Origin of the sequence: Streptomyces sp. R302 (assembly GCF_012927245.1) — a bacterium.
GTDB lineage: Bacteria > Actinomycetota > Actinomycetes > Streptomycetales > Streptomycetaceae > Streptomyces.
In genome coordinates this window covers 170,434-283,300 of record NZ_JABBGE010000009.1, presented here as the reverse complement: position 1 = coordinate 283,300, position 112,867 = coordinate 170,434, and the positions used below count along the sequence as shown (strand labels likewise).

Genomic DNA, 112,867 nt, shown 5'->3' with positions numbered 1-112,867 from the left:
AGTTGGGAGCAGCTTAGGCCAAGGCCTGTCCGTGTGTCCGGCGATTGAGAACGTAGGTGCCGCCGTGGCCGCGGCGCGCCCGGATGTCACGGTCCGGTACCCGAACGCTCCGAGAAGGACCCGGTCCTGCGGAACGCTCAGGAACACGGATTAGGCTGCCCCCCATGGCAAAGAAGCGCTCGGGCGGTGGTCTGACCGGGACCCAGCAGGCCGCCAAGTTCCTCGGTGTCAGTGTGCTCTCCGGAGCAGTGCTGGCGGGCATCGCCCTGCCCGCGGCCGGGGCACTGGGTCTGGCGGCGAAGGGGACGGTCGAGGGGTTCGACGAGATCCCCTCGAATCTGAAGACCCCACCGCTGAGTCAGCGCACCACCATCCTGGACTCCGAGGGCGGCATGATCGCCACGGTCTACTCCCGGGACCGCAAGGTGGTGCCGCTGGAGAAGATCTCCCCGTACATGCAGAAGGCGATCGTCGCGATCGAGGACGCGCGCTTCTACGAGCACGGGGCCATCGACCTCAAGGGCGTGCTGCGCGCCATCAACAAGAACGCGCAGTCGGGCGGGGTCTCCGAGGGCGCCTCCACGCTGACCCAGCAGTACGTGAAGAACGTCTTCGTCGAGGAGGCCGGTGACGACCCGGAGAAGGTCGCGCAGGCCACCCAGCAGACGATCGGCCGCAAGGTCCGCGAGCTGAAGTACGCGATCCAGGTCGAGGAGGAGCTGGGCAAGAAGAAGATCCTGGAGAACTACCTCAACATCACGTTCTTCGGGCAGCAGGCGTACGGCATCGAGGCCGCCTCGCAGCGCTACTTCTCCAAGCCCGCGGCCAAGCTGGACCTGGGCGAGTCCGCGATGATGGCCGGCCTGGTGCAGTCGCCGAGCCGCTTCGACCCGATCAACGACCTCCAGGAAGCCACCAAGCGGCGCAACATCGTCCTCCAGCGGATGACGGACGTCGGCGACATCACCCAGGCCGAGTTCGAGAAGGCCAAGGCCAAGCCGATCAAGCTGAAGGTGAAGACGCCGAAGAACGGCTGCATCACCGCCGTCGACGGCGCCGGCTTCTTCTGCGACTACGTCCGCAAGACGATCCTGACCGACCCGGTCTTCGGCAAGACCGTCGAAGAGCGCCAGAAGCTGTGGAACCTCGGCGGTCTGACCATCCGGACCACGCTGGACCCGAAGGCGCAGGCGGCGGCGAACGAGGCCGCGATCGCCAAGATCAACAAGGACGACCCGGTCGCCGCCTCGGTCGTCCAGGTCCAGCCCGGCACCGGCAAGATCCTGTCGATGGGCCAGTCCCGCCCGTACGGCCTGGACCAGAAGAAGCACGAGACCACGCTCAATCTCGCGGTCGGCAGCAAGATGGGCGGCACCACGTACGGCTTCCCGGTCGGCTCGACCTTCAAGCCGATCACGGCCGCCGCCGCGATGGAGCAGGGCCTGAGCCCGGCGACGAGCTACGACACGCCGTGGAAGATCTCCCTGAAGAAGAGCGACTACCGGCGCTGCGACGGCAAGCCCGCGGACTACGGCGACTGGTCGGTCCAGAACGAGCTCAAGTCGGAGAAGGGGGCGTACGACATGACGAGCGCCCTCGGCAAGTCCATCAACACCTACTTCGCCAAGCTGGAGCAGGCGGCCGGCCTCTGCGAGACGCTGACGATGGCGAAGAAGGTCGGCTACGAGCGCGAGCTGGGCAAGCCGATCAAGCAGAGCCCGTCCGCCACCCTCGGCTCCCTGGAGAGCACCCCGCTCGACATGGCGAACGTCTACGCGACCTTCGCCAACCGCGGCATCTACTGCGTCCCGGTGGTCATCGACTCCATCAAGACCGCCAACGGCGAGAAGCTCAACGTGCCGCAGACCAAGTGCACGCGCGCGATGTCCGACCGCACCGCCGACATGATCAACCAGATGCTCAAGGGCGTGGTCGAGGACGGCACCGGTACGAGGGCCGGCCTGAGCGACCGGGACAACGCGGGCAAGACCGGTACCACCGACGGCCGCAAGGACGCCTGGTTCGTCGGCTACACCCCGGACCTGTCCACCGCCGTCTGGGTCGGCGACGACATCGGCGAGCGCGAGGAGATGTTCGACCTCACCATCGGCGGCGTCTACTACGACAAGGTCTGCGGCGGCTGCCTCCCCGGCCCGATCTGGCGGATCGCCATGACCGGGGCGCTCGGCTCCGAGACCCCCTCCTTCGTCGGCATCAAGGTCCCCCGGGCCGAGAAGCCGAAGGACCCGAAGAAGGACGAGAAGGACGGCAAGCCGCGCCGGGGCGACGACAAGCCGGCCGACGGCAAGCCGGCCGACGGGGCGACCAACCCCTTCCCGGACATCACGCTCCCCGACCTGCCCGGCGCGGACACCAGCCGGCCGGGCAACGGCCGCGGCGGAAACCGCTGACGGAGAGCACAGGGGAAGGGCCCCACCGGCGAGACCGGTGGGGCCCTTCTCGTACCCGGGGGACGGGGCTCAGCCCGCGAGCAGCTTCTTCACCGCGGCGGCGACGCGGCCGCCGTCGGCCTGCCCGGCCACCTTCGGGTTCACGATCTTCATGACGGCGCCCATGGCGCGCGGGCCCTCGGCGCCGGCGGCCTTCGCCTCCTCGACCGCCTCGGCGACGATGCCGTCCAGCTCCTCGTCGGAGAGCTGCTTCGGCAGGTACGCGTCGAGGATGACGCCCTCGGCCCGCTCGCGCTCGGCCGACTCCGCGCGACCGCCCTGCTCGAAGGCGTCCGCGGCCTCGCGCCGCTTCTTCGCCTCCTTGGCGATCACCTTCTGCACCTCGTCCTCGGAGAGCTCGCGCTTGGTCTTGCCCGCGACCTCCTCCTTGGTGATCGCGGCGATGGTGAGCCGCAGGGTCGAGGAGCGCAGTTCGTCGCGGTCCTTGATCGCGGCGTTGAGGTCGTCCTTCAGTCGTGCCTTGAGCGTGGTCATGGCCTCAAGTGTGGCAGGTGTCCCGGGCGTACCGCCCGTGCATTAACGCCCCGCGGGTCTGGAACGATGGGGGGATGCGCGCACGGTACGGGATCCCCCTGAAGATCACGGCAGGCGTCGCGGCCACGGCCGCGGCCGGACTCGTCTACGCGGCGGGCTTCGAGGCCCGCTCGTTCCGGCTCCGGCGGGTCACCGTCCCCGTCCTGCCGCCGGGCATGGACGACCTGCGGGTCCTCCAGGTCTCCGACGTGCACATGGTGTGCGGGCAGGACAAGAAGCGCGGCTGGCTGCAGAAGCTCGCCGGGCTCCGCCCCGACTTCGTGGTGAACACCGGCGACAACCTCTCCGACACCGAGGCCGTGCCGGAGCTGCTCGACGCGCTCGGCCCGCTCATGGAGTTCCCCGGCGTCTACGTCTTCGGCTCCAACGACTACTACGGCCCCCGCTTCCGCAACCCCGGCCGCTACCTCCTGGAGAAGGTCCAGGGCCGGCACGGGCTCAACGGCAACAAGCCGGTCGTCGGCGCCGTGCACAACCCGTGGGAGGGCATCAAGGACGCCTTCGACGCGGCCGGCTGGGTCGACCTCACCAACACCCGCGGCCGGCTCAAGCTCCCCCAGGCCGACCTCGCCTTCACCGGCCTCGACGACCCGCACATCAAGCGGGACCGGTACGAGAAGGTGGCCGGCGGCCCCGAGGCGTCGGCGGACTTCTCCCTGGGCATCGTCCACGCCCCGTACCTGCGCGCCCTCGACGCCTTCACCGCCGACGGCTACGAACTGGTCCTCGCCGGGCACACCCACGGCGGGCAGCTGTGCGTCCCCTTCTACGGGGCGCTCGTCACCAACTGCGACATCGACACCGACCGGGTGAAGGGCCTCTCCACGCACACCGCCGGCGGCCACACCTCCTATCTGCACGTCTCGGCGGGCTGCGGCACCAACCGCTTCACCCCGGTCCGCTTCGCCTGCCCGCCCGAGGCGACGCTGCTCACCCTGACGGCACGCGCCTGAACCCGGTACGGGGGCGCCCGCCGCCCCCGTACCGTGACGGCCATGACGAACCGATTCGCCGCCGTCTTCCGCGCCCTGATCGCCCTCGCCGCGGCGACCGGCGTCACGATCGACTGCGTCCAGGGCGACCCGCTCGTCGCCTTCAGCTTCTTCACCGTCTGGACCAACACCGCCGTCGCCGTCGTCCTCGGACTCGGCGCCGCCCGCGCCCGGACCGGACGGCCCCCGCTGCCCGCCGTGTGGAGCGGCGGGGTGCTCCTCTGCGTCTCCGTCGTCGGACTCGTCTTCCACCTGGTCCTCGACAACCCGGCCAGCTCCTTCAACGAGGCCGCCGCCATCGACGCGCTCACCGGCGCCCGGGCCGTCTCCAACCAGCTCCTGCACACCGTCACCCCGATCGGCGTCGCCCTGGACTGGCTGCTGCTCACCCGCCCCGGCGCCTTCCGCCCCCGCCACGCCGCCCTCTGGCTCGCCGCCCCCGGCGCCTACCTGGTCTTCTCCCTGGTCCGGGGCGCCCTGCTCCCCGCCGGCCACCCGACCCGCTACACGTACCCCTTCCTCGACGTCACCGCCCACGGCTACCCCGGCGTCCTCGTCAACGCCCTCGTCCTCGGCCTGGCCTTCTACGCCCTCGGCCTCCTCCTCGTCGCGGCGGACCGCTTCCGACCTGCGGTCGCGGGGCGCCGTCACCGGATTTCGTCTCTGGGCGCGGGTGGGCTAAAGTAATCGATGTCGCCGCGACGAGAAGATCAGAGCAGCGACATCGGGGTGTAGCGCAGCTTGGCAGCGCGCTTCGTTCGGGACGAAGAGGTCGTGGGTTCAAATCCCGCCACCCCGACAGCCAGAGGTTCAGGGCCTGATCCGCGCAAGCGGGTCGGGCCCTGAGTCGTTTACGGGGTGGAGCAGGGAGCGGGCCGACCATGACGGGACCGTACGAGAAGTACCTCGACGGGTACGCGGGGATCCTGGCCGGCGTCTGCGCCACCGGGCGGCGGCTGAGCCGGGACGAGCTGGCGGGGCTGCGGACCCGGGGAGAGCGGGCCGCCGAGGCGGGGATCGGGCTGCGGGAGCTCGTACGGGCCCATCTCGCCGCCGCGCGGGCCGCACGGGGCGGACTGCCGCACGACACCGATCCCGATCTGCTGCTCGCCGCCGTCGAGCAGGCCGTCGACGCCTTCGCCGAAGGGCACGAGCGGGCGCAGAAGCTGGCGGTGCGACAGGAGGAGGCCGCGCGGCGGGAGTTCGTCGACGACCTGCTGTACGGGCGCAGCGACCTCGGGCGGCTCGCCGAACGGGCCGAGCGGTTCGGGCTGCTGCTCTCCCACGCGCACGCGGTGGCCGTCGCGCGGGCGCCCGAGCCGTTCGGGGACGGGGCGCCGGTCTCCCGGAGCGTGGAGTCCTCGCTGCTCGCCCGCTTCGGCACCCGGCGGATCCTGCTCACCACCAAGGACGGGCGGCTGATCTGCGTCGCCCCGGCCGACGAGCCCGAGGTCCTCACCCACTTCGCCCGGCAGACGTACGCGACCGCCGACGACGCCCTCGTCGCGATCGGGCGGCCGCACCCCGGCGCCGGCGGCGTCGTCCACTCGTACGAGGAGGCGCTCGGCGCCCTCGACCTCGCCGACCGCATGGGGCTCGACGGACCCGTGCTCTACGCCGCCGACCTGCTCGTCTACCCCGTCCTCGGCCGGGACCGGCAGGCCATGGCCGATCTCGTCCGGACCGTGCTCGGCCCGCTCGCCGGTGCCCGGGGCGGCGCGCGGCCGCTGCTCGACACCCTGCACGCCTACTTCGACGCGGGGTGCGTCACCACCGAGGCCGCCCGCCGGCTCGCGCTGAGCGTGCGGGCCGTCACGTACCGGCTCGACCGCATCCACCAGCTCACCGGCGCCGACCCCGGCGACCCCACCCAGCGGTACACGCTCCAGACCGCCGCGATCGGGGCGCGGCTGCTCGGCTGGCCCGCCGAGGAGCCGTGAGCCGCCGTCCGGTCGGTCCCGGGCGGCATCAAGAGCGTGTAAAGATTGCCGGTCACCGGCAGTGCGAGGTCCGCCCCTGCGGTGAGACGATCCTCCGGACGGCGGACAGGGCACGGCGGCCGGAGGAGCGGGGACATGGTCTGGTTTCTTGGTCTCGGCATCGGCGGACTGCTGCTGCTCGTCCTGAGCCTGGTCTTCGGCGGGGTCCTGGAAGGACTCTTCGACGGGCTCGGAGGCCTTGACGGGCTGCTGTCACTGCCGGTGGTCGCCGGGTTCGTCTCGGCGCTCGGCTTCACGGGGGCGCTCGTGCTCGGCACGAGCGGCGCGGGGGCGGGGGCCGCGAGCGGCGCGGGCGTGTTGGCGGGGGCGGGCGTGGGGTGGGTGACCTGGCGGTTCAGCCGGGCCCTGCTCCACGACTCGAACACGCCCGCGCCGCGCGGCGCGGACCTCGCCGGCAGCTCCGGCTCGGTCGTCACCGCCGTCCCGGCGGACGGCTACGGCGAGGTGCTGCTGTACCTGGGCGGCCAGCCCGTGAAGTACGCGGCACGGGCGGACCGGCCCGTCCCGCGCGGCACCGAGGTGTGGGTCGAGTCCGTCCTCTCGGCGACCTCGGTCCTCGTACGGCCCGTCGACCGCTGACCACCGACCACCGACCGCCGGATCCATTCTTCCCGTACCGACCGAAGGGGCGTTCTCCATGAGCCCTGTCCTCATCGCCGTGGTGGGCATCGTCGTCCTCCTCGTCCTGCTCGGCCTCGTCGTCGTCACCCGCTACAAGGTCGCGGGGCCCAGCGAGGCGTTCATCATCACCGGCCGGCGCGGCCAGAAGGCCACCGATCCGACGACCGGCCGCGTCTACACCGACAACAGCGGCCAGAAGGTCGTCGTCGGCGGCGGCGTCTTCGTCGTGCCCTTCGTGCAGCAGAAGTTCACCCTCGACCTCTCCAGCCGGCACATCCCCATCGCCGTCCGCGGCGCCGTCACCCTGCGCGGCGTCAAGGCCAACCTGGAGGGCGTCGCCATCGTCAAGGTCGGCGGCACCGAGGACTCCATCCGCGCCGCCGCCCAGCGCTTCCTGATGCAGCAGGACGGCATCGTCGGCTTCACCCAGGAAGTGCTCTCCGGAGCGCTGCGGTCCATCGTCGGCCGGATGTCGGTCGAGGACATCATCCGCGACCGGGCCGCCTTCGCCGGTCAGGTCGCCGAGGAGGCCGAGGCCAGCCTCTCCGGACAGGGCCTCGTCCTCGACGCCTTCCAGATCCAGGACATCACCACCGAGGGCTCCTACCTGGAGGACCTCGGCCGGCCCGAGGCCGCCCGCGCCAAGCAGGAGGCCGACATCGCCGAGGCCGAGGCCCGGCGGGCCGCCGAGCAGGCCCGGCTGAAGGCCGAGGAGGAGATCGCGGTCGCCCAGCGGACCCTCTACCTGAAGCAGGCCGAGATCAAGGCGCAGACCGACGAGGCCGCCGCCCAGGCCAACGCCGCCGGGCCGCTCGCCGAGGCCGCCCGCCAGCAGGACATCCTCGCCGAGCAGGAGAAGGTCGCCACCCGGCAGGCCGCGCTCACCGACCGCCAGCTCGACACCCAGGTCCGCAAGCCCGCCGACGCCCAGCGGTACGAGGCCGAGCAGCAGGCCGAGGCCCAGCGCACCGCCCGGGTGAAGCAGGCCGAGGCCGAGCGGATGGCCGCCATCGCGGCGGCCGAGGCCGAGGCCGAGCGCGCCCGGCTCACCGGTGAGGGCGAGAAGCAGCGCCGCCAGGCCCTCGCCGAGGCCGAGGCCATCGAGGGCGCCAAGCGCGGCGAGGCCGAGCGCGCCCGGCGCGCCGCCATCGCGGACGCCGTCCGCATGGAGGGCGACGCGGAGGCCGCTGCCATCGCGGCGAAGGGTGCCGCCGAGGCGGAGGCCATGCACAAGCGGGCCGACGCGTTCGAGCGGTACGGCGACGCGGCCGTGCTCCAGATGCTGGTGGAGGTCCTGCCGCAGGTCGTCGCCAAGGCGGCGGAGCCGCTGGCCGCCGTGGACAAGATGACCGTCATCTCCACGGACGGGGCGGGCAGGCTGCCGCGCGCGGTCGCGGACAACGTCGCCCAGGGCATGGAACTGCTCTCCTCCACCACGGGAGTCGACCTGGGCGCGCTCCTCCAGGGACTCACGGGCAAGGGAGCCGCGCCTGCCGCGGCTCCGGCTCCGGTGAACGGGGTGAACGGGAAGGTCGAGATCACCGAGTGACGCGGAAGCCCCGGCCCCTTCTTCGGGGGGGGGCCGGGGCTTCCTTCCTGGTGTCGGGCTGGGCCGTCAGATGATCGGCGGGCGGCCCAGCTTCGTCATGCGCAGCACCGTCGACCAGCGCATCGGGCGGCGCTGCCCGGCGGGGGCCTTCAGACCCTCCGCGAAGCCGGCGAACCAGGAGCGCAGGCCGCGCACCGAACGGGTGCGGGCGACCGTCAGGAGGACCCAGACCGCCAGGTAGAGCGGGACCAGCGCGGCCGGGAGGTTCCGCTTCGCCAGCCACACGCGGTTGCGGGCGGTCATCCGGTAGTACACGTCGTGCCGCGCCGGGCTGGTCTTCGGGTGCTGGAGCAGCAGCTCGGGCGCGTACCGGATGCGCCAGCCCGCGTCGAGGGCGCGCCAGGCCAGGTCGGTCTCCTCGTGCGCGAAGAAGAAGTCCTCCGGCCAGCCGCCGATCCGGTCCAGCATCGGCATCGACAGGCCGTGGCCGCCGCCGAGGAAGGTGGTGACCTCGCCGCCGCGCATCGGATCCTTGGCGCCGAGCCGGGGGATGTGCCGGCGCTGCGTCTCGCCCGTCTCGTCGGCGATCCGGAAGGAGACCACGCCGAGCTTCGGCTCGGTCTCGTACAGGTCGACCAGCCGGCGGAAGACGTCCGTGTCGACGAGCAGGCCGTCGTCGTCGAGGTCGACGAGGACGTCCACGTCACCGAAGGAGCGGAGGGTGTCGATGGCCACGTTCCGGCCGCCGGTCACCCCGCGGTTCTCGGCCAGCTCCACGCCGGTGACGCCCTCGGGGAGGGCGGGCAGCGAACCCGTGCCGTTGCCGACCACGACGACCCGGGCGGGGGGCTCGTCCTGCATCGCCACCGAGTCGAGCAGCGCGCCCAGCTCGGCGGGGCGGGTGCCCATCGTCAGTACCGCCACGCCCACTCTCGGTCGCGCCACGGTCCACTCCGTTCCAGGTCGGGGTCGGGTCTCGCGTGCGGGCCGGCGCCCGCCGGCCGCACGGCACCCATTGTTCACCCTCCGGGAACCCACGCGGAACCCGGAAGGAACCCGGAGGGCCCGGACCGGGGGAAACGCGGGGCTTCCGGAACCTCGAAGGCCCTCCCGTACGTCCGTGCGTACGGCGGCGGTCGCGCGGCGGTTCCGCTTCCGGGGGGAGCGCGGCGATCACCCTCGTGGAGCGGCTCTACTCTGGTCCTCTGCCGTCAAGTGATCGATTGTCGAAAGGGCGTCTCCTGGTGCTGGTCGCGGACCGATATCGGCTTCACGGGTGTATCGGCCGTGGCGGCATGGGCGAGGTGTGGCAGGCCACCGACGAGGTCCTCGGCCGACCCGTCGCCGTGAAACTGATGCTGGCGCAGTCCACCGACCCCTCCGGCGCCGACCGCTTCCGCCTGGAGGCGCAGACCGCCGCCCGGCTCAGCCATCCGCACGTCGTCGGCGTCTTCGACTTCGGCACCTGGGACGGCAAGCTGTTCCTGGTGATGGAGCTGGTCGAGGGCGACAGCCTGGGCTCCTCCCCCGCGAACCCCCTGGTGCTGCCCGCCGAGCGGGTCGCCGTGGTCGCCGCGCACGCCGCCGCCGGGCTCGCCGCGGCCCACCGGCAGGGCGTCGTCCACCGCGACATCAAGCCCGGCAACCTGCTCATGGACGCCGAGGGCACGGTGAAGCTCGCCGACTTCGGCATCGCCCGCTTCGTCGACGACCCCTCGGCCGGGCTGACCACGACCGGGCAGATCGTCGGCACCGGCCTCTACCTGGCCCCGGAACGGGCCCTCGGCAAGCCCGCCTCCCCCGCCTCGGACGTCTACTCGCTCGGCTGCGTCCTCTACCAGCTGCTGACCGGTCACCCGCCGTTCCGCGCCGACACCGCGACCGCGCTGCTGTACCAGCACATCGACAGCGCCCCGACGCCGCCGAGCCGGCTCGGCGTCGTCCTCACGCCCGCCTTCGAGGCGTATCTGCTGAGCCTGCTCGCCAAGCAGCCCGAGCAGCGCCCGCCCGCGCAGGCCATCGCCGACTGGTTCGGCTCCGGCGCCTGGCGGGAGTACGCGCCCCGGCCCGCGGCCACCGCCATGCCGGGCCACGTCCCGCCCGCGCCCGCGCCGGCTCCGGCACCGGCTCCGGCCGCCATGCCCGCGCCGCGGCCGTCCGGCCCCCGCACGCCGCCGCCCGGCCCGGCGGCCGGTCCGACGGCCGGTCCGACGGCCGTGTCCGCCCCGGTGGGCGGCGGGTCCCGGCGGCGGGCACCCGAGCGGTCCGGGAACACCGGCTCCGCCGGGGGCGCGCTCGCCGAGCTGTCCCGCCGGCGGCCCCGCAAGACGGCCGCCGTCGCCGGGGTCGTCGCCTTCGTCGTCTTCCTCTTCATCGGCATGGCCTGGCTCTCCTGACCCGGCCTGCCGCCCGGTCCTCAGTACAGTCGCGGCGCCATGACGTGCGGGTCCGTGTCGCCCTCGGCGATCAGGAGACAGCGGGGCACGCCCGGCCCCGGGGTGGCGCGCACCGTCGCCGGCGTCGGCGGATCCGTCGGCAGCTCGATCGGGACGGCCACCGGCCGGTCGTCCTTGGTCGTCGCGTACCCGGTCTCCTTGCCGTCGACGAGCACCTCGACCACCGGCCGCAGTCCGGTCTCCACCGTCGCCGAGACCGAATGGCCCCGGTAGTCGATGTGGAAGTGGTGGCGTCGCCTCATGGGGTCACCTCCGCGGCGGGATCCCGGACGCCTCCACCGGCGCCCTCGGACACCTCCGTCCCTCCAGCGTAGGGACGCCCCGCCCACCCCGCCCCTCCGGCACCGCGCCAGGGGCCCTCCCCCTCCCCTCCCTCCCCGCCCCTCCCTCTCCCCCGCCGGTATCACCCCGTGACCGCGAGGCCCAGGGCGCCGATGGTCACCAGGAGGGCGCAGACCGTGAGGTTGACGGTGCGGTGTTCCAGGAAGACGGCGGCGAACTCTCGGATCGTGGCGGTGGGCCAGAAGTAGGCGGCGGTGGGGGAGCCGACGACCTGGGCGTCCACGCCGGTCTTGCGGGCCAGGAGTGCGGCGCGGAAGGCGTGGAAGTTGTTGGTGACGACGACGCAGGCGGCGCCGGGGCGCTCCGCCTCCATCAGGGCCTTGCTGAAGAGGAGGTTCTCCTCGGTGGTGCGGGAGCGGTCCTCGCGGAGGATCAGGTGCTCGGGGAAGCCTTGCTCCACGAGGTGGGCGGCCATGGCGTGGGACTCCGGCAGGTCCTCGTCCGGGCCCTGGCCGCCGGAGGTGATCAGGAGCGGGGGTGTGGCGGTGCCGCGGGCGGCCAGGCGGTCGTAGACCTCGCGGCCGCGGTCGAGTCTGCTCGCGAGGAGGGGCGGGACCCGGTGGCCGCCGATCAGGCCTGAGCCGAGGACGACCACGAAGTCCGCGTCCCGGCGCAGTCGCATGCGGCCGTACAGGAAGGCGTACCCGACGAAGCAGACGAAGAGGAAGGAGACGTAGCCGAGGACGAGGAGCAGGGTGACGGCGACGACGCCGAGGACCCGGGAGTGGGTGAGGACGGCGGCGGCCATCAGCCCCAGCACGCCGAGGATGCCCAGGCCGGCGAGGAGCGACAGCAGGTTGGCCGGGCGTCTGCCCTCCTTGCGGACCATCTTGACGCCGTTGGCGCACAGCAGCCCGGCGAGGACCAGCGGACCGAGGCCGAGCACCAGCAGGAGCAGGACGAGGACCGTCTCGGTCAGGCCGGGCGGCAGGTCGTCGACGGCCGAGAGCAGGCCGAGGCCGAGGAAGGTGACGGCGAGACCGAGGTACACCGCGTTCCCGAAGCGGCGGCGGTCGCGCAGTACACCGACCCCGAAGAGCAGGGCGAACAGGGCGGACACCGCGAAAGCGATCATGCCGTCATCGTAGGCAGCCGCCCCCACGACCGGGCGGGCCTCGGACGAAGCTGTGGACAACCCGGCGGCGGGCCGGCCGTCCCCACCCCGGACGGGTGATTCACCGCTCCCGGGAGAGCGCGAACAGCCCCTTCCGCGCGCCCTCTTCGTACGCCTCCCGCAGCTCGGGGTCGTCGAGCACCGCCCGCAACGCCTCGTCGCTGCGGGCCCGGGAGACCGCGCAGTACCGCCCCGGCCGGTAGGAGGTGTCGAAGGCGGAGGTCCGCAACAGGTCGACGGCGCCCAGGAGATGGGCCGCCCGGTCGGGCCGGCCGTCCAGCAGCCGCACCCGGGCGAGGAGTTCGGCCGCGCAGGCCGCGCCGACGGCGGAGCCGAGCCGCAGATGCTCGCGCAGCGCCCGGCGGGCGTGCTCGGCGGCCCGGGTCGGCTCCCCGTCCCAGGCGAGGAGTTCGGCCCGGGCGTGGTCGGCCCAGGCGTCGGCGAAGAGGTCCCGGCCCGCCCAGGTCCGCCGCCCCGCCCCGTCCCGCTCCAGCTGGTCCAGCGCCTCCTGCGCGGCCTCCGGGTCGGTGCGGCTGTAGCAGAGTGCGAGCGCCGCCCAGCAGGCCTCCCGGGTCGGCCCGAACTCGGGCGCGTCCCCGATCTGGTCCAGCGCCTCCCGGAACTCGCCCGCCGCCGCCCGGGTACGGCCCTGGTAGAGGGCGATCGCCCCGCGCAGATGGGCCAGGAGCCCCAGGCAGCGCTCGTCCCCGTCCCGTACCGCGCTCGCCCACGCCTGGACGAGGAGCGGGTCGGCGTCCTCGGGGCGCCCCGACTCCAGCTCCAGGAAGGCCGCCAGCCACAGCGCGCGGGCCGGCGCCGGGCCCGGGTGCAGCGCCAGGGCGTGCCGCAGCCGGGTCCGGCCCTCCACGACCCGCCCGCAGGAGACCCACAGGAACCACAGCGAGACCGCGATCTCCAGGGCCGGCCCCGCCTCGTCGCCCGGCGCGAGCGGCGCCGTCGTCGGGTCCATGGCGGCCGCCAGGTCGGGGAGTTCGCGCAGCGCCAGGTCCCGGGCGTCCACCTGCCGGCCCCGCTGCCACCACTCGGCGGCCCGCCGGGCGACCTGGACGCACCACCTCCGGTGGTGCAGGACCACGATCCAGCGGTCGCCCCGCGCGGTGAGCCGCCGGGCGCCGACGGCCCGCATCGCGTGCGGCATCCAGTGGCGCGGCCCGCCGTCCTCCCCGTCGAACAGGTCGTCCACCGGCAGCAGCGCCAGCCGCGCGAGCCGGTCGAGCACGGCGCCCACGTCCACGACGGACAGCGCCCCGTATCCGCAGACCTCCTCGACGGCCCGCAGGTCGAAGGCGCCCTCGAAGACGGAGAGACGCTCCCAGAGCAGCCGCTCGGCGGGCCCGGCGGCCACGTATCCCTCCTCGGCGGCGGCCAGTTGACCGCAGCCCACCGGCTCGCCCCACAGCACCTGGTACTCGGGTTCCCCCGGCACTCGCCCCATGGTCGTCATCCCCCGCGCGTCCTTCTCCACCGTCTTCTGGCCGTTTCGTGGCCACAGAGCGTCAAGGCGGCTTGAATGCATACGCCCTGGTCCACATCCTGGGGTGCGCCCGGACCCACGGCCAAGGTTTTCCGGGGGATCGGCCAAGGAGGAAAATGCGTACGGGGGAATCCGTCCTGGGAGAGGCGGACATGTCACTGATCCACGCGCTCCAGATCCTCCCCAGAGCGAGCTGGACCCAGCTGTCCACCGTCCTCGCGGCCGGTCCCGACACCCTCGCGCGCCGCTGGGAGCACCTCACCGCCGGTGGCTACGCCTGGACCTCGCTGCTCATGGGCCGGCGCGGCGGCGAGTCCGCGCTGTACGCCTGGGTCGAGCTGGAGTGCGCCGCCGACGCGGCCGAGGCCGCCGCGATCGAGGTGTCCGGCGACGCCGGCACCCTCGGCGTGCACGCGGTGACCGGCGGCGCCGACCTGATCCTGCTGCTGATCGCGCCCGACCTGCCCTCGCTCGACGCGTACGTCACCGGCCGGGTGCGGCGGCTGCCCGGCGTGCTGCGGGGCCGCACCCAGGTCGTCACCCGGCTGCACAACCGTCCCTACCGCTCCCGGGTCGAGCGGCTCACCCCCGCGCAGGCCCGGCTCCTCACCGAGGTCGAGGCCCTGGAGCGGCGGGACGGGGCACGCGCGCGTGGGCCCGTCCACGCCTCCCAGGTCCCCCAGGTCCCCCAGGTGACGGACCTGGACCAACGGCTCGTCGCGGAGCTGGCCGGCGACGCCCGCCGGAGCGCCGCCGAGCTGGCCCGGCAGTGCGGCACGAGCGAGTCGACGGTGCGGCGCCGTCTGGAGGTCCTGTCGGCGGGCGGCGTGCTGCACCACCACTGCCAGCCGGCGCCCCGCTTCTCCGGGCGCCCGGTGTGGGCCATGGTGACGGCGCAGGTGGCACCGCAGGACGAGGCGGCGACGGTGGCCGCGCTGACCCGGCTGCGGCGCACCCAGGTGATCACCTCGGTGACCGGGCCGCACAACCTGGCGCTCGCGATGTGGCTGGCCTCCGTCGAGGAGCTCCACGAGATCACGGCGCGGCTCGTCCGCACGGCGCCGGCGCTGCGGATCACGGGGACGGCGGTCAGCCTGCGGACGTACAAGATCGGGGCACAGGTCCTCGGCCCCGACGGCCTCCGGACGCACCACGTACGCCCGGAGGCCTGGTAGGGGGCTGTCCTTGTCCCCTACCCGACCTCTCACGGGGCCCCTCAGGGCCTCGCGCAGGGCCTCCACCGGGCCCTCCCCGGGCTCCCGGGCTCCCGGGCTCCGTGGTCTCCTGTGGCCTGGAGTTCGCCGTGTTCGTGACGCTGCCGGGCTGGTCGTTCTGCTGACCGTGATCGCGTTCGCCGACCAGTTCCCGCGCATGACCGGTCGGGGGAAGCGCCGGGGGAGGACGGCGCGCCGCCGCGCCGGACCACGGTGGGCCGGCGGACAGGCCCTGGGCGCCGGCGGGGCGGGCCCCGCCTGACGGGGGGCCGGGGCCGTCCCCGTACCGTGGGGGTGTGTACCGGTTCCTGAGGACCCCCCGCTGGTGGGGGATCAATGTCTTCGTCCTGCTGGCCATCCCGTTCTGCGTCTTCATGGGGACCTGGCAGCTGGGCAAGTTCGAGGATCGCGTCGACTCCCACGAGGAGGCCGAGCGGAAGCCGGCCGCGTCCGCGCGGCAGGCCGAGCCGCTGGCGTCGCTGCTGCCGGTGGACAAGGAGACCTCCGGCCGCGCCGCCGAGGCCCGGGGCCGGTACGGGGAGCAGTTCCTGGTGCCGGACCGCGAGCTGGACGGGCGGTCGGGCTCGTACGTGCTGACGCTGCTGCGGACGGACGCGGGGCGGTCGCTGCCGGTCGTCCGGGGCTGGCTGCCGGCGGGCGCGCAGGCTCCGGCGCCGCCGTCCGGCGAGGTGACGGTCGTGGGCGCGCTCCAGGCCTCGGAGAACCAGGGCACGAAGGGCGTGCGGGCGGCCGGCGGGCTGCCGGAGGGCCAGCTCGGCATGATCAGCGCGGCCTCCCTGGTGAACGTCGTCCAGGACGAGGTGTACGACGCCTGGGTGACCCTCACCGACTCGCCCGCCGGGCTCACGCCGGTGCCGGCGGCCGCGGCGGCGGGCACGGGTCTGGACGCGAAGGCCTTCCAGAACCTCGGCTACACGGCCGAGTGGTTCGTCTTCGCCGGCTTCGTCGTCTTCATGTGGTTCCGGCTGCTGCGCCGGGAGGCGGAGGCGGCCCGCGACGCGGCGCTGGGCCTGGCGGAGCACTGACGGGCGCCCTCGGGACCGGCCCACGGGACGACCGGCCCACGGGACGACAGACGTGACGGTACGGCGAAGGGGCCGGGGGACACGTGTCCCCCGGCCCCTTCGCCGTACCGTGCTCAGTTCTTGAGCATGCCCGTCCGGTAGAGCGTGCCGGCGCAGGCGCCGTCGAGGACCGTGGTGACGGTCGGGTCGCCGGGCTCCGCGGTGTAGCTGACGGAGACGCTGCCCGCGGCCGGTTCGGCGCGCAGGAGCTGGGTGGTCAGGCCGGAGTCCGTGCCGCCGTCCGCGCCCGCCCCGGTGCCGCCGCCGGCCTCGGTGCCGCCGTCGGAGCCGGCGCCTTCGCCGCCGGTGGTGGTCGTGGGCGTCGGCTCGGTCGGGACCTGAGTGGGCTCGGTCGGCGTGGGCGTCGGCTCGGTGGGGGCCTCGGTGGGCTCGGTCGGCGTCGTCGGGGTGGCGCCGCCGCCGTCGGTGGAGCAGCTCTCGGACGGCACCCAGGCGAACTTCAGCTGGTACGAGGCGCCTGCCTTGAGCAGCAGCGGCTTGACGTCCGCCGAGGTGGGGGGCAGGCCGGTCGCCGGGTCGCCGTCGTAGTGGCGGACGACCGAGATCCGGCTCGGGTCGGCGGCGCCGCTCGCCGAGAGGTGGATCAGGCCGGAGCCGTCGACCAGGCAGGTCGAGCCGGAGCCGTTGACGATGGTGAAGCCGCCGTAGACGACCCCGGTGGAGTCGGGGCCGCTGTTGTAGCCGCCGGCCGACTGGAGGGTGCCGGGGCCGCAGACCGGCACGGAGTCCGATCCGGAGCCGGGCGCCGTGCCGCCGCCCGCCTGGGTGCCCTTGGGGTTCGGCTTGGCGTCGCCCTTGTCGGTGGCGCCCTGGGTGGGGCCGGCGGTGGAGGAGACCTTGGTGGACGGCGCCTTGGTGGAGGCCGGGCCGTCACCCTCGGCCTCGGCGCCGGTACCCCCCTGGGCCTGCTCCCCGTGCCCGGCGAGGGCCGGGTTGGCGGTGGTGAGGCCGGGGGAGCCGGCGACGTGGATGAAGGCGGGCACGGCGGTGCCGATGAGGACGGCCGCGGCGGCGGCGCCGACGAGCGCCTGGCGCTTGCGGGCGCGTCGGGCGGGGACGGCGCGGCGCAGGTGGTCGAGGGTGTCGGCGGACGGTTCGAGCCCGGAGACGGCGCCCTGGAACAGGCGGCGCAGCGCGAGCTCGTCCTCGCCCTCGTCCTCACCGGGGCCGGGCTCGAAGTCCATCATCAGTCGTCCACTCAGCTCGTCACGTCCTGCGCGGGCCGGTCCGGCGCCGCGTCCGCTGCGTTCGTCGGGATCGTGGAGCTCCTGGCCCTCACCGTGTCCGTCCCGCGTGTCCTGCGTGTCCCGCGCGTCCTGTGCGTCGCGGGTCGCGTCGTCCTCGTGCTCGCGGCTCATGCCTTGGCCTCCATGACGACGCGGAGGGCGGCGATGCCCCGGGAACCGTACGCCTTGACGGAGCCGAGCGAGATCCCGAGGGTCTCGGCGACCTGGGCCTCCGTCATGTCGGCGAAGTAGCGCAGGACGAGGACCTCGCGCTGGCGGCGCTGGAGTCCCTTCATCGCCTTGATGAGGTCGTCGCGCTCCAGCTGGTCGTACGCCCCCTCCTCGGCGCTGGCCATGTCCGGCATCGGCTTGGACAGCAGCTTGAGGCCGAGGATGCGGCGGCGCAGCGCGGACCGGGAGAGGTTGACCACGGTCTGGCGCAGGTAGGCGAGGGTCTTCTCGGGGTCGCGGACGCGCCGGCGGGCCGAGTGGACGCGGATGAAGGCCTCCTGGACGACGTCCTCGCAGGAGGCGGTGTCGTCGAGCAGGAGGGCGGCGAGGCCGAGCAGCGACCGGTAGTGGGCGCGGTAGGTCTCGGTGAGGTGGTCGACGGTGGTGCCGGCGACGGGGCCGTCGGCGGCCTTGCGCGGCGCCGGGATGCCGCTGACTCGCGCGCGGGATTCGGTGGGCACGGCGGTGGTCACCGCAGGACCGTCGAGCGGGCGCGGGCGCCCGTGCGGACGGAGCGCGGTGCCGCGTCCGGGCGCGCCGACGGTGCCGGGGCCCCGTAGGGGGAGCACGGCCGTGCGGACCCCGCGGAGCGGTGAGACCGCGGGAATGTCGAGTACGTCTGCCACGCCTGTTGGACTTGTGTTCCCCCGGAATGGTTGTACGCCTGCACCGCATTTCTCGGCGGCGAGCTCTTCGTCCTCATGCGTAACCGTTCTCCCCCAATGCCCCGTTTCCTCGCGTGACCGCGCCACGTTCGTGGGTGAACGCGGAGACGCGCCCCGCCCAACTACTAGTTGCAGCACGGGGGAAGAGCATCGTCCGACACCGCATCGCCGCAGTTCAAGGGGGTTATGCCGCCGATTTGCTCACAGGATGTCCACAGATCCTACGAAGCCACGACAATCGGAAGCGCGATCGGATGCGCGATCGGAAGCCCGATCGGATGCGCGGCTGCGCCCGGCCGCTGGGGTGCGGCCGGGCGCGGAGCTGCGGGGGCGGTGGATCAGCGCCCGGTGCCGCCGTAGACGACGGCCTCGTCCGAGTCGCTGTCCAGGCCGAAGGCGGTGTGGACGGCGGTCACGGCCTCGTTGACGTCGTCGGCGCGGGTGACGACCGAGATGCGGATCTCGGAGGTCGAGATGAGCTCGATGTTGACGCCCGCGTCGGACAGGGCGCGGAAGAAGTCCGCGGTGACGCCCGGGTTGGTCTTCATGCCGGCGCCGACGAGGGAGATCTTGCCGATCTGGTCGTCGTAGCGCAGCGAGTCGAAGCCGATCGTGGCCTTCGTCCGCTCCAGGGCGTCGATGGCCTTGCGGCCCTCGGCCTTGGGGAGGGTGAAGGAGATGTCGGTGAGACCGGTGGAGGCCGCCGACACGTTCTGCACGATCATGTCGATGTTGATCTCGGCGTCCGCGACGGCCCGGAAGATGGCCGCGGCCTCGCCCGGCTTGTCCGGCACGCCGACCACGGTGATCTTCGCCTCGGAGGTGTCGTGGGCGACACCGGAGATGATGGCCTGCTCCACCTTGTCCCCTGTCGGTTCGTTGCTGACCCACGTGCCCTGGAGTCCGGAGAAGGACGAGCGGACGTGGATCGGGATGTTGTAGCGGCGTGCGTACTCGACGCAGCGGTGCAGCAGCACCTTGGAGCCGGAGGCGGCGAGCTCCAGCATGTCCTCGAAGGAGATCCAGTCGATCTTCTTCGCCTTCTTCACCACGCGCGGGTCGGCGGTGAAGACACCGTCCACGTCGGTGTAGATCTCGCAGACCTCGGCGTCGAGCGCGGCGGCGAGCGCCACGGCCGTGGTGTCGGAGCCGCCGCGGCCCAGCGTGGTGATGTCCTTCTTGTCCTGGGACACGCCCTGGAAGCCGGCGACGATGGCGATGTTGCCCTCGTCGAGGGCGGTGCGGATCCGGCCCGGCGTGACATCGATGATGCGCGCCTTGTTGTGGACCGAGTCGGTGATGACACCCGCCTGGCTGCCGGTGAACGACTGGGCCTCGTGGCCCAGGTTTTTGATCGCCATCGCCAGCAGGGCCATGGAGATCCGCTCTCCGGCGGTCAGCAGCATGTCGAACTCACGTCCGGCAGGCATCGGAGAAACCTGCTCGGCGAGATCGATCAGCTCGTCCGTCGTGTCGCCCATCGCGGAGACCACGACGACCACCTGGTGGCCGTTCTTCTTGGCTTCCACGATCCGCTTGGCGACGCGCTTGATGCCCTCGGCATCGGCAACGGAGGAGCCTCCGTACTTCTGCACGACAAGGCCCACGTGCGCTCCTCGCTCGGTCGGTGCCGCAGCCCGCGCTGCGGTCGGCTCAGTCTAACGAGCGACCGAAAAAGGCCGACCTGGTACCAGATCCTGAGACGCGGTGCTCAGAGAATGATCAAACCGGGTCCTGGAGGCCCTTCATCCCCAGTGGGCCCGCGATCTCCCGCAGCATCACCCGGCCCGCCTCCTCCGCCAGGTCGTCCTCGGTGAGGTCCTCGTCCGTGTCCAGGCCGTCGAGGGCGGCCAGCGGCTGGTCGAGGCGGACGTGGGCGACCAGGGACTGGAGGGCGCGGAGGGTGGCCGAGGCGGTCGGGCCCCAGTTGGAGAAGTACGAGAACTGCCACCACCACAGCGCCTCGGAGGTGCGGCCCTCGCGGTAGTGGGCGAGGCCGTGGCGGAGGTCGGCGACGATGTCCGCGAGGTTGTCCGAGATGCGCGCCGGGACCGGGGCCTTGCGGGGCTCGTACGGGTCGAAGACCTCGGAGAAGACGTCCACCGGCTCCAGCATCGCGGCGAACCGCTCCCGCAGGTCGTCCACGTCCGGCTCCGGGCCCGTGTCCGTCTCGTACCGCTCGTCCGGGACGATGTCCTCGTGCGCGCCGAGCCGGCCGCCGGCGAGGAGCAGCTGGGAGATCTCCAGGAGCAGGAAGGGCACCGCGCTGTCCGGCTCGTCCCCCTTGGCGACCTCGGTCGTGGCGACGATGAAGCTCTCGACCGAGTCGGCGATCTGGACCGCGAAGTCGTCGGGGTTCTGCGTGATGGAGTGCAGCGTGGGGTCAGACATCGAGGAGCCTCCCTGAGAGCTCACCGGCACCGGCCCGGTCCTCCCGCGCCCGGTCGTCATACATCTAGCAGCCTCCGCCCCTCGAAGGCACGGCCGAGCGTCACCTCGTCGGCGTACTCCAGGTCGCCGCCGACCGGCAGGCCGCTGGCGAGCCGGGTGACCTTCAGCCCCATCGGCTTGATCATCCGCGCCAGGTACGTGGCCGTGGCCTCGCCCTCCAGGTTGGGATCGGTCGCCAGGATCAGCTCGGTGACCTCGCCGTCCGCGAGGCGGGCGAGCAGCTCCCGGATCCGCAGGTCGTCGGGGCCGACGCCCTCGATCGGGCTGATCGCGCCGCCGAGGACGTGGTACCGCCCCCGGAACTCGCGGGTCCGCTCGATCGCGACGACGTCCTTCGGCTCCTCGACCACGCAGATGACGGTCAGGTCCCGGCGCGGGTCGCGGCAGATGTTGCACTGCTCCTGCTGTGCCACGTTCCCGCAGACCGCGCAGAACCGGACCTTCTCCTTGACCTCCAGGAGCGCGTGGGCGAGCCGGCGCACGTCCGTCGGCTCGGCCTGGAGGACGTGGAAGGCGATCCGCTGCGCGCTCTTGGGACCGACGCCGGGCAGCCTGCCCAGCTCGTCGATCAGATCCTGGACCACGCCTTCGTACAACGGAACGCCCTTTCCGGGGGTACTGCCTTGCTCTTACGGTAGTGGTTGGAAGTGCTCCCTGGGAGTACCTAGAAGCCCAGGCCCGGCATTCCGCCGAGGCCCTGCGCGAGCGGGCCCAGCTTGGTCTGCTGGAGCTGCTGCGCGTTGTCGTTCGCGGCCTTGACGGCGGCCACGACCAGGTCCGCGAGGGTCTCCGTGTCCTCCGGGTCGACCGCCTTCGGGTCGATGACCAGGGCGCGCAGCTCGCCGGAGCCGGTCACGGTGGCCTTGACCAGGCCACCGCCCGCCTGGCCCTCGACCTCGGTCGCGGCGAGCTCCTGCTGGGCGCGGGCGAGGTCCTGCTGCATCTTCTGCGCCTGCTGGAAGATCTGCTGCATGTTGGGCTGGCCGCCACCGGGGATCACGGTCACTCCTCGTGGTTGAAAGTCGCCCGGTCACGTCTGGTACCGGTGCTCCGAGCCTACGTGGTCGGGGACCGCCCTGCCGCGACAACTCTTTCGAGTGAGAAACTGCGGGCTCCTCTACCTGATCAACACCCTCTTGCGGGCGGAAATCCCGGGATTCCGGGCCCGCCGCCCACCATTCGGCGGTAGGAAGGGCAGGCACCACGTGCACCGCACGTCACAGAAGGACACGAGCGACACGAACGCTGGGCTGAACAGAGGAGTCCCCCGGTGAGCCACCAGCCGGAGATGCAGCCGCCGGGGCAGCCCGGGGAAGACGTCCACAGAGATCTGACGGGGAAGCCCTTCCCCCTGGGCGACTGGGGCGAGCCCGCGGAACGCCTCGACGAGCTCTACCGGTGGGTGGAGGCGGGCGCCCTGCGCACCGCCGAGTGGTACCTCTCGGACCGGGTCTGGAAGCGCCGCTGCGCGCGCGTGCTGCGGGTCGGTACGGCGCTCGGCGTGATCGCCGGGGCCGCGCTGCCGCTGCTCGACCTGACCGGGGTCGCCGAGGGCACGGCCGGCTGGGGCTATCTGTCGCTGCTGCTCGGCGCCGCCTGCATGGCCTGCGACCGGTACTTCGGGCTGACCTCGGGGTGGATAAGGGACGTGGCGACGGCCCAGGCGGTGCAGCGACGGCTCCAGGCGCTGCAGTTCGACTGGGCCTCGGAGAGCGTGCGGGAGGTCCTCGGACCGACGGAGGGGACCGCCAGCGAGGCCGCCGAGCGGTGCCTCGGGGTGCTGCGGCGGTTCTCCGAGGACATCACGGAGCTGGTCCGGGCGGAGACGGCGGACTGGATGGTCGAGTTCCGCTCGGGCCCGGCGCCGCTGGCGCTCCAGTCGGTCGGGGTCGTACCGGCCCGGCCGGAGGTGGCGCACCCGTCCGGCCGCTTCCCGCTGCCGCCGGGCACCCGGCCCAACATGCCGCGCCAGCGTCCCCCGGAGACCCGCTGAGGGGGCTCCGGGGGGGGGCGGGCTAGCTCAGCATGATCATCGAGCCCTGGGCGAGGCTGCGGGTGGCCGCCGCGTGCAGCCCGAGCCAGACGTGCCGCTCGCGGGCGAAGGGGCCGTCCTCGTACGGGACCGGTGCGGCGGGCTCCTCGAGCTCGGTGGGCCGGGCGGGCGGGGCCGGGGCGGCCGGCGGGTTCGCCGGGTCGATGCCGAGGGCCGGGGCGACGAACTCCAGTTCCCTCAGCAGCCCGTGGGAGGAGCCGAGCGGACCGCCGCCCTCCAGGAGCTCGTCGTTGGAGAGCGGGACCGGGAAGTCGACCGGCACATAGGCGCCCGCGTGGTCGTAGTGCCAGACCAGGTGGGACTGCTGGGCGGTCGCCTCGAACATCTCCAGGAGCTGTTCGTAGTCCCCGCCGAGCTCGCCGACCGGCTCGACCGGCAGTCCGCAGATCGCGAGGAGATAGGCCCGGCGCAGGAAGTGCAGGGCCTCGTAGTCGAATCCGGCGACCGGGGCGACGTCGCCGGAGAGGCCGGGCATGTACGCGTACACGGGCACGGTCGGCTGACCGGCGGCGCTCAGCACGGCGTCGTAGGCGGCGAGGTCTTCGGCGAAGGGGTTGTCGGGGCTGTGGCACAGCACGTCGACGAGGGGGACCAGCCACAGGTCACAGGCCAAGGGAGGCTCGCTCTCCGTCAGTTCCGGGGAGGGCCAGGGTAGTCGGCGGCGCCGACGACGCCCACCCGTGGGAGGCCTGCCCCGGGAAGAACGGCCTCAACCCGGCGGCGGGACACCGGGTGCGGGCGGTGCACCGGGGCGGGGCGGGTCATCGGGCGAGCCGGGCTTCCAGGCGGTCGGCCCATTCCAGGGAGTGCGCGTTGTAGCCGCGTACGACTCCGATGGCGGCGTCCGCGTCGCCGCGGGTCACGGCGTCGATCAGCTCGATGTGGCCGGACCACAGCCAGCCGTGGAGTTCGCGCTCGGCGCGCAGGTGGGGCACGGAGAAGGCCCAGGCCTGGACGCGGAGGCGGTGCAGGAAGTCGGCGATGGGGTCGTTGCCGGAGACGAGCCGGGCCAGTTCGCGCCAGTACCGCAGGTCGTAGCCGATGAGGACGTCCAGGTCGCCGGCGAGGGCGGCGCGGGCGGCGGCCTCGCCCCTGCGGCGTATCGACACCAGGACGACGCCGATGTCGGCGTCGGGCTCGTGGAGCGCCGCCCGGGCCCGGGGGGTGTGGCCGCGGAAGAGGCCGTCGGCGACGAGCATCCGGGCCTCGACCATCTGCCGGTAGTCGGCCACCGAGAAGCGGTGCACGCGGAAGCCGCGGTGCTGGTCGGAGTCGAGCAGGCCCTGGGCGCACAGGTCGACGAGGGCCTCGCGGACGGGGGTGGCGGAGACGCCGTACTGCTCGGCGATCTGCTTGACGGTGAACTCCTGGCCCGGCTGGAGACGCCCCGCGAGGACCTCGTCACGGAGCGCGTCCGCGATCTGCCGGCTGAGGGTGCTGCGGGTGACGGCGCTGTTCGCGGACGTGCCGGGCATGCGGATGGGGCCCCTCCGTGAGGTTCCGCACGACTCTAACGGATGCCGGAGGGGCCCCTCGGGACGGATCGGTCCGCCGTTCAGTCCGCCGTTCAGTCCGCCGTCAGGAACGGGAAGGCGCGGTCCCGGCGCACGGGCACCGCGAACGTGGCGCGGCTGCGGACCTCCATGAAGGCGTTGATGCCGTTGCGCCGCCGGACGCCGATCCGCGCGTCGTGCGTCGGAGCGTCGGCCGCGTTCATCGTCGCCCGGGTGGCGTTGAAGTCCTCCATGGTGCGCTGCAGCGACACGAAGTGGGTCCCGGGCACCCCGTGGTCGAGGGTGGCGAAGTCCCTGCGGTTGATGCGCGGGACGCCGGCGAGGCGGGCGCGGCCGGTGGCCTGGGCGTGGCCCACGCGGCCGTGGTCGGCGGCGACCTTCGGCAGGCTGTCCGCGTCGCTCGTGGCGTCGTCGACGAGCTTCTCCGCCTCGTCGGCGCCGACGCGCGGCGAGTACATCAGGGCGCTGCGGGTGTCGGCGTCCTGTTCGTACCAGCTGTCGACGTCGAGTTCGATGTAGCTGACGTGCATGGTGGTGCCGCCGCGCAGCGGGCCGGAGGCGACGGAGATCCGCTCCTCGGGGGCCTGGTTGCCGCGCAGTCCCGAGTGGAAGCCGAGCATCAGCGGCGCGCGGCCCGGGATGCCGGACCCGGGGCGGCGGGCGGCCGGCAGGCCGCGCCCGACGAAGCCGGTGCGCGCCTCAGTCAGGCGCAGCAGGCCCCCCTGGTCGAGGGGGCCGTCGCCGAAGAGCCGGCCGGTGACCTCGGCGAGGGTCTCCTCGTCGTCGGCGGCCAGGTGCAGGCAGGCGTCGAAGGATTCGAGGCGCGGGTTCTCCCAACGCGCCATCGGGACGGGCCGGTTGACCGGGGACCGGACGCCGGTGTGCTTCTCGAAATAGCCGGGTCCCCAGCCCAGGCAGGTGAGCAATCCCTGCGGGCCGTAGGGGAGTTCGCGCTCCAGGGTGCGCAGCGCCGACTCCAGGTGCGCGGCGTCGGCGGGGGTGGGCGCGCCGCCGGTGATGTCGAGGAGGAGGAGCCGGTGGAAGCGCGGGGCGAGCGGGCGGCCCTCCTCGTCGTGGAGGAAGGTGTCCTCCCAGGCGTGCTGGGCGGCGGGCAACGCGGTCATGACAGGTCCTCCCCGTCGGGGTCGGCGTCGTCGGTGTCGACGCCCTCGGCGTCCCGGCGCAGGGCGGTGAAGGCGGCGTCCCAGTCGGCGAGCGGCTCGCCCGGCTCGTTGAAGAGGGCGAAGGTCGTGCCGCGGGCGGACGGTTCCTCCACGGCGGCGACCATGGCCGCGGCGAGGTCCGCGCGGGAGATCATGCCGTCGGTGCGCGGATGCTGAGTCAGGGTCAGGGCGTGCGAGCCGGGCGGGTCGTCGGTCATCCAGGTGGGCCGGACGATGGTGTACGGCAGCGGGCCGGAGCGCAGGGCCCGTTCGGCGGCTATCCGGGCCGGGAGCAGCGTGGCGGCGGTCCGGTTGAGCGGGTGGGCGGGGCCGTGGCCGACGGCGAAGGAGCTCAGCAGCACGAGGTGCGGCGGTGCCGGGCGGGCGGCGGCCTCGGCGAGGAGCAGCCGGGTGGCGTGTTCGGTGTGGCGTACGGGGTCGCCGCGCTTCGGTACGAGGATGACGGCGTCCGCGTCGTACAGCGCGGTCCGCAGGGCGTCCGCGTCCTCGACGTCGTCGACGAAGCGCACGTCGTGGCCGCGGCCGGCGGCGTGGTCGGCGACCCGGCGGCCGGTGGAGGCCCTGAAGCCCGAGGAGACGACGGCGATGCGGGCGGGCGGCGGCGTGGTCACGACGCGCCGCCGACAAGGAGGACGGCCTTGCCCGCGAGGCGTCGTTCCCGCAGGGCGGTCATCACCTCGGGCAGCCGCTCCCAGCCCTCGGTGCGGGCCACGACGGGCCGCATCCGCCCGTCCCGGATCGTGCGCAGCAGCAGGCCGAGGTCCTCGGCGACGGACTCGCCGGAGCCGAACACCCAGAAGGGGTGCAGGGTCTGGCGGGCGTGCGGGACGAAGGAGGAGATGGAGAGGGCCGCCGTGCGGCCCGAGGAGGTGCCGAGGAGGACGAGGTGGCCGACGGGGGCGAGCATCTTCAGGGCGGCGGTCAGGACCTCCCCGCCGACGGACTCCAGGACGAGGTCGAAGGGGCCCTCGGCCTCGTCGAGCGAGGTGATCACGTGGCGGGCGCCGAGCGCGCCCAGATCGAGCGTGCGGCGGCTGCCGTGCAGCGCCGTCACCTCCGCGCCCTCGGCGGCGGCGAGCTGCACCGCGAAGGAGCCGACGCCGCCGCTGGCGCCGGTGATCAGCACCCGGCGGCCGAGCAGGGGACCGCCGCGCCGCAGGGCGCGCAGGGCGGTGAGGCCGGCGACGCCGAGGGTGGCGGCCTCCTGGGTGGTGACGCCGTCGGGGACCGGTGCGAGCCGGTCGGTGGGGACGGCGGTGTACTCGGCCCAGCCGCCGAAGTCGGCCATCGCCGCGACGCGGGTGCCGACGGCCGGTCCGCTGCCGTCGGCGGCCTCGCGGACGACGACGCCCGCCAGGTCCTGGCCGGGGCGCCAGCCCTCGGCGCGCTTGGCGAACAGGCGCAGTTCGCCGCGGTTGACGGAGAACGCGCCCACGCGCACCAGGACTTCGCCGGGAGCCGGCCGCGGCAGGTCGACCTTGCGCAGTTCGGGTCCTTCGGGCGTGCCGACGTACGCGCGGACGGCCTCGGGAAGGGGGCTCTCGGGAAGGGGTGTTGTGGTCATGTCCCCACGCTAGGAACGGGCGGCCCGGTGAGGGAAAGACCGGCCGGCTATGGATTCAGAAGCACTGGCTATGAATGGGGGCGGCGCCTAGGCTGGGCCGGTGAGTCCTGACGCCCGGCTCCTGCGCTACTTCCTCGCGGTCGCCGAGGAGGGCAACTTCACGCGCGCCGCGGAGCGGCTGCACATCGCGCAGCCCGCGCTGAGCGCGCAGATCCGCCGACTGGAGAGCCGGCTCGGCGTCCAGCTGCTCACCCGGACCACCCGGACGGTCCGTCTCACCGAGGCCGGGCAGGCCGCCCTGGAGCGCGGTCCCGCCGCCCTGGAGGCGCTGGAGGAGGTGTGGGAGGCGGCCCGGCGCGCGGGGCGCGGCGAGCGGGGGCTGCTGCGGCTCGCGTACAGCGCGACCACCGGGTACGGCACGGTGCCGCAGCTGGTGGAGGCCCTGGCGGAGCGGTATCCGGAGCTGCGGGTCAGCGCGGAGATGACGCGGACGCCCGCCCTCGCGCAGGCGATCCGGGAGGGCCGCGCGGACGCGGGGGTGGTCCGCACCATGACCCCGGCCGCCGGGGTGCGGACCCGGCTGCTGCGCGAGGCGGCGCAGGGGCTGCTGGTCTCCGAGGACCATCCGCTGGCCGGGGCCGCGTCGGCGCGCCTGGCGGACGCGGCGGCGTACCCGGTGCTCGTCCACGCCCGCGAGGCGAACCCGACGGCGTACGACGCCCTCGTCGGCCTGTTCGCGCGGGCCGGGCTGCGCGCGGAGCTGGTGGAGCGGCCGATGGCCTTCGACCCCACGCAGCGGCTGCTGCGCGACGGGCAGGCGGTCGGCATGGTGCCGGAGACGTCGCGGGACGGGCTGGCCGACTGGCTGCGCTGGATCCCGCTGGAGGACGCGCCGCCGCAGCGGATCCACCTGGCGCTGCCGGACGGGCCGCCGGCCCCGGTGGCGGCCCGCTTCGAGGAGACGGCGCTGGCGCTGGCGGCGGCGGAGGGCTGGCTCCCGGCCGGCGGCCCCGCATGACGACGCCGCCCCCGACCCGTACGGGTGCACGAGTCGGGGGCGGCGCGATCGGGGGCGGGAACCCCGGGTCTACAGGCCCGCCGGGAGCAGGGGGATCAGCCCCCGGTGCCGCTCCGCGAGCGGGCGCGTGGCCGCCGCGGCGGCGGAGCGGTCCCCGGCGTGCGCGGTCGCGGCCCAGCTGACCAGGGCGGACCCCAGCGACATGCCGCCGCCGAAGGCGGTGAGCACCAGCAGGTCGCCCTCGTCGAGGAGGCCGGCGCGGTGCACCTCGTCGAGGGTGACGGGCACGGACGCGGCGCCGGTGTTGCCGTACCGCTCCAGCGAGAGGTGCATGGCGGCCGACCCGAGGCCGAGCCGGGGCCGGACCTCGGCCAGCATGACGCCGTTGGCCTGGTGCGGGACGATGTGCGCGATGTCCTCGCCCCGCGTGCCCGACCGCTCCAGGAGGGCGCGGACGGCGGCGGGCAGCCGCTCGTTCACGAAGGCGCGCACGCCCCGCCCGTCCATCCGGAAGAAGTGCCCGCCGTCCTCCAGGGTCTCGGCCGACGCGGGCCGCCGGCTACCGCCCGCGGGCACGCTGATCAGGCCGTGCGCGTCGCCCTCCGTGCGCAGGTCGGTCCGCAGGATTCCGCGCTCCGCGGGCACGGGCCCCAGTACGACGGCCCCCGCGCCGTCGCCGAAGAGGATCGCCGTCCTGCGGTCCGTGTAGTCGAGGATCCGGGAGTAGATGTCGGCCCCGATGACGAGGCCGTACCCGAGGCCACCGTCCGCGCGCAGCATCCGCTCCGTGACGGACAGGCCGTAGACGAAGCCGCTGCACACCGAGTTGATGTCGAAGCAGGCCGCGCGCCGGGCGCCGATCAGGTCCTGCACGATGCCGGCCGTCGCGGGCTGCGGGTGGTCGGGCGTCGATGTGGCCACGACGAGGTACGACACGTCCTCCGGGCTCAGGCCGCACTGCGCGAGGGCCGCCCGCGCGGCCTCGGCCGCGAGGTCCGAGGTGGCCTCGTGCGGGGCCGCCCTGCGGCGCTCCCGGATCCCGGTCTTGCGCACGATCCATTCGTCGGAGACGCCCGTGGTGCGGGCTATCTCGTCGTTGCCGACGACCTGTTCGGGCAGCCGGGAGCCGGTGCCCACGATCCCGATGGGGTTGTGCATGACCTCTCCTGAGGGTGGGTGGAAGCTCATCGGATTCCGCTCGCCGCCGGTTCCGGCGCCGGGGCGGCGGCCGGGGCCGTCGCCAGACGCTCCCAGCCGAGGCGTGCGGCGTGCTCGGCGAGCACCGGGTCGTCGCCGACCACGACCGCCTTTCCGGCGAAGGCCAGCAGCTCGGCGTCGCTGCCGTGGTCGCCGTACGCGGTGCACGCGGCCGGGTCGAGGCCGCGCACGGCCGCGACCGCGCGCGCCGCCCGGCCCTTGGCGGCCCCGATCATCGGGGTGACCACCTCGCCCGTGAGGACGCCGTCGCGCACCACGGGCCGGGTGCCGATCGCCCAGCCGGCGCCCAGGTGTTCGCGGATCGGGTCCAGGCAGGCGTGGAAGGATCCGGACAGCAGGACCACGAACTCGCCCCGCTCCTTGTGCCGTTCGAGCCGGGCCACGGTCTCGCCGAGGAAGACGTCCTCGTCCGCGAGGAGCGCGTCGAACCAGGCCCGGCCGGTCTCGGCCAGCTCCGCCCGCCGCTCGCCCGCGTAGAGCCGGTAGTAGCTGCGGTTGATCTCCGCGCGGGGCACGCCGCGCGCCGCGTCCCGGTGCAGACCCGCCGTCAGCCGGTCGTACGTGCCGTCCGGTTCGCCGCGGCGGGCCAGGTGGAAGCGGAGGAAGGAGAACATGCTCTTGACCCGGACGAGCGTCTCGTCCACGTCGAAGAAGGCCGCGCCGGGGCGGCCGGTCCCGGCCGCCATCAGCCGAGGTCCCCGAGGCGGGAGAAGCTGAGGCTGAACAGACAGATCGACTCGCCGTCCTGCCGGGCGTCGACCCGCACCCGGAGCTGGTCCACGCCGGCCCGGTCGCCCTCGCCCTCGATCTCGTCCTCGCCCAGCTCCACCACGCCGCCCTGCGTGTAGTACGCCCCGGCGGCGTCGCGGTCGGACCGCAGGACCTCGCCGACCTCCGCCGTCAGCTCCGTGGCGTGCTCCAGCTCGCCGAAGCGGCTGAAGACCACCGACAGGTCCGTGGGGAAGGTCCGCGACGGGGACATGCCGTGCACGTCGAGCGCCCCGTACAGGGCGAGCTGGCGGGCCGCCTCGGCGAGCACCATGCCCGGCAGGTGGTCCTGCGGGTGGTCGAACATGCTCGGGTGGTCGCCCGGGACGCGCAGCAGCGCCTGCGCCGTGGCGCCCTCCCGCGTGGCGTGGTCGATCACGACGTTGTCGCTGTTCTTCCGGCCGACGCGGTACGGCTCCACCGAGCCGCCGCGGCCCGTGTGCGGGTACGCGTCCGAGCTGGGCAGCGCCTTGCCGTCGCGGTTGCGCAACCGCAGCACCAGGTAGTCCTCGGGCGACTTGAACCGCAGGCCGACCGAGGCGCGGCCTATGACGGTGCCCCGCACGTCGATGTCGATGTCGTAGTCGAGGCCCGTGGTGAGGCCCTCGCGCTTGCGGTGGCCGGAGACGGCGACCCGCAGGGTCATCGCGCACGGCGCCGCGCCGACGACGATCCGCTCCGGACGCGTCAGGTGGATGCGCAGGTGGGTGAGGATGAACTTGTGGCCGGTGGGGACCCCGTAGAAGGCGTGCGCGCCGGCCAGGGCCGACTGCCGGCAGGCCTCCAGGAGCAGCACCGGGTCGTACATGCCGGGGCGCAGCAGGTGGTCGCCGTAGTAGGCGTGCGAGCGGGGCAGCTGGGCGCCCGCCAGGTAGCCGGTGTCGTCGACCGGCTTCAGGTCGGTGAGGAACACCTCGCCCACCGAGTCACGGTGCACCAGGCCGCGGTCGACGGTGCGCGTGTAGCTCAGTCCGGATGCCTCGGGAAGCGTTGCGGTCATGGAAGGAACCTGCCTTGTCGTGTGATGGGACGTGACGTGGTTCTCGGGGTGGGTCGGTTCGGCGGGGGACGCGGTACGGGACGGGGCCGGGCTCAAGCGGCCCGCTCCAGGAGCGCGCCGGTCCAGGTGAAGCCGGCGCCGGCGCCGAGCAGCAGCACCCGGTCCCCGGGCGCCGCCCCGTCCCGGGCGGTGAGGTGGTGCAGGCCGGCGATCTGGTCGCCGGTGCCCAGGTGGCCGACGGTGCGGCCGAAGTCCCACAGGGACCGGTCCCGGCCGCCGGGGAACTCCGGGAAGTAGTTCTCGGTGAGGAGCGGCAGCCCCAGGTTGGGGTAGACGACGTGGCGGAGGGCGGGGTCGTCGCCGTCCGGCAGCAGCGCGGCGCGGATCTCCCGGACCGCCGCGCGGGTGCTGTCGCGCAGCTGGTCCTTGCCCCGCTCGGCGAGGTAGCGCCGCTTGGCCGCGCGGACGTCGTGCTCGGCCGCGAGGAGTTCGGGCAGTTCGGGCGACGGCTCCTCGTCGCGGTGCAGGCCCTCCAGGTGCGGGGCGCTGACCGTGTGCCGGGCCAGCATCCGCCAGCCGCCGGGCCGGGGGTCCTTCCCCGCCGGTTCGGAGGTGAGGACGGCGGCGGCGGCGCCGTCCCCGTAGACGATGCCGTAGTCGGCGGTGAAGCGGTCGAACCCGGAGGAGGCGAACCGGTCCGCGGCGACGACCAGGGCCGTGCCCCGGCCGCGTCCCCGGAGGAATCCGGCGGCCATGTCGAGGACGAGCATCTGGGCGTTGCAGCCCTGGTTGACGGTGAGCGGCAGCGCCTGCGGGCAGCCCAGCTCGGACTGGAGCCAGGAGGCCGGCGCCCACAGCCGCTTGTGGCCGTGGCGGTGTATCGACGTGATCACCACGAGGTCGAGTTCGCGCGGCTCGACGCGGGCGGCGCGCAGGGCGTCGCGGGCCGCGAGGAGCGCCATGTCGGCCGGGTAGAGCGAGTCCTCGGCGCAGACGGCGGCGTATCCGGTGGCGCGGATCCGGTCGCCTTCGCCGCTCTCGTCGTACTGTGCGGCGGCCTTCTCGACGTCGACGCGCTCGGGCAGGTAGCTGCCGGTACCGGCGATCGTGACGGTCTCGGCCTCGGGGGTGGTCCGGGCGGCCCGGTTCACGCGGCCACCTCCTCTCGACGGTGGTCCGGTGTGCCGTCCGGCCGCCGCGCGTCCGGTACGAGGACGGCCGCCACGTGCCGGTCGGGGCGGACCAGGACGGCGTCCGCGCCGGCGGGCAGCCAGGCGGACTGGCGGGTGGACAGGGCCAGGCCGCGGGTGCCCGCGGGGAGCAGGCCGCGGTACGCCTCCGGGCGGGCGCCGGGGCGGAACAGCGCGACGGGCCGGCCCGGGTGGGGGACGTGGCCGGGCACGCGGGCGCCCGGGACGAGCTGGTACGTCTCCCGGCGCGGCAGCATGGCGGCGGGCCGGGCGGCGTACGTCGTGTAGAGCTGGCTCCAGGCCTCGGCGTATCCGGCGAGCGTCTCCTGGACCCGCTGCCGCAGCTCCTGGGTGGTCGCCTCCCGCATGGCCTGGAGCAGGCCGAGGGCGCTGGTCGCCCGGCCCACCTCGGCGGCGGCGTGGCGGCGCTCGGCGGCGTAGTCGGCCAGGACGGTCTCGTCGGCCCGTCCCTCGACGAGGGCGGCGAGCCGCCAGGCGAGGGCGGTCGCGTCGGCGAAGCCGGTGTTCATGGCCTGGCCGCCGGCGGGCGAGTTGAGGTGTGCGGCGTCGCCGGCGAGGACGGCCCGGCCGCTGTGGAAGGACGCGGCGAGCCGCTCGTGCACCTGGTAGTGGGCGAGCCGGTCGGTGTGCGCGAGGTGGAGCGTGGCGCCGAAGCCCAGGGCGTCGACGGCCCGGGCGAACGCGGCGCCGGTGACCGCCTCGTCGCGGCCGAGGAGTTCGGGGGCGGCGGGGCCGGCGATGCGGACGAGGCCGCCGGGCAGGGGCAGCAGCGAGACGGCGCCGCCGGGGCCCACGTACATCGCCGAGGAGTCGGGGTCGACGGCCTGCTGGGGGCGGCCCTCGGCGAGGAGGTAGCTCATGGGGTAGGTGATGCCGTCGAAGGCGATGCCGAGCCGCTGCCGTACGCCGCTGCCCGCGCCGTCCGCGCCGACCAGGTAGCGGGCCGGGAGGGTGAACACGCCCTGCTCCGTGGCCAGTTCGACGAGGAGCTGTCCGCCGGGACCGTCCGTTCGGTGTCCGTCGTAGCGGACCGAGCGCAGGAGCCGGCCGCCCCGGTCGGTGAACGCCGCGGCCAGCGTCCGCTCCACCGCGGGCTGCGGGAGGTTGAGGTAGTAGGGGTAGGGGGTGTCGAGTCCGGCGAACTCGACGGTGTGGACGGCGCCGTGGTGGAGGTGGAAGGCGATGCGGTGCTGGCGCACCCCCTGCCGTTCGAGCCCGGCGCGCAGGCCGAGGTCTTCGAGGGTCTCCAGGCTCGCCGCGTGCACCATGACGGCGCGGGTCCGCGGGTCGACGTCCGGGGCCTGGTCGATGACGGTGCACTCGATGCCGCGGCGGCGCAGTTCGCAGCCGAGCATCAGGCCGGTGGGCCCCGCACCGACGATCAGGACGTCGGTGCCGTCACCGGAGAGACCGGGGAAGCCGGAGAAGCCGGGGAGCGCCCCGGATTCGGGAGGGTGGTTCATCGTTCTCCTCTTGCGCGGAAGCTGAAGCGAAGTGGAAGACGTGCCGGGGGCCGCGGCCGGGGGCGGGGGTGGTCCCCGGCCGCGGGTTCGGGGGGTGCCGTCCGGTCAGTCGTTCGCGGCCGCGGCGCGGCGCTTGGCGAAGAGCGCGACGAGCAGTCCGACGGCGACCAGGATCAGGCCGTTGGCGAGGATGGCGACGTTGATGCCGTGGAGCGTGGCGGCCTCGACGGAGGAGTCCTTCGCCGCGCGGATCTGGGCCACCGCGATGGCGCTCATGATCGGGATGCCGATGGTGATGCTGACCTGCTGGGTCAGGGTGGTGATGCCGGTGGCCAGGCCCTGCTGCTCGTTGGGCAGTCCCGAGGTGGCCGTGACCATGAAGCCGACGATCGCGACGACGTGGGCGTAGCTGCTGAGGAAGGCCAGGCCGAGGACGGCGTAGAGCCAGCCGCGGGCGTCGCCGGCGAAGTACAGCGCGCCGACGGTGACGCCCTGGACGAGGAGGCCGGCCACCAGGACGGCGCTGCTGCCGCCGAGGGCGCCGATCCAGCGCGGGGCGGTGACGCCGCCGAGGAAGGCGCCGACGCCGAGCACGCCGAAGGTCAGACCGGTCGACATCGCCGAGTAGCCGAGCACGTCCTGCAGGTACAGGGTGATCAGGAAGATCATGGCGGTGAAGCCGATGAAGGTGGCGGCGCCGCCGATGTTGCCCCAGGTCACGCTCCGCAGGCCCAGGACGCGCAGCGGGGCCAGCGGCTCCGGGGCGCGCAGCTCGATGAGGCCGAAGGCGATCAGGAGGACGACGGCGGCGGCGAGGGACACCAGGGTGGTCCGGTCGGCCCAGCCGTACTCGCCGGCCGCGGAGATGCCGTACACGAGGGCGATGAGGCCGGCGCTGACGGTGACGGCGCCGGGGATGTCCAGCTTGCCGCCGCGGCGCACCTCGCCCTTGGCGAGGAGCATCGGGGCGACGACGATCAGCAGGAGGCCGATCGGGACGTTGATGAAGAAGCCCCAGCGCCAGCTCAGCACGTCGGTGAGCAGGCCGCCGAGGATGGCGCCGCAGGTGAATCCGGCGGAGAGCATGGCGCCGTTGAGGCCGAGGGCGCGGTCGCGCAGCGGGCCCTCGGGGAAGGAGGTGGTCAGCAGCGCCAGGCCCGCGGGGGTGACCATGGCGGTGGCCAGGCCCTGGGCGACGCGGGCGGCGAGCAGCGGACCCGAGGCGTCCACCAGGCCGCCGAGCAGGGAGGCGACGGTGAGCAGGGCGAGGCCGGCGAGGAAGACCTTGCGGGCGCCGACGAGGTCGGCGATGCGGCCGAACAGCAGGCTGAAGCCGGCCGCGCTCAGGGCGAAGGTGGTGGCGATCCACTGCAGGTTCTCCTGGGAGAAGTGCAGTTCGCGGCCGATGACGGGGACGGCCACGTTCATGATCGAGAAGTCCACGGCCAGGGTGAACTGGGCGCCGAGGAGGAGGAAGAGCACCATGGTCTGACGGCGCGTCATCTTCCCGTCGGCCGGGGCCGGGGGCGGCTTCGCCGCCGACGGCTGCCCCTCCAGCGTCTCCCCGGACTGGTTGATCGTTGACATGAGAGGCCTTTCGCTTCCTGTCGGTTGATTAGGCGTCGAGCATCCGGGGAAGAAGCGAAGGCGAGCCAGTACCCGCCCCTTCATATGGCTGCCGTGGGTACCACTGGCCGGGTCTGTCTCGTGACGCGATCCCGTGCGTACCGTTCCGGCCATGACCGCAGACACCCGTTCCACAGTCGAGGCGTTCTTCGCCCGAATCAGCAAGGGCGACGTCGAAGGCGCCCTGGAGTTCGTCGCCGAGCCGGTCGACTGGTTCACCCCCGGAGACACCGCGCTCATCCCGTGGATGGGCCGGCGCGAGAGCCACTCCGACGTCCGCGACTTCTTCCGGATGGCCGGCGAGAACATGACCCCCGAGTCCTTCGAGACCGCCCACACGCTCGTCGACGGCGAACTCGCCGTCGTCCTCGGCTCCTTCCGGTACCGCGTCACCGCGACCGGCAAGAGCTTCGCCTCGGAGTTCGCGCTCGAACTCCGGGTCACGGACGGGAAGATCACCCGCTACCACATGCACGAGGACAGCTACGCCATCGCCCTGGCCTTCCACTGAGCCGACCCGATCCGCGAGCACGCAGGAGACCACCATGTCGAACGAGAACGAGTACGACGTACTCGTCGTCGGCGCCGGCCCGACCGGACTCACCGCGGCCTGCGAGTTGCTGCGGCGCGGGGTCAGGGTGCGGCTGATCGACTCCGCGGCGGGCCCGAGCGTCTACTCCAAGGCCATGCTCGTCTGGCCGCGCACCCTCGACATCCTTGAGGACCTGGGCCTCTCGGAGCATCTGAGGGACGTGTCCGTGGAGCTCCGCCAGATGACCTACTACTCGGAGAAGCAGCCGGTGTCCCGGATGCGGATGACCGAGGGCATGGCCCCGCACTGCCTGCCCCAGCGCAGCACCGAGGAGATCCTCACCGCCGGCCTCAAGGGGCTCGGCGGCACCATCGAGCGGGGGGTGCGGCTCCTCGCCCTGCACGGCGTCGACTTCTCCGGCGCCGTCACCCCCGGCACCGACGTCACCGCCACCCTCGAACACTCCGACGGCTCCGTCGAGCGGTTCACCGTGCCCTGGGTGATCGGCGCGGACGGCGCCGCCAGCGCCGTCCGCAACCAGCTGGGCATCGCCTACGAAGGGGCGACGTACGAGAACCGCTTCCTCATCACCGACGCCCGCATAGAGAACAACCCGCTGGCACCCGACGAGATCCACTACCACCAGTCCCGGCTCGGCGTCCTGGCGATCGTCCCGCAGCCGCACGGCCTGTACCGCTTCTTCACCAACGCGCCCGCCGGGCTCACCGAGGGCACCCTGGAGGACATGCAGCGCCTGGTCGACATGCGCGGCCCCGGCGGACTGCGCCTCGTCGACCCGGACTGGGTCACCACCTTCCGGCTGCACCGCAGGCGCGCCGCCTCCTTCCAGCTGAGCCGGGTCTTCCTGGCCGGCGACGCGGCGCACGCGCACAGCCCGATGGGCGGCCAGGGCCTGAACACGGGCATGCAGGACGCGCAGAACCTGGCGTGGAAGCTGGCCTCGGTGGTGCGGGGACACGCGAGGCCCGAGCTGCTCGCCACGTACACCGCGGAACGCGCCCCGGTGGCCGACGCCGTGGTCCGCGACACCGACCTGCAGACCCGCGCGGCCATGTGGACCGGCACCGGCCAGGTCCTGCTGCGCGACACCGCGATGAAGGCGCTCGACCGCACCCGCGCCCTCGACCGCTTCTACCTGCCGATCGCGGCCGGCCGGCGCTGGGTGTACACCCCCGAGCCGGGCACCGCGCGCGGACAGCGGACGCACCGCACGTCCTGGTGCTCGCTCAGGTCCACGCTGCGCAGGCACGCCCGTGAGGGCGCCGCCCTGCCCCGCGGACTCGCCGTCGACCTGGGCCTGGCGGGGCCAGGAGCCGATCCCGGCCCGTTCGCGGTCCTGGTCTCCCCCGACCCGAGGCGGGCCGCCGGGGCGGACCTCGCCGAGGCGGTACGCCGGCTCGCGCAGCCCTTCGGCCGCGCGGTCCGCGTCGTGGACGTCACGGAGGCGCCGCGCCGCGCCGGGCGGGGCCGGAAGGGCGACCCGTCCCGGCGCGCGGCCCGCGAACTGCACTGCGGACGGCCGGGTTTCCACCTGGTCCGCCCGGACGGCCACATCGTCCTGCACGGACACCGTGAGGACCTCGACGAACTGCACGCGGAGTTCGGGCGCCTGCTGCTGCCGGGGCCTGCCGCCGACCACGACACCGACCGGGCGCTCCGGTCCACCGATTCCCCCCTGGAGGCAACCATGGCCGTGTCCGGCCGCTACGTCCCGCCCGCCCGCACCGTCGGTGACGGCCCGCACAAGGTGATCGTGCTGCACTCGCTGTTCGGCGGGCACGAGACCTTCAGCGCCTGGTGGCCGTACCTGGACGGGAGCCGGTTCTCGTACGCCTTCATGGACGCGCGGGGCTTCAGCGACGCCCGCGACGAGACGGGCACGTACAGCACGGACGAGATCGCCTCGGACGTGCTGGCGCTCGCCGACCACCTCGGCTGGCAGGAGTTCTCCCTGATCGGCCACTCACTGGGCGGCCAGCCGGCCCAGCAGGTGCTCCTCAAGGCCCCGGACCGGGTGCGCAAGCTGATCGGCCTCAGCCCGGTGCCGGCGTCCGGCATGCCGATCCCGGACGAGGACTTCCCGCTGTTCGCCGAGGCGGCGCACAAGGTGGAGAACCGCCGGATCGTCATCAACATGACCACCGGCGACAAGCTCTCGTCGACCTGGGTGAACGCCTGGGCGGACGCCTCGATGAAGGCGGTCGGGCCGGTCGCCTTCCGCAGCTACCTGGACTCCTTCCGCACCACGGACTTCTCGGCCCGGATCACCGGCTCGGAGATACCCGCCCTCGTGGTCGTGGGCGAGAACGACCCGGCGGTCACCGCCGAGGCGATGAACGGGACCTGGATGAAGCACTACCCCCACGGCGAGCTGGCGGTCATCGGCAACGCGGGCCACTACCCCATGGTGGAGACGCCCATCGCGCTCGCCACGCTGCTGGAGGACTTCCTCGCGAAGTAGTCGCGAGGAGGCGGCGGATATCCGGTATTCCACCTGTCGGTTGTCCGGGTGTCGCCCCCCGTCCTCAGGCCCCTGGTACCGCCCCCCGCCAGGGGCCTGAGGCGTGCGGAGGAGGGGTTCCGAGGAATGATTGATTCTTGGAATATCAATCATTCGATTTCTCGAACCCCTCTTTGCCACCATCGGTAACTGCCGTCCGGACAAGTCCACTTGATGAGCTTCGGCCAGTTGCTATGATCACCGGACAACCGAATCACCGGGGCCGAGTTCGGAGCCTGACCGTTCCATGGGCGACCGACCCGGCCCGGCAGGACAACAGGGGGAATCACATGGGACTCGCCTTGCAGAGACCATGGCATTCGACGCAGCTCGTGAATATGCCATCGAGAACGAACCCGTCCGGCGGCCCGTCGGGCCACTCGCACGTGCCACCCCACAGATCAAGATCGGCGGGGGATTTCCCCCTCGCATGGATTTCGCGCACCGACCGGCCGCACATCACGCGCGGCGACGGCTGAGGAGGCGGGCATCCATGAAGAAGGCTACGGGGGAATTGGAACTCGGACGCTTCCTGCAGATCAGGCGCGGCCGGCTGAGTCCCGAGGACGTCGGACTGACCGGTGACGCCGGGAAGCGCCGACGGGTGTCCGGACTGCGGCGGGAGGAAGTGGCCCAGCTCGCCCGGGTGAGCGTCAACTACTACACACGCCTCGAACAAGGGCAGAACGGCACCGCCTCTCCCGAGGTCCTCGACGCCCTGGCCACCGCGCTGCGGCTCAGCCCGGACGAGCGGGCCCATCTCCACGACCTCGCCGCCCGCTCCGGCCCGGCGCCGAGGAATCCGCAGCCCCTGACCGAGAACGCCCGGCCGGCCGTCGCCCGCATGATCGCGGCGTACGAGAACGGGCCCGCCGTCCTGCTCGGGCGCCGGGTCGACATCCTGGCGTGGAACCGGCTCGCCCGGATCCTCTTCTCCGGCCACATCGACCTCGGCCCGGCCACCCGGGACGGAGACCTGCCCAACCTCGCCGAACTCGTCTTCCTCGAACCGGGTTCCCGCGCGCTCTATCCGCATTGGATGGACGAGGCCCACGAATTGGCGGGATATCTGCGTGTCATGGCGGGCCGATATCCGGGGGACTCCCGACTTTCCGCCCTCATTCACCGCCTCAACGACAAGAGTGCGGAGTTCGCCGAGATCTGGTCCGGGCATGTCGTCTGGGACAAGACCCACGGCACCCGCTCCGTACATCACCCCAAGGTGGGGACGCTGACGCTGTCGTTCGAGACGCTCCGGCTGCCGGACGCCGCTGACCAGTGCATCGTCCTCTACCGGGCCGAATCCGGATCTTCGTCGGAAGCGGCACTCGCCTCGCTCCTCAAGGAATGAACCGACGGCCGCACATGGCCGGATTAGGGAATGATCAATAGGGGCAGGCTGGGGACTGGCGGGGCATTCCATTCCCGTGGAACCGTGTTTCCATGAATGATGCAGCCCGCTTGGGCGATTTCCTCCGGTCCCAGCGCTGTCTCGTCACGCCCGAAGAGGTCGGCCTGCCTCCCGGCACGTCCCAGCGCCGCGTCCCCGGACTGAGGCGGGAGGAGGTGGCGCTCCTCGGCGGGATCAGTCACGACTACTACGCCCGCATCGAACAGGGGCGGGCGCGCCGGGTCTCGCCCGCGGTCCTCGACGCGATCGCCCGCGCCCTGCTCCTCGACAACACCCAGCGGGCGCACCTCTACTGGCTGGCGAACCAGGCCGCGGGCCGGGACGGCGCCGACGCCGTGCGGCGCGTCGCCGCGTCGATGCCGTCGCTGCCCGCCGTGGTGCTCAACCACCGCCACGACGTCGTCGACTGGAATCCGCTCGGAAGCGCGCTGCTCGCCTGGCACCTGCGCGGCACGGCGCCCCAGCCGGACCCCGCCGCGTATCTCGTCGTCCGGCCCAACCTCGCCCGGATGGTCTTCCTCGACCCCCGCACCCGCGCCCTGTTCGGGCGCCGTGACCGGCCGGCGGCCGGGGTGGCCGCCTCGCTGCGCGGGGCCGTCGAGCGGTATCCGACGGACCGCCTGCTCACCGAGCTGATCTCCGAACTGACCGAGAACAGCAACGAGTTCACCGCACTGTGGTGGCGCGCCTCCGCCAAGGCGGCGGGCGACGGGCCGCAGGACTCCTGCGGCCCGGTCACGTTCGACCATCCCGTGGCCGGGCGCATGGAGCTGTCCGTCGTCACGCTGGAGCACCGTTCGGGCTCCGGCGAGCGGGCCGTGGTCTTCAGCGCCGAGGCGGGCTCCCCCTCCGAGCAGGCCCTCGCCCGGCTGGCCTGCCTGCTGCCCGACGCGACGCGGTGCGGCACGCCGGAGTGCGGCTAGGCCCGGTCGCCACCACGGCCCGCGCGGTGGCGCCGGCGGGTCAGACCGTGTGCTCGTCGGCGACCGTGAGGGCCGCGTCGAGGGCTGCCAGGCCCTCCCTGACCTCGTCGTCGGAGACGTTGCAGGCGGGGACGGCGTGGGTGCGGTTCATGTTGACGAAGGGCCAGAGGCCGTTCTTCTTCGCCGCGGCGCCGAAGGCGGCCATGGGGGCGTTGGCCTCGCCGGCCGCGTTGTACGGGACGAGCGGCTCGCGCGTCTCCTTGTTCTTGACCAGGTCGAGCGCCCAGAAGACGCCCATGCCGCGGACCTCGCCGACCGACGGGTGGCGCTCGGCGAGCGCGCGCAGGCCGGGGCCGAGGAGCTGCTCGCCGACGCGGGCGGCGTTCTCGACGACCTTCTCGTCCTCCATCACGTGGATGGTGGCGACGGCGGCGGCGCAGGCCAGCGGGTGGCCGGAGTAGGTGAGGCCGCCCGGGTAGGGGCGGGTCGCGAAGGTGGCGGCGATCTCCTCGCTGATGGCGACGCCGCCGAGCGGCACGTAGCCGGAGTTGACGCCCTTGGCGAAGGTCATCAGGTCGGGGACGACGTCGAAGTGCTCGGCGGCGAACCACTTGCCGGTGCGGCCGAAGCCGGCCATGACCTCGTCGAGGACGAAGACGATGCCGTACTTGTCGCAGATCTCGCGGACGCCGGCGAGGTAGCCGGGCGGCGGGGTCATGATGCCGGCGGTGCCGGGGACGGTCTCCAGGATGAGCGCGGCGATCGTCGCCGGACCCTCGAAGGCGATGGTGTCCTCCAGGTGCGCGAGGGCGCGCTCGCACTCCTGCTGCTCGGTCTCCGCGTAGAACGGCGAGCGGTAGAGGAAGGGCGCCCAGAAGCGCACGACGCCGGCGGAGCCGGTGTCGGAGGCCCAGCGGCGGGGGTCGCCGGTGAGGTTGATCGCGGTGGAGGTGGCGCCGTGGTACGAGCGGAAGGCGGAGAGCACCTTGTGGCGGCCGGTGTGCAGCCGGGCCATCCGGACGGCGTTCTCGACGGCCTCGGCGCCGCCGTTGGTGAAGAAGATCTTGTTCAGGTCGCCGGGGGTGCGCTCGGCGATGAGGCGTGCGGCCTCGGAGCGGACGTCGACGGCGAAGGCGGGCGCGAAGGTCGCGAGCTTCCCGGCCTGCTCCTGGATGGCGGCGACCACCTTGGGGTGCTGGTAGCCGATGTTGGTGTAGACGAGGCCGCTGGTGAAGTCGAGGTAGCGGTTGCCGTCGTAGTCCCAGAAGTACGAACCCTCCGCGCCGGCCACGGCGAGCGGGTCGATCAGGCCTTGGGCGGACCAGGAGTGGAAGACGTGCGCGCGGTCCGCGGCCTTGACGGCGGCACCGGCCTGGGGATCGGGTTCGATGACATGAGGGGTCATGCACCCGAGGGTAAGGAACCGCAGGTGGGGCGGCCATCACCATCTTGTCCACCGAGAACGCGCCGGACACGACACTGTGCTCTGCCGACCGGGCGGCTGCGGATTCCGTCGCCGGCTCCCGCCGCCCCTCTTGACAGCAGGCTGTCATGGCGACAGCCTGCTGTCATGACCTCGGAGACCGTTCACCTCGCCGTGTACGACACCCTCGCCGACTGGGAGACGGGGCACGCCACCGCGTGGCTCGCCCGCGCCGGGTACACCGTCCGGACCGTGGGCGCGGACACCGGGAAGCCGGTCACCACGATCGCGGGGATCCGGATCCTGCCCGACCTCGCGCTGGACGAGCTGCGCCCCGAGGACAGCGCGCTGCTGATCCTGCCCGGAGCCGAGAAGTACGACGAGGGCGACGAGCTCGCGCCCTTCACCGCCGCCGCCCGGGCCTTCCTGGGCGCCGGGGTGCCGGTCGCCGCCATCTGCGGGGCCACCGCCGGGCTCGCCCGGGAGGGGCTGCTCGACGACCGGGCGCACACCAGCGCCGCCTCCTCCTACCTCGCCGCCACCGGGTACGCGGGCGGGGAGCGGTACGTCGAGGCGGACGCGGTCACCGACGGCGACCTGATCACCGCGGGGCCGACCGAACCGGTCGCCTTCGCCCGGGAGGTCTTCGCCCGCCTCGGCGCGTACGAGGGGAAGCGGGACGCCTGGTACCGGCTCTTCCACCACTCCGACCCGGCGGCCTTCGCCGAGCTGAACGGGTGAGCCGCCGCGCCCCGCAGGACGCGCTGAGCCGGACCGCCCTCGCCGTCTTCCGGCTCAACGGCCGGCTCCTCGCCGTCTCGGAGAAGCTGGCCGAGCCCGCCGGACTGACCGCCGCCTGGTGGCAGGTCCTCGGGGCGGTCCTGGCCGAGCCGCTGCCGGTGGCGGGGATCGCCCGGGTCATGGGCATCACCCGGCAGAGCGTCCAGCGGATCGCCGACCTGCTCGTCGGCGACGGCCTCGCCGTCTACGCCCCCAACCCCGCGCACCGCCGCGCCAAGCTGCTCGCTCCCACGGAGGCCGGCCGCGCGGCGATCGCCCGCATCGATCCGGGCCACGCGGAGCTGGCCGCCCGGCTCGTGCGGGAGCTGGGCGGCCAGGATGCCTTCGACGAGACGGTACGGGTGCTGGAGCGGCTGTCGGCGGCGCTGGAGGCCGTCGAGGCCGCCGAGGGGGACCAGCGGTAGGCCCCGCCTAGCAGTACAGGTTCGCGCCCGCCGGGACGCCGAGGATCCGGGTGAACTGCTGGTACGTGGTGACGCGGCTCTGGACCTGGGCGGGGTTGCCGCCGTTGCACTCCAGGGAGCCGTTGATCGCCCAGATGGTCTGGCCGAAGCCGGCGCCGTCGACCATGGCGTTGTGGGCGGTCATGGTGCCGGGGCCGTTCTGGGTGTTCCAGTACCAGAGGCCGGTCATCATGGCGACGTCCGGCTCGCGCTCGACCCGCCAGGGGTTGTTCAGGAGGTCGATGCCGAGGGCGTCGCCGGCGGCCTTGTAGTTGAAGTTCCAGGAGAGCTGGATCGGGCCGCGGCCGTAGTAGGCGGCCTGGCCGGCCGGGCAGCCGTACGGCTGGTTCCCGTCGCAGTAGTGCGGGTAGTTGGCCGTGTTCTGCTCCACGATGTGGACCAGGCCGCCCGTCTCGTGGGAGACGTTGGCGAGGAAGGCCGCGGCCTCCTGCTTCTTCACGGTGTCGCCACCGGTGCCCGCGAACGCCGGGTACTTCTTGGTCGCGGCGACCAGACCCGCGTACGTGTAGAAGGGGTTCCGGTTCGGGAACATCTGGTTGAACTGCGCCTCGGTGACGACGAATCCGGACGGGTCGGGGGTGCCGCCGCCGCCCGTGCCGCAGGCGCCCTCGTCGCGCCAGACGTCGGTGGAGCCGGGGCGCTCGTTCTGCGTCCACCACTTCGCGTACCAGTTGTGGCCGTTGTACGAGGCGGTCATGCCGCCCGTGTAGACCTGGCCCGAGTTCCAGGCGGTGACGCAGGCGGGGGCCGCGCCGGCGGTGGCGGGGAGCAGGATGGCGAGCCCGAGCGCCGTACACAGGGCGGCGAGCAGGGCGAGAAGACGTCGCATGCGCTGTCGTCCTTCCGGTGGGGGAAGGCCAGCGAAGCGGCACTGGTCTGTACCTGTCAAGGTCTAGACCAGGATCCGCCCCCTGGGGCGGAGGCCACCAGGGGGCGAGGGGAAGGGGGCTGACGACGCGTCAGGGAATGGCGACTAGATCATCAGGACGATGCGGCCGGGGCGGTGCCCCGCCTCCACGCGGCGGTGGGCCTCCGCCGCGTTCTCCAGCGGCAGCACGTCGGCCACCCGGGTCGCGAGGGCGCCCGCGCCGACCAGTTCGAGCAGCTCCTTCAGGCGCGCCGCGTCGGGGCGGCCGGTCACCGCGTCCACCCGGATGTCCCGTTCGGCGACCGGGACCCGCTCGCCGGAGGCGGAGACGAAGACCCCGCCGTCCTTCACGGCCGGAAGCAGCGGGTCGGCGATCAGCGCCGCGTCGAAGACCCCGTCCACCCGGTCCGGCGCGGCGCCGAGCACCCCGGCGATCACGTCCTCCGACGCCCCGCGCGGCACCACCGCGTCGGCCCCGAGGAGCCGCAGCTCGTGCAGGTCGTCGGCGTGGCCCAGGGCGATCACCCGGTGGCCCGCCCGCGCCGCCAGCTGCACCGCGAACCGGCCCACCACCCCGCTCGCCCCGGTGACGAGGACCGTCGAGCCCTCCGGCAGCGCCATCAGGTCGAGGGCCTGCGCGGCGGTCAGCGCGGAGAGCGGCAGGGAGGCCGCCGCCGTGAAGTCCACCTCGTCCGGGACGGGGGCCAGCCACTCCGGGTCCACCAGCACGGTCTCCGCGTACGTCCCCGCGCCGGTCCCCTCCTCCACCCAGGGCACGAAACCGGCCACCCGGGTGCCCTCGGGGAGCCCCGGGGCCGGGTCGACCAGGGTGCCCGCGAAGTCGTAGCCGAGCACGAAGGGCGGGGCCAGCGCGCCGAGCGCGGCGGCGTAGCGGCCGGAGCGGATCTTGAGGTCCGCCTGGTTGACCCCGGCGGCCCTGAGCCGTACCCGGACCCGCCCCGGGGCGTCCGCGGGGTCCGGCTCGGGGCGGCGCACCGACCTGAGGACCTCGGGTCCGCCGTAGGCGGTCACTTCGACGACACGCATGGGGTTCCTCCTCCGGAAGGCCCCCTCACGGCCATTACATCCACGCTCCGACGGCACGGGCAACCCCGGCCGGGCCACCCGGACGACCCCGCCCCGGGGCCCCGGCGGGCACCGCCCCGCACCCCTGGCGGGCGCCGCCGAACGAGCGGCGAACCCCACGCGTCGGGCCGCCGCACCGCCCCGCGTCCACCCACCCGCTCGTACACCCGCCCGTACACCCGTTCGCGCCGCCCGGCCATGGTGTGCGCCACCCCGAAGGGGCTGCGGATCTGCGGGGAGGGCTGACACCGGACCGTGACCCGGGCCGTACCCCAGCCCCTCCGCCAGGTCTGGCATCCTCTTTCCACGTGGAGCCATTGAACGCGGAAGATCCGGTCGCCATCGGCCCGTTCCGACTCATCGGCCGTCTCGGGGTCGGCGGCATGGGCCGGGTGTTCCTCGCGCGTTCGGCCGGCGGGCGGACCGTCGCCGTGAAGGTGGTGCACGCCGAGCTCGCCGCCCAGGAGGAGTTCCGGCGCCGCTTCGCCCGCGAGGTCGAGGCGCTCGAACGAGTCGGCGGCACCGGCACCGCGCCCGTCCTCGGCTCCGACACCGCCGCCGCCTCCCCGTGGGTGGCCATCGGATACGTACCCGGCCCCTCGCTGCGGACCGTCGTCGGCGACGAGTACGGGCCGCTGCCGTCCGCCACCGTCCGCGCCCTCGGCTCCGGCCTGGGCCGGGCCCTCGACCACATCCACCGGGCCGGGCTCGTCCACCGCGACCTCAAGCCCTCCAACGTGCTGCTGACCGTCGACGGCCCGCAGATCATCGACTTCGGCATCGCCCGCGCCGTCGACACCGTCACCGACGGCGGCCTCACCAGCACCGGCGCCGTCGTCGGCTCCCCCGGCTTCATGTCGCCCGAGCAGGTGCGCGGCGAGAAGCTGGGCCCCGCCTCCGACGTCTTCTGCCTCGGCTCGGTCCTCGCCTACGCCGCGACCGGCCGCTCCCCCTTCGGCACCTCCGACAGCGGCGTCCACGCGCTGATGTTCCGGATCGCCCACGACGACCCGGACCTGACGGACGTGGCGCCCGAGCTCACCGGACTGATCCGGGCCTGCCTCGCCAAGGACCCGGCGCGGCGGCCGACGGCGGCCGAGATCGCCGAGACCCTGCCGGTCGCCGACCCCTGGCTGCCCGCCGACGTCCTCGCCCGCCTCGGCCGGCACGCGGCCCGCCTCCTGGAGGCGGAGAGCGCGGACGGCGCGCGGGCGTCGGAGCACGCCCCCGAGCACACGCCCGAGCACGCCCCGGAGCGCACGGCGGCCGGCGCGGCGGCCGGCGACCGGACGCCCGCCCCCGCGGCACCTGAGGCGGAGTCCGTACGGCCCCGGCCCCGGTCCCGGCGCCGCGTCCTGACCGCCGCGCTCGCGGCCGCCGCCGTCGCCGCGGCGGCCGGCGTCGGCTACGCCCTGTGGCCGCTCGGCGGCCCCGGCAGCGCCACCCCCGACGACAAGGGCACCACCGCCTCCTCCGCCACCTCCGCGCAGCCCGGCGGGGCCGTGCCCGCCGCCTTCCTCGGCGCCTGGGAGGGCATCCTCCGGGGCACCGAGGAGCACCCGCGCGAGACCGTCCGGATCGAGCTCGTGCAGGGCGCCGTCGGCACCAAGACCGCCGTCTACACCCACGTCGGCGACGGCCGGCTGTGCATGGGCCGCTCGCGGCTCGTCTCCGCCGACGAGGACAAGGTCGTCCTCGGCGAGTCCGACGTCACCACCAGCGTCCCCGCCGGCCGGTGCATGGCGGCCGCCCACCAGACCCTCGCCCTGCGCTCCCCCGAGGTCCTCGAATGGACCTCGGGCGCCGCGAGGACCACCTTCCACAAGGCCCGCACCGGCGCGGGGATCCTGCCCGCGAAGTACCTGGGCCGCTGGAGGATGAAGCCCCTCGTCGAGGGCCCGGCGGCGGACCGCTACACCGACGAGGTGACGGTCACCCAGGGCGCGGTCGGCGCCGCCGTCCTCCGCTCGCTGAGCGTCTACCCGCGCACGGACGAGGAGGGCAACACGCTGTCGGACGCCGTCAACTGCACCTGGACGGCCATCCTGGCGGGCACCACGCCCCCGTACGTCCTCGGCCCCATGGTCCTGGAGCCCGGCGCCGACCCGGAGTGCGTCCGCGACGACCCCGGCAGCTACCTGGTCCTGACGACGTACAAGGGCGAGGAGCTCCTCCAGGTCTACCCGATGTACGACACGGAACCGGGCGAGTACCACCGCGTGGACTGAGCCTCCGGCGAGGGCCGGGACGCGCGAAGGGCCCGCACCCGGCGAACCGGGTGCGGGCCCTTCGTCGTACCGCCTGTACCGCCTACAGGAAGGAGTTGATCTCGATCGTCTCGGTGCGGCCGGGGCCGACGCCGATGGCGGAGATCGGGGCGCCGGACATCTCCTCCAGCGCCTTCACGTAGTTCTGCGCGTTCTTCGGGAGGTCCGCGAAGGTCTTGGCCTTCGTGATGTCCTCCGACCAGCCGGGCAGGGTCTCGTAGATCGGCTTCGCGTGGTGGAAGTCGGTCTGGGAGTACGGGAGCTCCTCGACGCGCTTGCCGTCGATCTCGTACGCGACGCAGACCGGGATCTCCTCCCAGCCGGTCAGCACGTCCAGCTTGGTGAGGAAGAAGTCGGTCAGGCCGTTGACGCGGGTGGCGTAGCGGGCGATGACCGCGTCGAACCAGCCGCAGCGGCGGTCACGGCCGGTGGTGACGCCCCGCTCGCCGCCGATGCGGCGCAGGGCCTCGCCGTCGGCGTCGAAGAGCTCGGTCGGGAACGGGCCGGCGCCGACACGGGTCGTGTACGCCTTGAGGATGCCGATGACCCGGTTGATCTTCGTCGGGCCGACGCCCGCGCCGGTGCAGGCACCGCCGGCGGTCGGGTTCGAGGAGGTGACGAAGGGGTACGTGCCGTGGTCCACGTCCAGGAGGGTGCCCTGGCCGCCCTCGAAGAGGACGACCTTGCCCTCGTCGATGGCGTTGTTGAGGATCAGGGTGGTGTCGGCGACGTACGGCTTGATCTGGTCCGCGTACTGGAGCATCTCCTCGACGATCCGGCCGGACTCGATGGCGCGGCGGTTGAAGACCTTGGCGAGGAGCTGGTTCTTCTGCTCCAGGGCCGCCTCGACCTTCTGCTCCAGGATCGACTCGTCGTACAGGTCCTGGACCCGGATGCCGACGCGGTTGATCTTGTCGGCGTAGGTGGGGCCGATGCCGCGACCGGTGGTGCCGATCTTGCGCTTGCCGAGGAACCGTTCCGTCACCTTGTCGAGGGTGACGTTGTACGGGGTGATCAGGTGGGCGTTGCCGCTGATCAGGAGCTTCGACGTGTCGACGCCGCGCTCGTTCAGTCCGCTCAGCTCGGAGAGCAGGACCGCCGGGTCGACGACGACACCGTTTCCGATCACCGGGGTGCACCCCGGGGAGAGGATTCCGGAAGGGAGGAGGTGGAGCGCGTACTTCTGGTCGCCCACGACGACCGTGTGGCCGGCATTGTTGCCGCCCTGGTAACGCACCACGTAGTCCACGGATCCACCGAGCAGGTCGGTGGCCTTTCCCTTGCCCTCGTCACCCCACTGAGCACCGAGCAGCACAAGTGCGGGCACAGGCGTACACCCCTTCCGGGCGGGGCATGTCCAAGGTCAGGGGGCGTACGCCGCCTCACCGGTGTGCCCCGGAATAGACGAAGCCCCTGGCGCAATAGCGCAAGGGGCTCTTGCACAAAGATGCTACCCGAGGAAGGACCGAGGTGTCGGATCACGACCAGCTGCTGGTCATCGTCGACCCGGTCGCCCGCCGAAGTGACGGCGAGTCCGTGCGGATCGCGAAGGATGTCCTGTCCGCGGGCGCGGAGGCGAAGATCTGCCTGCCGGACTCTCCCGAGGAATTCTCCCGCGCCCTGTCCCGGCGCGGCTCCCGGCGCCCCGTGGTGGTCGGCGACGACCGGGCGCTGCTGCGGACGGTGACCCTGCTGCACCGGGACCGCACACTGGCGCGCGGGGCGCTGTCGGTCGTCCCCGTCGGTGCTCCGGAATCGCTGGGACTGGCCCGGTCGCTCGGCGTGCCGCAGGGCCCGGTCGTGGCGGCGCGGGCGGTGGTGGACGGCGTGGCGCGCCGCATGGACCTGCTGGTCGACGACAGTGACGGGGTGGTGCTGGGCGGCGTACGGATCGGGGCGGAGGCGCCGGTGCCCGCGCCGCCGCCGCACACGGTGTGGGACACCTGCCGCACGCTGGTACGGACGCTGGCCCGCGTCCCGGCGCAGGGCGGGACGCGCACGCACCGGCTGCGGGTGGAGGTGGACGGGGTGCGGCTGCGGGACCTGGACGAGCCGGTGGAGTCGGTGACGCTCCGCTCCCTCGGCGGCGTGGCGGAGGTCGTCGTCCGCCCCCCGGGCGCCCCGCCGGTCCGCGTGGAGGCCCGTACGCTCACGGTCTCCGGCCCGCTCTTCCGCTACGACGCCGACTCCCGCACCTCCCCGCCGCTCACCCGCCGCACCTGGACGGTCCGCGAGGACGCCTGGGCGCTCACGCTGCCGGCTCCGCTCCTTCCGGCGGAGGAGGCCGAGCCTTAGCCTGCCTCCGGGGGCGGAAGTGACGGACGGGGGGGGACGGCATGGCGAGGGCGCTGGACCGGCAGGACACGGCGGAGGCGCTGGAGCGGTACCGGCGGCGGGCCGGGCGCTGGGCGGGGGCGGGCCTCGGCGCGCTCCTGCTGGTGCCGGTGGCCGTCCTGCTCCCCGGGACGGTGTGGGCCGAGGACGTGGCGCCCGTGCTCGGTGGAGGCGGCCTCGTGCTCCTCGCCTTCGGGCTCGGCGCGCTCAGGCTCGCGCGCCGGATGCGGCGCGCGCTGAGCGCCGGGGACTGGTCGGCACACGCCGCCGAGCCGGTGGCGCGCACGCTGCACGCGGCGACCGTCGTCCTGGCGGCTCCGGGGGCCGGTGAGCTGTGGCCGCTGACGGTCGTCGCGGTGCAGCAGCGCTACCACCTGGCGCAGCCGGGGCCTGACGGCGTGCTGTGGTGGTGCGGCGACCCGCACCGGGGCGGGGTGCTCGCCGCGTCGGGCGGCGGGGAGCTGATCTGGGCGAGGCCGGTACGAGGGCGGCGGGCGCGGCAGCGGATCGTCCGGAAGGCGGAGCGGGAAGGGCTGCTGAACCGGCCCGTTCCGCGGCAGCCGCCGGGCGCCGCGGCACCGGCTCGGGCCGCGGCGCCCGCGCCGGTGCGGCGGCGGTGGGGGCTCTGGCGCTGGGTCGTCCTGGTCGCCGGGGTCGCCCTGGGGCTCGGGATCTACGGGGTGGAGGCGTCGGACCGCGATCCGCAGATCGATCTGACCGTGCTGAGCGAGGAGGCCGACGGCAGCTGTGTCGTGCGCTGGACCGACCCCTGGGACCGGCGGGATCGCACCGGCCCGTACCGGTGCGATCCGGAGCGCAGCTCCCTCCTGAGCGACTGGGAGACGGGCTGGATCGTGTCGTACGGCCCCTGGAAGGGCGACCTCTACAACGCCGACTGGTGGGGCACGCCCGCCAACGACGTCAACGACGCCGTCGGCGTGCTCGGCCTGCTGGGCCTGCCGGTCGGACTGGTCGGCGGCGCGGTCGGCCGGTGGCGGCGACGGCCGGTCGCCCCGGTGCCGTATCGGGCCACCGGCGGCACGCAGCGGGTGAGCCTCGTCAAGGCGCGCCCGGGGACGTACACGTACGCGGGGCTGGCGGCCGAGGCCGAGCGGCGGGCCGTCCCGCAGACGCGTCCCCCTCGCCCGGAGGCCGACGTCCGCGAGGTGCCGTGGTGGCGGGTGCGGAGCCTGCGCGCCATGACGTCCGTGCACGAGCTGCTGTTCGGTCTGATCGGCTGCGTGGCCTTCGGCCTCGTCGCGCTGGCCGGACCGGAGGACGTCTCGACCGTCCAGATCTACGGCTTCGGCGGCCTGGTCGTGGCGAGCGTGCTGTTCCACGGCTTCCGGCTGCTGACCGTCGGCCGCCCCATCGCCCTGCTGTTCGCGCGCGCCGCGAAGGCGCCCGTCGCCGTCCCCAAGCGGTACGTCCTGCTGCCCGACCCGTACGGCGGTCTTCCCGTCCTCGTCCTCTTCCCCGCTCACGGCGGGCCGGACGACCGCCCCGAGGCGCTGCTCCCGCTGCTCCCGCCCGGCCCGGCGAAGCGGCCCTGGCAGGGGCTGCCGTCCGCGTCGGCGGGCACCGCCGACCTGCGCGGGTGGCTCGACCGGTCCGACGACGGCGGGCCGGTCGTGGTCGCCAGGATCGAGGGGCGGACGTACTGGCCCGCCGAGCCGTATCTGGAGTCCGGGGAGGGGGACGCCGTCGCGTTCTTCGAACGGCTGGGGGCCGACGGTCAGGCGGAGGCCCTGTCCTCGGACTGAGCGTCGCGGTGGGTGCGCCAGCGGGCGAGCATGCCGTGCATCTCCCGCTGGACGAAGTCGAAGAACTCGGCGGTCTCCGCGACGCGGGTGCCCGCGGCCGTGTCCGGGCCGAGGGCCTCGACGCCGTCGCGCAGGACCTTCTCCCAGCGGGTCAGGATCTGGTCGCGGCGGGTGAAGGTCTCGTACCAGAGTTCGTTGTGGAGCACGTAGCGGTCGCGGCGGGTGCCGGGGTCGCGTTCGCGGCCGACCATGCCCACCTGGGTGAGGTACCGGACCGCGCCGGAGACGGCCGCCGGGCTGATCCGCAGCTGTTCGGCCAGCTCGGCCGAGGTCAGGGAGCCGGACTCGGAGGCGAGCAGGGCCGCGAAGACCCGGGACGCCATGCGCTGTATGCCCGCTTCGGTCAGCTCGGCGGCGAAGCGTTCGACGAACCGCGCCCGGTCTTCTGCGCTGCTGCTGGTCATGCGGTCATCTTCTCCCTCGTCCACCCGGCCGCCCCAACTTTATACGCTTTCTTAACTTCACAAGTTTGTGAAACAAGCGTACGTTCTGAAGCATGACGAAGGCAATCACGGTCGCCGGGCTCCACAAGGCGTTCGGCCGCACCCACGCACTGGACGGCCTCGACCTCACCGTCGCCACCGGCGAGGTCCACGGCTTCCTCGGCCCCAACGGCTCCGGGAAGTCCACCACCATCCGGGTGCTCCTCGGACTCCTCCGCGCCGACTCCGGCGCCGTGCAGGTGCTCGGCCGCGACCCCTGGCAGGACGCCGTCGAGCTGCACCGCTCCCTCGCGTACGTGCCCGGCGACGTGACCCTGTGGCGCAACCTCTCCGGCGGCGAGGTCATCGACCTCTTCGGCCGGCTGCGCGGAGGGCTCGACAAGGCGCGGCGGGCCGAGCTGATCGAGCGGTTCGAGCTCGACCCGACGAAGAAGGGGCGCACCTACTCCAAGGGCAACCGGCAGAAGGTCGCCCTGGTCGCCGCCTTCGCCTCCGACGCCGACCTGCTGATCCTCGACGAGCCCACCAGCGGCCTCGACCCGCTGATGGAGGGGGTCTTCCAGAACTGCATCGCCGAGGCGCGCGAGCGCGGCGCGACCGTCCTGCTGTCGAGCCACATCCTCAGCGAGGTCGAGACCCTCTGCGACCGGGTCAGCATCATCCGCAAGGGCCGCACGGTGGAGAGCGGTTCGCTCGCGGAGCTGCGGCACCTCACCCGCACCAGCGTCAGCGCCGAGCTCGCCGGCGCGCCGAACGGGCTCGCCCAGCTGCCCGGCGTGCACGACCTCGACGTGCGGGGCCACCGGGTCCGGCTCCAGGTCGACACCGACAAGCTCGACGCGGTGCTGCGGTCCCTCACCGAGTCCGGGGTGCGCTCGCTGACCAGCACCCCGCCCACCCTGGAGGAGCTGTTCCTCCGCCACTACGCGGACGACGAGGCGATGGCGCGATGAGCACGCTCGCGGTTCCCCTGACCGGCACCGGCACCCTCGCCCGGCTCGCGCTGCGCCGCGACCGGCTGATGCTGCCGCTGTGGGTGGTGGTCATCGGCGGCATGGCCTCCAGCGGCGTCAGCACGATCGGGGCGCTGTACGACACCGACGCCAAGCGGGCGCAGATCGCCGCCTCCATGAACGCCAACAGCTCCATCCGGTCGCTGTACGGACCGGTCTTCGACGACTCCGTCGGCGGGCTCGTCGCCTGGCGGTTCGGGGTCTTCGCGGCGACGCTCGCGGCCGTGATGAGCCTGATCATCGTCGTCCGGCACACCCGCGAGGAGGAGGAGACGGGCCGTCAGGAGCTCCTCTCCGCCGGGGCGGTGGGCCGGCGCGCGCCCCTGACGGCGGCGCTGCTCACCGCGCTCGTCGCCAACACCGCCGTCGCACTGATCATCACGGCCGGGCTCGCCGGCCAGGGCACGGCGGGGGCACTCGCCCTCGGGCTCGCGGTGGGCGGCACCGGCATGCTCTTCGCCGCCACCGCCACGATCGTCGCGCAGCTCACGGAGAGCGCGCGGCTGGCGAAGGGCCTGACGGCCGCGGTCCTCGGCGTCGCGTTCGTGCTGCGGGCGGCGGGCGACGCCGGGACGGAGGGAGGCTCCTCCGTGCTGACCTGGCTGTCGCCCGTCGGCTGGGCGGAGCAGGTCCGGCCGTTCGGCGGCGAGCGCTGGTGGGTGGTGCTGCTGATCGCGGCGGCGGTCCTCGTCCAGACGGCGGTGGCGTACGTCCTGACCGGGCGGCGTGACGTCGGCATGAGCTTCCTGCCGGCCCGCCCCGGCCCGGCGGAGGGCCGGCTCGCGACGGCCGGCGCGCTGGCCTGGCGGCTGCAGCGGGGCGGCCTCCTCGGCTGGTCGCTCGGGTTCCTCGTGGCCGGGCTCGTCTTCGGCGGGATGGTCGAGGGCGCGGCGGACATCGTCGGGGACAACGAGCAGGCGAAGGAGATCTTCGAGCGGATGGGCGGGCAGAGCGCCCTCACGGACGCCTTCCTCGCCGCCATGGTCGGCCTGTTCGGGCTGATCGCCGGACTGTTCGTGGTCGGCTCGGTGCTGCGGCTGCACGGCGAGGAGACCTCGCAGCGCGCCGAACCGCTCCTGGCCGGCGTGCTCGGCCGGCTGCGGTGGGCGGCGGGGCACCTGGCCGTGGCATTCGGCGGGACGGTGCTGATCATGGCCCTCGCGGGGGTCGGCCTGGCCGCCTCGTACGGCAAGGACTTCGGGCCCGTCCTCGGCGCGGCGCTCGCCCAGCTGCCCGCGATCTGGGTCCTGGGCGGAGTCGCGGTGCTGCTGTGGGGCGCCTTCCCGAAGGCCGCGGTGGCGGCGTGGGGCGCGGCGGGACTCGCACTGGTCATCGGCTGGATCGGCCCGGCCCTGAACCTGCCGCAGGCGGTCCTCGACCTCTCGCCCTTCGGCCACCTGCCGAAGCTCCCGGGCCCGGAGATGACGTGGGCGCCGCTGCTGGTGCTCACGGCGATCGCCGCGGCCCTGGTCGCGGGCGGGCTGTGGCGGCTGCGGCGGCGGGACATCGCCTGCTGAGGCCGTGGCGCCACGGGGTGGCCGGTGTCCTGCCCGGGACACCGGCCACCGCTACACCTCCACGGGCAGTTCCTCCACGCCCCGGATCACAAAGCCGGCCCTCCGCCGCGGCGGGGCCGCGAGGCGCAGACCGGGGGCCTGACGGAGGAGTTCCGCGAAGACGGCGGTCAGCTCCAGGCGGGCCAGCGGCGCGCCCAGGCAGTAATGGATGCCCGCGCCGAAGCTGACATGGGGGTTGTCCGCGCGGGTGAGGTCCAGGGCGTCCGCCGTGGGACCGAAGCGCGCCGGGTCGCGGTTGGCCGAGCCCATCAGGAGCGCGACCTCCGAACCCCGCGGGATCACCGTCCCGCCGACCTCGATGTCGTCGAGGACCCAGCGCTCGAACATCTGGAGCGGTGTGTCGTAGCGGAGAAGTTCATCCACAGCTGTGGACAACTTTTCGGGATCCGACGACAGGGACGCGTCCCACATCCCGTGCCGCAGCAGCGTCCACACCCCACCCGTCGTGGTGTTCACCGTCGCCTCGTGCCCCGCGTTCAGCAGCAGCACGCAGGTGGAGATCATCTCCTGCTCGGTCAGCTCCTCGACCCCGATCAGCGCGGAGATCAGGTCGTCGCCCGGGTCGGACCGCCGGCGCGCGACCAGCCGGCGCAGGTAGTCGGAGAACTCGACGGAGGCGCGGACGGCCGCGCGGGCCGTCTCCTCCGACGGGTTCAGCTCGAACATCCCGCAGATCGCCGCCGACCAGGGCCGCAGCATGGCCCGCTCCTCGTCGGCCTCCGGAATGCCCAGCATCGCGGCGATGACCGCGACCGGCAGGGGTTCGGCGACCGCCGCCTGGAGGTCGCCGCCGCCCGCCGCGACCAGCTCGCCGACCAGGCCGGCGGCCAGCTCCCGTACCGTCGGCGCCAGCCTCTCCACCGTCCTCGGGGTGAAGGCCTTGGAGACCAGCCGCCGGATGCGGGTGTGGTCGGCGCCCTCCAGGTCGAGCAGACCGTGGTCGTTGAGGGTGTGGAAGGGCTCGTGCAGCGGGTCGGGGGCCGCGCGGCCGAACTCCTCGTGGGTGAAGCGGTGGGTGTACGTACGCCCCAGGCGCCGGTCCCGCAGCAGCGCCGACACGTCCGCGTGGTGCGGGACGAGCCACTGGCGGGCGGGCCCGTACCAGTGCGCCCGCCCGCCGTCCCGCAGCGCGGCGTACGCCGGGTACGGGTCGGCGACGAACTCCGGGGACCAGGGGTCGAACAGTGCGGCGGCGTCCATGCGGGGGACGCTACCGCCCGACCTGCACAAGCCGCGCCTCGTACGCGAAGACCGCCGCCTGTGTCCGGTCGCGCAGGCCCAGCTTGACCAGGATCCGGCTGACGTGGGTCTTGATGGTCGACTCGGCGACGACGAGGTGCTCGGCGATCTCCTGGTTGGACAGGCCCTGCGCGATGAGGACGAGGACCTCCGTCTCGCGTTCGGTGAGCTCGCCGACCTGGGCGACGGCGGGCACCCGCGGCGCGGTGTCGGCGGTCCGCGCGAACTCGGTGATGAGCCGTTTCGTCACGGTCGGCGCGAGCAGCGCCTCGCCCGCCGCGACGATCCGGACGCCGTCGGCGAGCTGCCGGGCGGAGGCGTCCTTGAGGAGGAAGCCGGACGCGCCGGCGCGCAGCGCCTGGTACACGTACTCGTCGAGGTCGAAGGTGGTGAGGACGAGGACCTTCGCGTCCGCGTCGGCGGCGACGATCTCGCGGGTGGCCTCGATGCCGTTGAGTTCGGGCATCCGGATGTCCATGAGGACGACGTCCGGGCGGAGTGCGGCGACCTGCGCGACCGCCTCCCGGCCGTTGACGGCCTCGCCGACGACCTCGATGTCCGGCATCGCGCCGAGCAGCACGGAGAAGCCCTCCCGGACCATGATCTGGTCGTCGACGATCAGCACCCTGATCACTGGTCGGTCCCTTCGCGTTGGACGGGGACGAAGACGGCGACCTCGTAGCCCCCGTCGTCCGTCGGTCCGTCGGTCATCTCCCCGCCGAGCATCGTGACACGCTCCCGCATGCCGGTGATGCCGTGCCCCGCACCCGGGGACGGCTTCACCAGGCCGCGCGCCGGACCGTTCGCGATGCGCAGGCCGAGGCCGCCGAGGACATGGCTGACCTCGACCTTCGCCGGGGCGCCCGGCGCGTGCCGCAGCACGTTGGAGAGGGCCTCCTGGACGATCCGGTACGCCGACAGCTCGACGCCCTGCGGCAGTTCCCGCACCGCGCCGGTGACGGTCAGGGCCACGTCGAGCCCGGCCTCCCGGACGTTGCCGACGAGCCCGTCGAGGTCGGCGAGGGTGGGCTGCGGGGCGTCGGGGGCCTCGTAGTCCTCGGCGCGGACGACACCGAGGATGCGGCGCAGCTCGGTGAGGGCGGCGACGGCGTTCTCCCGGATGGTGAGGAAGGCCTGCTCCAGCTCCGGCGGCGGGTTCTCCACCCGGTAGGGCGCGGCCTCGGCCTGGATGGCCACCACCGACATGTGGTGCGCGACGACGTCGTGCAGCTCCCGCGCGATGGTGGTCCGCTCCTCCAGGAGGGTCCGCTTGGAGCGCTCGACGGCGGTGACGGACTGCTGGGCAGTGACTTCGCGCACCGCCTGGCGGCGGATCTGGACGACGGCGATGACCAGCAGGAAGAGGGCGGAGAAGAAGAGCATCTCGGCACCGTTGAAGCCGTATCCCGAGCCCATGCTCAGGAAGAAGGAGGTGAAGGTGGCGTACGCGGCGGTGATCAGCCACATCCACGCGGCGGCCCGGGGGCCGGTCCGCAGGGCGACGACGACGAGGACGAAGAGGTGGGCGCCGAAAGAGCTCGGCGCCCAGGGCCAGCCGTCGTAGCCGCTCAGGTAGGCGACGAAGGGCGTCGACCCTATCGAGAACCAGAAGGCCGGTGCCGGCCGGCTCACGGTGAGGAGCACGGCGGCCGTCGGCACCAGGCAGGTGACGAGGGCGACCGGCCCGACGGAGTCGTTGATCTCCTCGAAGCCGAGGAGGAAGGTCACCAGGGCGAGGAAGCCGATCGCCGCGTGCGGCAGCAGCCCGGTGTGCGGGCGCAGCCGCCGGGGCAGGAAGCGCAGCACGGGGCTGTCCGGCGCGAGCCGGGGCAGCGGGCGGTAGCCGAGGGCGTCGCCGGAGAGGTCTTCGCGCAGACCGCCGAGCGCGTCCAGCGTCATGCGGAGCTCGGGGCTGCGGCTGCCCGTGTCGGGGGTCTGTGTCGGGTTCACGCCGTCCACGGTACGGAAGGCCCGGGGCGGCCCGCGTCCCGCTGGATGCGGATCCCGGGCCGTCCCCCTTGAGTACTACGGACGCCCGGCGCCTCAGAACGCCAGCTGCGCGAGCTCCTCCGCGACGACCGCGCACGCGTCGGCCGCCGGGTCGATGAGGGGGAAGTGGCCGACGTCCTCCAGGAGCGTGAGGCCGACCGTCTCGCCCGCCTTCGCCGCGGCCTCGACGAAGGCGTCGGCGACCTCGGCGGGGACGGTGAGGTCGGCGCGGCCCTGGACGAGGGCGGTGGCGATGCCGGTGGGCAGCAGCCGCGCCGGGTCGGTGGCCGCGGCCCGCTCCTCGTACGCCTCCGCGCCGCCGAGCAGCTGGGTCACCGCCCCGCCGCACACGTCGAGTTCGCGGGCCCGGTCGAAGTGGCCGATGGGCGCGAGGGCGACGACGCCGCGCAGCGCGGGCGGGGCGGGCAGCCGCCAGGGGGAGCCGGCGGGCAGCACGTGCCGGGCGGCGGCCCACAGGGCGAGCTGGCCGCCGGCCGAGTGGCCGGTGAGGACGGTGCGGTGCGGGTCGGCCTGCGGCAGATGCGCGGCGGCGAGCTCCGGTACGGCGTCGAGGGCGGCGGCCACGTCGTCGAAGGTCTCCGGCCAGCGGCCCGCGACCGGGGTCGTACCGCCCTGGTGGGGGAGGCCGGGGCCGCGCCGGTACTCGACGCTGGCGACGGCGAAGCCGCGGCGGGCGAGGAAGTCGGCGAAGGGGCTGATGTGCTGCCGGTCGTAGGGGGCCCGCCAGGCGCCGCCGTGCAGGACGACGACGAGCGGGGCGCGCCCGTCGCCGGCCTTGGGGGCGTACAGGTCGACGATCTGGTCGGGGTGGTCGCCGTACGCGGCGGTGGCGTCGGGGGGAACGGCCGGGTGCGAGAAGGCCGATGCCTCTTCGGCGGCGTCGCGCGCGGCGGGGTCCGGCATGGGGGGTTCCAACCTCTCGGTGACGGGGCCGAATCGGCCTGACCTGCGGGGACCGTATCAGGGTCCGGGCCCCGCAGATCAGGTGAAGATCATCCGATCTGACGGCCGGTCACCGTCCTTCTCCGGAAGGTCAGTCGGACGGCGTCCCGGCCAGGACGTCCGCCAGGACGCGGGCCGCTTGCTCGGCGTCCGCGAAGCCGACGTACAGCGGCGTGAAGCCGAACCGCAGGATGTCCGGACGGCGCAGGTCGCCCACCACCCCGCGCTTGATCAGCTCGGGCATCACGGTGGGCGCGTCCGCGCAGGCCAGTGCCACCTGGCTGCCGCGTTCGGCGTGCGCCTCCGGGGTGATCGGGGTGACCCGGCCCTCGGGGGCGTAGGCCCGCACGCACTCCAGGAAGAAGTCCGTGAGCGCGAGGGACTTGGCGCGGACGGCGTCGATCGCGACCCCGTCCCACACGTCGAGCGCCGCCTCCAGGGCCAGCATGGACAGGATGTCCGGGGTGCCGACGCGGCCCCGGACGGCGCCGTCGGCGGGCCGGTAGCCGGGCGTCATGCCGAACGGGTCGGCGTGCGAGGTCCAGCCGGGCAGCGGCGAGTCGAAGCGGTCCTGGTGGCGCTCGGCGACGTACAGGTACGCGGGCGAACCGGGGCCGCCGTTGAGGTACTTGTAGGTGCAGCCGACCGCCAGGTCCACACCGTGCGCGTCGAGGCCGACGGGCAGGGCGCCGGCGCTGTGGCACAGGTCCCAGACGGCCAGCGCGCCCGCCGCGTGGAGGGCGGCGGTGGTGCCGGGCAGGTCGTGCAGCCGGCCGGTGCGGTAGTCGACGTGGTTGACGAGCGCGAGCGCCGTCCGGTCGCCCGCGGCGGCGGGGATGTCGGCCGGGTCGAGGGGCACGATCCGGTGACCGGTCATCCGGGCCGCGGACTCCGCGATGTACCCGTCCGTGGGAAACGTCGACGCGTCCACCAGGATCTCGTCGCGTCCCTCTCCGGCTTCTCCCGCGAGGCGGGCCGCCGCGACGACCGCCTTGAAGACGTTCACGCTGGTCGAGTCGCCGGCGACGATCTGCCCGGCGGCGGCGCCGACGAGCGGGGCGATCCGGTCGCCGATCCGCTCGGGGGCGGTCCACCAGCCCGACTCGTCCCAGGAACGGATCCGCAGCTCGCCCCACTCGCGGCCGATGACGTCGGCCATGCGGGCGGGGACGTGCGCGGGGAGCGCGCCGAGCGAGTTGCCGTCGAGGTAGACGGTCTCCTCGTCGAGCGCGAACTTCGCACGGTGACCGCCGAGCGGATCGGCGGCGTCGAGGCGCCGGGCCTCCTCGCGGAGGGCGGACGCGACGTCGAGGCGCTCGGCCTCCGCGGGCTCCTGGGCCCGCTCGTACGTGTCAGACATGGCTGCGGGCCGTCCAGAGCTCGGGGAACACGTTCTTCTGGGCGCGCTTCTCCAGCCAGGCCACGCCCGCGGAGCCGCCGGTGCCGGTCTTGGAGCCCATCGCGCGGCGGGTCGCCACCAGGTGGTCGTTGCGCCATCGCCAGACGAGTTCGGCGACGTCGCTGAGGGCCTCGCCGAGGCGGACGAGCTCCTCGTGCTCCTCCGGCGCCGCGTACAGCGCCGCCCACACGGCCTCGACCTGCGGCGAGGGCTCGTAGCGCTGCGTCAGGTCGCGGGTGAGGACGGACGGCGGCACGGGCAGGCCCCGGCGGGCGAGGAAGCCGAGCACCTCGTCGTACAGGCTCGGCTCGTGCAGCGCCTTCTCCAGCTCGGCGTGGACGCGGGGCGCGCCCCGGTGCGGGACGAGCATGGACGCCGACTTCTCGCCGAGCAGGAACTCCATGCGGCGGTACATCGCCGACTGGAAGCCGGAGCCCTCGCCGAGCGCGCCGCGGTAGGCGTTGAACTGGCCGGGGGTGAGCTGGGAGAGCGGCCGCCAGGAGTGGTTCAGGGCCTCCAGCTCGCGGACCGAGCGCTTCAGCGCGTCGACGGCGACGGGCAGGCGCTCCTCGCGCAGCGCGCGGCTCGCGGTCTCCCACTCGTGGACGATGACCGTGAACCACAGCTCCATGACCTGGGTGGTGACCAGGAAGACCATCTCGCCGGGGTCGTCCGAGCGGAGGTGCTGGAGGTGGGTGAGGACGTCCGCCTGGACGTAGTCCTCGTACGGCGTCGTGCCGGCGAAGTCGAGATTCGGCGTGTCGACGACCGATCCGGCTCCGGAGGCATCGGGAGAGGGGGTGGATGACATTGCTGTCTCCTCGATACGGGCTACCGGGTAGCGGTCCGCTCCACCGTGCGCGCTCGGCGGCGCGCCACGGGAGCTCCGGTCCCCTCGGGAGGCGTGCTCCTTCGCACGCGTCCCACGCGCATCATGACACGATCGGACCGGTGATGTAGATCCCCTCTTCGCTATACGGAAAAGCGTTCGAACGACATCCGTTGAGGCCCTTGATCTGCTGCATCATCGCGGGCGCCGGCTTCCCCGGCCCTCCGCAGTCCATGTGCTGCCGGATCCCGATCTCGTGCCCGACCTCGTGGTTGATGATCAGGTGCCGGTACTCCTCCGGCGGCCCGGCGAAGGTCGGCGAGCCCAGCATCCACCGCTTGAGGTTCACCACGACGCCGTCGGTGGTCTCGCAGTTCAGCTCGCCGTGCGTGTTGAGGCCCTGCCGGGCGCAGAGCGCGTCGGCGGTGTCGGGGGTGGCTATCCGGATGACGAAGTCGGCGTCCGACGCCACCAGCTGGAAACGGCCCCGGCCGTGCGCGGCCCAGCCGCGCGGATGGGCCAGGATCGCCTCGATCTCCTCGGCGGTCCCCCGGGCCGAGAGGTCGACGCCGTCCTCGATCTGCACCCGGTAGCGGCGCAGGGTGCCGCTGGTGCCGGTGACCCGGCCGGAGGCGGTGGCGGAGGTGAAGGTGCCGGGACCGGACTGCGGCACGGTCGGGGGCTTCTTCTTCGTGGCGGTCGGCGTCGGCTTGGGCTTCGGCTTCTTGCTCGGCGTGGGCGTCGGCTTCGCCTTCGCCTTCGGCGTGGTGGCCGTGGTGGTGGGCCCGGGCGCCCGGGGCGCCTCGGACCCCACGGCGGGCGCCGCCGCCTCGTCCCGCTTCTCCTGGAAGTGGGCGAGCGCCACGCCCGCGCCGAGCGAGACGCCCATCAAGACCACGGTCGACAGGACGAGCCGGCCGCGGCGCGTGACGCGCGTCCCCGCGCGGCGGCTCCGCCCGCTCCGCCGGCCGTCTCGGCGCCGGTCGGGCGCTCCCCGCTTGCCCACGACAGTTCCCCCCTGTTTCCGGCCGGTCCGGGGATCGTACCGGCCGGGGGTGACGGCCCGGTCAGCCCAGGGTCGCGGCGGCCGTCTCCGAGGAGTCCCGCAGGAAGGTCGTGCAGCGCTCGTACTCGTCCTTCTCGCCGATCTCGCCGGCGGCCCGGGCCAGCGCGTGCAGGGCCCGCAGGAAGCCGCGGTTCGGCTCGTGCTCCCACGGCACCGGGCCGTGGCCCTTCCAGCCGTTGCGGCGCAGCGCGTCCAGGGCGCGGTGGTAGCCGGTGCGGGCGTAGGCGTACGACTCCACCACGCGGCCGGCCTCGAACGCGTCGTCCGCGAGCTGCGCCCACGCCAGGGAGGAGGTCGGGTACTTCGCGGCGACGTCGGCCGGGGCGGTGCCCTGGGCGAGGGCCTCGCGGGGGCCGGGGTCGTCGGGCAGAAGGGTGGGCGCGGGGCCCCCGAGCAGATTCTCATGCGTAACCATCCCCCCAGTCTGCCCCAGCCCCGGCGTTCCGTTGCGGGCACACCTCGCGGTTACTCGGAGCCCGGATCCAGCGGCGGGGCCGTCAGGGAGCAATGGGTCTTGCAGGTGGGGTGGCAGGGGGCGGAGCGGGGGGTGCGCAGGGTGGCCCAGGAGAGCGCGGCGCCCAGGACGAGGACGCCCGCGCAGATGGGCATCGCCCGGTCGAACGTCGCGTCGAACTCGGTCGGCGAGAGGTACGCCGTCGGCCCCATGCCCGTGAGCAGCGGCAGCGCCGCCACCGCGACGAGCCCCGCCGCCCGCGCCGCCGCGTTGTTGATGCCGCTGGCGAGCCCCGCCCGGGAGACGTCGACGGAGGCGAGGACCGTCGCGGTCAGCGGCGCGACCAGCACGGTCATGCCGACGCCGAGCACGACGAGGGCCGGCAGCACGTCCGGTACGTACGCGGCGTCCGCCCCGACCCGCAGCATCAGCAGCATCCCCGCCGCGCACAGCAGCGGGCCGACGGTCAGCGGGATGCGCGGCCCGATCTTCTCCCCCACCTCACCGGACTTCGCGGAGAACAGCAGCATCAGCACGGTCGTCGGCAGCAGCGCCGTACCGGCGGCGAGCGCCGAGTAGCCGGTGACGACCTGGAGCTGGATCACAGCGAGGAAGAAGAAGCCGCCGAACGCCGCGTACACGCACAGCGTCACCACGTTCACGGCGGTGAAGAGGCGGGAGTGGAAGATCGACGGCGGCATCATCGCCCGCTCGCCGCGCCGCCGCTCCAGCGCCACGAACCCGGCCCCGGCCAGGAGACCGGCCGCCCCGGCCCACCACAGCGCGTCGATCAGCGCGTAGGTGACGAGGCCGAGCGCCGCCGCGCCGAGCACCGCCCCGAGCACGTCGAAGCGGCGGCCGTGCGCGGCCTCGTCGCGGGACTCGGGGACGTACCGCAGCGCGACCGGCACGCAGAGCGCGGCGAGCGGCACGTTCAGGAGGAAGACCCAGCGCCAGCCGGGCCCGTCGACCAGCCAGCCGCCCACGAACGGCCCGACCGCCGCCCCGACGCCGCCGAAGCCGGACCAGAGGCCGACCGCGCGGGCCCGGTCGTCGGGGTGGAAGCTCGCCTGGATCAGCGCGAGCGACCCGGGGGTGAGCAGCGCGCCGCCGACGCCCTGGAGGGCCCGCGCGGCGACGAGGACGCCGGCGTTCGGCGCGAGGCCGCACAGCAGGGAGGCGAGCGCGAACCACACGACGCCGACGACGAAGACCCGGCGCCGCCCGTACCGGTCGCCGAGCGAGCCGCCGAGCAGGATCAGCCCGGCCAGCGTCAGCATGTACGCGTTGACGGTCCACTGGAGCGCCGCGAGGTCGGCGCCGAGGTCCTCGCCGATGTGCGGCAGCGCCACGTTGACGACGGTCGAGTCGAGCAGCGCCATCGCCGAGCCGAGCACGGTCGTGAGGACGATCCACCGCCCTCGGGCGGAGGCCATCCGCACCTCGGGCCTGGCCACGCTCATGCCTGCATGGTCCCCCGGGCCGGGAGCTCCTGCCTCCTCAGACACCGTCGGTCCGCAGCCGCGCCGCCGCCCTGACCAGCGCTTCCACGCCCCGCTCGGCCTTGGCGCGGGGGCAGCCCACGTTGAGCCGGACGAAGCCCGGGGTGCCGTAGGTGCCGCCGGGCATGATCGCGACCTTCTCCGTACGGACCAGTTCCTCCTGGAGCCGCGTCTCGTCGACGCCCAGCGGCCGGAGGTCGATCCAGGCGAGGTAGCCGGCCTGCGGCGGGGTCCAGTCGACGCCCGGCAGGCCCGCGCGGAGCCGGTCCCCGACCATCGTCATCGTTCCGGCGACATAGCGGCGGAGCGCGTCGAGCCAGGGAGCGCCGTGCCGGTAGGCGGCGACGTGGGCGGTGAGGGAGAGGACGGCCGGGGAGGCGAGCCCCTCGGCGGTCTCCATCCGCCGCAGGAACTCCGTCCGCTCGTCGGGGTCGCCGATGATGCCGTACGAGCCGGAGAGCGCCGGGAAGTTGAAGGCCTTGGTCCCCGAGGTGATCAGCGCCCAGCCGCAGCCCCGGCCGGGCTCGGCGATCCGGCTCCACGGGACGTGGCGGTGGCCGTCGGCGGTCAGGTCGGCGTGGATCTCGTCGCTGACCACGGTCACGTCGTGCCGCTCGGCCAGTTGGCGGAAGTCGGTGAGCTCCTTCCCGGTCCACACCCGGCCGGTCGGGTTGTGCGGGGAGCAGAGCAGCAGCATCCGGCTGTCCGGGCGGGCCAGCTCCCGCTCCAGGGCCTCCGTGTCCCCGACCGGGACCCCGCGCAGTTCGCGCCCGAGCCCGGTGACGGCCTTGCGGAAGCCGTCGTACGTGGGGGTGTGGACGACGACGCCGTCACCGGGCCGGGTCCACATCTGGAGCAGCTGGGAGAGCTGGCTGAGCACCGAGGGCGCGTAGACGAGGGCCTCGGTGTCGAGCGCGGTGTCGTAGCGGCTCGCGTACCAGTGGCGTACGGCCTCCCGGAAGCCGTCGGCCCCGCCGAGCCGCCAGTCGGTGTAGCCGAAGACGCCGTGGCCGATCCGGGCGCGCAGCGCGTCGAGGACCTCGGGCGGGGAGGCGAAGTCCATGTCGGAGATGGTGAAGGGGAGCAGGTCGGAGACGCCGAAGCGGTCCGCGGTCCCGTCCCACTGCACGGACCAGGTGCCCCGCCGGTCCCGTATCGCGTCGAAGTCGTGGTCGTAGTCGACGTCATGGTCGACGTCATGGTCGAAGTCGTCCATCGGAACTCCCCACTCCCCTCGGGTACGCGAAGGGCCCGGCACCCACACGGGGGTGCCGGGCCCTTCGGTCACGGCTTACTTCAGCTTCTTGCCGGCCGAGCGCAGCGCCTCGCACGCCTCGGTGACGCGCGCGGCCATGCCCGCCTCGGCGAGCTTGCCCCAGGTGCGCGGGTCGTAGGTGGACTTCTTGCCGACCTCGCCGTCGACCTTCAGGACACCGTCGTAGTTGCGGAACATGTGGTCCACGACCGGGCGGGTGAAGGCGTACTGGGTGTCGGTGTCGAGGTTCATCTTGACCACGCCGTTCTCGATGGCGGTGGCGATCTCCTCGGCGGTCGAGCCGGAGCCGCCGTGGAAGACGAAGTCGAACGGGGAGGCCTGGCCGAACTTCTCGGCGACGCCGGCCTGGAGGTCCTTGAGGAGCTCCGGGCGCAGGACGACGTTGCCCGGCTTGTAGACGCCGTGCACGTTGCCGAAGGAGGCGGCGAGCAGGTAGCGGCCCTTCTCGCCCAGGCCCAGGGCCTCGGCGGTGCGGATCGCGTCGTCGACGGTGGTGTACAGCTCGTCGTTGATCTCGTGGCTGACGCCGTCCTCCTCGCCGCCGGTCGGGGTGATCTCGACCTCAAGGATGATCTTGGCGGCGGCGGCCTTCGCGAGCAGCTCCTGGCCGATGGCCAGGTTGTCGGCGAGGGTCTCGGCGGAGCCGTCCCACATGTGCGACTGGAAGAGCGGGTTCCGACCGGCCTTGACGCGCTCGGCGGAGATGTCGAGCAGCGGGCGGACGTAGCCGTCCAGCTTGTCCTTCGGGCAGTGGTCGGTGTGCAGCGCGACGGTGATGTCGTACTTCGCGGCGACGATGTGGGCGAACTCGGCCAGGGCGACGGCGCCCGTGACCATGTCCTTGCTGTACTGGCCGCCCAGGAACTCGGCGCCACCGGTCGAGATCTGGATGATGCCGTCGCTCTGGGCCTCGGCGAACCCGCGCAGCGCCGCGTGGAGGGTCTGGGAGGAGGTCACGTTGATGGCCGGGTAGGCGAACTTGCCAGCCTTCGCCCGGTCGAGCATCTCGGCGTAGACCTCGGGGGTTGCGATGGGCATTCGTCCGCTCCTTGTGATGTGCGGGTGTGCGTTGCTGTATCCCTGACCTAGGGCGACGTCATCGTCGGTGCCATCTTTCCAGACTCTTGTACGGGCTCCCACGGGCGCCGCATGCCGAAAGGCGGGGTGTTTCACGTGAAACACCCCGCCTTTCGATAAAAGTGCAGGTCAGAACCGTATGCGTCGAGATCCGGGACCTAAGTCACGACTTCGCGGCGGTTCGACCGTGCGACTAGGCGAGTCCGAGCTCGTCAAGAGCGAAGGCGTAGAGGTACGGGACGCCCGCCGTGCCGCTGATCTTCTCGCCGGCGCCGGTGGCGCGGTCCACGATGGTGGCGACGGCGACGACCTCGGCGCCGGCCGCGCGGGCCGCCTCGACGGCGGTCAGCGGGGAGCCGCCGGTGGTGGAGGTGTCCTCGACGATCAGGACCCGGCGGCCCTTGATGTCCGGGCCCTCGACCTGGCGCTGCATGCCGTGGGCCTTGGCGGCCTTGCGGACGACGAAGGCGTCCAGGCGCTCGCCGCGCGCGGCGGAGGCGTGCAGCATCGCGGTGGCGACCGGGTCGGCGCCCAGGGTGAGGCCGCCGACCGCGTCGAAGTCGAGGTCCTTGACCAGGTCGAGCATGACCTGGCCGACCAGCGGCGACGCCGCCCCGTCCAGCGTGATCCGGCGCAGGTCCACGTAGTAGTCGGCTTCCAGACCCGAGGAGAGGGTCACCTTGCCGTGCACCACGGCCTTGTCCTTGATCTGCTGGAGCAGTTCAGCGCGTACGTCAGTCATGCTCAGCAGCTTAGAGCCGCCGCCAGGCCCAGACGCTCTCGACCTCCAGCGGGTCGATGGGGGTGACCAGGCGCGGATGGGTGTTGAGGCCGTTCGGCGGGCCGGACTGCGGCTCGACGCAGACGGCGTCGGCGGGCTCGTCGTAGATCACCACCCACTCGGCGCGGCTGGTCACCTTCAGCTCCAGCTCGCCCGGCCAGGTGAGGGTGACGTCGACGCCGTCGGGCATGCCGAAGCAGTCGTCCCAGGGGCCCGCCGACGGGGGGATGCGGCGGCCGGTGGGCAGGTGGTTCTCGCCGCGCTCCTCCTGCCAGCCGGGCGTGAAGTCGAGGCGTACGTCCTCGCCGCCCGCCCCGAGGTTCCGCAGGAACCAGGGGTGCCAGCCGGCCTGCGCCGGGAAGGAGTCGTCGTACGCCTCCACCCCGAACGTCGAGGTCAGCCGGGACTCGGTCAGTTCGAGGACCTGGGTGACGCGCCCCTTGTACGGCCACGGGTCGCCGAGCTCGCAGGTGAGGACGGCCTCGGTGGCGGAGGCACGGGCCACCGTCCAGGCCCGGTCGCGGACGGTGCCGTGGATGGCGTGCGGGGCCGCGTTGACGGGCAGCTGGTGGGTGACGGCCCCGTCACGGAACCGGCCGTTCTCGGTCCGGCCGCACCAGGGCACCATCGGGAAGCTGCCGTAGCGCTCGCCCTGCTTCAGGAGCTCGGTGCCCGCGATGCGCAGGCTCTCGATCCGGCCGCCGCGCTCGGCGTTGATGGTCAGCTCGGCGTCGCCCGCCGTCAGTCGCGTCAGGTTGCTCACGCCCCGACCCTAAGTCCTGGGACCCGCTCGATTGGACCGTTTCAACGAGGGACTTCCGCCGAGCCGTTCCCCGGGCCGTTCAGCGGCGGCGGCGCAGCGCCCTGGTGACGACGACCGCGGAGGCGAGGGCGAGGGCGGCGGCCGGGGCGACCCAGCGGAGGGTGGCGCCCGCACCGCTCGGCGCGGGGGCGGGCACGGGGGCGTACCGGCCGCGCGGCGGCGCGTGGTCGACCTCCTCGGCGCTCCTGCCGATCATCGTCCGGCGGGCGTGGGCGGCCTCGGCGGCGGGCTTCGCGGCGGGGAACTCCGGGGCGGCGGCCGGTTCGTGGCGGACGTCGTCGGCGAAGCCGGACATCTTGGCGTCGGCGTCGGCGTCCGTGCCGGGTTCGGCTTGGGCCTCGGCGTCGCCCGCGCCGCCGAAGGCGCCGGTGCCGAAGGAGGTGGCGTCGCCGGGGGTCTGCTCGCCGGGGGCCTCCTCCTCGACAGCCTCTCCTGCGGTCTCCTCCGCGGCGGCCTCCGCCGCGAGGGCCGCGGCGGCCTCCACGAAGGCGTCCAGGAGGCGGTCGCGGGCGGCGTCGCGGGCCTCCTCGGGCTCCTCGGCGAGCCGGCCGGTGGCGGTGAGGGCGCCGGTGAAGCTGAGTCCGGTGCCTTCGGCCGCCGGAGTGAGGACGACGGTCAGGGAGACCTCGGCGGCGCCCTTGCCCCGGGCCTCGGTGCCCTCGCCCTCGTAGGTGATGGCGCCGTCCCGTTCGACGATCCGCAGCCCGCCGCGGTAGGTGATGGTGTGCCCGCCGACCCGGAGCCGGAACCTCCCGACGACGTGCCGCCCCGCCGGGGAGGCGTCCTCCGGGTCCGCGGAGGCGTCGCGCTGGAGGCCCGGCACGCAGCGCGCCACCCGCGCCGGGTCGGTGAGGGTGGCCCGCAGGGCCTCGGCCGGGACCGGGACGAACACCTCATGCTCCATGGGGCCCGAGCCTACTCAGCGGGGCGCCCGGCGTCGCCCGTTCCGCTACGGAGCCGCGCACCGGGTCCTCCGCTCAGTTGCCGTACCGGGGGTGCACCAGCGTCGACGGCGGGAGCCCGGTGATCCGGGTGCGCTCGGCGCGCCGGGCGGCGGCCGGCAGGTCGCGGGGGGCGAGGGAGCGCGGCGCGGGCCCGTCGGCGGCGAGCCCGAGGGCGGGCGGCCGGTCGCCGCGGACGGCGAGCAGGAAGCCCCAGTCGTCGGGTCCGGCGCGTCCGGCGCCCGCCCGTCCGGCCCGGTCGGGTCCGGCCGCGAAGCCGGGGGCGCGGCCCTCGGTGCTGTACGGCCGGGTGGCGTAGCCGGCGGCGCGCAGGGTGGCGTCGGCCGTCCAGTAGGTACGGGGCCGGTCGGTGGCGGCCCCGGCGTGCACGACGAGCCGGCCGCCGTCGGCGAGGACGCCCGCGATGAGGCCGTAGAACTCCTGGGAGTAGAGCTTGGTGCTGGGGGTGATCCCGGGGTCGGGCAGATCGGAGATCACCACGTCGTACCGTTCCTGCACACTCCCGGAGGCGCCCCTCAGCCAGTGGAAGGCGTCGGCGTGGACGACCCGGACGCGCGGGTCGCGGAAGGCCTGCCCGTTGAGCGCGGCGAGCGCGGGGTCGGTGCGGGCGAGACGGACGACGCCGGGGTCGAGCTCGACGACGGTGACGGCCTGGACCCCGGGGTGGCGGAGCACCTCGCGGGCGGCGAGGCCGTCGCCGCCGCCGACGATGAGCACGCGCGCGTGCGGCCCGTTCATCGCGGGGTGGACGAGCGCCTCGTGGTAGCGGTACTCGTCCTCGCCCGCGACCCGCAGCCGGCCGTCGAGGTAGAGGTCGGGCGGGCCCTCGGGGCCGCCGGTGACCACCACCTCCTGGAGTTCGGTGTGGACGGCGACCCGCACCCGCTCCCCGTACACGGCCCGGCGGGCGGCCTCCTCGAAGTCGTCGACGAGGACGGTCGCGGTGGCGAGCACGCCGAGGACGGCGAGGTTGACGCCGAGGACGAGGGCCCGGCCGAGGGCCGTGAGGTCGCGGCGGAAGAACCAGAGCACCAGGGCTGCGCCCGCGACCGCGTTGACCGCGCCGGTGACGAGCGCCCCGGTGAGCTGGCCGAGCCAGGGCAGCAGCAGGAAGGGGAAGGCGAGGCCGCCGACGAGCGCGCCCACGTAGTCGGCGGCGAACAGGTCGGCGACCGTGCCGGCCGCGTCGTCCGGGTCGCCGGCCGGGGCGGGGCGGCGCGCGCGGCGCGGCCGGCCGGTGGCGACGGACCGCTCCGGCGCCCGCTGTATGAGGGACATGAGCAGCGGGATCTCGGCGCCGATGAGGATCCCGATGGTGAGTGAGAAGGCCACCAGGACGCCGCGTGACGCGCCGATCCAGGCGAAGCACGCGTACAGCACGAGGGCCGAGGTGCCGCCGACGAGCGCGAGGGCGCCCTCGATCAGGCCGAAACCGACGGCGGCACAGCAGCGCAGCCGCTTCGCGAGCAGCGAGCCCAGGCCCATCGCGAAGACCATCACGGAGAGCACGACGGACGCCTGGGTGACCGAGTCGCCGATCAAGTACGAGGCGAGGGCGACGAGTTCGAGCTCGTAGACGAGACCGCAGGCGGCGCAGACGAAGACGACCGCGAGGACCGGCCACCGCACCGTGGAGCGCGGCCGCGACGGCGGTCGGCGCACCCTCGTGGGTGGCAGGGTCACGGTCGGCTCGATCATGCCGTAACGCTACGTCACGACCTTCTCGCCCCTTGTCACCCACACGAGTGCACCTGAGGCGCCGGAGAGGCGCGTCAGAGCGCGGCGGGCATACGGACGCCGATCCTGGTGCGGGTGACCACGAGCTGGCCCTCCTGCGGGTAGGCGTGCCAGGTCCGCCAGCGCACCTGCCCCTCGTGACGCTGCGCCAGCATCGCGGTGAAGGCGTGCGGCGAGCCGGGGAAGGTGCCGGCCAGGCCGTGCGGATGGTCGGCGACCAGCGCGAGCAGCTCCTGCGCCCGGCCCGCGAAGGAGCCCTGCGTGAGCGTCTCGACGCGCGCCGCGAATTCGTACTCCCATTCGCCGACGCGCTTGGAGACGCCGAGCGGCAGCGGGGTGCTGCTGCCCGGCATGCAGGCGACGGTCTCGGAGCAGTGCCGGCCGTCCTCTTCGAGGAGGACCTGATGGGAGGCGCCGAGCAGTCTCAACTGCAGTTTCGCTCCGGATAGTTCGAGATCGAGCACGGCGAGCGCGGGCAGCGGCTCGCGACCGAGGGCCCAGGCCAGGTCGGCCGCGCGCGTGTCGGTGTAGGAGGTCTTCAGGGTGGTGAGCATGGGTCGGCTCCGCAAACACGGTTTGACGGGTGGGCCGGGGGCGCCCCGGAGAGGGTCCAACGGGAGTGGGGGGAGGCACCGGCTCGGGTCCACACACGGTCCGAGGGCTGTCTCTGACACGAGCGAGAGAACCACGTACTCCGGGCGACTCGCAGCGTTTTTACCCAACTTGCCGTGGTTTCCATCCCCTTCGGGGACCCCACAGTTCAATTGTTCAAACAGAATCGATCGCTGATCGACCGACAGACGCACCCAGAACGCCAATCCGGTCCCGCTTCACACCTGTTGACCCTCTAGGAACTCCCGCCACAGCCGCCTCCCCCGCAACTCGAACCGCAGGAGCTCGATCCGCCGCAGCTGCTCCCGCCGCTCCCGCCGCCGGACCAGCCGCCGCGCCGCTTCCTCCCCCTGCCCTTGCCGCCGCCGCCCGACACCGCGATGCCGACGATCATCACGATCATGAACATGATGACCAGGAACGTCATCCTCTTCACCCCCGTACGGCGGCACCCTGCCGCCTCTGCCCGGGGGATTCCCGCTCCGCGCCGGGCCCAAAGCGCACTTGAGCAAGTCCAGAGCTTCGGCCCAGGATGAACGCCATGACAAGTGCGCCGCTCAACCGCCGGCTCGCGGAGTTCGGGACCACGATCTTCGCCGAGATGTCCGCGCTCGCCGCCAGGACAGGATCGATCAACCTCGGTCAGGGCTTCCCCGACACCGACGGCCCCGAGGAGATCCGCGAGGCCGCGGTGCGCGCCCTGCGCGACGGCCGCGGCAACCAGTACCCGCCCGGCCCCGGCGTCCCCGAGCTGCGCACCGCGATCGCCGACCACCAGCGCGCCCGCTACGGCCTGGAGTACGACCCCGACACCGAGGTCCTGGTCACCGCCGGCGCCACCGAGGCCATCGCGGCGACCCTCCTCGCCCTGGTCGGCCCCGGCGACGAGGTCGTCGCCCTGGAGCCGTACTACGACTCGTACGCCGCCTGCGTCGCCATGGCCGGCGGCACCCGCGTCCCGGTCACGCTCCGCCCCCACGAGGGGCCCCGCGGCGGAGCCGCTGACGGACGCTTCCTGCTCGACCTCGACGAGCTCCGCGCCGCCGTCACCCCCCGCACCCGCCTCATCCTCCTCAACACCCCCCACAACCCCACCGGCACCGTCCTCACCCGCGCCGAGCTCACCGCCGTCGCCGAGCTGGCCGTCGAGCGGGACCTGCTCGTCGTCACCGACGAGGTCTACGAGCACCTGCTCTTCGACGGCGCCGAGCACGTCCCGATCGCCACCCTCCCCGGCATGCGGGAGCGCACGGTGACCATCGGCTCGGCCGGCAAGACGTACTCCTTCACCGGCTGGAAGGTCGGCTGGACCACCGCGAGCCCGGAGCTGACCTCCGCGGTCCGCTCCGCCAAGCAGTTCCTCACCTACGTCTCCTCCGGCCCCTTCCAGTACGCGGTCGCCGAGGCCCTGCGCCTCCCCGACGCGTACTACGACGGCCTGCGCGCCGACCTCCAGGCCAAGCGGGACCTGCTGAGCGCCGGGCTCGCGGAGGCCGGCTTCGAGGTCTACCGCCCGCAGGGCACCTACTTCGTCACCACCGACATCCGCCCCCTCGGCTCCGACGACGGCTTCGCCTTCTGCCGCGCGCTGCCGGAGCGGGCCGGCGTCGTCGCCATCCCGAACGCCGTCTTCTACGACCACCGCGAGGCCGGCGCGCCGTTCGTCCGCTTCGCCTTCTGCAAGCGGACCGACGTCCTGGAGGAGGCCGTCTCCCGGCTCAAGCGGCTGGGCTGAGAACGCCGGAAGCCGGGCCCCCGAAGGGGCCCGGCTTCCACGCGGTCGCGGCGGGGCTCAGGCCTCGTCGCCCTCGGACTTCTCCTCCGGGGAGGCCAGACCGAACTGCTCGACGATCCACTTGTCGAACTCGATGGAGGCGCGGACCCAGCTCACCGTGGAGGACACGAAGTGCTCCAGGGCGACGCCGGTGCCGATCAGCATCTGCGCCTCACCGATGAGACGGAGGGTGGCGGAGCCGTCCTCCTCCTCGTGCAGGTGGGTGTAGACCTTCGGCCACAGGGTGCGGCGGTTCCAGTCGTCGATCGCGTCGAGGACCTTGGCGCGGTCGTCGGCCGAGTGCGGACGGTCGTAGAACGTACGCACCGAGAACACCTGCTGCTCGTTCTCGCCGCGGAACATGAAGTACGTGCGGAAGTCCTCCCACGGCGCCGCGAGGTCACCCTCGTCGTCGACGACGTACTTGAGCTCCATCTGCTCCAGGAGCTGCTTCACCAGGTCCTGGTCGGGGACGACGGGGCCCGCCGGTCCTGCCTGGGGCTGGGGCTGTCCCCCGAAATTCGGAATCGAGGACGGGTCGATGCTCACCGTGTATTTCCCTTCGTACGGATGTCGCCATCCTCCCCCATACCGGCCGGTCCGTGGCAAGCCCCGCCGGTCGGGAACCGGCGGGATCCGCTGCGAGCTGACACGTTCACTGCGCCCTGCCCACGATCAGGTCGTCCCCGAAGCGGTCGACCCGGACCGTGTCGCCGTCCCGGACCTCGCCGGCCAGGATCTCCCTGGCGAGGCGGTCGCCGATGGCCGTCTGGATCAGGCGGCGCAGCGGGCGGGCGCCGTACGCGGGGTCGTTGCCCTCCTCGGCGAGCCACTCCAGGGCCTCCGGGGTGACGTCCAGGGTGAGCCGGCGGTCGGCGAGCCGCCGGGCGAGCCGGTCGATCTGGAGGCGGGCGATGCGGCCCAGCTCGGCGCGGTCGAGCGCGGAGAAGACCACCAGGTCGTCGAGGCGGTTCAGGAACTCGGGCTTGAAGCTGGCCCTGACGACCTCCAGGACCTGCTGCTTCTTCTCCTCCGCCCCGGTCACCGGGTCCGTCAAGAAGTGGCTGCCCAGGTTCGAGGTGAGGATGAGGATGGTGTTGCGGAAGTCGACCGTGCGGCCCTGGCCGTCGGTGAGGCGGCCGTCGTCGAGGACCTGGAGCAGGATGTCGAAGACCTCCGGGTGCGCCTTCTCCACCTCGTCGAGGAGCACGACGCTGTACGGGCGGCGGCGGACGGCCTCGGTGAGCTGGCCGCCCTCCTCGTAGCCGACGTAGCCGGGGGGCGCGCCGACCAGACGGGCGACGGAGTGCTTCTCGCCGTACTCCGACATGTCGATGCGGACCATGGCCCGCTCGTCGTCGAAGAGGAAGTCGGCGAGCGCCTTCGCCAGCTCGGTCTTGCCGACGCCGGTGGGGCCGAGGAAGAGGAAGGAGCCGGTGGGCCGGTCGGGGTCGGCGATGCCGGCGCGGGTGCGGCGCACCGCGTCGGAGACGGCGCGGACGGCCTCGGACTGGCCGATGAGCCGGCGGCCCAGCTCGTCCTCCATGCGGAGCAGCTTCTGCGTCTCGCCCTCCAGGAGGCGGCCGGCGGGGATGCCGGTCCAGGCGCCGACGACGTCGGCGATGTCGTCGGGTCCGACCTCCTCCTTGACCATGGTGTCCTTCTGGACCTCGCGCTCGGCCTCGGTGGCCTCGGCGAGCTCGCGCTCCAGGGTGGGGATCTCGCCGTAGAGCAGCTTGGAGGCGGTGTCGAAGTCGCCGTCGCGCTGGGCGCGCTCGGCGCGGCCGCGGGTCTCGTCGAGCCGTTCCTTCAGCTCGCCGACGCGGTTGAGGGACTGCTTCTCCTTCTCCCAGCGGGCGGTGAGGCCGCGCAGCTCCTCCTCGCGGTCGGCGAGGTCGCGGCGGAGCTTCTCCAGGCGCTGGACGCTGGCCGGGTCGGTCTCCTGGGCGAGGGCCAGCTCCTCCATGCGGAGCCGGTCGACGGAGCGCTGGAGCTCGTCGATCTCGACCGGGGAGGAGTCGATCTCCATGCGGAGCCGGGAGGCGGCCTCGTCGACGAGGTCGATGGCCTTGTCGGGGAGGAAGCGGGAGGTGATGTACCGGTCGGAGAGGGTCGCGGCGGCCACCAGGGCGGAGTCGTTGATCTGCACCTTGTGGTGGGCCTCGTACCGGCCCTTGAGGCCGCGGAGGATGGCGACGGTGTCCTCGACGGACGGCTCGGCGACGAGGACCTGCTGGAAGCGGCGCTCCAGGGCGGGGTCCTTCTCGATCCGCTCGCGGTACTCGTCGAGGGTGGTGGCGCCGACCATGCGGAGCTCGCCGCGGGCCAGCATCGGCTTCAGCATGTTGCCGGCGTCCATGGCGGAGTCGCCGCCGGCGCCCGCGCCGACGACGGTGTGCAGCTCGTCGATGAAGGTGATGATCTGGCCGTCGCTCTCCTTGATCTCGGAGAGGACGGTCTTCAGGCGTTCCTCGAACTCGCCGCGGTACTTCGCGCCGGCGACCATCGCGCCGAGGTCCAGGGAGACCAGCCGCTTGTTCCGCAGCGACTCGGGGACGTCGCCCTTCACGATCCGCTGGGCGAGGCCCTCGACGACGGCGGTCTTGCCGACGCCGGGCTCGCCGATGAGGACCGGGTTGTTCTTCGTGCGCCGGGAGAGCACCTGGACGACACGCCGGATCTCGTGGTCGCGGCCGATCACCGGGTCGAGCTTGCCCTCGCGGGCGGCGGCGGTGAAGTCCGTACCGAACTTCTCCAGGGCCTTGTACGAGCCCTCCGGGTCGGCGGTGGTCACGCGGCGGCCTCCTCTGGCCTTCTCGAAGGCGTCCTGCAGCCGGCGGGCGGTCGCGCCCTGCTGGTCGAGGAGCTGGCCGGTCTGCCCGCCCTTGGCGGCGAGGCCGATGAGCAGGTGCTCCGTGGACAGGAACTCGTCACCGAGCTTCTTGGCGCGCTCGGCGGCGTCGGCGATGACGGCGAGCAGCTCGCGGTTGGGCTGCGGCGGCGCGACGGTCGAGCCGGTCACGCTGGGCAGGGCGGCGAGCAGCCGCTCGGCGCCGGAGCGGACGGCGGCCTGGTCGGCGTCGACGGCGGCGAGCAGGTCGGTGATGTTCTCGTTGTCCTGACCTGCCAGCAGCGCGAGCAGCAGATGCGCGGGGGTCAGGTCGGCGTGCCCCTGGGACACGGCGCGGCTGCTCGCCGCGTTCAGCGCGTCCCGGCTCCTGTTGGTCAGTTCTGCGTCCACGTGCGGGGTCTCCTCCTGGGTGTGGTCGTTCTCCACATGCTCTGACTCATACAGCGTACATAAAGTTGAGTCTATTCCGCTCAAGGTATCGGAGGCGGGCCGCACGGAGGTAGTTTCCGGGCATGGCGACTGACCCGAGGAACCCCACGGACTCGTACATCGGCTTCTGGCGCGAGTACCACATGTGCACGCTGACCACCCCGCGCCCGGACGGCACCCCGCACGTGGTGGCCGTCGGCGTCACGTACGACCCCGAGCACGGCCTGGCGCGGGTCATCACCAACAAGCACAGCAGGAAGGTCGCGAACGTGCTCGCGGCGGGCGCGGAGGGCGCGCGGGTCGCGGTCTGCCAGGTCGACAAGGGGCGCTGGGCCACCCTGGAGGGCGTCGCCCGGATCCGTACGGAGGAGGCGGAGGTCGCCGACGCGGTGGCGCGCTACGCCGAGCGCTACGGCCGCACCCCGACGCCCAACCCCGACCGGGTCGTCATCGAGATCGCCCTCACCCGGGCGATGGGCCGCGCCTGACCGCGGACGCGGACGCGGACGCGGAGAAGCACAACGGCGCCACCGCGGTTCAGGTCCGCGATGGCGCCGTTGTGTGGGGGAAGCACCTGAGCGATCTACAACGACGGGGGAATCGCTCAGGCACTGCGGGGGGTGGCGGAGATGGTCTCGGATTCGAACCGCGCCTCGACCGGCTGGTGGTCGCGCTGGTCCAAGTTGACGAAGATCATGCCGTACCGGATGGCACAGCGGACGGGCTGAGGGGCGCCGCGTGGACGGCGGAGGCACCGGTAGGCACGGATGTCCTCGTCGTCCCCGCGGACGACGACGATCGGCTCACCGAAGAGGGTGACCTTCAACGACTCGCCACGGCGCGGCACCGCGGTGACGAGGTCGATGAAGTGCCACCCCGACCGGTAGGCACTCGCCATCTCGCGACGGAAACGAGGGTCTTCGGGAACCGTCATGCCCTGACGGACCCCCAACCGGGGTCGGCGGCCGGCGCCACACCCCACCCGGGATCGGCGACCGTCGGCTGCAGCAGACCCCAGCCCGGGTCGGCCCTGACGACCTGCGTCTGCGAACCCCACCCCGGGTCCTGGGCCATCGAGACAGCGCCCACAGCTGCAGCAGCCATCAGCGCGGCACCGACTACGGTGCGTATGAGCTTCTTGGACATGACCGAGCAACCTCACTCGAAGGTGTGTAACTACCTGCTCCCCCGCAAGTCACGACGATCGCTCACTCATCCCGTTTCCACCACTCGCCCAATGCATCATGTTCCTGTAATGCAAGAGCCTGGGGGTGTACGTATGCGGATAGAACCTGACCAAAAGGTGCATTCTCACACGCACGCAGACCTGTGCGAACCGGGCAGTCGGCTCTACTCGGAGGCCCTCAGAGAAGGCCGGATCGCCCGTACCGAGATCTCGCCCGCGCCCTGCCTGATGGACCTGGACCTGCTGCGTCCCGACCCCGACGACGCCGAATGGCTCCGCCCCGTGGCACCGACGGCCGCCCTGGCCCGCCTCCTCGACCCGCTGGAGAAGGAGATACAGGAGCGCCGGCGCATGACCGTCACCCTCGCCGACGCCTTCGAACCCTTCATGGCCCTCGGCGCCCGCGACCCCTCGATGACCCACGCCATCACCGTCCTCGAAGGACTGGAGCGGATCAACGACAGCCTGGACCGCGCCGTCGCCGCGTGCACCTCGGAACTGCTCACCGTACAGCCGGGGAAGGGCCGCAGTGCGCAGACCTTCGGAGAAGCCCTGCGCCGGGTACGGCCGTTGCTCGGCCGGGGCATCAAGATGCGCACCCTGTACCAGCACACCGCGCGCCACCAGCCCATCACCCTGGCGTACCTGGAAAGCATCGGCTCCGAGGTCGAGGTCCGCACGCTGGAGGAGATCATCGACCGGCTCATCATCGTCGACCGCAAGGTCGCCTTCGTGCCGGCCAGCCGCGACCGCACCATCGCCCTCGAACTGCGCCACCAGGGGCTCGTGGAGTACCTCGGCGGGGTCTTCGACCAGTTCTGGCTCCAGGCGACGCCCCTGGACTCCCCGGTCACCTACCAGCCGCAGCTCAGCGGCATCAGCGGCGTCCAGCGCTCCATCGCCCGGCTCCTCGTCGAGGGCCACGTCGACGAGGCCATCGCCCGCCGGCTCGGGATGAACGTCCGCACCTGCCGGGCGCACATAGCGAAGCTCGCCGCCACCCTGGGCAGCGGGAGCCGCGCCCAGCTCGGCTACCTCATCGCCCGCTCCGGCCTCCTCGAACGGGACAACTGACCCCGGGACACGGGAAAGGCCCCTCCCCGCGGACGGGGAGGGGCCTTCTCGCGCGTGACTACTCGCCGCGCTTCGGAGCCGGGCGCCAGACCACCAGCGCGCCGGTCTGCTGCACGTCGGTGTACGGCACCAGGTCGCGCCGGTACGAGGCGTGCACCTGCGCCTCGCGCTGGCGCATCGCGGCGGCCGCGCCGTCGACGGCCGCGGAGAGCTCGGCGATCCGGGACTGGAGCGCCGCGACCTGGTTCTCCAGCTCGATGATGCGCTTGATCCCGGCGAGGTTGATGCCCTCGTCCTGCGACAACTGCTGCACCTGGCGGAGCAGTTCGATGTCGCGGGCCGAGTAGCGCCGGCCCCGGCCGGCCGTGCGGTCCGGGGAGACCAGACCCAGGCGGTCGTACTGGCGCAGGGTCTGCGGATGCAGCCCCGACAGCTGGGCCGCCACCGAGATGACGTACACCGGGGTCTCGTCGGTCAGTTCGTACGGGTTGCGTCTGCGTCCGTCCACCGCGTCAGGCTCCCTTCGCCGCCTCGAACAGCTCCGCCCTGGGGTCCGTCGAGACGGTCGCCTCGCGGTAGGTCTCCAGGGCCTCACGGGCCTTGTCGTCCAGCTCCTTGGGCACCGCGACCTCCACCGTCACCAGCAGGTCGCCGCGCGTGCCGTCCTTGCGGACCGCGCCCTTGCCGCGGGCGCGCATGGTCCGGCCGTTCGGGGTGCCGGCGGGCAGCTTGAGCGTGACCGCGGGGCCGCCGAGGGTCGGGACCTTGATCTCGCCGCCGAGCGCCGCCTCCGTGAAGGACACCGGCACCGTGACGGTGAGGTTGTCGTCCTTGCGCCCGAAGACCGGGTGGGCGTCGACGTGCACCACGACGAACAGGTCGCCGTGGGGTCCGCCGCGCTCGCCCGGGGCGCCCTTGCCGCGCAGCCGGATCTTCTGCCCGTCGGAGACGCCCGCCGGGATCCGGACCTGCATGGTCCGCGAGGACTTGGCCCGGCCGGAGCCCTTGCAGACCTCGCAGGGGTGCTCGGCGATCAGGCCGCGGCCCTTGCAGTCCACGCACGGGTCGGTCAGCGAGAAGCCGCCGCCGCTGCCGCGCGAGACCTGGCCGGTGCCGACGCAGGTCGGGCACACCCGGGGCGTGCCGTTCTTGTCGCCGGTGCCCGAACAGGCCGTACAGGGCTGCTGGCTGGACATCCGCAGGGGCACGGTCGCGCCCTCGATCGCCTCGGTGAAGCTGAGCGTCACCTCGGACTCGATGTCCTGGCCGCGCCGGGGCTGGGTGCGGGCACCCGCGCCGCCGCCGCGGTTGAACAGACCACCGAACACGTCCCCGATGCCGCCACCGCCGCCGCCGAAGCCGCCGGCCCCGCCCTGGGCGCCCCCGAAGAGGTCGCCCAGGTCGAAGTTGAACGAGCCGCCGCCCCCGGGCCCGCCGGCTCGGAAGCCGCCGTTCCCGAAGAGGGCGCGCGCCTCGTCGTACTCCTTGCGCTTCTTGGCGTCGCCGAGGACGTCGTTCGCCTCGGAGATCTCCTTGAAGCGCTCCTCGGCCTTGGCGTCGCCCTTGTTGGCGTCCGGATGGTTCTCGCGGGCGAGCTTCCGGTACGCCTTCTTGATCTCGGCCTCGGTGGCGTCCTTGGGGACGCCGAGGACCTTGTAGTAGTCCTTCTCGACGAAGTCCTTCGTGCTCATCGACGTCCCTCCTCCCGCGCGCGGGTGTGGCCTTCTACTCGCTGTCCTTCTCGGAGTCCTCGGACTCCTCCGCCTTGCCCTGCGCCCCCGGCTGGGGCTCGGCGACGGCCACGCGGGCGGGCCGGATGGTCCGCTCGCCGATCCGGTACCCCGGCTGCAGGATCGCGACGCAGGTCGTCTCGGTGACGTCCGGCGCGTACGAGTGCATCAGGGCCTCGTGGATCGTCGGGTCGAAGGGCTCGCCCTCCTTGCCGAACTGCTGGAGCCCCATCTTGGCGACGACGGTCTCCAGGGACTCGGCGACCGACTTGAAGCCGCCCACCAGTTCGCTGTGGTCCCGGGCCCGGCCGATGTCGTCGAGGACCGGGAGCAGGTCGGACAGGAGGCTCGCGACCGCGATCTCCTTGACCGTGACCCGGTCCCGCTCGACCCGGCGCCGGTAGTTCTGGTACTCGGCCTGGAGCCGCTGGAGGTCCGCGGTGCGCTCGGAGAGCGCCGTGCGGGCCTGGTCCAGCTGCGCCAGGAGAGCCGTGTCCGTCACGTCCCCGGCCGGGGCCGCCGTGTCCTCGGTGGACTCGGCGGCCTCGGCGGCGTCGCCGGAGGGGACGTCGGGCTTCTCCTCGAAGCCCGCGGTCTCCTCGCTCACGCCTTGCCGTCCTTCTTGGGCTCGTCGTCGACGATCTCGGCGTCGACGACGTCGTCGTCGGCCTTGGCCTCGCCGGCGGGGGCGCCGGCCTGGGCGGCCTGGGCGTCCGCGTACATGGCCTGGCCGAGCTTCTGGGAGACGGCCGCGACCTTCTCGGTGGCGGTGCGGATCTCGGCGGCGTCCTCGCCCTTGAGCTTCTCCTTCAGCTCGGCGACGGCGGCCTCGACCTCGGTCTTCACGTCGCCCGGGACCTTGTCCTCGTTGTCCTTGAGGAACTTCTCGGTCTGGTAGACGAGCGCCTCGCCCTGGTTGCGGGACTCGGCGGCCTCGCGGCGGCGGTGGTCCTCGTCCGCGTACTGCTCGGCCTCCTGGCGCATCCGGTCGACCTCGTCCTTCGGCAGCGAGGAGCCGCCGGTGACGGTCATCTTCTGCTCCTTGCCCGTGCCCAGGTCCTTGGCGGTCACGTGCATGATGCCGTTGGCGTCGATGTCGAAGGCGACCTCGATCTGCGGGACACCGCGCGGGGCCGGCGGGAGGCCGGTCAGCTCGAACATGCCGAGCTTCTTGTTGTACGCCGCGATCTCGCGCTCGCCCTGGTAGACCTGGATCTGCACGGACGGCTGGTTGTCCTCGGCCGTCGTGAAGATCTCGGACCGCTTGGTCGGGATCGTGGTGTTGCGCTCGATGAGCTTGGTCATGATGCCGCCCTTGGTCTCGATGCCGAGGGACAGCGGGGTGACGTCGAGGAGCAGGACGTCCTTGACCTCGCCCTTGAGGACACCGGCCTGCAGGACGGCGCCGATGGCGACGACCTCGTCCGGGTTCACGCCCTTGTTGGCCTCGTTGCCACCGGTCAGCTCCTTGACGAGCTCGGCGACGGCCGGCATGCGGGTCGAGCCGCCGACCAGGACCACGTGGTCGATCTCGGAGAGGGCGATGCCCGCGTCCTTGATGACGTTGTGGAACGGGACCTTGCAGCGCTCCAGGAGGTCCGAGGTGAGCTGCTGGAACTGGGCGCGGGTGAGCTTCTCGTCCAGGTGCAGCGGGCCCTCGGCGGAGGCCGTGATGTACGGGAGGTTGATGGAGGTCTCGGTCGAGGAGGAGAGCTCGATCTTCGCCTTCTCGGCCGCCTCGCGCAGACGCTGGAGCGCCATCTTGTCGAGGGACAGGTCGACGCCGTGACCGTTCTTGAACTGGGTCACCAGGTAGTCGACGACGCGCTGGTCCCAGTCGTCGCCACCGAGGTGGTTGTCGCCGTTGGTGGCCTTCACCTCGACGACGCCGTCGCCGATCTCCAGGAGGGACACGTCGAAGGTGCCGCCACCGAGGTCGAAGACGAGGATCGTCTGGTCGTCCTTGTCCAGGCCGTAGGCCAGGGCGGCCGCGGTCGGCTCGTTGACGATGCGCAGGACGTTGAGGCCCGCGATCTCACCGGCCTCCTTGGTGGCCTGGCGCTCGGAGTCGTTGAAGTACGCCGGCACGGTGATGACCGCGTCGGTGACCTTCTCGCCCAGGTAGGCCTCGGCGTCGCGCTTCAGCTTCTGGAGGATGAAGGCGGACATCTGCTGCGGGTTGAAGTTCTTCCCGTCCAGCTCGATCTTCCAGTCGGTGCCCATGTGACGCTTCACGGACCGGATGGTCCGGTCGACGTTGGTGACCGCCTGACGCTTGGCGACCTCGCCGACGAGCACCTCGCCGTTCTTGGCGAAGGCGACGACGGACGGCGTGGTCCTGGCGCCCTCGGCGTTGGTGATGACGGTGGGCTCGCCGCCTTCCAGAACGCTGACGACGGAGTTAGTCGTACCCAGGTCGATGCCGACCGCACGTGCCATTTTCGATTCCTCCAGCTGACTGACTTGAGTGGAACTGACTCAAGGATGCATGACGGAGCGCGGGGCGTCAACAGACCTGAGTCGAGTGCGCTCAACTCTTCGCCGATTCGCTCACTCAAAGAGACGCGCGGGGCGCGTCGTTCCCTGACGCGCGGGCCGGGAAGTGGCAGAGTCCTGGTGCCCCTTGTCGGGCAAAGCAGGCAGACCAGGCATATCCCACGAACATCCCATGATCTCAGCCGGAGGGGTCCGGGGCATGACGGCGAACCACCGCGATGTCGACCTCAAGCATGCCTTCGACCTCAAGCGCGCCTTCGACCTGCTCGGCGGCACGGCGCTCCTCGTCCTGCTCGCCCCCCTCCTCGGCGCCGTCGCGCTCTCGCTCTCGCTCGCCCAGGAGGGGCCCGTCCTGCGCCGCCGCACGATGGCGGGGCTGCGCGGCCGGTCCTTCACGATGCTGACCCTGCGCACCCGGAGCCCGCTGGCCGCGCTGCCGCTGCTGCTGCACGTCGTGCGGGGCCAGATGTCGCTCGTCGGGCCGTGCCCGCTCTCCCCCGGCCACCCCGAGTGCACGGGCGAGGCGCGGCGCCGGCTCTCCGTCCGTCCGGGGCTGACCGGCCCCTGGCAGATCAGCGACCGCTCCGACCTGCCCTGGGAGGAACGCGAGCTGCTCGACCTCCACTATGTGGACCACCACTGGCTCGGCATGGATCTGGCCGTCATGGCGCGTACGCTTCCAGCAGTCCGCCGACGTCGTCTCCGTCGCGCCTCCGCCCGCGCGGCAAGGCTTGCCTGAGCGACACAGATCACCGCGAGGGCCGCTACAAGTGGGGCGCTCGGACCGGTAATCTCAGCACGGACTAATTAAGTTACCGCTTAGTAGGCTCAGGGCGAGAGTGAGGGCGAGGCGAGCACAGGCCGCCCCCGCCGCGCCCCAGGCCCGCCCGAGGAGCCCGTCATGCAACTCGCCGCGATCATCGTGTCGCTGACGCTGACCGTGGTCGGCGTTGCCCTGCTCGCTCGCGCCATCGGCCAGTTCGTCGCGTACTTCAAGCTCGGCCAGCCGGTCCCGGCCGGCACCCGCACGGACAACCCCTACCAGCGCAGCGTCACCCTGGTCCGGGAGTTCCTGGGCCACACCCGGATGAACCGCTGGGGCATCGTGGGCTTCGCCCACTGGTTCGTCGCGGTCGGCTTCCTGACCCTGCCGCCGACCCTGGCGCAGGCCTTCGGCCAGCTCTTCCAGGCCGACTGGACCCTGCCGATCATCGGCGGCTTCCTGCCGTTCGAGCTCTACATCGAGTTCATCGGCGTCATGACGATCCTGGGCATCGCCGCCCTGATCGTCATCCGCCTGCTCAGCCTGCCGCGCCGCGCCGGCCGCAAGTCCCGGTTCGCCGGCTCCAAGGCGGGCCAGGCGTACTTCGTCGAGTACGTGATCCTCACCATCGGCCTCGCGATCTACGTGCTGCGCGGCCTGGAGGGCGCGATCCACCACGTCGAGGGCTACGAGGCCGCGTACTTCGCCTCGTACCCGCTGGTGCTCCTCTTCAAGGGCCTGTCGGTCACCACGCTCCAGACGCTCATCTACTTCACCGCCATGGTGAAGATCAGCACCTCGTTCATCTGGATGATCGTGGTCTCGCTGAACACCAACATGGGCGTCGCCTGGCACCGCTTCCTCGGCTTCCCGAACATCTGGTTCAAGCGCAACGCCACCGGCGAGACCGCCCTCGGCGCGCTCCAGCCGATGACGACCGGCGGCAAGCCGATCGACTTCGAGGACCCGGGCGAGGACGACGTCTACGGCGTCTCCCAGGTCGAGCAGTTCTCCTGGAAGGGCCTGCTCGACTTCTCCACCTGCACCGAGTGCGGCCGCTGCCAGTCGCAGTGCCCCGCCTGGAACACCGGCAAGCCGCTCTCCCCCAAGCTCCTCATCATGTCCCTCCGGGACCACGCCCACGCCAAGGCGCCGTACCTGCTCGCCGGCGGCGGCAAGGACATGGAGGGCAACGAGAAGGCCTCCGAGGAGCAGCTGAAGGACGTCCCCGCCGCGGCCCTGGCCGAGGCCGAGCGCCCCCTCATCGGCACCGCCGAGGAGAACGGCGTCATCGACCCGGACGTCCTGTGGTCCTGCACCACCTGCGGCGCCTGCGTCGAGCAGTGCCCGGTCGACATCGAGCACATCGACCACATCGTCGACATGCGCCGCTACCAGGTCATGATCGAGTCCGCCTTCCCGTCCGAGGCCGGCACGATGCTGAAGAACCTGGAGAAGAAGGGCAACCCCTGGGGTCTCGCCAAGAAGCAGCGCGTCGAGTGGACCAAGGAGGTCGACTTCGAGGTCCCGATCGTCGGCAAGGACATCGAGGACCTGTCCGAGGTCGACTACCTCTACTGGGTCGGCTGCGCGGGCGCTCTCGAAGACCGCGCCAAGAAGACCACGAAGGCCTTCGCCGAGCTCCTCCACATCGCGGGCGTCAAGTTCGCGATCATGGGCGGCGAGGAGAAGTGCACCGGTGACTCCCCGCGCCGTCTGGGCAACGAGCCGCTCTTCCAGCAGCTCGGCCAGGAGAACGTCGCGATGCTGAACATGGCGTTCGGCGAGGACGACGAGGACGAGTCGACGAAGAAGCCGAAGTCGGCGAAGAAGATCGTCTCGACCTGCCCGCACTGCTTCAACACCATCGCCAACGAGTACCCGCAGCTCGGCGGCGAGTACGAGGTCATCCACCACACCCAGCTGCTCCAGCACCTCATCGACGAGGGCAAGCTGATCCCGGTGACCCCGGTCGACGGCCTCATCACCTACCACGACCCGTGCTACCTGGGCCGCCACAACAAGGTCTACACGCCCCCGCGCGAGATCATGTCGGCCGTCCCCGGCCTGCGCCAGCAGGAGATGCACCGCCACAAGGAGCGCGGCTTCTGCTGCGGCGCCGGCGGCGCGCGGATGTGGATGGAGGAGCGGATCGGCAAGCGCATCAACACCGAGCGCGTCGACGAGGCCCTCTCCCTCAACCCGGACATCGTCTCCACCGCCTGCCCGTTCTGCCTCGTCATGCTCACGGACTCCGTGAACGGCAAGAAGAACGACGGCAAGGCCAAGGAGAGCCTCCAGGTCGTCGACGTGGCCCAGCTGCTGCTCGACTCCGTGAAGACCCCGGTCGACCCCGAGCCGGAGACCCCGGCGGAGGAGCCGGAGCCCGAGCCGGCCGGGTAACCGCATGAACGGAGGAAGGGCCCGCCCCGCGTGAGCGTGGGGTGGGCCCTTCCGTCATAGGTGCGTCAGGCGTGGTGCTCGGCGACGAGCGTGCCGTTGGTGAGGGACACCTCAACGTGGGCCCGTTCTTGGCGTGCTTGACGACGGTGCGGTCGGGAGGGCAACGGCGGCAGTGCAACAGGACACGGGTACGGCGGTTGAGAAGTGCGGAGAACCCCAAGGGGTTGGGAGCTGTTCGCCGGGGAGCCGGCAGAACAGTGCTTTAGCTCGATCGTGTGATGGTGGGCTTGCGGGCTTGCGGCGGCCTGGGCCGTTCGGGCTACGGTGATCAGGCGATCTGGGACGCCGGGTACGGCGCCAGCAGTCGGGGCCCCCGCTCCACCGGTGTGATGGTTCGGGGCCTCCCCGTCGCCTCTGGCCGTACCCACATGGCCAGGTCGTGAGGGAACCGGCCTCCCGGGCCCGGACCACGCACAGGATGCGTGTCGCCTCCCCGGGGTCGAGTACGCCGGGGACCAGCGCACCCAAGACCGTTCGGGGCGCGCGGCCGAGCGACTCACCCCCGCCCGGTCCACAGGAACGGTTTCGCTGCTGACCCCACCAAAGCTACGGGCAGCACGTTTTGTGACGGCGGGCCCGTTCCTTCGGTGCCGAGCTGTGCCCCTAGGGATGTCACAGCTCGGCACCGAAGGAACGGGCCCGCCGCGAAACCGGGTACGTTCATCGACGTGGCTGGATTCAGGAACGGACGCGGCCGGGACAACCGCCCCCCGCAGCAACAGCATCGACCGCAGCAGGCGCCGTACGGGTACAACGCGCCCCCGCAGGCGTACCCGCAGCAGCAGTGGCAGCAACAGCCACAGCAGCAGCCGTACGGGGAGCCCGAGTACTTCGGCGACCCGCACGCGCAGCACCACGCGGCGACGGCGAACAACCCGGGCCACACCCAGATGTTCAGCGTCGACGACCCCTACGGGCAGGCGGGCGCGTACCAGGCCCCGCCCGTCCCCGTCGGCCCCCGCCTGCCGTGGAAGGGCCTCCTGAGCGGCATCGTGCTGCGCCCGGCGGACACCTTCCTCCGGATGCGCGACCACGCGGTCTGGGGCCCGGCGCTGATCGTCACCTTCCTCTACGGCCTGCTGGCGATCTTCGGCTTCGACCAGGCCCGCGACGAGGTGCTGAACGCGACCATCGCGAGCACGATCCCGTACGTCCTGATGACCGGCGTCGGCTTCGTCCTCGCCGGCCTGATCCTGGGCGCGGTCACCCACACCCTGGCCCGCCAGCTCGGCGGCGACGGCTCCTGGCAGCCCACGGTCGGCCTCTCCATGCTGATCATGTCGCTCACCGACGCCCCCCGCCTCCTCTTCGCCCTCTTCCTGGGCGGCGAGAACGGCCTGGTGCAGATCATCGGCTGGGCCACCTGGCTCGCCGCCGGCGCCCTCTTCACCCTCATGATCAGCCGCTCCCACGACCTCCCCTGGCCCAAGGCCCTCGGCGCCTCGGCGATCCAGCTGGCGGCCCTCCTGAGCCTGATCAAGCTGGGCACGCTGTAAGAGGAACGGAGCGGACGGACATGCGAAAGGGCCCCCTGACGGGGGCCCTTTCGCATGTCCGGGGACTCAGGCGTCGAGGACCTGGCCCTCGCGCTTGACGACCGGCGGCTCGACCGACCAGGGGAAGTTGATCCACTCGTCCGTCTTCTTCCAGACGTACTCGCACTTCACGAGGGAGTGGGACTTCTCGTAGATGACGGCGGAGCGGACCTCGGCGACGTGGTCGACGCAGAAGTCGTGGACCAGCTTGAGGGTCTTGCCGGTGTCGGCGACGTCGTCGGTGATCAGGACCTTCTTGTCGGAGAAGTCGATCGCGTCCGGCACGGGCGCCAGCATGACCGGCATCTCCAGCGTGGTCCCCACACCCGTGTAGAACTCCACGTTCACGAGGTGGATGTTCTTGCAGTCCAGCGCGTAGGCGAGCCCGCCGGCGACGAAGACGCCGCCCCGCGCGATCGAGAGGACGATGTCGGGCTCGTACCCGTCGTCGGCGATGGTCTGCGCCAGCTCGCGGACGGCCGTCCCGAAGCCCTCGTACGTCAGGTTCTCGCGTACTTCACTCATGTCCGGCTACCGCCTCACACCTGGGTCCGATGGAAGTTCATGTACGAGCGGGACGCCGTCGGCCCCCGCTGCCCCTGGTACCGGGAGCCGTACCGCTCGCTGCCGTACGGGAACTCGGCGGGCGAGCTCAGCCGGAACATGCACAGCTGCCCGATCTTCATCCCCGGCCACAGCTTGATGGGGAGGGTCGCGAGGTTCGACAGCTCCAGCGTCACGTGCCCCGAGAACCCCGGGTCGATGAACCCGGCGGTGGAGTGCGTCACGAGCCCGAGTCGCCCGAGGGAACTCTTCCCCTCCAGCCTCGAAGCAATATCGTCCGGCAGGGTGATGACCTCGTAGGTCGAGGCGAGCACGAACTCGCCCGGGTGCAGGATGAACGCCTCGTCGCCCTCCGGCTCCACCTCGCGCGTCAGGTCGAGCTGCTCGACGGCGGGGTCGATGTGCGGGTAGCGGTGGTTCTCGAACACCCGGAAGAAGCGGTCGAGGCGCACGTCGATACTCGACGGCTGCACCATGGATTCGTCGTACGGGTCGATGCGCACCCGCCCGGCATCGATCTCGGCCCGGATGTCCTTGTCTGAGAGAAGCACGCCCCCACGATACGCAGAGGGCGCGGACCTCCCCAATCGGGACCGGCTCCGCGCCCCACCCGCTTCACCCAGCTCAGCGCTGCCTCAGCACTGCCTCAGCGCTGCTGAACCTCCACCGGCACCGCACGCCTCAACCGCGCACACCGCGGACACCGGATGAGCCGCCCGGGCCCGATCCGCCCGGCCCCGAGCTGCTGAAGCGGAAACGATGCGGTACTGAACACGTGCCCTTCGGCACAGCGGACGACGGTGCGCTCCACGGAACCCATCAAGTCCCTTCCCCTACACACATGCTGGCTGAGACAGCCACATTAGGGGATCAACAGGACACCCTCCACACGGCACTCCGACCCACCGGACACCCACCGAACTACGCCACCCGTGGCGCATGGGGTACAGTGTGCAACGATGCGACCGGCTCATCCGGCCGCAACGCGGATGTAGTTTAATGGTAGAACATGAGCTTCCCAAGCTTATAGCGCGGGTTCGATTCCCGTCATCCGCTCTTGAGGAAGGGCCCAGGTCAGAGACCTGGGCCCTTTTCGTCGTCCAGACCTCTCAGGGGTCGCGTGCCGTTCACGTGCCATACGCGATCTTCTGCGGCGTCAGGAAAAGGCCGACCCGAACCGGACCTCGCCGGGGATGGCGGCCCGGGATCGATCCAGCTCCGCAGAGGCCGGCAGAAGCTGTGGGCACTCACCGCGCAGACCGGCGACCTCCAGTCCGAGCGCGGCCTGTTCTGGCACCCGGCCCCCGGGACCACCGACGAGCCGGATGTCCGGGGCCAGTGGACGGTCCCGCCGACCGGCAGGCTCTACTGCACCCGCGACCGCCGGCCGCTGGCCGACGTCCGCAACGGCTTCCGAGAGCTGGGGTTCGGCTCAGACAGTCCTGGCACGTTCCCCCGAGGGGACAGAGAACCGGTTGTTGCGGGGGGTGTACCGGTCTTCCAGCCCCGGACCGGGGTGAGGGTGCGTCCACGGTCCACAGCCGGTCGATCGCGTCGGCGGGGCGGGGGCCGGCTCGGCCGCGACCAGCGGCCGCAGCGGCTGGTCCACCTGGCACAAGGTCGTGGGAGTACAGCCGAGGAGCGGGGTGATGTACGTGCGGTAGCCGAACGGCCGCTGGCGGGACCCGGCCGCCGGCGGCGGATCCCACGGCCTGCCGCCCACGGGTCCGTTCCCGCCTCGTTCCCGCTCGAACTGCCGCATCCGCAGATCCATGAAGGTCTGCACCCGAAGCGGCTCAGCCTCGACACCACACGCGTACAAGACAAGTGCCCGTATCACGGCCTGCTGCGACCGCTTCAACGGATCGGGTCGGTTCCGGTGGCCATGTCTGGTGCCTTCCAGTCGACGGACACCTTCCGCGGCATGCGGGAGGCAGAGGTGATCGCCCTGGCTCCTTCCCTGCGGCACAGCACAGTGAAAATGCCCATGCGGACGGCATGGGCAAAGGAGACTTCCGAACCACGACAGCAAACCCGGACATGACACGGCGTGACTTACGGTCACCAGTACGGGAGGTCCGGGGGAGTGACGGTGGCCCGCCTTGCACGGCGGGCCGGGAGCCGTTCAGGTCGCGTTCGGCGGAGGGGCCGCTTCGGCGGCGCGGCGGTACCGGGCGTTGATCCGCTGCGCTTCTTCGAGCTGGTCCTCAAGGACGATGATGCGGCAGGCGGCCTCGATGGGGGTGCCCTGGTCGACGAGGTCGCGGGCGCGGGTGGCGATGCGCAGCTGGTAGCGGGAGTAGCGGCGGTGGCCGCCTTCGGAGCGCAGCGGGGTGATGAGGCGGTGCTCGCCCAGGGCCCTGAGGAAGGCGGGGGTGGTACCGGTCATCTCGGCGGCCCGGCCCATGGTGTAGGCGGGGTAGTCGTCGTCGTCGAGTCGGTCATAGGTGTTGTCTGCTGTCATCGGCACCTTCCTGGGGCACGCGTCGAGGGGCCCTGGTGCCGTACGGCACCAGGGCCCCGAAGGAACTGCTACACCATCCGCCGACTCTGATACCGCGTCGGCTCGTCATATCCGCATCCCGGGCCTGACTGCGGTCGGGGGTGCGGGGATCGCGGTTGCTTGACCGGAGACCACCTCACTATCGATGTCCTGCGGTACCCGGGGGCCTGACACTGCCGCCCGGGCGATCCTGATGGCGTTCGGCTCCTCCGTTCCTTCATCGGTCTGCACTACTTCACGCGGGTGTTGCGGGTACTGCACTGCGGCCCACGGTGGCGCCGCCCGGCGGCAGGCCCTGCGGTCGCCCTTCGTGGCCACAGGACCTGCCGCCGGTCCGCCCGGTGCGCGCGTCCGCAGCCGACGCCTTTCATCCGGGGTACTGCTCACCGGCATGGTGCCGGCTACTGCGGGGTGCGCGTCCGCTACTGCCATGACCGCGGACCGCCTGCGGCGGCCCCTGATCACTGCGGGCCGCCCGGTGCGGCGGTCAGCCCCGTCGCCGTCCTGCAACATCCGTGGCTTCGGAGCTCCACCGCCGCACCGTCATGCGTACTGCACCTGTACTGCTGATTCCGCTTGCCGGCAGTTCACCTCTGCCAGGCCCTGCTGACTTCCTTGGGCTACGACAGAAACCATACCTACACCACAACTCAATGTCTACTCTCGCCAATGTAGATTTTCGACCTTCAGGCGGGAAGGTCGGCGCTCACGCCTGCGACGGCAGGATCGCGTGGATGAGGAGTCACGGTCCGGGACGGACGCACCTAAAACACATAGACCGACGACCGTTCAGAGTCGGAGGACGTAATGGACACGGTGAGCGTCAGCATCGACAACGTCCGGCCCGCCGGTGGTGTCGGGGCGGCTCGGGACAGCGCCCGGTCCTTCCTCGAAGGTCTTGCTCCGGCACTCGCGCCGGAAACTGCCGCCACCGTGGTCGTGGTCGTCTCGGAACTCGTCACCGACGCGCGCCGCCACGGCGGCGGCGCCTGCGCCCTCCGCCGCACCGCCCACCCCGACGGCTTCGAGGTGACCGTGCAGGACCACAGCCCTCGGCTCCCCCGCACACGCGCCCCGACCTGCACGGCGGCGCAGGAGGTTTCAGCTTGCCGCTGGTCGACCTTCTCGCTCTAGCGACCAGCGTCGCCAGGGCCCCCTCCTGCGGGCTCGCGACCGGGCCCGACTCGTCGACGGGATCGCTGAGCGGTCGTCCCCCTGCCGCGAGGACGACGCGGGTCTCCATGCCGGTGCGTGACCCCAGCGATCTTGGATGCCGTGGTCACGTCACGGGCGCTCGCGTGCCTCGCCAGGGTGGTTGGTTTCCCCCGTACCGGGGATCGGGAGTGGGCGCTTGGGGTGAAAGGGGCACGTGACTCGTGTCCCGGGGCCGGGCCGGGAGCGTTGGCGGGGATGTGAGTACCTCGACCACCGCCCCGATACTGCCGGCGCCTCTCGCCACCCCCACCTCCACCCCTCCCCTTGTGCACGACTCGGGCGCGGACACCGCGCCCGGCGTCATAGTCATCGACTCCTGCACCACCCTGGGCGCCACTCTGGTCGTCCGCCTCACCGGGGAGATCGACCACTACAGCGCCGCACCGCTGCGTGCGCTGCTGGCCTCCGCGGCCGACGACGGCTGCACCGGCCTCGTCCTGGACACCTCGCGGGTCACTTTCTGCGACGCCGGTTTCCTGGCCGTCCTCGACTGGTGGCCCCGGCACGGACGCCGCCTCAGGCTCGTGAACCGCTCCCCGGCCGTCCGGCGTCTCCTGGACATCGTGGCCACAGCAGGCCGACCACCGGCCCGGGCCGGCTCACCCACGGCAGCAGTCGCGTCATGACGTTCAGGCTCCTGGTCTGCGGCCCCATGTCTGCGGCAGTCCACCTCATGCACTGGCATTCCCGGGAAACACGGCATCGCCGCCCCGTCCGGCCCTCCGGTCCCACACGCCGCGGAGCCTTGATCCGCTGCCGCCCGGCAGCGGTATTCCTGGGCTCCACGGCATAGACACGGGCCGGTGTGGGGGCCCGTGCCGGCTCGCGGGCCCCCACACCAGCGTCACCGCCCCTTGAGCCACACGCGTGGCCAGACGCATTCGAACGAAACGAGAGCGAAGCCGACGGGTGCACGGCAGGAGAGCCGATGGCGCATCGTCTCGACGGGCCGCGCCGCAGGGCTGCGGCATCGTCACCCTGGCGACCAGCTGATGCTCGGGCCCTCTCAGGTATCGACGGGCGGACTTCCTTGCACGCGAGGTCAGTGATCGGAGTAGCTGACATCGCCCATGGTCCAGGCGCTGATGTCCGCGATCGAGACACGGTACATCCCGCCCGTCTCCGGGATCCCGACCGTTCCTTGAAGGATCCGCGCCAGGTGGAAGTGCAGATGTGTGGGCGGCTCGTCCTTCACCACCGCGCCGGCGGAGAAGACGGCGGAGAACTCGGCCAGGCGGTCGGAGTCCGCCAGTACCTCCGAGACCCGCTGCCGCCACACCGCCTCGGGTGCCAGCCGACCCGTGATGACAGCGCCCCCGATGACGACGGTCAGGGACATCTGATTGCTCCGCCCGGACTCCACCAGCCGGGCGACGTCAACGAGCAGTTCGTCGGTCTTCGACATGGGAGCCGATCCTACGGGTCCCCTCACCCCGTCCACAGGTTCGCGGCGGGATCCGCCGAACCGGCGGAGGACCAGCCGCCCGAGGCCGTTCGCCCAGGGGCAGCGGCCTGGGGCTTCGTCGTCGACCCGCTCCGGCCGTCCCTCAGATCACCGGAGCGGGCGATGGCGGGCTGGGTGGCGGGTGCGCAGGGCCGTGTGGAAGCGGTCCGCCACGAGTACCGCGATGCCGACGAAGAGCAGGAAGAGGAGTCCGTCGGCGTCGACGCCGACGAGGCCCAGGGTCATCGCCATGATGATCAGGGCGATGGGCGAGTGGCATGGAGGCCGCCCCCCGGCGGTCGGGTGCTCAGCGTCGGCGGGTTGCCGGTTTCCGTTCGCGCCGGGTTCGTAAGCGAGGCCGCAGTGGCGGAAGACGGCTTCCTCGTCCTCGAAGGGCAGGACATCGTCCGTGCCGATGGAGGGGCTCCGCTCGCCAGCTTCCTGTCGTGGGCGACCCGCGCGCACCCTGGCCCGGCCGTGGCCATGACCGGTTCGTCGGTGCCGGTGTCGACGTAGACGAATTCTCGCCGATCTTGTGGCCGCCGGGGTCCGCCACGTCCTGGTCGCGCCGCTCGCGGATGTCCGCCGTCCGGATCACGCCTCGCCTCCCTGTCCGATCGCCGGTGGGGCGGGTGTGGCGACGAGGAGCTCGGCGGCCTGCGTGATGTTGTCGGCCCGGACCGCGCGAGCCATGGCCGTACGGGCGGCATCGGGTTCCGTGTCCGGCGGCACCACCATCAGCGCGAAGTGGTCCTTGTCGCCCCGAGTGATCAGGACGGTGTCGTCGCCGACGGGGAAGGAGTCGAGGCGGACGACCCGATCGTCGATGATCAGCCGGGGCGGGATCTCGTCCCACGCGGTGGCGTCCAGGCCGACCCGGGTGATGGGGCCGAGGTGTTCGGTCAGGGCGGACACCAGGGCGGGAACCTCCTGCTCCACGTCTCGGGTGCGCGGCCACCAGGCCCCGTCCAGGACGCCCTGCCGGGAGTGCGTCGTCTCCAGCCGGAGCAGCGCCGTACCGGGTCGTACCGCCTGGTGGATCTCGTCCGGCAGGAGCTTGGGGGGCAGGGGCGGGATGTCGGAGTCGGCCATCGTGGATCCGCTCGTCTACGAGTGCGGTGCCGCGGCCCGTCACGGCCGCGCCCGAGAGGGCGGCAGGCCGCCGGCGGGCGACTGTGCCGTCATTTCACGGTAACCCCTGCTCCCGTACGCCCGCCTGTCGCCGCACGCTCGTCCGTCCGAACCGGAAGCACCTCCCCTTCATCATGCCGAGAACGGAACGATTCAGACGTACGCTGGAAGCACCGGGAGTACTTCGAGCACCAGCTTTCACGCCGGTGTCATTTCCGGGGAACACGAAAAACCGGGCTGCTGACGGGCCGCCCGGGGGCAGGTCCGCCATGACCACCATCCCCGACAGGACAGCGAACCGCACCCTCACCCCAGGACTTCCGGCACGCTTGTCGCTCACCCCGAAGACCACACTCGCCGGGCGGCTCGACGGCGCCTGGTGGCCCCGTTCACGCGACCTGGCAACCGAGCTGCCGCCGCTGGCGGACGCCCTCGAAGGACGCTGGGGTCGGATCACCCGTGTCCTGGTGAATCCCGGCCACTGGCCCGTCGTCCCACACAAGGTCGCCGTCACCGGGCACGTCCTGCACGTGGGCTGGTTCACCGAGCAGGACCCGGACAAGATCATCGTCTTGTCCTACGTGACCGGCCGCTGCGACCTGCTCGTGGTTCCGCCCGAGGCCGAACCCGCCTCCGCGGCCCGGCTGATGACCGCCGCCGCCGTCCCCGGCAGCCTCCTCACCGCGGACTCGCTGATGTCCGGAGAGGCCGCGACCGGCCGCCGTATGCGTGAGGCACGCAGCAGCGAGGACGCCTGGGAGAGCGAGGGCGGGGCCGCCCCGGCGCCCCGGTCGCACCCAGCGGCGCAACCCGTCGTCGGCGCGCGGATGATCCCCCTGCCGGGGTACATGCGGGTGACGACATGGAGACCGTGATCACGCTCCTGGCGGGCGCGTTCCTGATCGCGCTCGGCACGCGCCTGATCCACCGGCTCAACGCCCCGCACGACGTACGCACAGCGGCCCACCGCTTCGGCGACCCCCACCCCGCCCTCAGCCGTCCCCCGACCACAGCAACCCCGGGCCGCCGGAGCGAATCGCCCGCCGCCCGGCCTACGGGCACCTGGCCCTGACCTCGGACCACTCTTCCGACCGAAGACCGCGGGTGGGGCACCCGACACCAGGGACAACCCACCCGCCGACCTCTCGCCTTCGTCCCGAACGGAGCACATCGTCTTGCACCCCACCGAGAACGAGCCCCTGCCGCAGGCGGGGTACGCCGAGATCCGTATCGTCTCCGCCACGCCCGAGGCCGCTCGCGCGGTCGCCGAAGTGATCCGCCGGTGCTTCGCAGGGGCGGAACAGCGCAGCTACCCCGCGCCGGGCGGCGGCACACGGCTCCATCTCACCGTCGACACCGAGACCGCGGCCGGTCCCGCCCGCACCTGGCTCGCCACCAGCAGATCCCCCACCGGCACCGGCGCCCACGCCGAGGAAGCCTGACCGGCGGGCTCGAAAGCGCCCCGAGGGGGAGCCCCGACCACCCTGCAACCGGTGCCCCCGCACGGCGGCCAGGTGGCGCGAGCTGTCGCCGAAAAGCATCCTGGAGGCCATATCCCTGGTGCGGGCTGCTCCGTACCCGGTTCTGCCGTACGCGGCCGCGGCACCCGCCCCGTACGGCAAGACCGGGCGAGGTCATCGCCGCTCTGTTGGAGGCAACGGGATGACCGTCGGACCGCTCGGAGAATCCGATCGCTCGGAGAGCTTCGGCGAGGAGCTCCTGGGAGGGATCCTGGACCGGGCACACAAGCTGCCACCTCACCGGGTCGGGCTGGTCGTCGCCGAGACGGTGGGCCGGCTGGGCGGCAGGAATCCGCAGATCCTGCTCCAGGACTACCAGCAGCAGAGGCTCGTTCCCCTGCTCTCCGAAGGGCTGACAGGCGGCGAGCCGCTGTCCATCGACGGCTCGGACGCCGGCAGGTGTTTCCTCACGTCGCTCCCGGTCGAGCTGGCGATGGCCGACGGAGTACGCGTCCACGCACCGCTGCTCGACGGCGGTGACCAGGCCGGGGTCCTGGCCGTCACCCTGGACACGGTCGACGACGACGTCCGCCGCATCCTGCGCCGGATCGCGGGCCTGGTCGGTGAACTCCTGCAGACCAAGAACGGCTACACCGACCTCTTCTTCCGCACCCGCCGCAGCGAGCCGATGAACGTCGCCGCGGAGATCCAGTGGTCGCTCCTGCCGCCGCTGACCATGACCATGCCGCGCGTCGCCGTCGCCGGCGTCCTGGAACCCGCCTACGACGTGGCCGGCGACAGCTTCGACTACGCCCTGAACGGCGACACCCTCCACCTCGCCATGATCGACGCCATGGGTCACGGCCTGGACGCAGCCACCATGGCCACCGTCGCCATCGGCGCCTACCGGCACGCCCGCCGCATCAGCGTCGAGCTGTCCGAGATCTACCTCTTCATGGACCGGGCGGTGGCCGAACAGTTCGCCCCCGACCACTTCGTCACCGCCCAGATGATGCGGCTCAACACGACCACCGGCCGTCTCCAGTGGGTCAACGCAGGACACCCCGCCCCCGTCCTGATCCGCGAGCACCGCGTGGTGGGACGCCTGGACAGCCCCACCACCCTCCCCGTCGGCTTCGGCGGAGCACAGCCGCAGGTCAGCAGTGTGACGCTCGAACCGGGGGACCGCGTCCTCTGCTTCACCGACGGCCTGATCGAGGAGCACGAGAGCGGGCAGGAGCAGTTCGGCGAGGACCAGCTGATCGACTGGGTGAACCAGCTGGAGAAGACGGACCGAGGCGTCCGCGCGGTGGCACGGGACCTGTCCCACACGCTCAGGCGAGCACGCGGCGAAGCCACCTCGGACGACGCCACTCTCGTCCTGTTCGAGTGGCGCGGCTGATCCGTCGCCGTGCCACAACGTGCCAGTAGGGGCGGTCAGCAGCGGACAACAAGGGAGCCGTTGAGACGGCAAAGAAGCAGCGCCAGGCTAACGTTTCCGCAGGTTAAATCGCTTTGCGGGCCCAAGTGCCGGGTGATTCCCAAGCTTATAGCGCGGGTTCGATTCCCGTCATCCGCTCGTGAACGAAGCCCCAGGTCAGGGACCTGGGGCTTCTGCGTTGGCCGGTCCGGTCAGGGCGCCGCGTTGCGCAGGTCGGGGCGGTTCCTGGGCAGTCCAGAGCCCGCCATCTCCTTCTCCTCGTAGGACAGGAAGCCCGGACTCCGGTAGAACGCGTGGTTGCGCTCGCCCTCCGCCGTCGACTCGTGGTCCGTGGGCAGGAGGAAGAAGCGGCAGTGCGAGTACCGCCGCATGAGGTGCTCGACCAGGGAGCGGCCAACGCCCTGCCGGTGATACGCGGGGTTGACCACGACATCCCCGTTCATGCCGCGTGAGCCTCGGGGTGTTCGAAGCGGTGGCCGGCCCGGACCAGGGCCACGGGGTGCGGTGCGTCGACCGCTCGTCAGCGGGCCTCCTCCGACCGCGCGGCACACAGGCGGCCCACACACGTCGGACGCGACCGGTGGCGGGGCAGGGCATCACCACGGGAAGCCCGCGACTGCCTGCCTGGCCAGGCTCCACAGCGCGGACGCCTTCCGTCCGCGCGGTGATTCACACGAGGGCCTTTTGTCGTTCGGTGGAGATGTCGCAATCCACACCGAACCCAAGAGGCCCTCACTCGGCTGACCCACTCCACAGCTCCGGCGCTGAACCACACGAACGAGCCTGCGGGAGGGACCGTGCGGGAACGCGAGAGGGAGAGGGCACGGCAGGAAGCGGGCCTCGCTTCCGCGGTGACCGAGTTCGGTGAACTGCCGGCCGGGCACCCCTTCCGGCCGAGTACTCCCGGAACGTCGCGGGGGCGGTGGCGGACTGGGCGAGCGCCCTCGATGCGTACGAGGCGGCCGGTCGGGCCGTGCCCCGCGACGGCCGCGAGGACGTCCTTCGGTGACTTGACGACGGCCGGTACGCCACGGCCTGTCTGGAGTCCCGCCTGACGGGAGGACGTGGATGCTCACACACTGCGTCGTCAGGGGGAGACTCATGCCCCTTGTCCCACCCGAGATCCAGGTCGATACCTCACCCTCGGGATCCCTGGTATGCGGTCGGAGCACCGTACCTCTGGGGACCGAGCCGGAGAGAGGACATGGGCTTCACAGCACACCACGACGGGCACTGCCGGGGTCATCGGAGGGCTTGCAGCAGTGTGGGGAGCGAGGCTCGGAGCTCGCGCGACCAGTAGGCCGGATCGTGGGTTCCCGCGTGGAACCGTGTCGTCACCAGGGCACCGGCAGCACGGAGCACGGGTGCCAGGGCCTCGTTCTCCTCACGCATGATCGCTTCGGTCGGTGACAGGACGTCGGCGGGGAACGGCGCGTCCGGGTCTTCGAGACCGGGGATGTGCTCGTCCGGAGGGGTGTCCGGCGGGTCCAGCGGGCCAAGCCGCCCGTCGCCGCAGGACAGCCAAACGGGGATTCTGGTGAGCCGGTGGGCAAGGCATGCGGGGTCGTGAGCCTGCCAGATTGCGCGTTGCCGCACCGGATCGCCCCACAGCGCCGTCCAATCCAGGCCCAGATAGTCCATCGCCGCCCGTACCGCGCGAGGGTGCTGGAGCGGGTGCACGAAGCCGCTGTAGCTCGCCGCCGCCCGGAACATCCCCCGATGGCGCGCGGTGTACGACACAGCGCCGAACCCGCCCTGGGACTGACCGGCGACCACCCGCCTCGTCCCGGCTCCGTAGAAGCGCTCCACGAGCGGCAGGACCTCGCGCAGGTGGAACGTCTCCACGGCTGGAGGGCCGCCCTCGCCGTGGTTCCACCAATCCGTGCAGAAACCGAACAGCGGCATCTCAGGCATCACCACGAGTGTGTGCCGCAACGCGGGAAGGTCTTGGATTCCGTAGTCCCGGGTCCACGCCAGATGATCACCGTCCCCGCCGGGCAGCAGAAGCAGCACCGGCCAGCGCTGCCCGGGACGCTGGGCGTGCCAGTTCTCGGGAGTGAGGAGCCGCACCCCTGCCGGACGCGCAAGCGCGACCGAATTCACCACGAGATCGACGATCCGCCCTCCGGGGAACGTCTCCTCGTCCACCTCCGCCCCACCGCCCGGTACGGCCTTGGGCAGTGCGACGGCCTGCCCGGCCCCACGGGCGCCGATGGCGAGAACCAGAGCACCTCGCAACAGCAGACGCCGCCCCGGACCCGACGAAAAGGCACTCATAGGCCACCCTATTCCGACGCCCGGAGCCCCGGGCACCATCAGTTTCCTTTCCGAGTCTCGTACCGCACCAAGCACACGGGAATCCGTCACACCCCTGACCCATCCCGGAGTTCACCCCCGAGGCGTATCGCAGCAAGGCCGTCGGCGGGCATGTCTCCTCGGCGTCGGCCCGTGCGCCCTTGGCGAGCCGGCGGGGGGGACTCGCCACCGACGGGCGGCGTCGACGAGCCGGTGCAGCGGCGCGGCCCGGCGCTCCGGGTGGTCCAGACGGCCGTCGGGCGCGGAGCCCCGGGCCTGTTGCACCGCTCGGCGTCGTCCGGCAGCCCCGCCGGCCCAGGCCCGCGACCTGTCGCGTCAGCGACCGAGCCTGCCGCTGATCGCGTCGCGGCAACGACCTGGAGCCGCCCACCGGTCGGCGCACCGCGACAGGCGGTGTGCGCCTACCCAAGTGCCGGGTGCTTCCCAAGCTTATTGCGCGGGTTCGGTCCCCGTCGTCCGCTCCACAGCAAAGCCCCAGGTCAGCGACCTGGGGCTTCGTCGTTGCCCAGACCTTTCGAGGCTGCCGTACTCTCCGCGTGCCCCGGCTCTCGGAAGCACACCCGCGCGCCCGCGACCAGAATGCGCTCGGTGTCACCGTGGGGCGCCGAGCGGTGAACGACCGCCTCGCTTCCGTCCTCACGCGCGGTACCGGGCCGGGCCCCCGAAGTCGGCACGGGCCGGTCCGTCGGGCCAGGGCACGGGCTTTGGCCGCATACGGTGCCGACGCTAAGGTGAGGCGCCGTAGTCGGCGGATCGCTTCCCTGAGGGAAGACCGCTCCCCTGAGGGAAGTGGGAATGGGGCTCATGGACGCGGACCACGCGGGGCTGGTTGTCGCGGCGCAGGCCGGTGACGATCGGGCGCGCGAGGAGTTGATCGCCGCGTACCTGCCCTTGCTCTACAACATCGTCGGGCGATCGCTGAGCGGACACGCCGACGTCGACGACGTCGTCCAGGAGACCCTGCTGCGCGTGGTGCGCGACCTGCCTGCTCTGCGTGCCCCGGAGAGCTTCCGGTCCTGGCTGGTGGCGATCACGCTGCGCCAGATCAATACCCACTGGCACCGGCAACGCGCGTTCGCCGGCCGGACCACGGTCATCGACGAGGCACGCCAGATACCGGACGCCGGCGCCGAACCCGAGGGCATGACGATCCTGCGTCTGCACGTGTCGGACGAACGCCGTCAGGCCGTCGAAGCCGGCCGGTGGCTCGACCCGGACCATCGGGTGCTGCTGTCGCTGTGGTGGCAGGAATGCGCCGGCTTGCTGAGCCGTGACGACATCGCCGCCGCGACGGGGCTCACTGTCGCCCACGTCGGCGTACGCCTGCAACGCATGCGCGAGCAGCTGGAACTGAGCCGGACGATCGTCTCCGCCCTGGAGGCCGACCCGCGCTGTGCGCGGTTGGACGAGACCATCGTCGGCTGGGACGGTCTCCGTGCATCGGTGTGGCGCAAGCGGATCGCGCGGCACACCCGCGACTGCCCGGTCTGCATGGCGACGACGACAGACCGGGTGCCGGCCGAACTACTGCTCCGCAGCCTCGCGACGCTGGCCGTACCGGCCGGGCTCGTCGCCGCGCTCGCCGCCAAGGGCCTGCTGTCGAGTACGGCCGCGAGCGCCGCCGGGCTGGCCACGGCACACGTCGCCGCCGGCACTGCGACGGCGACGACGGCGACGGCGACGGCGGCAGCGACGACGACGGCAGCGACGGCAGCGACGGCGACTGCGGGAGGCGGTCTGCACAGTGCGCTGATCGGTACGCTCCACGCGGTGACCGCTCATCCGCTGGTGAGCCTCGCCGCCGGCGCGGTGCTCATCGCCGGGACCGCCACCTACGCGACCTGGCCCGAACCGGCGCATCGGGAGCCCGGCGTCATCGCCGCGCCCACGGTCGGCACTCCCACGCCGATCCCGTCGCGCACCACCACGTCGGCCGAACCGTCCCCGGTGAGTCCGTCCGCCGTCGCAGGCACTGTTCCGCTGGGCGCACAGTCGCTGGAGTCCGTGGACCACCCCGCCCTGTACCTCACGTATGCCGGCGACTTCGCGACGCTCGGCCGAGTCTCCGCGTCCAGCAGCACGCAGACACGCCGGCGGGTCACCTTCACCGTCGTCGGAGGCCTGGCCGACACGCGGTGCGTCACCTTCCGCGCCGCCGACGGCCGGTACCTCCGCCACCACTACCTCAGGCTGCGGCTGAGCAGCGACGACGGCAGCGAGCTGTTCCGTGAGGACGCGACCTTCTGTCCGCGCCCCGGGGCGGTCGCCGGGTCGGTGACCCTGCACGCGCACAACTATCCCGGGTCGGTCCTCCGCCACCGCGACGGTGGCGTCTGGCTCGATGGCTCCGACGGCACTCGGGCCTTCGCCGGCCAGGCTTCCTTCATCCTGCGCAGGGCCTGGGCCTGAGCACCGCTCCTTGAGCATGTGATCCGGCTGCGATCCGCATGCATCGACGGCTGCCGCCGCTCCGGAAACCTTCACTGGTGATCGGGGCGGCGCGCCCTTTCCACCGGGACGACCAGACCGCGGGGCTCGGCATAACGCTTTCCACCCGCGAGATGCATCACCGAGCAATCGTCCGGACGGCGCGACTTTTCCGTTACGAGACCGCGCGTGCGGGGGCCTCCCATGCATGGGGTGCTCTTCCCGCCGCTCACCATGGCGTGCCGGCGTGGCGGGTTCCCCGATATCCCCCGTCGACGCATCCCCGGAAGAAAGCCCCTCCCATGACGCGACACGCCCCCACGATCACGGCACCCAGGGTGACCCGCGCCCCCCGAGGAGAATCATGAAGGGCCTGCACCGGCTCAGCCGGCGTCGCCGAACAGTGGCGGTAGGTCTGTCGGCCGCGGCCGTGGTGGCCGGTGTCGTGACGCTCCTCCCCAGCTCCGCCGGAGCCGCGAACCTGGGTACGCACGCGGCCCCCTCGGGCAGGTACTTCGGCACCGCTGTGGCCGCCGGCAGGCTCGGCGACTCGGCGTACACCGCGATCGCCGACCGGGAGTTCAGCATGATCACCCCGGAGAACGAGATGAAGTGGGACGCCGTCCAGCCGTCCCGCGGCAACTTCGACTTCGGCCGCGCCGACCGGATCGTCGACCGTGCGAAGGCGAACGGCCAGCGCGTGCGCGGCCACACCACGGTCTGGCACTCGCAGCTCCCGGCCTGGGTCAGCTCGATCGGCGACGCGAACACGCTGCGCGGCGTGATGAACAGCCACATCACCGCCACGATGACCCACTTCAAGGGCAGGATCTACGCCTGGGACGTGGTCAACGAGGCGTTCGCCGACGGCCCCGGCGGCCGGCTCCGCAGCTCGGTGTTCCAGAAGGTCCTGGGCAACGGCTTCATCGAGGAAGCGTTCCGCACCGCCCGTGCGGCCGACCCCTCGGCCAAGCTCTGTTACAACGACTACAACATCGAGAACTGGTCGGACGCCAAGACCCAGGGCGTCTACAGAATGGTCAAGGACTTCAGGTCCCGCGGCGTCCCCATCGACTGCGTCGGGTTCCAGAGCCACTTCGGAGCGGACGGCCCGCCGGCCGGCTTCAAGACCACCCTGGCCAACTTCGCCGCCCTGGGCGTCGACGTCCAGATCACCGAGCTGGACATCGCCCAGGCATCGCCCACCCACTACGCCGACGCGGTCAAAGCCTGCCTGTCCGTGGCCCGGTGCACCGGCATCACCGTGTGGGGCGTCCGTGACAGCGACTCCTGGCGCAGCGGCGAGAGCCCGCTGCTGTTCGACAACAACGGCAAGCCCAAGCCCGCGTACACCGCCGTCATGAACGCCCTCAGCTCCGGCTCGGGTACCACCCCGAGCAAGCCGGCCGACGGTACCGGTACGGGGCCGATCAAGGGCGCGGCGTCCGGCCGCTGTATCGACATCCCCGCCTCCACCACCGCCAACGGCACCCAGGCGCAGCTGTGGACCTGCAGCGGACAGGCCAACCAGCGTTGGACCTACACCGCCGGCAAGCAGCTGAAGATCCACGGCGACAAGTGCCTGGACGCCAAGGGCAAGGGCACCACCAACGGCACCGCGGTGGTCGTCTGGGACTGCAACGGCGGCACCAACCAGCAGTGGAACATCGACACCAACGGCACGATCACCGGTGTCCAGTCCGGGCTGTGCCTCGACGCCATCGGCGCGGCCACCGCGAACGGCACCAGGATCCAGCTGCACGCCTGCTGGTCCGGCGGCAACCAGAAGTGGACCGCCCCGTCCGGGACGGGCGGCGGTACGTGCGCTCTTCCGTCGACGTACAAGTGGAGTTCGACCGGTCCCCTCGCGCAGCCGTCGAACGGGTGGGCCGCGCTGAAGGACTTCACCCATGTGACGCACCACGGCAAGCACGTGGTCTACGCGTCGAGCGCGGCGGGAACCTCCTACGGCTCGATGGCCTTCAGCCCCTTCACGAACTGGTCGGACATGGCGGCGGCCGGGCAGACCAGGATGAACCAGAACGCGGTGGCGCCCACGCTGTTCTACTTCGCGCCCAAGAAGATCTGGGTCCTCGCGTACCAGTGGGGCTCGTGGCCCTTCATCTACCGCACGTCGAGCGACCCCACCGACCCCAACGGCTGGTCCGCGCCGCAGCCGCTGTTCACCGGGAGCCTCCCCGACTCCGGCACCGGCCCGATCGACCAGACCCTGATCGCCGACGACCGGAACATGTACCTGTTCTTCGCCGGTGACAACGGCAAGATCTACCGGGCGAGCATGCCGATCGGGAACTTCCCCGGCAACTTCGGCTCGTCGTACACGACGGTCATGAGCGACACGGCGAAGAACCTGTTCGAGGCGCCGCAGGTCTACAAGGTCCAGGGCCGGAACCAGTACCTCATGATCGTCGAAGCCCGGGGTGCGAACGAGCAGCGCTACTTCCGCTCGTTCACGGCCACCAGCCTGAGCGGCTCGTGGACCCCGCAGGCGGCCACCGAGAGCAACCCCTTCGCGGGCAAGGCGAACAGCGGTGCCACCTGGACCGACGACATCAGCCACGGGGACCTGATCCGCGTCGGCGCCGACCAGACCATGACCATCGACCCCTGCAACCTGCAGTTCCTCTACCAGGGCAAATCCCCCACCGCGGGCGGTCCCTACGACCGACTGCCGTACCGGCCGGGTGTCCTCACCCTGCAGCGCTGACCGCCCGGTCCACCGTGATACGCAAGGAGAAACAACCCCCCATGAAGAACCCCACGAACGGTGGGCGCCGCGGGCGTCACCGCCGTCGCTGGACCGCGACCGGACTGCTGCTCGGAGCGCCCGCTCTCGTCGTGCCGTACCTCCTGTTCGTGCAGGACGATTCGCAGGCCGCGACGGTCGACGGCAATGCCTACTACCGGCTGATCTCCGTACGCAGCGGCAAGGCGCTGGACGTCAACGCCTTCTCCACCGCCGACGGCACCCGCATCCAGCAGTGGACCGACCAGAACACCGCCAACCAGCAGTGGAAGCTGCGACCCGCGGGGGACGGCTACTACGAGCTGGTGAACCGCAACAGCGGCAAAGTGCTGGGCATAGCGGGTAATTCGACTGCCCAGAGGGCCGTCGCGGAGCAGCAGACCGACAGTTCCTCCGCCTCCCAGGAGTGGCGGATCGACCAGGTGAGCGGTTCCGACGCCGTCACCTTCACCTCCCGCAGGAGCGGCCAGGTCCTGGACGTCTCCGGGGCGTCCACGGCCGAGGGCGCGGTGGTCATCCAGTATCCCGGCAAGGGCAGCACCAACCAGCAGTGGCGGCTGGTGAAGACGGCCGAGTCCCAGGCGGCCGGCACCGGACCGTACGCGTGGAAGAACGCCCAGGTGGTGGGCGGCGGTTACGTCACCGGGCTGGTGTTCAACCAGCGCGAGAAGGGCCTGCTGTACGCGCGCACCGACATGGGCGGCGCCTACCGCTGGGACACCGCGGCCGAGCAGTGGATCCCGCTGACCGACTGGCTCGGCGAGAAGGACTGGAACCTTCTGGGCGTCGATTCGCTGGCCACCGACCCCGTCGACCCCGCGCGGCTCTACCTCGCGACGGGCACCTACACCAACAACTGGGCGGGCAACGGCGCGCTCCTGCGCTCCACGGACCGGGGCCGCACCTTCAAGCGCACCGACCTGCCCTTCAAGCTGGGCGCCAACGAGGACGGCCGCGGGGCGGGCGAACGGCTGGCGATCGACCCCGCGGACAACGGCACCCTGCTGCTCGGCACCCGCAAGAACGGCCTGTGGCGCAGCACCGACCACGGCGCGACATGGAGTCAGGTCTCCTCGTTCCCCGTCAAGAACGGGGCGAGCAGCGGCGCGGGCATCTCCTTCGTGACGTACGGCCCGGCCGGCAGCAAGACGGTCTACGTCGGCGTCGCCGACAAGTCCACCTCCCTGTACCGCTCCACCGACGGCGGCAGCACCTGGCGGGCCGTCTCCGGGCAGCCCACCGGCCAGCTGCCGCAGCACGGCGTGCTCTCCGGTGACGGCTCGCTGTACCTGACGTACACCGACAACCTCGGACCCAACGGCGTGACGGCGGGTTCGGTGTGGAAGCACACGCCGGCCCGCGGGGCGTGGAAGAACGTCTCCCCGTCCCGGGGCTCCTACGGGTTCTCCGGTCTGGCCGTCGACCCGCGGAAGCCCTCCACGGTGATGGTCACCACCCTCGGCCGCTGGTGGCCCGAGGACGAGATCTACCGGAGCACCGACGGCGGTACGACCTGGAAGGCACTGGCCGACAAGTCGGCGCGGAGCGCCTCCGCCGCCCCTTACGTCGGCACCCACACCGGGCACTGGATGACCGCCCTGGCCATCGACCCCTTCGACTCCGGGCACGTGCTGTACGGCACCGGCAACGGCATCCTGCGCAGCAAGGACGCCCATGCCTCCGACAGCGGCGGCACCAGCCACTGGAGCATGGGCGCACGAGGCCTCGAGGAGACCGCCCTGATGGACGCGATCGCTCCTCCCGGCGGCGCCGCCGTCATCACCGCCATGGGTGACCAGGGCGGTTTCCGCCACGACGACCTGACCAAGGTGCCCGCCGGGCGACTGGGCAACCCGATGATGAGCAACAGCACCGACATCGACTTCGCCCAGTCCGACCCCGCGATGATGGTCCGCGTCGGCACGGGCGGCGCACAGGACGGCGCCTACTCCACCGACGGCGGCAGGAGCTGGAACGGCTTCAAGGCGGAGCCCGTGGGCAGCGCCCACAGCGGCCGCATCGCGCTCGCCGCGGACGGCTCCAGCATCGTCTGGACCCAGTCCGGGCAGGCTCCGTACCGCTCGACCGACAACGGCGCGAGCTGGTCGAGGGTCGGCGGCCTGGGCAACGACGCCGTGGTCGTCGCCGACCGCTCCTCGGCCAGGACCTTCTACTCCCTGTCCGGCGGCACGCTCCACGCCAGCACCGACGGCGGCGCGACCTTCACCGCCCGCTCCACCAACCTGCCCGCCGGCCGGCTCACGGCCGTCCCCGGCGTCGCCGGGGACCTGTGGATCGCCGGCCATGACAAGGGGCTGCTGCACTCCACCGACGGCGGCCGCACCTTCACCACGCTCAGCACGGTGAAGTCCGCCTCCGCCCTCGGCTTCGGCAAGGCCGCGCCGGGCGCCTCCTACCAGGCCCTGTACCTGATCGGCACCGTCAAGGACGTCACCGGGGTCTTCCGCTCCACCGACAAGGGCGCCACCTGGCTCCGCGTCAACGACGACGCCCACCAGTGGGGCAGCATCGGCGGCGTCGGCGTCATCACCGGCGACCCCGACACCTACGGCCGTGTCTACGTCGGCACCAACGGACGCGGCCTCCAGTACGGCGACCCGTCCTGACCCGACGCCAGGACGCCAGACCTGGGGCTTCGTCGCCGCCGCCGCGACTCCCGGGTGGGGCTCATTCGGAAATCAATAAATACCTGTCACCGCCAGTGGAGATTCTCATCGATGGCACGGAGAGTATTTCTCCCGACGTCACGCGCGAGAAAATGCGGAACGCGCACGGACGGCCCCGGCGTGCTACTGTCGAATCAGTTGCAGTTTTGGTACCCGAAATTTCGCACGCTTCGCCGTACGCATGTCGCACGGAAGCGTTTCGCATGCCGGTCTTTTTCCGGGCAGGGAATCATCGCGGCGACACGGCATCCGTAAAGTGCGGATTCCGCTGCACTGCCCGAAGGAGATATGACATGGCTGCTGGCACCGTGAAGTGGTTCAACGCGGAAAAGGGATTCGGCTTCATCGAGCAGGAGGGTGGCGGCCCCGACGTGTTCGCCCACTACTCGAACATCGCCGCCCAGGGCTTCCGCGAGCTCCAGGAGGGGCAGAAGGTCTCCTTCGACATCGCGCAGGGCCAGAAGGGCCCGACGGCGGAGAACATCGTTCCCGCCTGACGCTGACGCGTGGTACGCAGCTGGGGCCCGCATCCTTCGGGGTGCGGGCCCCAGCTGCATGCGTTTCCCAGGGATTTCCCACGTCCCTGCACCACGGCCACCGCCCCCACCCGATCCACCCCACCGCATCAATCGTCCTTCCACTGGATCCGCATCGCCTGATTCCCTCTTCGCTTCGACCGTTCCGGCAATTTCGAGCAATTTCGAGCGCTTTCATTCGCTGCCGGAATCATCGCCGCGCGCCGCATCAAGGAAGGTTCTGAATGAACCCCACACGCACGGACGGCCGCTCCTCCCGCAACCTCCGCAAGGGCGGCCCCGCGCACGACTCCTCCGCCGAAACGGGAAGAGGCAGTCGTTCCGCTTCGCACGGCGCGAACCGAACGGGACGTCCGAGCCGACCGGCCGGGCACGGCGGGCGTCCGGCCACCGCGCGGGGAGAGTTCGCCCTGCCGGAGACGATCGCTCCGGCGCTGCCGGCCGTCGACGACTTCGCCGGCCTGGCTCTGGACCGTCGTCTCCTCTCCGCGCTCGCCGCGCAGGGCGTGTCCGTACCGTTCCCCATCCAGGGGGCGACGCTGCCGAACTCCCTGGCGGGCCGTGACGTCCTGGGCCGCGGCCGGACGGGCTCCGGCAAGACGCTCGCCTTCGGCCTGGCCGTGCTCGCCCGGACGACCGGACAGCCGGCCGAGCCCCGGCGGCCTCTGGCCCTGGTCCTGGTCCCGACCAGGGAACTCGCCCAACAGGTCACGGACGCCCTCGCCCCCTACGCCCGGGCGGTGGAACTGCGCCTGGCCACCGTCGTCGGGGGAGTGCCGATCGGCCGGCAGGTGAAGGCCCTGCGCCACGGCGCCGAAGTCGTCGTGGCCACCCCGGGCCGCCTCAAGGACCTCATCGACCGCGGCGACTGCCGGCTCGACCAGGTCGCCGTCACCGTCCTGGACGAGGCCGACCAGATGGCCGACATGGGCTTCATGCCCCAGGTGACCGAGCTCCTCGACCAGGTGCGGTCCGGAGGCCAGCGGATGCTGTTCTCCGCGACGCTGGACCGCAACGTCGACCTCCTGGTCCAGCGCTACCTCACCGACCCCGTCGTCCACTCCGTGGACCCCTCCCAGGGCGCGGTCGTGACGATGAAGCACCACGTCCTGCACGTGCACGGCGCCGACAAGCAGCGGCTGACCGCGGAGATCGCGGCACGGGACGGCCGGGTGATCATGTTCTTGGACACCAAGCACGCGGTGGACCGTCTCACCGACGACCTCCTCGGCCGCGGGATCCGGGCCGCCGCCCTGCACGGCGGGAAGTCGCAGCCGCAGCGCGCCCGCACCCTGACCTGGTTCAAGAGCGGACACGTCACCGTGCTGGTCGCCACGAACGTCGCGGCCCGCGGAATCCACGTCGACCAGCTCGACCTCGTGGTCAACGTGGACCCGCCGGCCGACCACAAGGACTACCTCCACCGCGGCGGCCGCACCGCCCGGGCCGGCGCGTCGGGCAGTGTCGTCACCCTGGTCACCGCCGGCCAGCGCCGCGGCATGGTGCGCCTCATGGCGGCCGCGGGCATCGTGCCCGAGACCACCCCGGTGCGCTCGGGCGAGGACGCGCTGGTCCGGATCACCGGCGCGCGGACCCCCTCCGGCGTTCCGGTGACGATCACGGCGCCGCCCGCCGAGCAGCGGAGCCGGCGGGGCGCCGCCCCCCGCGGTCGACGCGCTCCCCTCTCGACGGCACGGCACTCGGGCGTGCGGCGTTCCGCCGGGCGCGGCGGCCCGGCCCCCGCCCCGTCCGGAAGCCGCCCCATCCCCTCAGGAGGCACATCGTGACGCCGGTCCAGACGCAGCCCCGCCCGCCCCGCCCGTCCCGCCCGTCCCGCCCCGTCCCCGCACGTCCTATGGGCGTCGACGCCGTGGACACCGCCGGACCACAGGTCTGCGACGACATGACCGTGGAGGTGGCCCTGGCCGTCATGGCCGGCGCCCGCACCGGGCACCTGCTCGTCTGCGACAACGACGATCAGCACACCGGCCTCGTCACCCGAACCCAGCTCATCACCGTCCGCGACAGCGCCGCCTACACGGACCGGCTCCGGCTGCGCGACCTCCCCGACGACGGCGGCCGTTCCCCCCGGCGGCCCCTGTGACGCCCTGACGGGCCCGGCTCCCCGCCGAACCCCGCACCGCCGAGACCACCCCTCTTCCTCTCTCTGTGAGGCATCATGCGCTGCGTCATCGCCCGCTTCCCCTTCGAGCTCACCAAGACCGGCGTCCTGGACTCCATGAGCGGCGTCAAACCCGAGGAGATCACCGGCGAGTCCGTGATCATCGGTCGCCGCACCTATCCCGTCAAGCAGGTCGGCCAGGTCATCACCCGACAGGACCGGCGCGACTTCACCGCCCGTGAAGTCGTCCTCGCCATGACCAAACTCGGCTTCACCTGCCGCGACCTCCCTCGGAGCACCGATCCCTTCCGGGACTCCGCCGCGGCGCTCGGCGCCCCGGCGGCCTGACCGCCGTCCGCGCGGCCCACGGGCCGACACGAACCGACGACCGGGCGCCGCGAGGGCCCGACCGGCACCCGGCCGACGCCGCACAGGCGGCGCCGGCCCTGCCGGTCGGGCCCTCTTCCGTATCCGCGTACGCCCCCGCGGGTCCTTCCGCGCGAGGTCAGTGATCGGAGTACGTGACGTCGCCGATCGTCCAGGCGCTGACGTCCGCGATCGAGACGCGGTACATGCCTCCCGTCTCCGGAATCGCCGTCGTGCCCTGGAGGATCCGGGCCATGTGGAAGTGCAGGTGCGTGGGCGGCTCGTCCCTGTCCTCGGCGGCGAAGGCGACGGAGAACTCGGCCAGCCGGTCGGAGTCCGCCAGGACCTCCGAGACCCGCTGTCGCCACACCGCCTCGGGTGCCAGCCGACCCGTGATGACAGCGCCCCCGATGACGACGGTCAGGGACATCTGGTTGCTCCGCCCGGACTCCACCAGCCGGGCGACGTAGACAAGCAGCTCGTCAATCTTCGACATGAGGGCGATCCTACGAGTCCCTTCTCCCCGCCCGCCGGACAGTGGGGGATGAAGTTCCGAAGCCGGGGCCTTCGCCGGGCGGGGTGACACGGAAGGCCGGCGTTTCATCAGGGCGGGCAGGTGGTGTAGTAGTTCCTTCAGGGCCCTGGTGCCAGTACTGGCACCAGGGCCCTCTATGCGTTTCACGGAGAGGTGCGAATGACAGCAGACAACTCGTACGACCGTTTCGACGACGACGACTACCCCGCCTACACCATGGGCAGAGCCGCCGAGATGATCGGCGCCACCCAGGGCTTCCTCCGCGCCATCGGCGAAGCCCGCCTGATCACGCCGCTGCGCTCCGAGGGCGGCCACCGCCGCTACTCCCGCTACCAGCTCCGCATCGCCGCCCGCGCCCGCGAACTCGTCGACCAGGGAACCCCCATCGAGGCCGCCTGCCGCATCATCATCCTTGAGGACCAGCTCGAAGAAGCCCGTCGCATCAACGCGGAGTACCGCCGCGCCGCCGAGTCCGACGTGCCTCCCGATCAGGCTTGAGACGCGCGGGCCGCCCGGTTGCGACCTCATCCGCCGGCAGGCCCCAGTCCACCGGCGCCGAGAAGGTCGTACGGCGGCGGGGCCGTGGACCGGGAACCCCCGACCGGCGATCCGCCGTGCCACAACACGCCAGTAGGGGGCGGTCAACAGCGGTCACTGGCGGTCGACAAGGGTCGACCTGCTGGGGAGCGAGCGGCCCGGGGACGAGGGCGGCGAATTCTCTGCGGCCGGCCTGACCCCTGTCCGCACGACCTCACGTGGCAACTCGCCGCATCGTCCGCACAGATACGCGCCCGGATCGACCACGTGCACCCCGCGCTTCGTGATGAGCGCACCGGCACCGGCACCGGCGCCGCTGCTGGTGGGCGGGTTCTCCGGGGTGCGCCGGCCTACTCGGTCGGCCGTTGTGCGAGCGGGACGTTCGCGGAGAGGGTCTCGGTCGGTGGGGAGGGGTGCTTCCTCGGTCGCCATCGCTGGGGTCGCCGTCATCCTGCCGGTCGGGCCCGGTTCGGCCGTACGCCCTACAGGGCGGTTCCCCGGGGACGGCCGGCTCGTCGTCGCTGCCGCCTCCACCGCGCGGGCCGGGTCCCGTACGCGGCCGCGAGCCGCAGGACGATGACGGCGGTCCCGGCGGCGACTGCCGCGCACAGGGCGAGGAAGGCGTCGGGCGTCCAGGCCCACAGCGCCCTGGGGCCGATGAGGGCGCAGGCAGCCGCCATGACGATCCAGGGCAGGCCGCCGGCCAGGCACCACAGGGCGGTGGGGGCGATGCGGCGGCGGGCGGGCCGGCGGCGGAGCAGGCGGCCCGAAGGGACGGTCTCCGCGAGGAGGACGAGGGCGAGGGCGGTGAGGCCCCAGACCGTGGCGTGGTAGGTCGCGGCGGAGGGGGCTCCGGCGGGAGCGGCGCCACCGGCGAGGATGCGGGCCGCGCCGAAGCCGACCTGCATGACGCTGCCGTCGTGGAGGAGGCCGTGAAGGTTCTGCTGGACGACGAGGGCGAGGTTCCGCTCCGGCAGGAGGAAGAGCGCGGCCGAGTAGCCGGGGGTGGCGCCGGTGTGCCAGATCGCGGTGTCGAGCGGGGCCTCCAGGCCGCCGACGCGCCAGCCGAGCCCGTATCCGGTGTCTTCGCCGGACGGATGGAGGCGGCCGGTTCCCCGCATGAGGCGGACGGACTCGGGGGTGAGGACCGTCGTGCCGTCGGCCGTCCTCCCCGACCGGAGTTGGAGGGAGGCGAAGGCGGCGAGGTCGTTCAGGTCGCCGCCGGTGTAGCCGT

The 112,867-nt window shown here is 72.4% G+C and carries 103 protein-coding genes, 2 tRNA genes and 1 pseudogene (1 of these 106 cut by a window edge); 45 read left to right on the top strand and 61 right to left on the bottom strand.

Translation table 11 applies throughout. The features are described from left to right. The first annotated feature begins 164 nt into the window (after positions 1-164). Positions 165-2,411: a transglycosylase domain-containing protein gene (locus HHL19_RS27715; RefSeq protein ID WP_169093074.1), complete on the top strand. Its 2,247-nt coding sequence runs from the start codon at positions 165-167 to the stop codon at positions 2,409-2,411. Between the two features lie 69 nt (positions 2,412-2,480). Here HHL19_RS27715 and HHL19_RS27710 read toward each other — a convergent pair whose 3' ends face one another. Then, positions 2,481-2,945 carry a GatB/YqeY domain-containing protein gene (locus HHL19_RS27710; protein ID WP_169093073.1) on the bottom strand — a complete coding sequence of 155 codons (465 nt, stop codon included), beginning with the start codon at positions 2,943-2,945 and terminating at the stop codon, positions 2,481-2,483. 74 nt (positions 2,946-3,019) lie between these two features. On the opposite strand from HHL19_RS27710, the gene HHL19_RS27705 reads away from it, so the two are divergent. The 6 genes from HHL19_RS27705 to HHL19_RS27680 all read left to right on the top strand — a co-directional run bounded on the left by HHL19_RS27705 (position 3,020) and on the right by HHL19_RS27680 (position 8,167). After that, positions 3,020-3,958: a metallophosphoesterase gene (locus HHL19_RS27705; RefSeq protein WP_169093072.1), complete on the top strand. Its 939-nt coding sequence runs from the start codon at positions 3,020-3,022 to the stop codon at positions 3,956-3,958. Between the two features lie 42 nt (positions 3,959-4,000). Next, positions 4,001-4,684: a Pr6Pr family membrane protein gene (locus HHL19_RS27700; protein ID WP_169093071.1), complete on the top strand. Its 684-nt coding sequence runs from the start codon at positions 4,001-4,003 to the stop codon at positions 4,682-4,684. Between the two features lie 38 nt (positions 4,685-4,722). Beyond that, positions 4,723-4,796, top strand: a tRNA-Pro gene (locus HHL19_RS27695). Positions 4,797-4,878: 82 nt separating this feature from the next. After that, a complete protein-coding gene (locus tag HHL19_RS27690) occupies positions 4,879-5,937 on the top strand; it encodes a helix-turn-helix domain-containing protein (protein WP_169093070.1) in 1,059 nt (352 codons plus the stop codon). Between the two features lie 135 nt (positions 5,938-6,072). Next, positions 6,073-6,576, top strand: coding sequence for a hypothetical protein (locus HHL19_RS27685; protein ID WP_169093069.1), 504 nt, complete (start codon positions 6,073-6,075; stop codon positions 6,574-6,576). Between the two features lie 58 nt (positions 6,577-6,634). Next, entirely contained in the window at positions 6,635-8,167 is a 1,533-nt protein-coding gene (locus tag HHL19_RS27680; RefSeq protein ID WP_169093068.1) for a flotillin family protein, read from the top strand. 66 nt (positions 8,168-8,233) lie between these two features. On the opposite strand, the gene HHL19_RS27675 is transcribed toward HHL19_RS27680, so the two are convergent. Beyond that, on the bottom strand, positions 8,234-9,112 hold the full coding sequence (locus HHL19_RS27675; RefSeq protein WP_169093067.1) for a glycosyltransferase family 2 protein: 879 nt from the start codon (positions 9,110-9,112) through the stop codon (positions 8,234-8,236). Positions 9,113-9,411: 299 nt separating this feature from the next. Here HHL19_RS27675 and HHL19_RS27670 point away from each other — a divergent pair, with 299 nt between their 5' ends. After that, on the top strand, positions 9,412-10,563 hold the full coding sequence (locus HHL19_RS27670; RefSeq protein WP_169093066.1) for a serine/threonine-protein kinase: 1,152 nt from the start codon (positions 9,412-9,414) through the stop codon (positions 10,561-10,563). 20 nt (positions 10,564-10,583) lie between these two features. Here HHL19_RS27670 and HHL19_RS27665 read toward each other — a convergent pair whose 3' ends face one another. From HHL19_RS27665 to HHL19_RS27655, 3 genes are all read right to left on the bottom strand, one after another. Then, complete coding sequence (locus tag HHL19_RS27665) at positions 10,584-10,865, bottom strand: hypothetical protein (protein WP_169093065.1); 282 nt, start codon at positions 10,863-10,865, stop codon at positions 10,584-10,586. Between the two features lie 161 nt (positions 10,866-11,026). Beyond that, on the bottom strand, positions 11,027-12,040 hold the full coding sequence (locus HHL19_RS27660; protein ID WP_169093064.1) for a YdcF family protein: 1,014 nt from the start codon (positions 12,038-12,040) through the stop codon (positions 11,027-11,029). A gap of 100 nt (positions 12,041-12,140) precedes the next feature. Then, positions 12,141-13,544, bottom strand: a complete 1,404-nt coding sequence (locus tag HHL19_RS27655; protein ID WP_240981902.1) for a tetratricopeptide repeat protein — start codon at positions 13,542-13,544, stop codon at positions 12,141-12,143. Positions 13,545-13,726: 182 nt separating this feature from the next. Here HHL19_RS27655 and HHL19_RS27650 point away from each other — a divergent pair, with 182 nt between their 5' ends. Next, entirely contained in the window at positions 13,727-14,749 is a 1,023-nt protein-coding gene (locus HHL19_RS27650; RefSeq protein WP_240981901.1) for an AsnC family transcriptional regulator, read from the top strand. Positions 14,750-15,084: 335 nt separating this feature from the next. Beyond that, positions 15,085-15,834 carry an SURF1 family protein gene (locus tag HHL19_RS27645; RefSeq protein ID WP_169093062.1) on the top strand — a complete coding sequence of 250 codons (750 nt, stop codon included), beginning with the start codon at positions 15,085-15,087 and terminating at the stop codon, positions 15,832-15,834. 113 nt (positions 15,835-15,947) lie between these two features. Here the strand turns inward: HHL19_RS27645 and HHL19_RS27640 are convergent, their stop codons facing one another. From HHL19_RS27640 to HHL19_RS27615, 6 genes are all read right to left on the bottom strand, one after another. Next, positions 15,948-17,252, bottom strand: a complete 1,305-nt coding sequence (locus HHL19_RS27640) for a hypothetical protein (protein ID WP_240981900.1) — start codon at positions 17,250-17,252, stop codon at positions 15,948-15,950. Then, entirely contained in the window at positions 17,249-17,977 is a 729-nt protein-coding gene (locus tag HHL19_RS27635) for a SigE family RNA polymerase sigma factor (protein ID WP_169093061.1), read from the bottom strand. The genes HHL19_RS27640 and HHL19_RS27635 overlap by 4 nt, the downstream gene beginning before the upstream one ends. A 377-nt stretch (positions 17,978-18,354) precedes the next feature. After that, the gene (locus tag HHL19_RS27630) at positions 18,355-19,623 is read right to left on the bottom strand and encodes an aspartate kinase (RefSeq protein ID WP_169093060.1); all 1,269 of its coding nucleotides are present in this window, start codon (positions 19,621-19,623) and stop codon (positions 18,355-18,357) included. 115 nt (positions 19,624-19,738) lie between these two features. Next, positions 19,739-20,407 carry a DUF5063 domain-containing protein gene (locus HHL19_RS27625; RefSeq protein ID WP_169093059.1) on the bottom strand — a complete coding sequence of 223 codons (669 nt, stop codon included), beginning with the start codon at positions 20,405-20,407 and terminating at the stop codon, positions 19,739-19,741. 56 nt (positions 20,408-20,463) lie between these two features. Then, complete coding sequence (gene recR, locus HHL19_RS27620; protein ID WP_031008792.1) at positions 20,464-21,063, bottom strand: recombination mediator RecR; 600 nt, start codon at positions 21,061-21,063, stop codon at positions 20,464-20,466. 68 nt (positions 21,064-21,131) lie between these two features. Further along, positions 21,132-21,467, bottom strand: coding sequence for a YbaB/EbfC family nucleoid-associated protein (locus HHL19_RS27615; RefSeq protein ID WP_169093058.1), 336 nt, complete (start codon positions 21,465-21,467; stop codon positions 21,132-21,134). A gap of 288 nt (positions 21,468-21,755) precedes the next feature. Here HHL19_RS27615 and HHL19_RS27610 point away from each other — a divergent pair, with 288 nt between their 5' ends. Further along, entirely contained in the window at positions 21,756-22,460 is a 705-nt protein-coding gene (locus HHL19_RS27610) for an SLATT domain-containing protein (protein WP_206325222.1), read from the top strand. 22 nt (positions 22,461-22,482) lie between these two features. On the opposite strand, the gene HHL19_RS27605 is transcribed toward HHL19_RS27610, so the two are convergent. From HHL19_RS27605 to HHL19_RS27585, 5 genes are all read right to left on the bottom strand, one after another. Further along, positions 22,483-23,133, bottom strand: coding sequence for a hypothetical protein (locus HHL19_RS27605; RefSeq protein WP_169093056.1), 651 nt, complete (start codon positions 23,131-23,133; stop codon positions 22,483-22,485). 148 nt (positions 23,134-23,281) lie between these two features. After that, positions 23,282-23,995, bottom strand: a complete 714-nt coding sequence (locus HHL19_RS27600; protein WP_169093055.1) for a GntR family transcriptional regulator — start codon at positions 23,993-23,995, stop codon at positions 23,282-23,284. Between the two features lie 92 nt (positions 23,996-24,087). After that, complete coding sequence (locus tag HHL19_RS27595; RefSeq protein ID WP_169093054.1) at positions 24,088-25,158, bottom strand: Tat pathway signal protein; 1,071 nt, start codon at positions 25,156-25,158, stop codon at positions 24,088-24,090. Then, positions 25,155-25,829, bottom strand: a complete 675-nt coding sequence (locus HHL19_RS27590) for an NAD(P)H-binding protein (protein WP_169093053.1) — start codon at positions 25,827-25,829, stop codon at positions 25,155-25,157. Before HHL19_RS27590 ends, HHL19_RS27595 begins: the two co-directional genes overlap by 4 nt. Further along, a complete protein-coding gene (locus HHL19_RS27585) occupies positions 25,826-26,782 on the bottom strand; it encodes a zinc-binding dehydrogenase (RefSeq protein WP_169093052.1) in 957 nt (318 codons plus the stop codon). The genes HHL19_RS27590 and HHL19_RS27585 overlap by 4 nt, the downstream gene beginning before the upstream one ends. A 100-nt stretch (positions 26,783-26,882) precedes the next feature. Here HHL19_RS27585 and HHL19_RS27580 point away from each other — a divergent pair, with 100 nt between their 5' ends. Continuing rightward, complete coding sequence (locus HHL19_RS27580; protein ID WP_169093051.1) at positions 26,883-27,800, top strand: LysR family transcriptional regulator; 918 nt, start codon at positions 26,883-26,885, stop codon at positions 27,798-27,800. A gap of 69 nt (positions 27,801-27,869) precedes the next feature. Here the strand turns inward: HHL19_RS27580 and HHL19_RS27575 are convergent, their stop codons facing one another. The 6 genes from HHL19_RS27575 to HHL19_RS27550 all read right to left on the bottom strand — a co-directional run bounded on the left by HHL19_RS27575 (position 27,870) and on the right by HHL19_RS27550 (position 35,047). Then, on the bottom strand, positions 27,870-28,958 hold the full coding sequence (locus HHL19_RS27575; RefSeq protein ID WP_169093050.1) for a beta-ketoacyl-ACP synthase 3: 1,089 nt from the start codon (positions 28,956-28,958) through the stop codon (positions 27,870-27,872). A 26-nt stretch (positions 28,959-28,984) separates the two neighbouring features. Next, positions 28,985-29,704, bottom strand: coding sequence for an HAD-IB family hydrolase (locus HHL19_RS27570; RefSeq protein ID WP_169093049.1), 720 nt, complete (start codon positions 29,702-29,704; stop codon positions 28,985-28,987). After that, entirely contained in the window at positions 29,704-30,786 is a 1,083-nt protein-coding gene (locus HHL19_RS27565) for a ScbA/BarX family gamma-butyrolactone biosynthesis protein (protein ID WP_169093048.1), read from the bottom strand. The genes HHL19_RS27570 and HHL19_RS27565 overlap by 1 nt, the downstream gene beginning before the upstream one ends. Positions 30,787-30,878: 92 nt before the next feature. After that, complete coding sequence (locus HHL19_RS37765; protein ID WP_169093047.1) at positions 30,879-31,937, bottom strand: ketoacyl-ACP synthase III family protein; 1,059 nt, start codon at positions 31,935-31,937, stop codon at positions 30,879-30,881. Continuing rightward, positions 31,934-33,460 (bottom strand): FAD-dependent monooxygenase, encoded by a 1,527-nt coding sequence (locus HHL19_RS38260; protein ID WP_169093046.1) that lies wholly within the window; start codon positions 33,458-33,460, stop codon positions 31,934-31,936. The genes HHL19_RS37765 and HHL19_RS38260 overlap by 4 nt, the downstream gene beginning before the upstream one ends. A gap of 105 nt (positions 33,461-33,565) precedes the next feature. Then, a complete protein-coding gene (locus tag HHL19_RS27550) occupies positions 33,566-35,047 on the bottom strand; it encodes an MFS transporter (protein WP_240981899.1) in 1,482 nt (493 codons plus the stop codon). Positions 35,048-35,198: 151 nt separating this feature from the next. Between HHL19_RS27550 and HHL19_RS27545 the strand changes: the two genes are divergently transcribed. The 4 genes from HHL19_RS27545 to HHL19_RS27525 all read left to right on the top strand — a co-directional run bounded on the left by HHL19_RS27545 (position 35,199) and on the right by HHL19_RS27525 (position 40,473). Further along, positions 35,199-35,597, top strand: coding sequence for a nuclear transport factor 2 family protein (locus tag HHL19_RS27545; RefSeq protein ID WP_169093045.1), 399 nt, complete (start codon positions 35,199-35,201; stop codon positions 35,595-35,597). A 34-nt stretch (positions 35,598-35,631) separates the two neighbouring features. Further along, a complete protein-coding gene (locus tag HHL19_RS27540; RefSeq protein ID WP_240981898.1) occupies positions 35,632-38,100 on the top strand; it encodes an alpha/beta fold hydrolase in 2,469 nt (822 codons plus the stop codon). A 532-nt stretch (positions 38,101-38,632) separates the two neighbouring features. Continuing rightward, positions 38,633-39,490 carry a helix-turn-helix transcriptional regulator gene (locus tag HHL19_RS27530; RefSeq protein WP_169093044.1) on the top strand — a complete coding sequence of 286 codons (858 nt, stop codon included), beginning with the start codon at positions 38,633-38,635 and terminating at the stop codon, positions 39,488-39,490. 110 nt (positions 39,491-39,600) lie between these two features. Next, positions 39,601-40,473 carry a helix-turn-helix transcriptional regulator gene (locus HHL19_RS27525; protein WP_206325181.1) on the top strand — a complete coding sequence of 291 codons (873 nt, stop codon included), beginning with the start codon at positions 39,601-39,603 and terminating at the stop codon, positions 40,471-40,473. A gap of 40 nt (positions 40,474-40,513) precedes the next feature. Here HHL19_RS27525 and HHL19_RS27520 read toward each other — a convergent pair whose 3' ends face one another. Further along, a complete protein-coding gene (locus HHL19_RS27520; protein ID WP_169093042.1) occupies positions 40,514-41,878 on the bottom strand; it encodes an aspartate aminotransferase family protein in 1,365 nt (454 codons plus the stop codon). Positions 41,879-42,043: 165 nt separating this feature from the next. On the opposite strand from HHL19_RS27520, the gene HHL19_RS27515 reads away from it, so the two are divergent. Both HHL19_RS27515 and HHL19_RS27510 read left to right on the top strand, forming a co-directional pair. Then, positions 42,044-42,637, top strand: coding sequence for a DJ-1/PfpI family protein (locus HHL19_RS27515; protein WP_169093041.1), 594 nt, complete (start codon positions 42,044-42,046; stop codon positions 42,635-42,637). Then, positions 42,634-43,101, top strand: coding sequence for a MarR family transcriptional regulator (locus tag HHL19_RS27510; protein ID WP_169093040.1), 468 nt, complete (start codon positions 42,634-42,636; stop codon positions 43,099-43,101). The genes HHL19_RS27515 and HHL19_RS27510 overlap by 4 nt, the downstream gene beginning before the upstream one ends. A 7-nt stretch (positions 43,102-43,108) precedes the next feature. Here HHL19_RS27510 and HHL19_RS27505 read toward each other — a convergent pair whose 3' ends face one another. Further along, complete coding sequence (locus tag HHL19_RS27505; RefSeq protein WP_169093039.1) at positions 43,109-43,990, bottom strand: glycoside hydrolase family 19 protein; 882 nt, start codon at positions 43,988-43,990, stop codon at positions 43,109-43,111. 144 nt (positions 43,991-44,134) lie between these two features. Then, complete coding sequence (locus HHL19_RS27500) at positions 44,135-45,076, bottom strand: NADP-dependent oxidoreductase (protein ID WP_169093038.1); 942 nt, start codon at positions 45,074-45,076, stop codon at positions 44,135-44,137. Between the two features lie 347 nt (positions 45,077-45,423). Between HHL19_RS27500 and HHL19_RS27495 the strand changes: the two genes are divergently transcribed. Beyond that, positions 45,424-47,343 carry a serine/threonine-protein kinase gene (locus HHL19_RS27495; RefSeq protein ID WP_169093037.1) on the top strand — a complete coding sequence of 640 codons (1,920 nt, stop codon included), beginning with the start codon at positions 45,424-45,426 and terminating at the stop codon, positions 47,341-47,343. An 82-nt stretch (positions 47,344-47,425) separates the two neighbouring features. On the opposite strand, the gene HHL19_RS27490 is transcribed toward HHL19_RS27495, so the two are convergent. Next, positions 47,426-48,709, bottom strand: a complete 1,284-nt coding sequence (locus tag HHL19_RS27490) for an adenylosuccinate synthase (protein ID WP_169093036.1) — start codon at positions 48,707-48,709, stop codon at positions 47,426-47,428. A 143-nt stretch (positions 48,710-48,852) separates the two neighbouring features. Here HHL19_RS27490 and HHL19_RS27485 point away from each other — a divergent pair, with 143 nt between their 5' ends. Continuing rightward, on the top strand, positions 48,853-49,677 hold the full coding sequence (locus HHL19_RS27485) for a diacylglycerol kinase (protein ID WP_169093035.1): 825 nt from the start codon (positions 48,853-48,855) through the stop codon (positions 49,675-49,677). Between the two features lie 41 nt (positions 49,678-49,718). Next, a complete protein-coding gene (locus HHL19_RS27480; RefSeq protein ID WP_169093034.1) occupies positions 49,719-51,479 on the top strand; it encodes a hypothetical protein in 1,761 nt (586 codons plus the stop codon). Here the strand turns inward: HHL19_RS27480 and HHL19_RS27475 are convergent. After that, positions 51,452-51,943 (bottom strand): MarR family transcriptional regulator, encoded by a 492-nt coding sequence (locus tag HHL19_RS27475; RefSeq protein WP_169093033.1) that lies wholly within the window; start codon positions 51,941-51,943, stop codon positions 51,452-51,454. The genes HHL19_RS27480 and HHL19_RS27475 overlap by 28 nt on opposite strands. Before the next feature lie 92 nt (positions 51,944-52,035). Here HHL19_RS27475 and HHL19_RS27470 point away from each other — a divergent pair, with 92 nt between their 5' ends. Both HHL19_RS27470 and HHL19_RS27465 read left to right on the top strand, forming a co-directional pair. Beyond that, positions 52,036-52,935, top strand: a complete 900-nt coding sequence (locus HHL19_RS27470; RefSeq protein ID WP_169093032.1) for an ABC transporter ATP-binding protein — start codon at positions 52,036-52,038, stop codon at positions 52,933-52,935. Then, a complete protein-coding gene (locus HHL19_RS27465) occupies positions 52,932-54,512 on the top strand; it encodes an ABC transporter permease (RefSeq protein ID WP_169093031.1) in 1,581 nt (526 codons plus the stop codon). The genes HHL19_RS27470 and HHL19_RS27465 overlap by 4 nt, the downstream gene beginning before the upstream one ends. A 51-nt stretch (positions 54,513-54,563) precedes the next feature. Here the strand turns inward: HHL19_RS27465 and HHL19_RS27460 are convergent, their stop codons facing one another. From HHL19_RS27460 to HHL19_RS27380, 17 genes are all read right to left on the bottom strand, one after another. Further along, a complete protein-coding gene (locus HHL19_RS27460; protein ID WP_169093030.1) occupies positions 54,564-55,772 on the bottom strand; it encodes a cytochrome P450 in 1,209 nt (402 codons plus the stop codon). A gap of 10 nt (positions 55,773-55,782) precedes the next feature. Next, positions 55,783-56,445: a response regulator transcription factor gene (locus HHL19_RS27455; RefSeq protein WP_169093029.1), complete on the bottom strand. Its 663-nt coding sequence runs from the start codon at positions 56,443-56,445 to the stop codon at positions 55,783-55,785. Continuing rightward, positions 56,442-57,710 carry a histidine kinase gene (locus tag HHL19_RS27450; RefSeq protein WP_169093222.1) on the bottom strand — a complete coding sequence of 423 codons (1,269 nt, stop codon included), beginning with the start codon at positions 57,708-57,710 and terminating at the stop codon, positions 56,442-56,444. The genes HHL19_RS27455 and HHL19_RS27450 overlap by 4 nt, the downstream gene beginning before the upstream one ends. Positions 57,711-57,854: 144 nt before the next feature. After that, a complete protein-coding gene (locus HHL19_RS27445) occupies positions 57,855-58,724 on the bottom strand; it encodes an alpha/beta hydrolase (RefSeq protein WP_169093028.1) in 870 nt (289 codons plus the stop codon). 130 nt (positions 58,725-58,854) lie between these two features. Continuing rightward, positions 58,855-60,123 carry a kynureninase gene (kynU, locus tag HHL19_RS27440; RefSeq protein WP_169093027.1) on the bottom strand — a complete coding sequence of 423 codons (1,269 nt, stop codon included), beginning with the start codon at positions 60,121-60,123 and terminating at the stop codon, positions 58,855-58,857. Continuing rightward, positions 60,116-60,973, bottom strand: coding sequence for a tryptophan 2,3-dioxygenase family protein (locus HHL19_RS27435; protein ID WP_169093026.1), 858 nt, complete (start codon positions 60,971-60,973; stop codon positions 60,116-60,118). The genes kynU and HHL19_RS27435 overlap by 8 nt, the downstream gene beginning before the upstream one ends. A 121-nt stretch (positions 60,974-61,094) precedes the next feature. Further along, positions 61,095-61,880: a DUF3152 domain-containing protein gene (locus tag HHL19_RS27430; RefSeq protein ID WP_169093025.1), complete on the bottom strand. Its 786-nt coding sequence runs from the start codon at positions 61,878-61,880 to the stop codon at positions 61,095-61,097. Between the two features lie 178 nt (positions 61,881-62,058). Beyond that, on the bottom strand, positions 62,059-62,472 hold the full coding sequence (locus HHL19_RS27425; protein WP_169093024.1) for a DUF3151 domain-containing protein: 414 nt from the start codon (positions 62,470-62,472) through the stop codon (positions 62,059-62,061). 50 nt (positions 62,473-62,522) lie between these two features. Next, positions 62,523-63,974, bottom strand: a complete 1,452-nt coding sequence (locus HHL19_RS27420) for an MFS transporter (protein ID WP_169093023.1) — start codon at positions 63,972-63,974, stop codon at positions 62,523-62,525. Positions 63,975-64,011: 37 nt separating this feature from the next. Beyond that, positions 64,012-65,229: a MalY/PatB family protein gene (locus HHL19_RS27415; RefSeq protein WP_169093022.1), complete on the bottom strand. Its 1,218-nt coding sequence runs from the start codon at positions 65,227-65,229 to the stop codon at positions 64,012-64,014. A 75-nt stretch (positions 65,230-65,304) separates the two neighbouring features. Beyond that, positions 65,305-66,327, bottom strand: a complete 1,023-nt coding sequence (fbaA, locus tag HHL19_RS27410; RefSeq protein WP_169093021.1) for a class II fructose-bisphosphate aldolase — start codon at positions 66,325-66,327, stop codon at positions 65,305-65,307. Positions 66,328-66,559: 232 nt separating this feature from the next. Then, positions 66,560-67,108 carry an orotate phosphoribosyltransferase gene (gene pyrE / locus HHL19_RS27405; protein ID WP_169093020.1) on the bottom strand — a complete coding sequence of 183 codons (549 nt, stop codon included), beginning with the start codon at positions 67,106-67,108 and terminating at the stop codon, positions 66,560-66,562. A 10-nt stretch (positions 67,109-67,118) separates the two neighbouring features. After that, on the bottom strand, positions 67,119-67,910 hold the full coding sequence (locus tag HHL19_RS27400; RefSeq protein WP_169093019.1) for an aldose 1-epimerase: 792 nt from the start codon (positions 67,908-67,910) through the stop codon (positions 67,119-67,121). A 79-nt stretch (positions 67,911-67,989) separates the two neighbouring features. Further along, the gene (locus HHL19_RS27395; RefSeq protein WP_169093018.1) at positions 67,990-68,874 is read right to left on the bottom strand and encodes an SRPBCC family protein; all 885 of its coding nucleotides are present in this window, start codon (positions 68,872-68,874) and stop codon (positions 67,990-67,992) included. 73 nt (positions 68,875-68,947) lie between these two features. Next, on the bottom strand, positions 68,948-70,630 hold the full coding sequence (locus HHL19_RS27390) for a polyamine aminopropyltransferase (protein ID WP_169093017.1): 1,683 nt from the start codon (positions 70,628-70,630) through the stop codon (positions 68,948-68,950). A 74-nt stretch (positions 70,631-70,704) separates the two neighbouring features. After that, positions 70,705-71,223, bottom strand: a complete 519-nt coding sequence (locus tag HHL19_RS27385) for a DUF2617 family protein (protein WP_169093016.1) — start codon at positions 71,221-71,223, stop codon at positions 70,705-70,707. 293 nt (positions 71,224-71,516) lie between these two features. Continuing rightward, a complete protein-coding gene (locus tag HHL19_RS27380; RefSeq protein WP_169093015.1) occupies positions 71,517-71,708 on the bottom strand; it encodes a hypothetical protein in 192 nt (63 codons plus the stop codon). Between the two features lie 114 nt (positions 71,709-71,822). On the opposite strand from HHL19_RS27380, the gene HHL19_RS27375 reads away from it, so the two are divergent. Then, positions 71,823-73,016: a pyridoxal phosphate-dependent aminotransferase gene (locus HHL19_RS27375; protein WP_169093014.1), complete on the top strand. Its 1,194-nt coding sequence runs from the start codon at positions 71,823-71,825 to the stop codon at positions 73,014-73,016. A gap of 57 nt (positions 73,017-73,073) precedes the next feature. On the opposite strand, the gene HHL19_RS27370 is transcribed toward HHL19_RS27375, so the two are convergent. After that, positions 73,074-73,604, bottom strand: a complete 531-nt coding sequence (locus tag HHL19_RS27370; protein WP_169093013.1) for a YbjN domain-containing protein — start codon at positions 73,602-73,604, stop codon at positions 73,074-73,076. Positions 73,605-73,710: 106 nt separating this feature from the next. Continuing rightward, positions 73,711-76,296 (bottom strand): ATP-dependent chaperone ClpB, encoded by a 2,586-nt coding sequence (clpB, locus tag HHL19_RS27365; protein WP_169093012.1) that lies wholly within the window; start codon positions 76,294-76,296, stop codon positions 73,711-73,713. A gap of 122 nt (positions 76,297-76,418) precedes the next feature. Here clpB and HHL19_RS27360 point away from each other — a divergent pair, with 122 nt between their 5' ends. Continuing rightward, a complete protein-coding gene (locus HHL19_RS27360) occupies positions 76,419-76,823 on the top strand; it encodes a TIGR03618 family F420-dependent PPOX class oxidoreductase (protein WP_169093011.1) in 405 nt (134 codons plus the stop codon). Between the two features lie 116 nt (positions 76,824-76,939). Here HHL19_RS27360 and HHL19_RS27355 read toward each other — a convergent pair whose 3' ends face one another. Continuing rightward, positions 76,940-77,269, bottom strand: coding sequence for a (2Fe-2S)-binding protein (locus tag HHL19_RS27355; protein ID WP_169093010.1), 330 nt, complete (start codon positions 77,267-77,269; stop codon positions 76,940-76,942). Between the two features lie 345 nt (positions 77,270-77,614). Here HHL19_RS27355 and HHL19_RS27350 point away from each other — a divergent pair, with 345 nt between their 5' ends. Next, complete coding sequence (locus HHL19_RS27350; RefSeq protein ID WP_169093009.1) at positions 77,615-78,595, top strand: helix-turn-helix transcriptional regulator; 981 nt, start codon at positions 77,615-77,617, stop codon at positions 78,593-78,595. Between the two features lie 58 nt (positions 78,596-78,653). Here the strand turns inward: HHL19_RS27350 and HHL19_RS27345 are convergent, their stop codons facing one another. From HHL19_RS27345 to dnaK, 4 genes are read right to left on the bottom strand one after another with little or no spacing between them, the layout of a single operon-like run. Then, positions 78,654-79,103 (bottom strand): helix-turn-helix domain-containing protein, encoded by a 450-nt coding sequence (locus HHL19_RS27345; RefSeq protein WP_169093008.1) that lies wholly within the window; start codon positions 79,101-79,103, stop codon positions 78,654-78,656. Positions 79,104-79,107: 4 nt separating this feature from the next. Further along, complete coding sequence (gene dnaJ, locus HHL19_RS27340; protein ID WP_169093007.1) at positions 79,108-80,286, bottom strand: molecular chaperone DnaJ; 1,179 nt, start codon at positions 80,284-80,286, stop codon at positions 79,108-79,110. Between the two features lie 34 nt (positions 80,287-80,320). Continuing rightward, positions 80,321-80,932 (bottom strand): nucleotide exchange factor GrpE, encoded by a 612-nt coding sequence (grpE, locus tag HHL19_RS27335; protein WP_169093006.1) that lies wholly within the window; start codon positions 80,930-80,932, stop codon positions 80,321-80,323. Beyond that, positions 80,929-82,764 (bottom strand): molecular chaperone DnaK, encoded by a 1,836-nt coding sequence (gene dnaK / locus HHL19_RS27330; protein WP_169093005.1) that lies wholly within the window; start codon positions 82,762-82,764, stop codon positions 80,929-80,931. Before dnaK ends, grpE begins: the two co-directional genes overlap by 4 nt. Positions 82,765-83,020: 256 nt before the next feature. Between dnaK and HHL19_RS27325 the strand changes: the two genes are divergently transcribed. From HHL19_RS27325 to HHL19_RS27315, 3 genes are all read left to right on the top strand, one after another. Continuing rightward, entirely contained in the window at positions 83,021-83,560 is a 540-nt protein-coding gene (locus tag HHL19_RS27325) for a sugar transferase (RefSeq protein ID WP_169093004.1), read from the top strand. A gap of 162 nt (positions 83,561-83,722) precedes the next feature. Then, positions 83,723-85,987 (top strand): (Fe-S)-binding protein, encoded by a 2,265-nt coding sequence (locus HHL19_RS27320; protein WP_169093003.1) that lies wholly within the window; start codon positions 83,723-83,725, stop codon positions 85,985-85,987. A 728-nt stretch (positions 85,988-86,715) separates the two neighbouring features. Beyond that, positions 86,716-87,543, top strand: coding sequence for a Yip1 family protein (locus HHL19_RS27315; protein WP_169093002.1), 828 nt, complete (start codon positions 86,716-86,718; stop codon positions 87,541-87,543). 66 nt (positions 87,544-87,609) lie between these two features. Here the strand turns inward: HHL19_RS27315 and HHL19_RS27310 are convergent, their stop codons facing one another. Together HHL19_RS27310 and dcd are read right to left on the bottom strand one after the other, a co-directional pair. Beyond that, positions 87,610-88,107: a phosphoribosyltransferase gene (locus HHL19_RS27310; RefSeq protein ID WP_024755952.1), complete on the bottom strand. Its 498-nt coding sequence runs from the start codon at positions 88,105-88,107 to the stop codon at positions 87,610-87,612. A gap of 14 nt (positions 88,108-88,121) precedes the next feature. After that, positions 88,122-88,697, bottom strand: a complete 576-nt coding sequence (dcd, locus tag HHL19_RS27305) for a dCTP deaminase (protein WP_030690788.1) — start codon at positions 88,695-88,697, stop codon at positions 88,122-88,124. A gap of 434 nt (positions 88,698-89,131) precedes the next feature. On the opposite strand from dcd, the gene HHL19_RS27300 reads away from it, so the two are divergent. Then, positions 89,132-89,202 (top strand) — tRNA-Gly (locus tag HHL19_RS27300). Between the two features lie 187 nt (positions 89,203-89,389). Beyond that, positions 89,390-89,575, top strand: a pseudogene (locus HHL19_RS37755) (serine hydrolase); the annotation flags it as partial. 696 nt (positions 89,576-90,271) lie between these two features. Here HHL19_RS37755 and HHL19_RS27295 read toward each other — a convergent pair. Continuing rightward, positions 90,272-90,610: a MerR family transcriptional regulator gene (locus HHL19_RS27295; protein WP_169093001.1), complete on the bottom strand. Its 339-nt coding sequence runs from the start codon at positions 90,608-90,610 to the stop codon at positions 90,272-90,274. A gap of 846 nt (positions 90,611-91,456) precedes the next feature. Here HHL19_RS27295 and HHL19_RS27290 point away from each other — a divergent pair. Together HHL19_RS27290 and HHL19_RS37750 are read left to right on the top strand one after the other, a co-directional pair. Continuing rightward, entirely contained in the window at positions 91,457-91,783 is a 327-nt protein-coding gene (locus tag HHL19_RS27290) for an ATP-binding protein (RefSeq protein ID WP_346768412.1), read from the top strand. 278 nt (positions 91,784-92,061) lie between these two features. Continuing rightward, positions 92,062-92,490, top strand: coding sequence for an STAS domain-containing protein (locus HHL19_RS37750; RefSeq protein ID WP_169093000.1), 429 nt, complete (start codon positions 92,062-92,064; stop codon positions 92,488-92,490). A 416-nt stretch (positions 92,491-92,906) separates the two neighbouring features. On the opposite strand, the gene HHL19_RS27280 is transcribed toward HHL19_RS37750, so the two are convergent. The 3 genes from HHL19_RS27280 to HHL19_RS27265 all read right to left on the bottom strand — a co-directional run bounded on the left by HHL19_RS27280 (position 92,907) and on the right by HHL19_RS27265 (position 94,400). Next, the gene (locus HHL19_RS27280) at positions 92,907-93,269 is read right to left on the bottom strand and encodes a hypothetical protein (RefSeq protein ID WP_169092999.1); all 363 of its coding nucleotides are present in this window, start codon (positions 93,267-93,269) and stop codon (positions 92,907-92,909) included. Between the two features lie 147 nt (positions 93,270-93,416). Next, a complete protein-coding gene (locus tag HHL19_RS27275; RefSeq protein WP_169093221.1) occupies positions 93,417-93,560 on the bottom strand; it encodes a hypothetical protein in 144 nt (47 codons plus the stop codon). A gap of 342 nt (positions 93,561-93,902) precedes the next feature. Then, entirely contained in the window at positions 93,903-94,400 is a 498-nt protein-coding gene (locus tag HHL19_RS27265) for a DUF5994 family protein (protein WP_169092998.1), read from the bottom strand. 308 nt (positions 94,401-94,708) lie between these two features. Between HHL19_RS27265 and HHL19_RS27260 the strand changes: the two genes are divergently transcribed. The 4 genes from HHL19_RS27260 (at position 94,709) to HHL19_RS27245 (ending at position 97,301) form a co-directional block, all read left to right on the top strand. Next, positions 94,709-95,314, top strand: coding sequence for a DUF5994 family protein (locus HHL19_RS27260; RefSeq protein WP_169092997.1), 606 nt, complete (start codon positions 94,709-94,711; stop codon positions 95,312-95,314). Continuing rightward, complete coding sequence (locus HHL19_RS27255) at positions 95,302-95,511, top strand: hypothetical protein (RefSeq protein ID WP_169092996.1); 210 nt, start codon at positions 95,302-95,304, stop codon at positions 95,509-95,511. Before HHL19_RS27260 ends, HHL19_RS27255 begins: the two co-directional genes overlap by 13 nt. A gap of 103 nt (positions 95,512-95,614) precedes the next feature. Beyond that, entirely contained in the window at positions 95,615-95,881 is a 267-nt protein-coding gene (locus HHL19_RS27250; protein ID WP_169092995.1) for a hypothetical protein, read from the top strand. Positions 95,882-96,101: 220 nt separating this feature from the next. Further along, positions 96,102-97,301 carry a PP2C family protein-serine/threonine phosphatase gene (locus HHL19_RS27245; RefSeq protein ID WP_169092994.1) on the top strand — a complete coding sequence of 400 codons (1,200 nt, stop codon included), beginning with the start codon at positions 96,102-96,104 and terminating at the stop codon, positions 97,299-97,301. 230 nt (positions 97,302-97,531) lie between these two features. Here HHL19_RS27245 and HHL19_RS27240 read toward each other — a convergent pair whose 3' ends face one another. Together HHL19_RS27240 and HHL19_RS27235 are read right to left on the bottom strand one after the other, a co-directional pair. Next, entirely contained in the window at positions 97,532-97,783 is a 252-nt protein-coding gene (locus tag HHL19_RS27240; protein ID WP_169092993.1) for a GNAT family N-acetyltransferase, read from the bottom strand. Between the two features lie 799 nt (positions 97,784-98,582). Next, positions 98,583-99,488 carry an alpha/beta hydrolase-fold protein gene (locus HHL19_RS27235; protein ID WP_346768413.1) on the bottom strand — a complete coding sequence of 302 codons (906 nt, stop codon included), beginning with the start codon at positions 99,486-99,488 and terminating at the stop codon, positions 98,583-98,585. A gap of 963 nt (positions 99,489-100,451) precedes the next feature. On the opposite strand from HHL19_RS27235, the gene HHL19_RS27230 reads away from it, so the two are divergent. The 7 genes from HHL19_RS27230 to HHL19_RS27200 all read left to right on the top strand — a co-directional run bounded on the left by HHL19_RS27230 (position 100,452) and on the right by HHL19_RS27200 (position 110,543). Further along, a complete protein-coding gene (locus tag HHL19_RS27230) occupies positions 100,452-102,065 on the top strand; it encodes a sigma-70 family RNA polymerase sigma factor (protein ID WP_169092991.1) in 1,614 nt (537 codons plus the stop codon). 382 nt (positions 102,066-102,447) lie between these two features. Continuing rightward, positions 102,448-104,811: a non-reducing end alpha-L-arabinofuranosidase family hydrolase gene (locus HHL19_RS27225; protein WP_169092990.1), complete on the top strand. Its 2,364-nt coding sequence runs from the start codon at positions 102,448-102,450 to the stop codon at positions 104,809-104,811. Between the two features lie 41 nt (positions 104,812-104,852). Then, the gene (locus HHL19_RS27220) at positions 104,853-107,477 is read left to right on the top strand and encodes an RICIN domain-containing protein (protein ID WP_169092989.1); all 2,625 of its coding nucleotides are present in this window, start codon (positions 104,853-104,855) and stop codon (positions 107,475-107,477) included. A 353-nt stretch (positions 107,478-107,830) separates the two neighbouring features. Beyond that, positions 107,831-108,034: a cold-shock protein gene (locus HHL19_RS27215; protein ID WP_030747648.1), complete on the top strand. Its 204-nt coding sequence runs from the start codon at positions 107,831-107,833 to the stop codon at positions 108,032-108,034. A gap of 263 nt (positions 108,035-108,297) precedes the next feature. Next, a complete protein-coding gene (locus HHL19_RS27210; protein WP_169092988.1) occupies positions 108,298-109,860 on the top strand; it encodes a DEAD/DEAH box helicase in 1,563 nt (520 codons plus the stop codon). Next, positions 109,857-110,177: a CBS domain-containing protein gene (locus tag HHL19_RS27205; protein WP_346768414.1), complete on the top strand. Its 321-nt coding sequence runs from the start codon at positions 109,857-109,859 to the stop codon at positions 110,175-110,177. The genes HHL19_RS27210 and HHL19_RS27205 overlap by 4 nt, the downstream gene beginning before the upstream one ends. A 75-nt stretch (positions 110,178-110,252) precedes the next feature. Beyond that, positions 110,253-110,543: an SCO5918 family protein gene (locus HHL19_RS27200; RefSeq protein ID WP_169092987.1), complete on the top strand. Its 291-nt coding sequence runs from the start codon at positions 110,253-110,255 to the stop codon at positions 110,541-110,543. Positions 110,544-110,700: 157 nt separating this feature from the next. Here HHL19_RS27200 and HHL19_RS27195 read toward each other — a convergent pair whose 3' ends face one another. Continuing rightward, on the bottom strand, positions 110,701-111,057 hold the full coding sequence (locus HHL19_RS27195) for a hypothetical protein (protein ID WP_169092986.1): 357 nt from the start codon (positions 111,055-111,057) through the stop codon (positions 110,701-110,703). Positions 111,058-111,255: 198 nt separating this feature from the next. On the opposite strand from HHL19_RS27195, the gene HHL19_RS27190 reads away from it, so the two are divergent. Then, on the top strand, positions 111,256-111,594 hold the full coding sequence (locus HHL19_RS27190; protein WP_169092985.1) for a MerR family transcriptional regulator: 339 nt from the start codon (positions 111,256-111,258) through the stop codon (positions 111,592-111,594). A gap of 521 nt (positions 111,595-112,115) precedes the next feature. Here HHL19_RS27190 and HHL19_RS27185 read toward each other — a convergent pair. Beyond that, positions 112,116-112,867: the 3' portion of a serine hydrolase domain-containing protein gene (locus HHL19_RS27185; protein WP_346768415.1), read on the bottom strand. 784 nt of this gene lie beyond the right edge of the window; 752 of the gene's 1,536 nt are visible here — the last part of the coding sequence; the start codon falls outside the window, past its right edge; the stop codon is at positions 112,116-112,118.

What these genes read in the sequence shown, in the direction of transcription:
- HHL19_RS27715 (WP_169093074.1), top strand. Translation starts at nt 165, where the DNA reads ATGGCAAAGAAGCGCTCGGGCGGTGGTCTGACCGGGACCCAGCAGGCC.
- HHL19_RS27710 (WP_169093073.1), bottom strand. Translation starts at nt 2,945, where the DNA reads ATGACCACGCTCAAGGCACGACTGAAGGACGACCTCAACGCCGCGATC.
- HHL19_RS27705 (WP_169093072.1), top strand. Translation starts at nt 3,020, where the DNA reads ATGCGCGCACGGTACGGGATCCCCCTGAAGATCACGGCAGGCGTCGCG.
- HHL19_RS27700 (WP_169093071.1), top strand. Translation starts at nt 4,001, where the DNA reads ATGACGAACCGATTCGCCGCCGTCTTCCGCGCCCTGATCGCCCTCGCC.
- HHL19_RS27690 (WP_169093070.1), top strand. Translation starts at nt 4,879, where the DNA reads ATGACGGGACCGTACGAGAAGTACCTCGACGGGTACGCGGGGATCCTG.
- HHL19_RS27685 (WP_169093069.1), top strand. Translation starts at nt 6,073, where the DNA reads ATGGTCTGGTTTCTTGGTCTCGGCATCGGCGGACTGCTGCTGCTCGTC.
- HHL19_RS27680 (WP_169093068.1), top strand. Translation starts at nt 6,635, where the DNA reads ATGAGCCCTGTCCTCATCGCCGTGGTGGGCATCGTCGTCCTCCTCGTC.
- HHL19_RS27665 (WP_169093065.1), bottom strand. Translation starts at nt 10,865, where the DNA reads ATGAGGCGACGCCACCACTTCCACATCGACTACCGGGGCCATTCGGTC.
- HHL19_RS27660 (WP_169093064.1), bottom strand. Translation starts at nt 12,040, where the DNA reads ATGATCGCTTTCGCGGTGTCCGCCCTGTTCGCCCTGCTCTTCGGGGTC.
- HHL19_RS27655 (WP_240981902.1), bottom strand. Translation starts at nt 13,544, where the DNA reads ATGACGACCATGGGGCGAGTGCCGGGGGAACCCGAGTACCAGGTGCTG.
- HHL19_RS27650 (WP_240981901.1), top strand. Translation starts at nt 13,727, where the DNA reads ATGTCACTGATCCACGCGCTCCAGATCCTCCCCAGAGCGAGCTGGACC.
- HHL19_RS27640 (WP_240981900.1), bottom strand. Translation starts at nt 17,252, where the DNA reads ATGAGCCGCGAGCACGAGGACGACGCGACCCGCGACGCACAGGACGCG.
- HHL19_RS27625 (WP_169093059.1), bottom strand. Translation starts at nt 20,407, where the DNA reads ATGTCTGACCCCACGCTGCACTCCATCACGCAGAACCCCGACGACTTC.
- HHL19_RS27610 (WP_206325222.1), top strand. Translation starts at nt 21,756, where the DNA reads ATGCAGCCGCCGGGGCAGCCCGGGGAAGACGTCCACAGAGATCTGACG.
- HHL19_RS27600 (WP_169093055.1), bottom strand. Translation starts at nt 23,995, where the DNA reads ATGCCCGGCACGTCCGCGAACAGCGCCGTCACCCGCAGCACCCTCAGC.
- HHL19_RS27595 (WP_169093054.1), bottom strand. Translation starts at nt 25,158, where the DNA reads ATGACCGCGTTGCCCGCCGCCCAGCACGCCTGGGAGGACACCTTCCTC.
- HHL19_RS27585 (WP_169093052.1), bottom strand. Translation starts at nt 26,782, where the DNA reads ATGACCACAACACCCCTTCCCGAGAGCCCCCTTCCCGAGGCCGTCCGC.
- HHL19_RS27575 (WP_169093050.1), bottom strand. Translation starts at nt 28,958, where the DNA reads ATGCACAACCCCATCGGGATCGTGGGCACCGGCTCCCGGCTGCCCGAA.
- HHL19_RS27570 (WP_169093049.1), bottom strand. Translation starts at nt 29,704, where the DNA reads ATGGCGGCCGGGACCGGCCGCCCCGGCGCGGCCTTCTTCGACGTGGAC.
- HHL19_RS27565 (WP_169093048.1), bottom strand. Translation starts at nt 30,786, where the DNA reads ATGACCGCAACGCTTCCCGAGGCATCCGGACTGAGCTACACGCGCACC.
- HHL19_RS38260 (WP_169093046.1), bottom strand. Translation starts at nt 33,460, where the DNA reads ATGAACCACCCTCCCGAATCCGGGGCGCTCCCCGGCTTCTCCGGCTTC.
- HHL19_RS27550 (WP_240981899.1), bottom strand. Translation starts at nt 35,047, where the DNA reads ATGTCAACGATCAACCAGTCCGGGGAGACGCTGGAGGGGCAGCCGTCG.
- HHL19_RS27545 (WP_169093045.1), top strand. Translation starts at nt 35,199, where the DNA reads ATGACCGCAGACACCCGTTCCACAGTCGAGGCGTTCTTCGCCCGAATC.
- HHL19_RS27540 (WP_240981898.1), top strand. Translation starts at nt 35,632, where the DNA reads ATGTCGAACGAGAACGAGTACGACGTACTCGTCGTCGGCGCCGGCCCG.
- HHL19_RS27530 (WP_169093044.1), top strand. Translation starts at nt 38,633, where the DNA reads ATGAAGAAGGCTACGGGGGAATTGGAACTCGGACGCTTCCTGCAGATC.
- HHL19_RS27520 (WP_169093042.1), bottom strand. Translation starts at nt 41,878, where the DNA reads ATGACCCCTCATGTCATCGAACCCGATCCCCAGGCCGGTGCCGCCGTC.
- HHL19_RS27515 (WP_169093041.1), top strand. Translation starts at nt 42,044, where the DNA reads ATGACCTCGGAGACCGTTCACCTCGCCGTGTACGACACCCTCGCCGAC.
- HHL19_RS27505 (WP_169093039.1), bottom strand. Translation starts at nt 43,990, where the DNA reads ATGCGACGTCTTCTCGCCCTGCTCGCCGCCCTGTGTACGGCGCTCGGG.
- HHL19_RS27500 (WP_169093038.1), bottom strand. Translation starts at nt 45,076, where the DNA reads ATGCGTGTCGTCGAAGTGACCGCCTACGGCGGACCCGAGGTCCTCAGG.
- HHL19_RS27480 (WP_169093034.1), top strand. Translation starts at nt 49,719, where the DNA reads ATGGCGAGGGCGCTGGACCGGCAGGACACGGCGGAGGCGCTGGAGCGG.
- HHL19_RS27475 (WP_169093033.1), bottom strand. Translation starts at nt 51,943, where the DNA reads ATGACCAGCAGCAGCGCAGAAGACCGGGCGCGGTTCGTCGAACGCTTC.
- HHL19_RS27470 (WP_169093032.1), top strand. Translation starts at nt 52,036, where the DNA reads ATGACGAAGGCAATCACGGTCGCCGGGCTCCACAAGGCGTTCGGCCGC.
- HHL19_RS27465 (WP_169093031.1), top strand. Translation starts at nt 52,932, where the DNA reads ATGAGCACGCTCGCGGTTCCCCTGACCGGCACCGGCACCCTCGCCCGG.
- HHL19_RS27460 (WP_169093030.1), bottom strand. Translation starts at nt 55,772, where the DNA reads ATGGACGCCGCCGCACTGTTCGACCCCTGGTCCCCGGAGTTCGTCGCC.
- HHL19_RS27450 (WP_169093222.1), bottom strand. Translation starts at nt 57,710, where the DNA reads ATGACGCTGGACGCGCTCGGCGGTCTGCGCGAAGACCTCTCCGGCGAC.
- HHL19_RS27445 (WP_169093028.1), bottom strand. Translation starts at nt 58,724, where the DNA reads ATGCCGGACCCCGCCGCGCGCGACGCCGCCGAAGAGGCATCGGCCTTC.
- kynU (WP_169093027.1), bottom strand. Translation starts at nt 60,123, where the DNA reads ATGTCTGACACGTACGAGCGGGCCCAGGAGCCCGCGGAGGCCGAGCGC.
- HHL19_RS27435 (WP_169093026.1), bottom strand. Translation starts at nt 60,973, where the DNA reads ATGTCATCCACCCCCTCTCCCGATGCCTCCGGAGCCGGATCGGTCGTC.
- HHL19_RS27430 (WP_169093025.1), bottom strand. Translation starts at nt 61,880, where the DNA reads ATGGGCGTCTCGCTCGGCGCGGGCGTGGCGCTCGCCCACTTCCAGGAG.
- HHL19_RS27425 (WP_169093024.1), bottom strand. Translation starts at nt 62,472, where the DNA reads ATGGTTACGCATGAGAATCTGCTCGGGGGCCCCGCGCCCACCCTTCTG.
- HHL19_RS27420 (WP_169093023.1), bottom strand. Translation starts at nt 63,974, where the DNA reads ATGAGCGTGGCCAGGCCCGAGGTGCGGATGGCCTCCGCCCGAGGGCGG.
- HHL19_RS27415 (WP_169093022.1), bottom strand. Translation starts at nt 65,229, where the DNA reads ATGGACGACTTCGACCATGACGTCGACCATGACGTCGACTACGACCAC.
- fbaA (WP_169093021.1), bottom strand. Translation starts at nt 66,327, where the DNA reads ATGCCCATCGCAACCCCCGAGGTCTACGCCGAGATGCTCGACCGGGCG.
- pyrE (WP_169093020.1), bottom strand. Translation starts at nt 67,108, where the DNA reads ATGACTGACGTACGCGCTGAACTGCTCCAGCAGATCAAGGACAAGGCC.
- HHL19_RS27395 (WP_169093018.1), bottom strand. Translation starts at nt 68,874, where the DNA reads ATGGAGCATGAGGTGTTCGTCCCGGTCCCGGCCGAGGCCCTGCGGGCC.
- HHL19_RS27390 (WP_169093017.1), bottom strand. Translation starts at nt 70,630, where the DNA reads ATGATCGAGCCGACCGTGACCCTGCCACCCACGAGGGTGCGCCGACCG.
- HHL19_RS27385 (WP_169093016.1), bottom strand. Translation starts at nt 71,223, where the DNA reads ATGCTCACCACCCTGAAGACCTCCTACACCGACACGCGCGCGGCCGAC.
- HHL19_RS27380 (WP_169093015.1), bottom strand. Translation starts at nt 71,708, where the DNA reads ATGACGTTCCTGGTCATCATGTTCATGATCGTGATGATCGTCGGCATC.
- HHL19_RS27375 (WP_169093014.1), top strand. Translation starts at nt 71,823, where the DNA reads ATGACAAGTGCGCCGCTCAACCGCCGGCTCGCGGAGTTCGGGACCACG.
- HHL19_RS27360 (WP_169093011.1), top strand. Translation starts at nt 76,419, where the DNA reads ATGGCGACTGACCCGAGGAACCCCACGGACTCGTACATCGGCTTCTGG.
- HHL19_RS27355 (WP_169093010.1), bottom strand. Translation starts at nt 77,269, where the DNA reads ATGACGGTTCCCGAAGACCCTCGTTTCCGTCGCGAGATGGCGAGTGCC.
- HHL19_RS27350 (WP_169093009.1), top strand. Translation starts at nt 77,615, where the DNA reads ATGCGGATAGAACCTGACCAAAAGGTGCATTCTCACACGCACGCAGAC.
- dnaJ (WP_169093007.1), bottom strand. Translation starts at nt 80,286, where the DNA reads ATGAGCACGAAGGACTTCGTCGAGAAGGACTACTACAAGGTCCTCGGC.
- dnaK (WP_169093005.1), bottom strand. Translation starts at nt 82,764, where the DNA reads ATGGCACGTGCGGTCGGCATCGACCTGGGTACGACTAACTCCGTCGTC.
- HHL19_RS27325 (WP_169093004.1), top strand. Translation starts at nt 83,021, where the DNA reads ATGACGGCGAACCACCGCGATGTCGACCTCAAGCATGCCTTCGACCTC.
- HHL19_RS27320 (WP_169093003.1), top strand. Translation starts at nt 83,723, where the DNA reads ATGCAACTCGCCGCGATCATCGTGTCGCTGACGCTGACCGTGGTCGGC.
- HHL19_RS27310 (WP_024755952.1), bottom strand. Translation starts at nt 88,107, where the DNA reads ATGAGTGAAGTACGCGAGAACCTGACGTACGAGGGCTTCGGGACGGCC.
- HHL19_RS27295 (WP_169093001.1), bottom strand. Translation starts at nt 90,610, where the DNA reads ATGACAGCAGACAACACCTATGACCGACTCGACGACGACGACTACCCC.
- HHL19_RS27290 (WP_346768412.1), top strand. Translation starts at nt 91,457, where the DNA reads ATGGACACGGTGAGCGTCAGCATCGACAACGTCCGGCCCGCCGGTGGT.
- HHL19_RS27280 (WP_169092999.1), bottom strand. Translation starts at nt 93,269, where the DNA reads ATGTCGAAGACCGACGAACTGCTCGTTGACGTCGCCCGGCTGGTGGAG.
- HHL19_RS27275 (WP_169093221.1), bottom strand. Translation starts at nt 93,560, where the DNA reads ATGGCGATGACCCTGGGCCTCGTCGGCGTCGACGCCGACGGACTCCTC.
- HHL19_RS27265 (WP_169092998.1), bottom strand. Translation starts at nt 94,400, where the DNA reads ATGGCCGACTCCGACATCCCGCCCCTGCCCCCCAAGCTCCTGCCGGAC.
- HHL19_RS27260 (WP_169092997.1), top strand. Translation starts at nt 94,709, where the DNA reads ATGACCACCATCCCCGACAGGACAGCGAACCGCACCCTCACCCCAGGA.
- HHL19_RS27255 (WP_169092996.1), top strand. Translation starts at nt 95,302, where the DNA reads ATGGAGACCGTGATCACGCTCCTGGCGGGCGCGTTCCTGATCGCGCTC.
- HHL19_RS27245 (WP_169092994.1), top strand. Translation starts at nt 96,102, where the DNA reads ATGACCGTCGGACCGCTCGGAGAATCCGATCGCTCGGAGAGCTTCGGC.
- HHL19_RS27240 (WP_169092993.1), bottom strand. Translation starts at nt 97,783, where the DNA reads ATGAACGGGGATGTCGTGGTCAACCCCGCGTATCACCGGCAGGGCGTT.
- HHL19_RS27230 (WP_169092991.1), top strand. Translation starts at nt 100,452, where the DNA reads ATGGGGCTCATGGACGCGGACCACGCGGGGCTGGTTGTCGCGGCGCAG.
- HHL19_RS27225 (WP_169092990.1), top strand. Translation starts at nt 102,448, where the DNA reads ATGAAGGGCCTGCACCGGCTCAGCCGGCGTCGCCGAACAGTGGCGGTA.
- HHL19_RS27220 (WP_169092989.1), top strand. Translation starts at nt 104,853, where the DNA reads ATGAAGAACCCCACGAACGGTGGGCGCCGCGGGCGTCACCGCCGTCGC.
- HHL19_RS27215 (WP_030747648.1), top strand. Translation starts at nt 107,831, where the DNA reads ATGGCTGCTGGCACCGTGAAGTGGTTCAACGCGGAAAAGGGATTCGGC.
- HHL19_RS27210 (WP_169092988.1), top strand. Translation starts at nt 108,298, where the DNA reads ATGAACCCCACACGCACGGACGGCCGCTCCTCCCGCAACCTCCGCAAG.
- HHL19_RS27200 (WP_169092987.1), top strand. Translation starts at nt 110,253, where the DNA reads ATGCGCTGCGTCATCGCCCGCTTCCCCTTCGAGCTCACCAAGACCGGC.
- HHL19_RS27195 (WP_169092986.1), bottom strand. Translation starts at nt 111,057, where the DNA reads ATGTCGAAGATTGACGAGCTGCTTGTCTACGTCGCCCGGCTGGTGGAG.
- HHL19_RS27190 (WP_169092985.1), top strand. Translation starts at nt 111,256, where the DNA reads ATGACAGCAGACAACTCGTACGACCGTTTCGACGACGACGACTACCCC.